This window comes from Massilia sp. CT11-137, from assembly GCF_047302885.1.
GTDB classification, from domain to species: Bacteria; Pseudomonadota; Gammaproteobacteria; order Burkholderiales; family Burkholderiaceae_D; genus Telluria; species Telluria orientalis.
Window position 1 is genome coordinate 2,910,409 of the sequence record NZ_JBKYMP010000001.1, and the last position, 115,343, is coordinate 3,025,751.

At 68.3% G+C, this 115,343-nt stretch carries 89 protein-coding genes and 2 pseudogenes (2 of these 91 only partly in view); 51 read left to right on the forward strand and 40 right to left on the reverse strand.

Annotated elements, in window-relative coordinates; translation table 11 throughout:
* On the forward strand, nucleotides 1–172 hold the 3' end of the coding sequence (locus ACEN98_RS13270; protein ID WP_413385985.1) for a carboxymuconolactone decarboxylase family protein. 278 nt of this gene lie to the left of the window's left edge; the window shows 172 of its 450 coding nt (coding positions 279–450); the start codon falls outside the window, past its left edge; it ends in the stop codon at nucleotides 170–172.
* Nucleotides 173–196: 24 nt separating this feature from the next.
* On the opposite strand, the gene ACEN98_RS13275 is transcribed toward ACEN98_RS13270, so the two are convergent.
* A complete protein-coding gene (locus tag ACEN98_RS13275) occupies nucleotides 197–700 on the reverse strand; it encodes a 4-phosphopantetheinyl transferase (protein ID WP_413385000.1) in 504 nt (167 codons plus the stop codon).
* An 86-nt stretch (nucleotides 701–786) separates the two neighbouring features.
* The gene (locus tag ACEN98_RS13280; protein WP_413385003.1) at nucleotides 787–4,812 is read right to left on the reverse strand and encodes a Pls/PosA family non-ribosomal peptide synthetase; all 4,026 of its coding nucleotides are present in this window, start codon (nucleotides 4,810–4,812) and stop codon (nucleotides 787–789) included.
* A 229-nt stretch (nucleotides 4,813–5,041) separates the two neighbouring features.
* Here ACEN98_RS13280 and ACEN98_RS13285 point away from each other — a divergent pair, with 229 nt between their 5' ends.
* The 5 genes from ACEN98_RS13285 to ccoS all read left to right on the forward strand — a co-directional run bounded on the left by ACEN98_RS13285 (nucleotide 5,042) and on the right by ccoS (nucleotide 11,514).
* On the forward strand, nucleotides 5,042–6,589 hold the full coding sequence (locus ACEN98_RS13285; protein WP_413385005.1) for a methyl-accepting chemotaxis protein: 1,548 nt from the start codon (nucleotides 5,042–5,044) through the stop codon (nucleotides 6,587–6,589).
* A 228-nt stretch (nucleotides 6,590–6,817) separates the two neighbouring features.
* Nucleotides 6,818–8,227 (forward strand): oxygen-independent coproporphyrinogen III oxidase, encoded by a 1,410-nt coding sequence (gene hemN, locus ACEN98_RS13290; RefSeq protein WP_413385008.1) that lies wholly within the window; start codon nucleotides 6,818–6,820, stop codon nucleotides 8,225–8,227.
* Between the two features lie 4 nt (nucleotides 8,228–8,231).
* A complete protein-coding gene (locus tag ACEN98_RS13295) occupies nucleotides 8,232–8,978 on the forward strand; it encodes a sulfite exporter TauE/SafE family protein (RefSeq protein WP_413385011.1) in 747 nt (248 codons plus the stop codon).
* On the forward strand, nucleotides 8,975–11,371 hold the full coding sequence (locus ACEN98_RS13300; protein ID WP_413385014.1) for a heavy metal translocating P-type ATPase: 2,397 nt from the start codon (nucleotides 8,975–8,977) through the stop codon (nucleotides 11,369–11,371). Before ACEN98_RS13295 ends, ACEN98_RS13300 begins: the two co-directional genes overlap by 4 nt.
* 2 nt (nucleotides 11,372–11,373) lie before the next feature.
* Nucleotides 11,374–11,514 carry a cbb3-type cytochrome oxidase assembly protein CcoS gene (gene ccoS / locus ACEN98_RS13305; protein ID WP_413385986.1) on the forward strand — a complete coding sequence of 47 codons (141 nt, stop codon included), beginning with the start codon at nucleotides 11,374–11,376 and terminating at the stop codon, nucleotides 11,512–11,514.
* A gap of 155 nt (nucleotides 11,515–11,669) precedes the next feature.
* Here ccoS and ACEN98_RS13310 read toward each other — a convergent pair whose 3' ends face one another.
* The gene (locus ACEN98_RS13310) at nucleotides 11,670–12,074 is read right to left on the reverse strand and encodes a TraR/DksA family transcriptional regulator (RefSeq protein ID WP_413385016.1); all 405 of its coding nucleotides are present in this window, start codon (nucleotides 12,072–12,074) and stop codon (nucleotides 11,670–11,672) included.
* A 232-nt stretch (nucleotides 12,075–12,306) separates the two neighbouring features.
* On the opposite strand from ACEN98_RS13310, the gene ccoN reads away from it, so the two are divergent.
* Genes ccoN through ACEN98_RS13340 form a run of 6 tightly spaced genes read left to right on the forward strand, consistent with a single transcriptional unit; the run spans nucleotide 12,307 to nucleotide 17,407 of the window.
* Nucleotides 12,307–13,758, forward strand: coding sequence for a cytochrome-c oxidase, cbb3-type subunit I (ccoN, locus tag ACEN98_RS13315; protein WP_413385018.1), 1,452 nt, complete (start codon nucleotides 12,307–12,309; stop codon nucleotides 13,756–13,758).
* Nucleotides 13,759–13,780: 22 nt separating this feature from the next.
* A complete protein-coding gene (gene ccoO, locus ACEN98_RS13320; RefSeq protein WP_413340846.1) occupies nucleotides 13,781–14,395 on the forward strand; it encodes a cytochrome-c oxidase, cbb3-type subunit II in 615 nt (204 codons plus the stop codon).
* Nucleotide 14,396: 1 nt separating this feature from the next.
* On the forward strand, nucleotides 14,397–14,564 hold the full coding sequence (locus ACEN98_RS13325) for a cbb3-type cytochrome oxidase subunit 3 (RefSeq protein ID WP_413385020.1): 168 nt from the start codon (nucleotides 14,397–14,399) through the stop codon (nucleotides 14,562–14,564).
* The gene (gene ccoP, locus ACEN98_RS13330) at nucleotides 14,557–15,498 is read left to right on the forward strand and encodes a cytochrome-c oxidase, cbb3-type subunit III (RefSeq protein ID WP_413385023.1); all 942 of its coding nucleotides are present in this window, start codon (nucleotides 14,557–14,559) and stop codon (nucleotides 15,496–15,498) included. Before ACEN98_RS13325 ends, ccoP begins: the two co-directional genes overlap by 8 nt.
* Nucleotides 15,495–16,904 (forward strand): cytochrome c oxidase accessory protein CcoG, encoded by a 1,410-nt coding sequence (gene ccoG / locus ACEN98_RS13335; protein ID WP_413385026.1) that lies wholly within the window; start codon nucleotides 15,495–15,497, stop codon nucleotides 16,902–16,904. Before ccoP ends, ccoG begins: the two co-directional genes overlap by 4 nt.
* A gap of 17 nt (nucleotides 16,905–16,921) precedes the next feature.
* Entirely contained in the window at nucleotides 16,922–17,407 is a 486-nt protein-coding gene (locus tag ACEN98_RS13340; RefSeq protein WP_413385028.1) for a FixH family protein, read from the forward strand.
* Between the two features lie 6 nt (nucleotides 17,408–17,413).
* Here ACEN98_RS13340 and ACEN98_RS13345 read toward each other — a convergent pair whose 3' ends face one another.
* Both ACEN98_RS13345 and ACEN98_RS13350 read right to left on the reverse strand, forming a co-directional pair.
* The gene (locus ACEN98_RS13345; protein WP_413385031.1) at nucleotides 17,414–18,151 is read right to left on the reverse strand and encodes a LytR/AlgR family response regulator transcription factor; all 738 of its coding nucleotides are present in this window, start codon (nucleotides 18,149–18,151) and stop codon (nucleotides 17,414–17,416) included.
* 17 nt (nucleotides 18,152–18,168) lie between these two features.
* The gene (locus ACEN98_RS13350) at nucleotides 18,169–19,212 is read right to left on the reverse strand and encodes a sensor histidine kinase (RefSeq protein WP_413385033.1); all 1,044 of its coding nucleotides are present in this window, start codon (nucleotides 19,210–19,212) and stop codon (nucleotides 18,169–18,171) included.
* A 165-nt stretch (nucleotides 19,213–19,377) separates the two neighbouring features.
* On the opposite strand from ACEN98_RS13350, the gene ACEN98_RS13355 reads away from it, so the two are divergent.
* Nucleotides 19,378–20,511 carry an acyltransferase family protein gene (locus ACEN98_RS13355; RefSeq protein ID WP_413385035.1) on the forward strand — a complete coding sequence of 378 codons (1,134 nt, stop codon included), beginning with the start codon at nucleotides 19,378–19,380 and terminating at the stop codon, nucleotides 20,509–20,511.
* 90 nt (nucleotides 20,512–20,601) lie between these two features.
* Entirely contained in the window at nucleotides 20,602–22,446 is a 1,845-nt protein-coding gene (locus ACEN98_RS13360) for a DUF885 domain-containing protein (RefSeq protein WP_413385038.1), read from the forward strand.
* Nucleotides 22,447–22,485: 39 nt separating this feature from the next.
* Here the strand turns inward: ACEN98_RS13360 and ACEN98_RS13365 are convergent, their stop codons facing one another.
* From ACEN98_RS13365 to ACEN98_RS13380, 4 genes are all read right to left on the reverse strand, one after another.
* Complete coding sequence (locus ACEN98_RS13365) at nucleotides 22,486–23,733, reverse strand: ABC transporter substrate-binding protein (protein WP_413385040.1); 1,248 nt, start codon at nucleotides 23,731–23,733, stop codon at nucleotides 22,486–22,488.
* A 41-nt stretch (nucleotides 23,734–23,774) separates the two neighbouring features.
* Nucleotides 23,775–25,019 (reverse strand): glycoside hydrolase family 27 protein, encoded by a 1,245-nt coding sequence (locus tag ACEN98_RS13370; protein WP_413385042.1) that lies wholly within the window; start codon nucleotides 25,017–25,019, stop codon nucleotides 23,775–23,777.
* Nucleotides 25,020–25,110: 91 nt separating this feature from the next.
* The gene (locus tag ACEN98_RS13375) at nucleotides 25,111–28,119 is read right to left on the reverse strand and encodes a TonB-dependent receptor (RefSeq protein WP_413385044.1); all 3,009 of its coding nucleotides are present in this window, start codon (nucleotides 28,117–28,119) and stop codon (nucleotides 25,111–25,113) included.
* Between the two features lie 338 nt (nucleotides 28,120–28,457).
* Nucleotides 28,458–28,814: a hypothetical protein gene (locus tag ACEN98_RS13380; RefSeq protein ID WP_413385047.1), complete on the reverse strand. Its 357-nt coding sequence runs from the start codon at nucleotides 28,812–28,814 to the stop codon at nucleotides 28,458–28,460.
* Between the two features lie 125 nt (nucleotides 28,815–28,939).
* Between ACEN98_RS13380 and ACEN98_RS13385 the strand changes: the two genes are divergently transcribed.
* Nucleotides 28,940–29,701, forward strand: coding sequence for a glycosyl hydrolase (locus ACEN98_RS13385; protein ID WP_413385050.1), 762 nt, complete (start codon nucleotides 28,940–28,942; stop codon nucleotides 29,699–29,701).
* Here ACEN98_RS13385 and ACEN98_RS13390 read toward each other — a convergent pair whose 3' ends face one another.
* Both ACEN98_RS13390 and fnr read right to left on the reverse strand, forming a co-directional pair.
* Nucleotides 29,702–30,772, reverse strand: coding sequence for a porin (locus ACEN98_RS13390; protein WP_413385052.1), 1,071 nt, complete (start codon nucleotides 30,770–30,772; stop codon nucleotides 29,702–29,704).
* Nucleotides 30,773–30,832: 60 nt separating this feature from the next.
* On the reverse strand, nucleotides 30,833–31,597 hold the full coding sequence (gene fnr / locus ACEN98_RS13395) for a fumarate/nitrate reduction transcriptional regulator Fnr (protein WP_413385054.1): 765 nt from the start codon (nucleotides 31,595–31,597) through the stop codon (nucleotides 30,833–30,835).
* Nucleotides 31,598–31,815: 218 nt separating this feature from the next.
* Between fnr and ACEN98_RS13400 the strand changes: the two genes are divergently transcribed.
* From ACEN98_RS13400 to ACEN98_RS13485, 18 genes and pseudogenes are all read left to right on the forward strand, one after another.
* A complete protein-coding gene (locus tag ACEN98_RS13400; protein ID WP_413385056.1) occupies nucleotides 31,816–32,454 on the forward strand; it encodes a molecular chaperone in 639 nt (212 codons plus the stop codon).
* A gap of 229 nt (nucleotides 32,455–32,683) precedes the next feature.
* Nucleotides 32,684–35,503 carry a formate dehydrogenase subunit alpha gene (locus ACEN98_RS13405; protein WP_413385058.1) on the forward strand — a complete coding sequence of 940 codons (2,820 nt, stop codon included), beginning with the start codon at nucleotides 32,684–32,686 and terminating at the stop codon, nucleotides 35,501–35,503.
* Between the two features lie 90 nt (nucleotides 35,504–35,593).
* Nucleotides 35,594–36,274 (forward strand): formate dehydrogenase FDH3 subunit beta, encoded by a 681-nt coding sequence (gene fdh3B, locus ACEN98_RS13410; protein ID WP_413385060.1) that lies wholly within the window; start codon nucleotides 35,594–35,596, stop codon nucleotides 36,272–36,274.
* Entirely contained in the window at nucleotides 36,271–36,483 is a 213-nt protein-coding gene (locus ACEN98_RS13415; RefSeq protein WP_413343801.1) for a hypothetical protein, read from the forward strand. Before fdh3B ends, ACEN98_RS13415 begins: the two co-directional genes overlap by 4 nt.
* A 12-nt stretch (nucleotides 36,484–36,495) precedes the next feature.
* Nucleotides 36,496–37,581, forward strand: coding sequence for a formate dehydrogenase subunit gamma (locus tag ACEN98_RS13420; RefSeq protein ID WP_413385064.1), 1,086 nt, complete (start codon nucleotides 36,496–36,498; stop codon nucleotides 37,579–37,581).
* A 10-nt stretch (nucleotides 37,582–37,591) separates the two neighbouring features.
* Nucleotides 37,592–38,023, forward strand: a complete 432-nt coding sequence (locus ACEN98_RS13425; RefSeq protein WP_413385066.1) for a hypothetical protein — start codon at nucleotides 37,592–37,594, stop codon at nucleotides 38,021–38,023.
* A 10-nt stretch (nucleotides 38,024–38,033) separates the two neighbouring features.
* Entirely contained in the window at nucleotides 38,034–38,480 is a 447-nt protein-coding gene (locus tag ACEN98_RS13430) for a hypothetical protein (RefSeq protein WP_413385068.1), read from the forward strand.
* Nucleotides 38,477–38,917, forward strand: coding sequence for a DUF3305 domain-containing protein (locus tag ACEN98_RS13435; RefSeq protein ID WP_413385070.1), 441 nt, complete (start codon nucleotides 38,477–38,479; stop codon nucleotides 38,915–38,917). Before ACEN98_RS13430 ends, ACEN98_RS13435 begins: the two co-directional genes overlap by 4 nt.
* Nucleotides 38,914–39,366 (forward strand): DUF3306 domain-containing protein, encoded by a 453-nt coding sequence (locus tag ACEN98_RS13440; protein ID WP_413385072.1) that lies wholly within the window; start codon nucleotides 38,914–38,916, stop codon nucleotides 39,364–39,366. Before ACEN98_RS13435 ends, ACEN98_RS13440 begins: the two co-directional genes overlap by 4 nt.
* Nucleotides 39,367–39,378: 12 nt before the next feature.
* Nucleotides 39,379–41,055 carry a 4Fe-4S binding protein gene (locus tag ACEN98_RS13445; RefSeq protein WP_413385074.1) on the forward strand — a complete coding sequence of 559 codons (1,677 nt, stop codon included), beginning with the start codon at nucleotides 39,379–39,381 and terminating at the stop codon, nucleotides 41,053–41,055.
* A gap of 87 nt (nucleotides 41,056–41,142) precedes the next feature.
* Nucleotides 41,143–42,816, forward strand: coding sequence for an AMP-binding protein (locus ACEN98_RS13450; RefSeq protein ID WP_413385076.1), 1,674 nt, complete (start codon nucleotides 41,143–41,145; stop codon nucleotides 42,814–42,816).
* Between the two features lie 89 nt (nucleotides 42,817–42,905).
* Nucleotides 42,906–43,463, forward strand: coding sequence for an SET domain-containing protein (locus ACEN98_RS13455; protein ID WP_413385078.1), 558 nt, complete (start codon nucleotides 42,906–42,908; stop codon nucleotides 43,461–43,463).
* Nucleotides 43,464–43,514: 51 nt separating this feature from the next.
* On the forward strand, nucleotides 43,515–44,702 hold the full coding sequence (gene pncB / locus ACEN98_RS13460) for a nicotinate phosphoribosyltransferase (RefSeq protein ID WP_413385080.1): 1,188 nt from the start codon (nucleotides 43,515–43,517) through the stop codon (nucleotides 44,700–44,702).
* Between the two features lie 156 nt (nucleotides 44,703–44,858).
* On the forward strand, nucleotides 44,859–46,841 hold the full coding sequence (locus ACEN98_RS13465) for a TonB-dependent receptor plug domain-containing protein (protein ID WP_413385083.1): 1,983 nt from the start codon (nucleotides 44,859–44,861) through the stop codon (nucleotides 46,839–46,841).
* A gap of 24 nt (nucleotides 46,842–46,865) precedes the next feature.
* Nucleotides 46,866–47,465 (forward strand): YfiR family protein, encoded by a 600-nt coding sequence (locus ACEN98_RS13470; protein ID WP_413385085.1) that lies wholly within the window; start codon nucleotides 46,866–46,868, stop codon nucleotides 47,463–47,465.
* A gap of 164 nt (nucleotides 47,466–47,629) precedes the next feature.
* Nucleotides 47,630–48,925 (forward strand): annotated as a pseudogene (locus tag ACEN98_RS13475) (ATP-binding protein); the annotation flags it as partial.
* Nucleotides 48,926–49,091: 166 nt separating this feature from the next.
* The gene (locus tag ACEN98_RS13480) at nucleotides 49,092–49,490 is read left to right on the forward strand and encodes a response regulator (RefSeq protein WP_413385987.1); all 399 of its coding nucleotides are present in this window, start codon (nucleotides 49,092–49,094) and stop codon (nucleotides 49,488–49,490) included.
* 41 nt (nucleotides 49,491–49,531) lie between these two features.
* A pseudogene (locus ACEN98_RS13485) lies at nucleotides 49,532–51,643 on the forward strand (EAL domain-containing protein); the annotation flags it as partial.
* Nucleotides 51,644–51,649: 6 nt separating this feature from the next.
* Here ACEN98_RS13485 and ACEN98_RS13490 read toward each other — a convergent pair.
* The gene (locus ACEN98_RS13490) at nucleotides 51,650–53,842 is read right to left on the reverse strand and encodes an ATP-binding protein (protein ID WP_413385087.1); all 2,193 of its coding nucleotides are present in this window, start codon (nucleotides 53,840–53,842) and stop codon (nucleotides 51,650–51,652) included.
* A gap of 134 nt (nucleotides 53,843–53,976) precedes the next feature.
* Between ACEN98_RS13490 and ACEN98_RS13495 the strand changes: the two genes are divergently transcribed.
* Complete coding sequence (locus tag ACEN98_RS13495; RefSeq protein WP_413385089.1) at nucleotides 53,977–55,365, forward strand: FAD-binding oxidoreductase; 1,389 nt, start codon at nucleotides 53,977–53,979, stop codon at nucleotides 55,363–55,365.
* Nucleotides 55,366–55,434: 69 nt separating this feature from the next.
* Here the strand turns inward: ACEN98_RS13495 and ACEN98_RS13500 are convergent, their stop codons facing one another.
* Both ACEN98_RS13500 and ACEN98_RS13505 read right to left on the reverse strand, forming a co-directional pair.
* Nucleotides 55,435–56,157, reverse strand: coding sequence for an aspartate/glutamate racemase family protein (locus tag ACEN98_RS13500; protein ID WP_413385091.1), 723 nt, complete (start codon nucleotides 56,155–56,157; stop codon nucleotides 55,435–55,437).
* Nucleotides 56,158–56,223: 66 nt separating this feature from the next.
* On the reverse strand, nucleotides 56,224–57,117 hold the full coding sequence (locus ACEN98_RS13505; RefSeq protein WP_413385093.1) for a LysR family transcriptional regulator: 894 nt from the start codon (nucleotides 57,115–57,117) through the stop codon (nucleotides 56,224–56,226).
* A gap of 103 nt (nucleotides 57,118–57,220) precedes the next feature.
* Between ACEN98_RS13505 and ACEN98_RS13510 the strand changes: the two genes are divergently transcribed.
* Nucleotides 57,221–57,820 (forward strand): glutathione S-transferase family protein, encoded by a 600-nt coding sequence (locus tag ACEN98_RS13510; protein WP_413385095.1) that lies wholly within the window; start codon nucleotides 57,221–57,223, stop codon nucleotides 57,818–57,820.
* 7 nt (nucleotides 57,821–57,827) lie between these two features.
* Entirely contained in the window at nucleotides 57,828–58,718 is an 891-nt protein-coding gene (locus ACEN98_RS13515) for a pyridoxamine 5'-phosphate oxidase family protein (protein ID WP_413385097.1), read from the forward strand.
* Between the two features lie 92 nt (nucleotides 58,719–58,810).
* Here the strand turns inward: ACEN98_RS13515 and ACEN98_RS13520 are convergent, their stop codons facing one another.
* Both ACEN98_RS13520 and ACEN98_RS13525 read right to left on the reverse strand, forming a co-directional pair.
* A complete protein-coding gene (locus ACEN98_RS13520) occupies nucleotides 58,811–59,857 on the reverse strand; it encodes an L-dopachrome tautomerase-related protein (RefSeq protein ID WP_413385099.1) in 1,047 nt (348 codons plus the stop codon).
* Between the two features lie 23 nt (nucleotides 59,858–59,880).
* Nucleotides 59,881–61,008: a DNA topoisomerase IB gene (locus ACEN98_RS13525; RefSeq protein WP_413345095.1), complete on the reverse strand. Its 1,128-nt coding sequence runs from the start codon at nucleotides 61,006–61,008 to the stop codon at nucleotides 59,881–59,883.
* Nucleotides 61,009–61,109: 101 nt separating this feature from the next.
* Between ACEN98_RS13525 and ACEN98_RS13530 the strand changes: the two genes are divergently transcribed.
* A complete protein-coding gene (locus tag ACEN98_RS13530) occupies nucleotides 61,110–61,418 on the forward strand; it encodes a hypothetical protein (RefSeq protein ID WP_413385101.1) in 309 nt (102 codons plus the stop codon).
* 9 nt (nucleotides 61,419–61,427) lie between these two features.
* Here ACEN98_RS13530 and ACEN98_RS13535 read toward each other — a convergent pair whose 3' ends face one another.
* Genes ACEN98_RS13535 through ACEN98_RS13545 form a run of 3 tightly spaced genes read right to left on the reverse strand, consistent with a single transcriptional unit; the run spans nucleotide 61,428 to nucleotide 66,510 of the window.
* Nucleotides 61,428–63,044 carry a Na+/H+ antiporter gene (locus ACEN98_RS13535; RefSeq protein WP_413385103.1) on the reverse strand — a complete coding sequence of 539 codons (1,617 nt, stop codon included), beginning with the start codon at nucleotides 63,042–63,044 and terminating at the stop codon, nucleotides 61,428–61,430.
* A gap of 51 nt (nucleotides 63,045–63,095) precedes the next feature.
* Nucleotides 63,096–65,336 carry an ATP-binding protein gene (locus tag ACEN98_RS13540; protein ID WP_413385105.1) on the reverse strand — a complete coding sequence of 747 codons (2,241 nt, stop codon included), beginning with the start codon at nucleotides 65,334–65,336 and terminating at the stop codon, nucleotides 63,096–63,098.
* Between the two features lie 10 nt (nucleotides 65,337–65,346).
* Nucleotides 65,347–66,510 (reverse strand): pyridoxal phosphate-dependent aminotransferase, encoded by a 1,164-nt coding sequence (locus tag ACEN98_RS13545; protein ID WP_413385107.1) that lies wholly within the window; start codon nucleotides 66,508–66,510, stop codon nucleotides 65,347–65,349.
* 198 nt (nucleotides 66,511–66,708) lie between these two features.
* On the opposite strand from ACEN98_RS13545, the gene ACEN98_RS13550 reads away from it, so the two are divergent.
* Both ACEN98_RS13550 and ACEN98_RS13555 read left to right on the forward strand, forming a co-directional pair.
* Nucleotides 66,709–67,068 (forward strand): hypothetical protein, encoded by a 360-nt coding sequence (locus ACEN98_RS13550; RefSeq protein WP_413385109.1) that lies wholly within the window; start codon nucleotides 66,709–66,711, stop codon nucleotides 67,066–67,068.
* Between the two features lie 52 nt (nucleotides 67,069–67,120).
* Entirely contained in the window at nucleotides 67,121–67,726 is a 606-nt protein-coding gene (locus ACEN98_RS13555) for an isochorismatase family protein (RefSeq protein ID WP_413385111.1), read from the forward strand.
* Between the two features lie 74 nt (nucleotides 67,727–67,800).
* On the opposite strand, the gene ACEN98_RS13560 is transcribed toward ACEN98_RS13555, so the two are convergent.
* The 3 genes from ACEN98_RS13560 to ACEN98_RS13570 are packed head-to-tail and all read right to left on the reverse strand — an operon-like array spanning nucleotide 67,801 to nucleotide 72,042.
* Nucleotides 67,801–69,303: a tetratricopeptide repeat protein gene (locus ACEN98_RS13560; RefSeq protein ID WP_413385113.1), complete on the reverse strand. Its 1,503-nt coding sequence runs from the start codon at nucleotides 69,301–69,303 to the stop codon at nucleotides 67,801–67,803.
* A gap of 4 nt (nucleotides 69,304–69,307) precedes the next feature.
* Entirely contained in the window at nucleotides 69,308–71,563 is a 2,256-nt protein-coding gene (locus tag ACEN98_RS13565) for a molybdopterin cofactor-binding domain-containing protein (protein WP_413385115.1), read from the reverse strand.
* Nucleotides 71,560–72,042 carry a (2Fe-2S)-binding protein gene (locus ACEN98_RS13570; RefSeq protein WP_413385117.1) on the reverse strand — a complete coding sequence of 161 codons (483 nt, stop codon included), beginning with the start codon at nucleotides 72,040–72,042 and terminating at the stop codon, nucleotides 71,560–71,562. Before ACEN98_RS13570 ends, ACEN98_RS13565 begins: the two co-directional genes overlap by 4 nt.
* Nucleotides 72,043–72,179: 137 nt before the next feature.
* Between ACEN98_RS13570 and ACEN98_RS13575 the strand changes: the two genes are divergently transcribed.
* Nucleotides 72,180–74,573: a diguanylate cyclase domain-containing protein gene (locus ACEN98_RS13575; protein WP_413385119.1), complete on the forward strand. Its 2,394-nt coding sequence runs from the start codon at nucleotides 72,180–72,182 to the stop codon at nucleotides 74,571–74,573.
* Here the strand turns inward: ACEN98_RS13575 and ACEN98_RS13580 are convergent, their stop codons facing one another.
* The 9 genes from ACEN98_RS13580 to ACEN98_RS13620 form a co-directional block, all read right to left on the reverse strand.
* Nucleotides 74,574–75,557, reverse strand: a complete 984-nt coding sequence (locus ACEN98_RS13580) for a CsgG/HfaB family protein (protein WP_413385121.1) — start codon at nucleotides 75,555–75,557, stop codon at nucleotides 74,574–74,576. It abuts the gene before it with no gap.
* A gap of 128 nt (nucleotides 75,558–75,685) precedes the next feature.
* Nucleotides 75,686–77,029: an erythromycin esterase family protein gene (locus tag ACEN98_RS13585; protein WP_413385123.1), complete on the reverse strand. Its 1,344-nt coding sequence runs from the start codon at nucleotides 77,027–77,029 to the stop codon at nucleotides 75,686–75,688.
* A gap of 7 nt (nucleotides 77,030–77,036) precedes the next feature.
* Nucleotides 77,037–78,245 carry an SRPBCC family protein gene (locus ACEN98_RS13590; RefSeq protein WP_413385125.1) on the reverse strand — a complete coding sequence of 403 codons (1,209 nt, stop codon included), beginning with the start codon at nucleotides 78,243–78,245 and terminating at the stop codon, nucleotides 77,037–77,039.
* Entirely contained in the window at nucleotides 78,217–78,936 is a 720-nt protein-coding gene (locus ACEN98_RS13595) for a phosphoribosyltransferase (RefSeq protein WP_413385127.1), read from the reverse strand. Before ACEN98_RS13595 ends, ACEN98_RS13590 begins: the two co-directional genes overlap by 29 nt.
* Before the next feature lie 114 nt (nucleotides 78,937–79,050).
* Complete coding sequence (locus ACEN98_RS13600) at nucleotides 79,051–79,518, reverse strand: Hsp20/alpha crystallin family protein (protein WP_413385129.1); 468 nt, start codon at nucleotides 79,516–79,518, stop codon at nucleotides 79,051–79,053.
* Between the two features lie 213 nt (nucleotides 79,519–79,731).
* On the reverse strand, nucleotides 79,732–80,574 hold the full coding sequence (gene fghA, locus ACEN98_RS13605; RefSeq protein ID WP_413385131.1) for an S-formylglutathione hydrolase: 843 nt from the start codon (nucleotides 80,572–80,574) through the stop codon (nucleotides 79,732–79,734).
* 74 nt (nucleotides 80,575–80,648) lie between these two features.
* Nucleotides 80,649–81,272, reverse strand: coding sequence for a chromate transporter (locus ACEN98_RS13610; RefSeq protein WP_413385134.1), 624 nt, complete (start codon nucleotides 81,270–81,272; stop codon nucleotides 80,649–80,651).
* Complete coding sequence (locus ACEN98_RS13615) at nucleotides 81,269–81,874, reverse strand: chromate transporter (protein ID WP_413385136.1); 606 nt, start codon at nucleotides 81,872–81,874, stop codon at nucleotides 81,269–81,271. Before ACEN98_RS13615 ends, ACEN98_RS13610 begins: the two co-directional genes overlap by 4 nt.
* Before the next feature lie 84 nt (nucleotides 81,875–81,958).
* Complete coding sequence (locus ACEN98_RS13620) at nucleotides 81,959–82,135, reverse strand: hypothetical protein (RefSeq protein WP_181158672.1); 177 nt, start codon at nucleotides 82,133–82,135, stop codon at nucleotides 81,959–81,961.
* A 200-nt stretch (nucleotides 82,136–82,335) separates the two neighbouring features.
* Between ACEN98_RS13620 and ACEN98_RS13625 the strand changes: the two genes are divergently transcribed.
* Both ACEN98_RS13625 and ACEN98_RS13630 read left to right on the forward strand, forming a co-directional pair.
* Nucleotides 82,336–82,554: a hypothetical protein gene (locus tag ACEN98_RS13625; RefSeq protein ID WP_413341926.1), complete on the forward strand. Its 219-nt coding sequence runs from the start codon at nucleotides 82,336–82,338 to the stop codon at nucleotides 82,552–82,554.
* Between the two features lie 369 nt (nucleotides 82,555–82,923).
* On the forward strand, nucleotides 82,924–85,023 hold the full coding sequence (locus tag ACEN98_RS13630; RefSeq protein WP_413385138.1) for an ATP-dependent helicase: 2,100 nt from the start codon (nucleotides 82,924–82,926) through the stop codon (nucleotides 85,021–85,023).
* 336 nt (nucleotides 85,024–85,359) lie between these two features.
* On the opposite strand, the gene ACEN98_RS13635 is transcribed toward ACEN98_RS13630, so the two are convergent.
* Both ACEN98_RS13635 and ACEN98_RS13640 read right to left on the reverse strand, forming a co-directional pair.
* On the reverse strand, nucleotides 85,360–86,175 hold the full coding sequence (locus ACEN98_RS13635; RefSeq protein ID WP_413385140.1) for an SIR2 family NAD-dependent protein deacylase: 816 nt from the start codon (nucleotides 86,173–86,175) through the stop codon (nucleotides 85,360–85,362).
* Nucleotides 86,172–86,798 (reverse strand): phosphohydrolase, encoded by a 627-nt coding sequence (locus tag ACEN98_RS13640; protein WP_413385143.1) that lies wholly within the window; start codon nucleotides 86,796–86,798, stop codon nucleotides 86,172–86,174. Before ACEN98_RS13640 ends, ACEN98_RS13635 begins: the two co-directional genes overlap by 4 nt.
* A gap of 166 nt (nucleotides 86,799–86,964) precedes the next feature.
* Between ACEN98_RS13640 and glpD the strand changes: the two genes are divergently transcribed.
* On the forward strand, nucleotides 86,965–88,515 hold the full coding sequence (gene glpD, locus ACEN98_RS13645) for a glycerol-3-phosphate dehydrogenase (RefSeq protein ID WP_413385145.1): 1,551 nt from the start codon (nucleotides 86,965–86,967) through the stop codon (nucleotides 88,513–88,515).
* Nucleotides 88,516–88,649: 134 nt separating this feature from the next.
* On the opposite strand, the gene ACEN98_RS13650 is transcribed toward glpD, so the two are convergent.
* Entirely contained in the window at nucleotides 88,650–91,352 is a 2,703-nt protein-coding gene (locus ACEN98_RS13650) for a M1 family metallopeptidase (RefSeq protein ID WP_413385147.1), read from the reverse strand.
* A gap of 159 nt (nucleotides 91,353–91,511) precedes the next feature.
* On the opposite strand from ACEN98_RS13650, the gene ACEN98_RS13655 reads away from it, so the two are divergent.
* Nucleotides 91,512–92,135, forward strand: a complete 624-nt coding sequence (locus tag ACEN98_RS13655) for a glutathione S-transferase family protein (protein ID WP_413385149.1) — start codon at nucleotides 91,512–91,514, stop codon at nucleotides 92,133–92,135.
* Between the two features lie 111 nt (nucleotides 92,136–92,246).
* On the opposite strand, the gene ACEN98_RS13660 is transcribed toward ACEN98_RS13655, so the two are convergent.
* Both ACEN98_RS13660 and ACEN98_RS13665 read right to left on the reverse strand, forming a co-directional pair.
* Nucleotides 92,247–93,101 (reverse strand): CheR family methyltransferase, encoded by an 855-nt coding sequence (locus ACEN98_RS13660; protein ID WP_413385151.1) that lies wholly within the window; start codon nucleotides 93,099–93,101, stop codon nucleotides 92,247–92,249.
* Complete coding sequence (locus ACEN98_RS13665) at nucleotides 93,101–98,014, reverse strand: response regulator (protein ID WP_413385153.1); 4,914 nt, start codon at nucleotides 98,012–98,014, stop codon at nucleotides 93,101–93,103. Before ACEN98_RS13665 ends, ACEN98_RS13660 begins: the two co-directional genes overlap by 1 nt.
* A gap of 394 nt (nucleotides 98,015–98,408) precedes the next feature.
* Between ACEN98_RS13665 and ACEN98_RS13670 the strand changes: the two genes are divergently transcribed.
* Nucleotides 98,409–99,140 (forward strand): helix-turn-helix transcriptional regulator, encoded by a 732-nt coding sequence (locus ACEN98_RS13670; RefSeq protein ID WP_413340171.1) that lies wholly within the window; start codon nucleotides 98,409–98,411, stop codon nucleotides 99,138–99,140.
* Here ACEN98_RS13670 and ACEN98_RS13675 read toward each other — a convergent pair.
* Together ACEN98_RS13675 and ACEN98_RS13680 are read right to left on the reverse strand one after the other, a co-directional pair.
* Nucleotides 99,115–99,333 (reverse strand): helix-turn-helix domain-containing protein, encoded by a 219-nt coding sequence (locus ACEN98_RS13675; protein ID WP_219845242.1) that lies wholly within the window; start codon nucleotides 99,331–99,333, stop codon nucleotides 99,115–99,117. The two genes, ACEN98_RS13670 and ACEN98_RS13675, sit on opposite strands and share 26 nt — an antisense overlap.
* A 222-nt stretch (nucleotides 99,334–99,555) precedes the next feature.
* A complete protein-coding gene (locus tag ACEN98_RS13680; RefSeq protein WP_413385155.1) occupies nucleotides 99,556–101,595 on the reverse strand; it encodes a prolyl oligopeptidase family serine peptidase in 2,040 nt (679 codons plus the stop codon).
* 87 nt (nucleotides 101,596–101,682) lie between these two features.
* Between ACEN98_RS13680 and ACEN98_RS13685 the strand changes: the two genes are divergently transcribed.
* From ACEN98_RS13685 to ACEN98_RS13705, 5 genes are read left to right on the forward strand one after another with little or no spacing between them, the layout of a single operon-like run.
* A complete protein-coding gene (locus ACEN98_RS13685; protein ID WP_413385157.1) occupies nucleotides 101,683–104,658 on the forward strand; it encodes a CHASE domain-containing protein in 2,976 nt (991 codons plus the stop codon).
* A gap of 60 nt (nucleotides 104,659–104,718) precedes the next feature.
* On the forward strand, nucleotides 104,719–108,120 hold the full coding sequence (gene recC / locus ACEN98_RS13690; RefSeq protein ID WP_413385159.1) for an exodeoxyribonuclease V subunit gamma: 3,402 nt from the start codon (nucleotides 104,719–104,721) through the stop codon (nucleotides 108,118–108,120).
* Nucleotides 108,117–111,767, forward strand: a complete 3,651-nt coding sequence (gene recB / locus ACEN98_RS13695) for an exodeoxyribonuclease V subunit beta (RefSeq protein ID WP_413385161.1) — start codon at nucleotides 108,117–108,119, stop codon at nucleotides 111,765–111,767. The genes recC and recB overlap by 4 nt, the downstream gene beginning before the upstream one ends.
* A complete protein-coding gene (gene recD / locus ACEN98_RS13700; protein WP_413385164.1) occupies nucleotides 111,757–113,706 on the forward strand; it encodes an exodeoxyribonuclease V subunit alpha in 1,950 nt (649 codons plus the stop codon). Before recB ends, recD begins: the two co-directional genes overlap by 11 nt.
* Nucleotides 113,707–113,715: 9 nt before the next feature.
* Nucleotides 113,716–113,982, forward strand: a complete 267-nt coding sequence (locus tag ACEN98_RS13705; protein WP_413385166.1) for a UBP-type zinc finger domain-containing protein — start codon at nucleotides 113,716–113,718, stop codon at nucleotides 113,980–113,982.
* Here ACEN98_RS13705 and ACEN98_RS13710 read toward each other — a convergent pair.
* On the reverse strand, nucleotides 113,966–114,286 hold the full coding sequence (locus ACEN98_RS13710) for a hypothetical protein (RefSeq protein WP_413385168.1): 321 nt from the start codon (nucleotides 114,284–114,286) through the stop codon (nucleotides 113,966–113,968). The genes ACEN98_RS13705 and ACEN98_RS13710 overlap by 17 nt on opposite strands.
* A gap of 112 nt (nucleotides 114,287–114,398) precedes the next feature.
* Between ACEN98_RS13710 and motA the strand changes: the two genes are divergently transcribed.
* Nucleotides 114,399–115,259 (forward strand): flagellar motor stator protein MotA, encoded by an 861-nt coding sequence (gene motA / locus ACEN98_RS13715; protein ID WP_413345008.1) that lies wholly within the window; start codon nucleotides 114,399–114,401, stop codon nucleotides 115,257–115,259.
* Nucleotides 115,260–115,263: 4 nt separating this feature from the next.
* Here the strand turns inward: motA and ACEN98_RS13720 are convergent, their stop codons facing one another.
* Nucleotides 115,264–115,343: the end of a DUF2939 domain-containing protein gene (locus ACEN98_RS13720; protein ID WP_413385170.1), read on the reverse strand. The gene runs 469 nt beyond the window's last position; only the last 80 of its 549 coding nucleotides appear in the window; the start codon falls outside the window, past its right edge; its stop codon occupies nucleotides 115,264–115,266.

Sequence of the window (115,343 nt, forward strand, 5' to 3'; positions counted from 1 at the left end):
GGAGGAAGTGACGCGCGTGAGCGAGACCCACGCATCGGACGCGGCCTACGCGGCGGCATTGGCCGCGTTTGGAGAACAGGCCCTGGTCGAACTGACGATCGTGATCGCGGCCATGAACGCGATCAATCGCATGGGCATCAGCTTCCGGTTGAAACCGCGCGCAAAGGCCTGAAACGGCGCCGGTACCGACGGACCGTCAGCGCTGCGGACATGGCGCGGGCAGCACCGCGACAGTACCCATGTAACCGTCCGGCAGCACCAACGACAGGCAAGCGCACGCCGCCAGCAGGGATTCATCGCAGGCCCCCCATTCCGCCAGCGCCAGCCCCCGGCATTTGAGCCTGGCTTCGCGCTCGCTCCACGCGCGCGCGAACGCGGGCACGCCGGCCAGCGTGGCCGCGGCCGCCGGGCCGAGATAGTCGCGGGCGACGGCTTGCCAGTCCGGGACGTCGGCGACCTGCATGACGTCGATGCCGACGGCGCCGCCGTCCAGTCGCAGGGCCGCCACGGACAGGTCGCCGTCGTGGCTGATCGACAGTGCGAAGCGGCGGCCATCGTCGAGCAGCGCCCAGGGCGCCACGCCCGGCGCACCACACAGCCGGATCGACGACGACGATAGCCCGCTCGCCTCAGCCAGCGCGGCAAGCAGCGCCGCACGAATCGTGCGCCGCGCCGTCGCGCGGTCGGGTTGCCCGCGCACGCCGACGATCTGCACGCCCGAAGCGGAAGCAGGCGCATCTGCAAACCGGCTCCCGTGCCACCAGCGTACGGGCAAAGCGCGATCCATCACACCCGCTGCGGCGCCGCCGGCAACCCGTTCCAGCTCGTCGCGGCCGGAATGTGCTCGCCCTTCATGACAAGGGTCAGCGGCCCGATGCGGGCATTGTCCCCGACCTTCGCGCTGTACAGCACGGCGCTGCGCGGGCCCAGGTACACCTTGCTGCCGATGTCGACGTGATCGATCTTCATCACCCGGTCTTCGAACAAATGGGTCTGCGGGCAGGACAGCGCGTTCAGCTCGCTATGGTCGCCGATCGTCACGCAGTCGAATTCCGTGATGTCCGTCGTGTCCATGTAGACGCCGCGGCCGATGCGGCAGCCGAGCAGGCCGAACGCGACCGGCAGCCAGGGCGTGCCGCGCAGGTAGCGCATGAAGTTGGGCACGGCGATGCCTTCGTACATGTTCGTGACGCCTTCGGACAGCCAGACGAACGGCGTCCACATCGGCTCGGCCCGCTTCTTGTAGCGGCCCAGCAGCAGCCATTTGAACGCGAGCACGAACAGGTAGTTGCCGATGCCGTAGGCGAGGCTGATCAGGGCGAGGTCCCAGATCACTTCGCCCCAGCGGCCGGCCCCGGCGATCGGCATCAGGTCCAGCACGACCGTGTAGCCGACGGCGATGACGACCGCGTGCGGCGCGACGATGCGGAACGCTTCGACGAGCGCGCGGCCCAGGCGGCGCGCCGGCGACGGGCGGTAGGTCAGGTGTTCCGGGTAGCCGCTGACCTGTTCGCGCGCGGGCAGGTGGATCGGCGGCGAGCCGAGCCACGTGTCGCCGCCCGTCATGCGCTCGTTCGCGGGCGCATGCGTGTGCACGCCCACGAGGACGCCTTCCGGCAGCACGGTGCCGTCCGGGATATAGCTGCCGTTGCCGACGAAGCTGCGGTTCGAGACGACGGTCGCTTCCATCGTCATCCAGCCGCCGTCGATCTGCTCGTCGCCCAGCATGACGGCGTCGGCGATGAAGGTCTCGTCGCCCAGCGTCAGCATGTCGGGGACGACGCCCAGGGCCGTCGAGATCTCGGCGTCGCGGCCGACCTTCGCGCCCAGCAGGCGGTACCAGAACGGCGCGAACACGGTCGCATAGATGCCGTGCAGGACGTTCAAACTCGATTCCTGGATATGGCTCACGAGCCACTTTTTGCAGTACGCGTTGCTGTGCACGGCCGAGCGCCCCGGCATCATGCGGGGCAGGAAGCCCCAGCGGATGGCGGCCGACACGAGCATCGTCAGCGCGATCAGCACGGCGGACGCGGGCAGTGCCAGCACGAAGTAGCGCAGCAGCTGGCCCTGGATCGAGTTCTGCGCGAGGATCGGCAGGGTGCCCCGTTCGTCGAACCAGTCGATCAGCACGAAGCTGGGGAACACGGGCATGAAGAACAGCGTGGCGACGAGCAGCATGCCGAACACGAAGAACAGGGCTTCGCCGGCGAGGCGGGCACGGCTGACGCGCGGGCGCGGCGGCAGGGTCGACGGGTCGAACGCGCCGGCGTCGCGCGCGGGCGAGCCGTTCCAGACGCGGCCGGCGGGGACAATCCCGCCGTCCGGCAGCGCGGATTGTCCCTCCAGGTGGCCGCGCCGGCCCACCTGCGTATTGCCTTCCAGGATCGCGTACGACGACACGCAGGCGTCGTCGTCGAGCGCGATGCGGCCGAGGATCAACCTGCCCCGTTCCACGCGCGCGTTCTCGAAGTTGACGGCATTGCCGATGCTGACGTTGGCGCCGATGGCGAGCAGGTCGGGCGCGCGGATCGTCAGCGAGCCGATCACGACGTCATGTCCGATCTTCGCGCCCAGCAGGCGCAAATACCAGCCGTACAGCGACGAGCCGGCCAGCAAATAGGTCGGGGCCGCCTCGACGAGGCGGTCCGCGAGCCACCAGCGGAAATAGGTCGCGCCCCACAGCGGATACACGCCGGGTTTCAGGCGGCCCGCGACGAGCCACTTGCCCCCGATGGCGAAGACGAATTCCAGCAGGGTCGCGAGCAGGAACACGCCGATCGACGCGGCGATGGCACGCGCCACGGAGTCGCCCGGGTCGCCCGTGAAGAAGTGGTACGTGAAGAACGGCGCCAGCCATTGGGCCATGCGCAGCGTGATCAGCACGGGCACGGTCGCCAGCTGGGCGATGCCGCACAGCCAGCGGCGGGCTTCCGACGGCGGCGTCCAGTCCGGCTCGACGGCGGCCGTGCCGGCGGCCTGGTCCAGGCTCGAGGCGATGGCGCCGATCTGGCGTTGCGAATAAATGTCGCGCACGGTGACGTGGGCGAAGCGCGGGTCGGCGCGCAGTGCCGTGGCGAGGCGGGCGGCGAAGAACGAGTGGCCGCCCAGGTCGCTGAAAAAGTCCAGTTCGCGGCGGATCGGCTGGCCCGGGAACAATTTCTCCAGCGCGGCGAACAGCGCTTCCTCGCCCGGCGTTTCCGCCACGTCCGATTCGGCCGGATCGCTCGGTAGCGGGGCCGACAGGGCCATCGCTTTGAGTGCCTTCCTATCGATCTTGCCGGACGTCAGGCGCGGCATCACGGACAATTGTTCAAAGCGGCTCGGCACCATGTACGGCGGCAGCTTCCCGGACAGCGCGCGGCGCAACGTGGCCGGTGCGAGCTGTTCCGGCGTCGCGCCGGCGGCCGGCACGAGGTAGGCGACGAGGCGGTCGATGCCGTCATCCTTGCGCAGCAGCACGGCCGTCGTGCCGACGCCGTCCTGTTGCGCGAGCTGGGCCTCGATCTCGCCCAGTTCCACGCGAAAACCGCGGATCTTGACCTGGTCGTCCGTGCGGCCCAGGCACACGACCTGGCCGTCCGGCTCGATGCGCGCGAGATCGCCCGTGCGGTACAGGCGCGGGTCGTCCGGCCCCGCGCTCCACGGGTTCGGGAGGAATTTCTCGGCCGTCAGGTCGGGACGGCCGAGGTAGCCGGCCGACAGGCCCGGGCCGATGATGCACAACTCGCCCGTGTCGCCGCGCGGCAGCAGTTGCAGGCCGTTGTCCGTCTCGGTGGAAATGACCAGCAGACCGTAGTTCGGCAGCGGCGTGCCGATCGTGATCAGGCGTCCCGGCTCCAGGCGCGCGAGGCTGGCCGACACGGTCGCTTCCGTGGGGCCATACGTGTTGAACATCTGGCGGCCCGGCCTGGAAAAGCGCTCGACCACCGTTTCCGGGCACATCTCTCCGCCCAGGTTGATGATGCGCAGGCTGGGCACGTCGTCCGCGAACAGCGCGAGCAGCGTCGGCACCGCGTGCAGCACGGTGACGCCATTCTCCGAAAGCAGGCGCGGCAGCGCCTCCGGGTCGCCGGCCGTCTCCTTCGGACCGATCCAGAGCGTGGCGCCGACGAGGTAGGAAATCCAGATTTCCTCGAACGACATGTCGAAGGCGACCGAAAAGCCCTGGTAGACGCGGTCGGTGGCCTTGACGCCCAGCACTTCGTTCTCGCTGCGCAGGAAGTGGCAGATGCTGCGCTGGTCGATGAGGATGCCTTTCGGCTTGCCCGTCGAGCCCGACGTGTAGATCACGTAGGCGGGGGCGTCGCCGTCGACCTTGCCCCGGCGGCGCAGTTCGTAGCCGTCGGGCGCGGGCGCCAGCAGCGTTTCGGCGGTGTGGATCGGTTGCGTCACCGTGCCGAGACGGTCGCGCATGCGCTCGCTGCTCACGAGGGCGGGGGAGCCGGCGTCGTCCATGCACACGAGCAGGCGCTCGACGGGCGTGTCCTCGTCGACCGGCAGCCAGGCGGCGCCGGCCTTGGCGATCGCCGCCTGCATGACGAGCAGATCGATGCCGCGCGGCATCCACAGGCCGACGATGTGGCCGGGGCGGATGCCCGCGTCGATCAGGCGCGACGCGGCCAGGCTGGACAGGGCGTCGAGCTCGCGATACGTGAGGCGGCGGTCGCCGGCGATGAGGGCCAGCTGGTCCGGTGCGCGGGCCGCGCTCGCTTCCAGCAGGTCGGCCAGGATCTCGTCGCGCAACAGCTCGGGCTGGTGCGGGCCGTACAGGACATCGGGGTGCCGTGTCAGAGGAGAGATATCGTTCATCGACGGCTATGTTGGGGTTGGTTGAATTTCATCAAGACACAAAATGCAAACCTGGCAGCCACATCCGCGCAGGGTACTCCATTTTAACGGCCGGGCGGCGCATGTGTTCATTACGCCCGTGTTCACCAGCCAATCCGTCATTTTTGATCTGGATCAAGGATTTAGGCGGACCAGATTTCATAAAATTTCCAAAAAACAATATTTCCTCACTAAAAGCCAGGAGCCACGCTTGCGTACCAACCTACCCGTCACGGGCATCGAATACCCGGTGCATGACGGCCAGTCCATCGTGTCCAAGACCGACACCAAAGGCCGCATCACCTACGTCAACCCCACGTTCATCGAAGTCAGCGGTTTTACCGAAGATGAGCTGATCGGCAAGGCCCATAACATCGTCCGCCACCCGGACATGCCCCCTGCGGCGTTCGCCGACCTGTGGCAAACGCTGCAGGCGGGCGAACCGTGGACAGGACTCGTAAAAAATCGTCGAAAAAATGGCGATTACTACTGGGTCGTGGCGAACGTCGTGCCCATCAGGCAGGAGGGAACGACGGTGGGCTACATGTCGGTCCGCACCCGTCCCGCGCGCGACCAGGTCGAACGCGCCGAAGCGGTCTATCAACGCCTGCGCGACGGCCGGGCCGAGGGGCTCGCGTTCCGGCGTGGCGCCGTCATCCGCACCGCGTGGTGGGCGCGCCTGCTGGACCTGCGCACCTTGCCGCTGGGCCGGCGCCTGGGCGTCATGATGTGCACGCAGGCGCTGCTGATGGGCGTGCTGGCCTGTGCCACCCAGGCCTGGGGCTGGCGCCTGCTGGCGCTGGCCGGCGCGGCGCTGACCCTGCTGGCCTGGGCCGAGCTGCACCGGTCCATCGTGGCGCCCATGCACCGGGCGCTGGAGGCCGTCCATGCGCTGGCCGGGGGCGATCTGTCGCGCCCGCCCGCACGGGGACGCGACGACGAGATGGGCCGCCTGCTGCTCGCGCTGCGCCAGTTGAACATCAACCTGACGGCGATCGTCGGCGACGTGCGCACGGGCGTCGGCGCGATCCATGCGGCCACGCGCGACATCGCGACGGGCAACCACGACCTCGCGCGCCGCACGGAGGCGCAGGCCGCGAGCCTGGAGCAGACGGCTGCGAGCCTCGCCCACATCGCGGCCAGGGCGGGCCAGAACACGGACAGCGCCGAGCGCGCCGACAACCTGGTCGGCGAAGCCTCCCGGGTGGCGGGACGCGGCGGCGCGGCCGTGCTGGAAGTCGGCACGACGATGGGCCAGATCAGCGGCTCGGCCACGCGCATCGTCGACATCATCGGCCTGATCGACGGCATCGCGTTCCAGACCAACATCCTGGCCCTGAATGCCGCCGTGGAAGCGGCGCGCGCGGGCGAACAGGGGCGCGGGTTCGCCGTCGTGGCGGGCGAAGTCCGCAGCCTGGCCCAGCGCTCGGCGGGGGCGGCGAAGGAAATCAAGGCGCTGATCGAGGATTCCGTGCACCAGGTCGGGCAGGGCAACGAGCTCGTCGACGCGGCGGGCCTGACGATGCGCCAGGTCGTGGGCGCCGTGCGGGACGCGGCCGCCATCATGGGCGACATCTCGGCGGCGTCGCGCGCGCAGAACGAGGGCATCGCGGAAGTGAATGCGGCGATGGTCGAGCTCGACGGTATCACGCGCGAGAACGCGGCCCTCGTGGAGGAGTCGGCCATGGCGTCCGCCAGCGTGGCGGAGCAGGTGGGGCATCTGGGGCAAGTCTTGTCGGTATTTAGATTGAGCCGATAGCGTTCGCGTGGGCACGGGGTGCCCACCCTAGGATTGGCGCCGCCGTATGCTCTGGATGCGCGGCGGCACCGTGTCGCGCGGCCCGACGCAGGGGTAGGGTGGGCGGCCCCCGCCCACGCGTGTTAGCACACCGGCTTCGGCGATTTTTGATGCAAGTCAAGGATTTTGTGGACCCGCCTCAATAGACTCATCTTGTATGTTCACGCCGCAGGCCCAGGAGTTTCCCCGATGTCAGATGCAGTTTCCGCATTCCAGCCCGTCGTCGAGTTCGACGCGGACCTGATCGCCCGGCTGAGCCGCAACGGTCCCCGCTACACGTCGTATCCGACGGCGGACCGCTTCTCGGAATCGTTCGGCTACCGCGATTTCCTGCACGCGGTGGCGGACCTGCGCACGCGCGGCGGCGGCAAGCCGCTGTCGCTGTACCTGCACATTCCGTTCTGCGACACCGTCTGCTATTACTGCGCCTGCAACAAGATCGTCACGAAGCACCGCGAGAAGGCGGCGACCTACCTCGCTTACCTGAAACGCGAAGTCGAGATGCAGGGCCGCCTGTTCGCCGGCATGAACGACGTCGAGCAGCTGCACTTCGGCGGCGGCACGCCGACTTACCTGTCGGACGCGCAGATGGCAGACCTGACGGCGCACCTGCGCCGCTGCTTCCGCTTCGCGCCCGATGCCGTTGGCGAATACTCGATCGAGATCGACCCGCGCACGGTGTCGCAGGAGCGCGTGCACGGCCTGCGCCGCCAGGGTTTCAACCGCATCAGCCTCGGCGTGCAGGACTTCGATCCGGACGTGCAGCGCGCCGTCAACCGCATCCAGCCCGAGGCCGCGACGCGCGCCATCATCGCGGCCGCGCGCGATGCGCATTTCCGCTCCGTCAGCCTCGACCTGATCTACGGCCTGCCGAAGCAGACGCCGGCCACGATGCGCACGACGCTCGACAAGGTGATCGATGCGGCGCCGGACCGCATCGCCGTGTACCACTACGCGCACCTGCCGCACCTGTTCAAGCCGCAGCGCCGCATCGTCGACGCGGACATGCCCGACAGCGACGCGAAGCTGCGCATGCTCCAGCTGTGCATCGAACGCCTGACGGCCGCGGGCTATGTCTACATCGGCATGGACCATTTCGCCCGGCCGAACGACGACCTCGCCGTCGCGCAGCGGCAGGGCCGTTTGCACCGCAACTTCCAGGGCTATTCGACGCATGCCGACGCGGACCTCGTCGCATGCGGCGTGTCCGCCATCGGCGCGGTCGGGGCCACGTACAGCCAGAACGTCAAGACGCTGGACGCCTATTACGCTGCGCTCGACCGCAACGAGCTGCCGGTGGCGCGCGGTGCGCGGTTGTCGATGGACGATGCGCTGCGCCGGACGATCATCCAGAGGCTGATGTGCCAGTTCGAGCTGTCGGTCAGCACCATCGAACTCGCGTTCCCGATCGCGTTCCACGCCCATTTCGCCCGCGAGATGGCGCAGCTGGCGGAGCTGGAGCGCGACGGCCTCGTCGAACTCGCGCCGGACTGGATCAGCGTCACGTCGAAAGGGCGCCTGCTGATCCGCAACGTGTGCATGGTGTTCGACCGCTATCTCGCCACGCGCGGCCCGGCCACGCATTCCAGGACGGTGTGACCCCATGAACGTCGCGCTCCTTCCCGTCTTCGTGGTGGGCCTGCTGGGCAGCGTCCACTGCGCCGGCATGTGCGGCGGGATCGTGGGCGCGCTGTCGGTGGCGCCTTCCGTCGGACGGGTCATCCCCGTGCGGGTAGCAACCGGGCGGGCGCCCGTCGCCAACGTCCTTGCCTACAATGCGGGACGCATCGGCAGCTACATGATCGCGGGCGGGCTGGCCGGCGGCTTCGCACAAGGCGCGCAGGCGCTCGCCGGACTGCCGGCGCTGCAGGCCGGCGCGTACTGGCTCGCGAACCTGATGCTGGCCGCGCTGGGGCTGTACCTGATGGATGCGTGGCGCGGCCTCGCGCGGCTGGAGCAGGGCGGCCGCTTCGTGTGGCGCGGCGTGCAGCCCCTGCTGAAAAAAGTCGGCCCGCTGGACCGGCCCGCGCGCATGTTCGTCGCGGGCGGCCTGTGGGGCTGGCTGCCGTGCGGGATGGTCTACAGCGTCCTCGTCACCGCGATGCTGAGCGGTTCCGCCCTCCACGGCGCCCTCGTGATGCTGGCGTTCGGCCTCGGCACCCTGCCGATGCTGCTCGGCCTGGGCCTGATGGGCGCGCGCCTGCGCGGCTGGCTCGCGGGCCCGCGCGTGCGGGTCGCATGCGGCGTCCTCGTGCTGGGCTTCGGCCTGCTGGGCCTCGCGCGCGCGGCCGGCGGCCTGCCGCACGGCTGGGTGCAGCAGATCTGCGTCGCACCCGGAGCCGGCGCATGAGCGCGGCCGTCCTCGACACCGTCGCGTGCTGGCACTGCGGCCAGCCGGCACCGGCCGCGAGCCCGTGGTCGGCCGTCGTCGACGGCGCGAGCCGCACCATGTGCTGCCCCGGCTGCGCCGCCGCCGCGCAGACGATCGCGGACGCCGGCCTCGCCGACTATTACGACAACCGCACCGAGTTCGCCGCGCGCGTCGGGGATGACGCCGACCTGTCCGCCCTGCGCGCGTACGACGAGGCGGTCGATGCCGACGATGTCGTCTTCACCATCGAAGGCATCCGCTGTGCCGCGTGCGTGTGGCTCATCGAACGCCGCATGAATGCGCTGCCCGGCGTGACGGACGCGCTGCTGAACGTGGCGACGGAGCGCCTGCGCGTGCGCCGCGATCCGGCCGTGGCGAAGGCCAGCGACATCATCGCGGCACTGCGCGCGATCGGCTACACGGCGTATCCGCTGGACGCGGCGCGCCAGGCGGCCCACCTCGAACGGGAGCGCAAGACACTGTTCCGCCGCCTGTTCGTCGCGGGCATGGCGATGATGCAGGTGATGATGTACGCCGTCCCCGTGTACCTGGCGACGGACGGCACGATGGATGCCGACATGCGCGCGCTGATGCACTGGGCCGCGCTGTTGCTGACCGTGCCGGCCGTCGCGTACTCGTCGTGGCCGTTCCTGCGCGGCGCGTGGATGGACTTGCGGCGCGGCGTGGCCGGCATGGACGTGCCGGTGGCGCTGGGCATCCTCGCCGCATCCGCCGCCAGCGTCGTCGCGGTCGTGCGCGGGCACGGCGACGTGTACTTCGATTCGGTCACGATGTTCGTGTTTCTGCTGCTGGGCAGCCGCTACCTGGAACTGGACGCGCGCCGGCGCGCCGCGCGCGCGCTCGAGGGCCTGCAGCGTGCAGGGCCCGCGACGGCGCAGCGCTTCGTCGACTTTCCGGGCGCGCGCGCGACTGACACCGTATCCGCCGGCGCGCTCGTGCCGGGCGACGTCGTGCTCGTGCCGCCGGGACAGGCCGTGCCGGCCGATGGCGTCATCGTGGAAGGCGACACGGAAGTCGACCTCGCGCTGCTGACGGGCGAGAGCCGCACGCGCGCGCTGGGGCCGGGCGCGCCACTGCCCGGCGGCGCCGTCAACGTCGCGCAGGCGATTGTCGTGCGCGTGACGAGCAGTGCGCGCGACAGCACGCTGGCGCTGCTGGTGCGCCTCGTCGAGCGCGCCGGCCAGGACAAGCCCGCGCTGGCGTTGTGGGCCGACCGCGTCGGCGCGTGGTTCGTGCTCGCGCTGCTGGTGCTGACGGTCGGCGTGTGCGCGCTCTGGTATCTCGTCGATCCGGCGCGCGCGTGGCCGGCGGCGATCGCGGTGCTCGTCGTGTCGTGTCCGTGCGCGCTGTCGCTGGCGACGCCGACGGCGCTCGCCGCCGCCACCGACCGCCTGCTGCGCAGGGGCGCGCTGGCCGTCAAGCCGCATGTGCTGGAAACACTGGGCCGTGCGACGCACGTCGTGTTCGACAAGACGGGCACGCTGACCTACGGCCATCCCGTGCTGCGCCAGGCGGTAACGTTCGGCGGCGCGAGCCGGCGCATGGCGCTGCAGCTGGCCGCGGCGCTGGAAGCGGGCAGCGCCCATCCGCTGGCGCAGGCGATCCGCGCTGCCGCCGGGCCGGCCGCGCTGGTCGCGAACATGGTCAACCAGGTCGTCGGCAAAGGCATCGAGGGCGAGATCGGCGGCCGCCGTTACCGTCTCGGCAACGCCGCGTTCGTGGCCGGCATCGCGCGCGGCGGCGTCCCGGGCGGCCAGCCGGGCGGCGTCACGGCCGTGTGGCTGGGCACCACGTCCGGCTGGGTCGCGCGCTTCGACCTCGTCGACGACATCCGGCCGGAGGCGCGCGACGTCGTGGCCGGCCTGCGCGCGGCCGGCAAGACGGTCGTGCTGCTGTCCGGCGACGACGACGAGGCCGCGCAGGACGTCGCCATGCAGCTCGGCATCGCGCATGCGCTGGGCCACCAGTTACCCGAAGATAAACTGACCGTGGTGCGCGGCCTGCAGCGCGACGGCGCCGTCGTGGCGATGGTCGGCGACGGCATCAACGATGCGGCCGTGCTGTCGGGCGCCGACGTGAGTTTCGCGATGGGGCAGGGCGCGCAGCTGGCGCAACTGCACGCCGACTGCGTGCTGCTGGGTGAAGGTTTGCGCCCGCTGGCGGCCGCGCTGGACACGGCGGCGGACACCTTGCGCGTGATCCGCCAGAACCTGGGGTGGGCGATGCTGTACAACGTGGCGGCGATTCCGGCGGCGGCGAGCGGCCTGCTGAATCCGTGGCTGTCGGGCGTGGGGATGGCCGCGAGTTCGGCGCTCGTGGTGCTCAACGCGGCACGGCTGAGGACGGCATGACGATGGAAGCCTTGTATCTGCTGGTGCCGCTCAGTGTGATGCTCGTTGCGTTAGCGGTGTGGATCTTCTTCGGCGCGGCGGACAGCGGGCAGTTTGACGATCTGGAAGGGCCGGCGTTGCGGATTCTCAGCGACGACGATTGACGGACTCCGTCGTTCCCGCGCAGGCGGGAACCCATGCAGAAGATCAGCATTCAGTACGTCGGAAACACCCGGGCGGATCTCGGCGTTCGACTTCAGAGGCTCAGTATGGGTCCCCGCGTGCGCGGGGATGACGGTGATCCGCGCAAGCGAAGGTATTACATGCTGGGCCCGCGGCCCGTCCGCTGTTCCTTCTCGATCCGCTCCTGGCAAGCGATACACGTCCGCACCGTCGGCGTCGCCAGCAACCGCGCTTCCGGAATATCGCGCCCACACGACTCGCAGATCCCGATCGCGCCCGATTCCAGGCGCCCGATCGCCGCGTCGATCTCGTGCAGCAGGTTCGCTTCGTGTTCGGCCAGGTGTTCCTCGTTATGGCTGAGCATCTCGCCCGCCGGCGCGTCGTCGTTCTGGCCCATATGGGCATTCGGCGAGATCGCCGGGCGGTCGTCGGTATCGCCATCCGTGCGCGCACGCACGGCGGCCAGCGCATCCTCGCGCGCCTTGTGCAGGCGCTGGCCGAGTTGCTCGTGGAGTTCAGGTGAAATTGGCGGCATGGTCATCGTCCTCTTCGTTGTCAAAAGCTTCGGATCAGTGTGGCGGACCATCGAGCGTCATGTTTGACGCACCTCATATCGTCCTTTCAAAACGCCAGTCTGCTTTCAGCAACATCGAGGAAGAAGCCGGCTCCTTCCTTGGACCCAATCTGGAATTTTTGATTCACATCAAGGATTTGGAACCCCCAGGAAACCTACCCTGACGGTGTCGTCTTTCTTATTCTTCAGGGAGTGCACCTTGGACAGCAGTCTAAACTATAACTACAAGATCGTGCGCCAGTTTGCCGTCGCAACTGTCGTCTGGGGCGTGATCGGCATGCTCGCGGGCGTGTGGATTGCCGCGCAGCTCGCCTGGCCGGCATTGAACTTCGATATCCCGTGGCTCACGTACGGCCGCCTGCGGCCGCTGCACACGAACGCGGTGATCTTCGCGTTCGGCATCTGCGGCCTGTTCGCCACGTCGTACTACGTCGTGCAGCGCACGTGCCAGGTCCGGCTGTTCTCCGACCGGCTGGCCGCTTTCACGTTCTGGGGCTGGCAGGCGGTGCTCGTGGCGGCCGCCATCACCCTGCCGCTGGGCTTCACGCGCGGCAAGGAATACGCCGAGCTGGAATGGCCGATCGCCATCCTGATCGCCGTCGTGTGGGTCGCGTATGCCGTCGTCTTCTTCGGCACCATCGTCAAGCGGGCCGTAGCACACATCTACGTCGCCAACTGGTTCTTCGGCGGCTACATCCTCGCGGTGGCCATCCTCCACATCGTCAACGGCATGTCGATGCCCGTCACGCTGTTCAAGTCGTACTCGATGTACGCCGGCGTGCAGGACGCGATGATCCAGTGGTGGTACGGCCATAACGCCGTCGGCTTCATCCTCACGGCCGGCTACCTGGGCATGGTCTACTACTTCATCCCGAAGCAGGCCGAGCGTCCGGTGTACTCGTACCGCCTGTCGATCGTGCACTTCTGGGCCCTGATCTTCACCTACATGTGGGCCGGTCCGCACCACCTGCACTACACGGCGCTGCCCGACTGGACGCAGTCGATCGGCATGGTGTTCTCGCTGATCCTGCTGGCGCCGTCGTGGGGCGGCATGATCAACGGGATCATGACGCTGTCCGGGGCGTGGCACAAGCTGCGCTCGGACCCGCTGCTGAAATTCATGATCGTGTCGCTGTCGTTCTACGGCATGGCCACGTTCGAAGGTCCGATGATGTCGATTAAAACGATCAACTCGCTGTCGCACTACACGGACTGGGGCATCGCCCACGTGCATGGCGGCGCGCTGGGCTGGGTCGGTTTCATCACGATGGGTTCCCTGTACTACCTGATCCCGCGCCTCGCCGGCAAGAAGCAGATGGCCAGCATGGCGCTCGTCGAGACGCACTTCTGGCTCGGCACCATCGGCATCGTGCTGTACATCGCCGCGATGTGGATCGCCGGCGTGATGCAGGGCCTGATGTGGCGCGCCGTGAACCCGGACGGCACGCTGACCTACACCTTCGTCGAAGGCGTCAAGGCGACGTATCCGTACTACGTGATCCGTTTTGGCGGCGGCCTGATGTACCTGACCGGCATGTGCCTGATGGCGTACAACACGTGGCTGACGATGCGCGGCACGAAGTCCGTCGACGCGCGCATCCCCGCACTGCATTCGCATGGCAGGACGCATGCGGTCCCGGAACACGCCTGATAGAACACGCAGGAGCATAACCATGAAATTCACCCATGAGTGGATCGAGAAGAACCCCTGGCTGCTGATCGGCCTCGTGCTGGTCGTGGTCTCGTTCGGCGGCCTCGTCGAGATCGTGCCGCTGTTCTTCCAGCATTCGACCACCGAACCCGTCGCCGGCCTGAAGCCGTATTCGCCGCTGCGCCTCGCGGGCCGCGACGTCTACATCCGCGAAGGCTGCTACAACTGCCACTCGCAGATGATCCGCCCGTTCCGCGCCGAGACGGAGCGCTACGGCCATTACTCGGTCGCGGGCGAATTCGTCTACGACCACCCGTTCCAGTGGGGCTCCAAGCGCACCGGCCCCGACCTGGCGCGCGTCGGCGGCCGCTACTCGGACGAGTGGCACCGCACGCACCTCGACAACCCGCGCGACGTCGTGCCGGAATCGAACATGCCCGGCTATCCGTGGCTCGCGACGGCAAAACTGGACCCGCAGTCGATCGTGCCGAAGATGCGCGCGATGCAGCGCCTGAACGTCCCGTACACGGAGCAGGACATCAAGGACGCGCCGGCGCAGCTGGCCGACAAGACGGAGCAGGACGCGCTGGTCGCCTACCTGCAGGGTCTCGGCACGCAAATCAAATCGAGGAATTGAGATGGCCATCCAGCATATATTCGACGACGCGAGCCGCGTGATGACGGTCGTGAGTTTCGTTTGCTTCCTGGGCATCCTGGCGTGGACCTTCGTGCTGCGCAGGGAGCAGGATTTTGCGGCAACGGCCGCCATTCCGTTCGACGACGACGTGGAGGACGACTATGTCTGACTTCACGAGCGGTTTCTGGAACTGGTACATCGTCCTGATCACGGTGCTGGGCATCGCGGGCTGCGCGATCCTGCTGTGGTCGCAGTCGCGCCACAAGGTGCGCCTGGACGAACACGGCCAGCCCGACAAGACGACGGGCCACGTGTGGGACGAGGACCTGACGGAACTGAATACGCCGATGCCGCGCTGGTGGATGTTCATGTTCTACCTGACGATCCTGTTCGCCATCGGCTACTTGGTGCTGTATCCGGGCCTCGGCAGCTATGCGGGCCGCCTCGGCTGGCAATCGGCCGGCGCGTACAAACAGGAACTGGCGAAGGCCGATGCCGACTACGGCCCCCTGTTCGCGCAATACCTGAAGCGCGACCTCAAGGACGTGGCAGGCGACCCGCAGGCCCACGCCATCGGCGAGCGCCTGTTCCTCACGTACTGCGCGCAATGCCACGGCTCGGATGCGCGCGGCAACAAGGGCTACCCGAACCTGACGGACGGCGACTGGCTGTACGGCGGGGAACCGTCGGTGATCAAGGAAACGATCATGAAGGGCCGCAACGGCCAGATGCCGCCGATGGGCGCGGCGCTCGGCTCGGACAACGACGTGGAAAACGTCGCGCACTACGTGATGAGTCTCTCCGGGGCGCCGGCCGACCCGATCAAGGTCGCCTTCGGCAAGCCGAAGTTCGCCGCCTGCGCCGCGTGCCACGGCCCCGACGCGCACGGTAACCCGATGCTGGGCGCGCCGAACCTGACCGACAAGGTATGGCTGTACGGCGGCAGCGCGGAGACGATCATGGAGACGATCCGCAAGGGCCGCAACAACACGATGCCCGCGTGGGGCGAATTCCTCGGCGAAGGCAAGGCGCACGTGCTGGCCGCCTACGTCTGGTCGCTGTCCAACACGCCGGGCACGCCCCGCGAGGTGGCGGCAAAATGAACGTGCGCGCGCCCAGGGAGGCGGTCATCAAGATGTACGCCAGGCGCGAGGACATCCATCCGCGCGAGGTGAAGGGCCCGTTCGCCACCCTGCGCTGGGCCTGCGTCTGGCTCACGCAGGCGCTGTTCTACGGCCTGCCGTGGCTGTCCATGCACGGCCGCCAGGCCGTGCTGTTCGACCTGGGCGCGCGCAAGTTCCACCTGTTCGGCCTCGTGCTGTGGCCGCAGGATTTCATCTATCTCGCGGGCCTGCTGATCATCTGCGCCTACGGCCTGTTCCTCGTGACCGCCGTGGCGGGGCGCGTGTGGTGCGGCTATGCCTGCCCGCAGACGGTCTACACGGAGATCTTCCTGTGGATCGAGCGCCGCATCGAAGGCGGCCGCAGTGCGCGCATCCGCCTCGACCGCCAGCCGTGGACGCTGGAAAAGCTGGGCAAGCGGGGCGCCAAGCACCTCGCCTGGGGCACGGTCGCGCTGTGGACGGGCTTCACCTTCGTCGGCTATTTCACGCCGATCCGCGCTCTCGGCGACGCGGTGGCGCACCTGGGCCTCGGCCCGTGGGAAGCGTTCTGGATCCTGTTCTACGGCTTCGCCACGTACGGCAACGCCGGCTGGATGCGCGAGCAGGTGTGCAAGTACATGTGCCCGTACGCCCGCTTCCAGAGCGCGATGTTCGACCGCGACACGCTGATCGTCAGCTACGACATGGCGCGCGGCGAACCGCGCAAGATGGAACGCAATGCGGCGCGCAACGGCGCAAACGGTGGCGACCGCCGAGGCGACTGCATCGACTGCTCGCTGTGCGTGCAGGTCTGCCCCGTCGGCATCGACATCCGCGACGGCCTGCAGTACGAATGCATCGGCTGCGCCGCCTGCATCGACGCCTGTTCCGGCGTGATGGACAAGGTAGGCAGGCCCCGTGGCCTGATCCGCTATTCGACCGAGAACGCACTCGCCGGCGGCTGGAACGCGAAGCAGATCCGCGCCCGCCTGCTGCGCCCGCGCACGCTCGGCTACGGCCTCGTGTTCGTCCTGATGGCGGCGGGCCTGGGCACCGCGCTGGCGCTGCGCACGCCGCTGAAGCTGGACGTGATCCGCGACCGCGGCTCGATGGGCCGCGAAGTCGAAGACGGCAAGATCGAGAACGTGTACCGCCTGCAGCTGATGAACACGGGCGAGCGTCCGCACCGGTTCCACATCGGCGTCTCCGGCATCCCGTCGGCCGCGATCGCCGACGAGGATCTCGTCGAACTGGACGGCGCTTCCGCGCGTGCGGTGCCCCTGCGCGTGCGCGTGGACCATGGCGCCGCACGCACGGGATCGAATGCGCTGACGTTCACCGTGACGGCGCAGGACGATCCGGCACTGCGCGTGACCGAGAAGGCCGTCTTCATCGTGCCGCGCTGAACTGACAAGGATAGAACATGCACGCGACTCCGACTCCCTGGTACACCCACCGCTGGCCATGGCTCCTGATGCTCGGACCGGCGACGGTGCTGGCCGGCGGCGGCTACGTGGCCTGGCTGGCCGCCGGCCACCCGGACGCCCTCGTCGTCGACGATTATTACAAGCAGGGCAAGGCCATCAACCAGGATCTGCGCCGCGACCGCGCGGCGACGGCACTGTGCCTGTCGCTGCGGGCGGAATACGATCCGCGTGCGGGCACGCTGGCCGGCCGCCTGGCGGGACACGCGGCGCCGTTCACCATCTATCTCGCGCATCCGACCCTGCCGCGGCGCGACCTGCGCGTGTTCGTGAAGCCCGCGCCGGACGGCTCGTTCAGCGTCGCGCTGCCGGACCTGGAGCGCACGCACTGGCAGGTCGTCGTGGAAGGGGCGTTGCGCGACTGGCGGCTGGCCAAGGGGTGGGATGGCGTGCGGGCGCTGGAGATCGTGGCGGACGAGCCCTGAGCGGCCTCACAGCGCCTGGCCGAGGCGCTGTTCCAACTGGCCGCGGTAGGTGCGGCTGACCTTCGTTCGCCCGCCGTGCTTCAGCACCACGTCGAACTCGCCGTGCGACAGCGGTTCGAGGCGCAGGATGCTCTCGAGATTCACGATGGCCGAGCGGTGGATGCGCACGAAGTGGGCGGGATCCAGCTTGTCGGCCAGCACATGGATCGGTGACCGGTACAGCAGCGCCTTGCCGCCGATGTACAGGTTGACGTAGACGCCGACGGCTTCGATCCAGTCGATGTCCGTCGTCTTGACGATGTGCGTGGCGCCCGCGGTTTTTACCACCAGCCGGTCCCAGCGCGGCGGTTCTTCGGCGGGGCGGTGTTCTTCCAGCCGCGCGAGGACGCGCCGCATGGCCGCCTCGAAGCGTTCGTCGCTGAACGGCTTCAGCAGATAATCGAGGGCGCTGGCCTCGAACGCGCGGACCGCATACTGGTCGTAGGCGGTGACGAAGACGGTGACGGGCATGCGGCCGGCACCGACGGTGGCGACGACGTCCAGGCCGGACGGCCCTGGCATCTGCATGTCCAGGAAGACGGCGGCGGGGCGATGGTCGGCGATCATCCGCACGGCCGCCGCGCCGTCCCCGGCTTCGAGCACCTCGCCGACCCCGTCTACCCTGGCCAGCAGGTCGACGAGACGCCGCCGCGCCGGCGCTTCATCGTCGACGACGAGTATCTTCAATGGACTGGCGGGCGGCATGCGCGGCATCTCCTCGTTCAAGTCAGGGGCAGGACGATCGTCGCTTGCGTGCCGCCGCCGGCGTGGGGCGCGATGGCGAACAGGCTGGCGCCGGACGGGTACATGGCCGCCAGGCGGTCGCGCGTCACGCTGATGCCCAGTCCGCGCGCGGCGTCCATCGTCCAGCCGGGCGGCAGCCCGACGCCGTCGTCGGTCACGCGGATCTCGACCTGGTCGCCCACGCGCCGCGCCGACACGTCGACCTTGCCGCCGGACGCGCGGACCGCGATGCCGTGGCGGATCGCGTTTTCCACCAGCGGCTGCAACAGCAGCGACGGGACGCGCGTGTGCGCCACGTCGGGCATGACGGACACCGTGACGGCGAGGCGCTCGGCGAAGCGCATCCGGTGCAGTGCGAAGTAATGCTCGAGGAACTCGACTTCGTCGGCCAGGCTCACCTCGCTCCGGTTCCGGCTGTCGAGCGTGAAGCGCAGCAGGTCGCCCAGGTGCTCGATCATGCGGCGGGCCACCCTCGGCTCGTGCTCGACGCACGCGGAAATGCCGTTCAGCGCGTTGAACAGGAAGTGCGGATCGAGCTGGGTGCGCAGCGTGTTCAACTGGGCTTCGAGAAAGCCGCGCTGCAAGCGCTCGATCTGCAATGCGTCGACGAGCACCCGCCGGTAGTACTTCAGGCCGGTCAGCGCACCGATGATGACGCAGTACACGAGCATCGCCCAATAGAACCAGTCGAGCAGGCCCAGGGGCTGGCTCCAGGGATCCCAGTCGAGCAGGCCGAGCCGGTCTTCCACGGCCGCCGCCGTCAGGACGTACAGCGCCGTCAACGCCAGCCCGCACACGGCATGGGCGGCCAGCAGGGGCAGGGCGCGCCGGAACGTCGCGGCCAGGCGGTCGTGCAGGCGCTTGATCAGCGGCGTCAGCGCGCCCCACAGCCAGCAATTGATGGTGACGGACAGCAGCGCGCTCCAGCCGGCGCCGCGCAGGATGTACGGCAGCGCGAACACGCCGCCGGCGGCCGTGCAGGCCAGGATTGCGACGACATAGCGTGAGGTGCGTTGTTTCACTGGTTGATCGTTGACGTGTAAGCGGCCCGCGCACGGGGACGGGGCGCCGCCCGTTCGATGGGCGCCGCAACCGTCTCGCAACAGCGGAATCCGGACTGTGACAAAGCCATTGTAAATACCTATTGCACTCCGGCATTCTACCCAAAAAAACGGAGACCTCAACCTATGCCCCCGATGAAATCCCATTACGAAGCCCTCGATGGCCTGCGCGGTACGGCCGCGCTCTGCGTCCTCATGTTCCATTTCTGGGAAATGATGGTGCCCGACATCGCCCACAACCCGATGGGCCATGCCTTCCTGGCCGTCGATTTCTTTTTCGCGCTGTCCGGATTCGTTCTCGGCCACGCCTACGACGCGCGCCTGGCGCCGCACGCCGCGCCCCGCGAGGCGCTGTCCCTGTCCGGGTTCTTCAAGCGCCGCCTGATCCGCCTCCATCCGATGACGCTGGCGGCGCTGGCGATCAGCGTGACGGTGTACCTGCTCGATCCGTTCGTCGGCGACACCCAGCGCATCGGCGAAAAGATCTCGCTCGCGGCGTTCGCCGGCACGATCGCGCTGAGCGTGCTGTTGCTGCCGACGCCGAACGTGCCGAACAGCTTCGGCGAAACGCATTCGCTGAATGGGCCGTGCTGGACGCTGTTCCAGGAATACATCGCCAACGTCCTGTACGGCGTGTTCGGGCACAGATTGACCCGGCGCCTGCACGTGGGCCTGTGCGTGCTGAGCGCCGTCGCGTTGCTGTGGACGGCGCATCATTTCAATGACCTGAGCCACGGCTGGGGATGGGCCGATTTCTGGGCCGCTCCGGTGCGCCTCGCCTGTCCATTCCTAGCCGGGCTGCTGGTGTACCGGACGGGGTTCCGGCTGGCGGTGCCGCAACCGTTCGTCGTCCTGTCGCTGGTGCTGGCCGCGATCTTCGTGGCGCCCCAGATGGGCACCTGGAACGGCCTGTTCGAAGCGGCCTGCGTGATCGTCGTGTTCCCGCTGGTCCTGGCCGCGGGCGCGGGCGTGACCCGGACCGAGGGCGCGATCGGCGCACTGTGCCGGTTCATGGGCGAACTGTCCTATCCCGTCTACGTCGTCCACTACGCGTTCGTCTACCTGTTCGCGCACTGGAACTGGAATACGCATCCGGCGCCTGCGCGGGTGGCGCTGGTGGCGGCGGCATCGCAGATCGGTATCGTGCTTCTGGCGTACGCGTTGCTGCGCTGGTTCGACCGGCCGGTGCGTGCGTGGCTCACGCGGAAGTATGCGGGTCCGGTTCACGTTCCCGCCGCGGTGGCTGAGGTAAACGCGTAACCCCGGCCCTCTTGCAGACTCATCCATGATAGATTGCCATCGCCAGGCTTACCGAGCCGGCGACTACCACTATCCATGGAAAAGAGAGAGATGCCCAAGAACCATCTTCACGCGCGCGCCCGCACGGCCGCCGCCATCGCCACCCTGTTCGTTCCCCTCGTCCTCGGCACCGCCGCGCCAAACATCGCGGCGGCCGCACAGACCACCCAGGCGGTCAGACCCGACGCCGCCTTCGACACCTGGTCCGACCGTTTCGCCGCCGACTGGGTCCGCGCCAATCCGCAGCTCGCCACGTCGACGCAATACTTCGACGGCGCCGAACAGGACGCGCTGGACCGCCAGCTCACGCCGCTGACGGCCGCGCACCGCAAGAAGATGGTCGCGCTGGCGCGGGCCGGCGTCGCGCGGCTCGATAAATTCCTCGCCGGGCCACTGGGCGAAGAACAGCGCACGTCCGCGTCCGTGATGCGCTGGAGCCTGGCCAACACGGTCGCCAGTGCGCCGTACGACGATTACCAGTTCGTCTTCAACCAGTTCGGCGGCACGCAGGTCGGCCTCGTCAACTTCATGACGACGACGCATCCGCTGCGCCGCGCGTCCGACGTCGCCAGTTACCTGGCGCGCCTGGACCAGGTGGCCACGCGCATGGACGAGGCCCTCGCGCGCGCCCGCGCCGCCACGGCGCGCGGCCTGGTGCCGCCGCGCTTCATCCTCGAGCGCGCGCAATACCAGGTCGACCTGTTCCTGAAGCCGGCGGCGGAGCAGAACGTCCTCGTCACGACGTTCGCCCAGCGCACCGAAAAGCTCGCGGACCTGGCGCCGGGTGCGCGCGCCAAGGCCATCGCCGACGCCACCCGCATCGTCGAGACGAAGATCCGCCCCGCGTACCTGCGCGTGCAGGCCTACATGGCCGAGCTGCATCCGCAGACGAACGACACGGCCGGCATCGCGCGCCTGGCGAACGGCGCGGCCGCCTACCAGCAGGCGCTGAAGACCTACACGAGCACGAATTTGACGGCGCAAGAGATCCACGCGATCGGCCTGGGCGAAGTGGCGCGCATCGAGGCCGAGATGGACAAGCACCTGCGCGCCCTCGGCTACGCGGAAGGCGGCATCGAAGAGCGCATGAAGCAGCTGGACGCGACGTTCCAGCCCAAGACCGCGGGGTTGGGTAACCCTGATCCGCGCCCCGAACTGCTGCAGCGCTATGCGGGCATCGTGCAGGACGCATTGAAACGCAGCGACGCGCTGTTCAACCTGAAGCCGCGCGCGCCGGTCGACGTGCGCCGCGAGCCGCCGCTGACGGAGCCGTCGGCCGCGGCGCATTATTCGCTGCCCGCGCCGGACGGCAGCCGACCCGGCATCTTCTGGGTGCCGATGCGCGGGCCCACGTTCGACGTGATCCGCATGCGCAGCCTGTCGTACCACGAGGCCGTCCCGGGCCACCACTTCCAGCTCGCGATCCAGCAGGAGCGCACGGACCTGCCCAAGTTCCGCGCCCAGCGCATCTTCGGCGGCGGCAGCGCGCACAGCGAAGGCTGGGCGCTGTATGCGGAGCGGCTCGCGGTGGAGCAGGGCTGGTACGAGGGCGACGTCCCGGGCCTGCTGGGCGCCCTCGGCTCGGAACTGTTCCGCGCGCGCCGGCTCGTCGTCGACACGGGCCTGCACACGAAGGGCTGGACGCGCGAGCAGGCCATCGCCTACGGCATCGGCGCGCAGGAAGTGGAGCGCTACGTCGCGTGGCCGGGCCAGGCGTGCGCGTACATGATCGGCATGCTGCGCATCATCGACCTGCGCGAGCACGCGAAGCAGGAACTGGGCGCGAAGTTCTCGCTGCCCGCGTTCCACGACGTCGTGCTGCGCAACGGTTCCGTGCCGCTGGACGTGCTGGGCGAGATCGTCGAGCGCTGGATCGCGGCGCAGAAGCAGGCTTAGAAGCAGGCTTTGAAGCAGGCTTGGAAGCAGGCCGCGTGATCAGCGGCTGGCCACCAGTGCTTTCAGGCGGGCGATCGTCGCCGCCGGCGTCACGCGGTCGTCGCGCCAGAAATCACTGATGATGGCCCGCATGGCGTCTTCCACGGGCGGTGGCTGCGACATGTTGATGCTCGGGACCAGGACGCCGGTGCGCGCCGCGTGCTGGAACGCCGCCCTGGACGCTGCCGCGCAGCGGTCATGGCGGCCGAGATCGACGTCGGTCCGGACGGGCAGGGCGCCCTTGTAGAGATTGAACCGTTCCTGGATGTCCGGACGCAGGAGCGCGGCGGCGAGGTGACGCTGCGCGCCGACCTTCGCTTCGCCCCGCACCTTGAACATGACGAACGAATCGACGTCGAACACGAATGCGTCGGTGGCGCCCGGCACCGGCAGGCACTCGAACTCGAAGTCCGACGTCTTGCGGGCCTCCATGAGCACCGGCTTGTTCCAGTCGCCCATGAATTGCATGCCCGCTTTGCCGCTGGTGAGCAGTGCCGACGCCTGGATCCAGTCGTTCTGGTACGTCGAGCGGCCGGTATAGGATTTGATCCGCCTGAAGGTCGCCAGCGCGCGTTCCATCGTTGGGCTGGACAGCGCGGCCGGGTCCAGTTGCACGAGCGCCCGCCGGTAAAACTCCGCGCCGCCCAGGCCGATGACGACGTTCTCGAACAGGCGCAGGTCTTCCCAGGGCTGCTCGCCATGGGCCACGGCGACGAAGCCCGCGCGCTTCATCCGTTCGGCGGCCTGGAAAAACTCATCCCACGTCGCCGGCGCCTTCGCGCGCGCCGCTTTCAGGACGCGCGCGTTAATCCACAACCAGTTGTTGCGGTGGAGGTCCACCGGCACGGCGACGTAGTGCCCGTTGTATTTCATGCGCGCGCTGATCGCCTCGGGCAGGACCTTGTCCCATTGCCCGGACCGGGCGATGTCGTCGAGGTTGGTGAGGTACCCGCCCTGCGCCCACGCGGCGATGGCGGGCGCCTTCATTTGCGCGGCGGTCGGCGGGTTGCCGGCCGCGACCCTCGATTTCAGCAGCGTCAGCGCCATCCCGTTGCCGCCGCCGGCGACTGCGAAATCGCGCCAGGTCTCGCCCTCCTGCGTCAACGTCGCTTTCAGGAAGGCGATGGCCCTGGCGTCGCCGGCCAGGTCCCAGTAATGGAACACTTCCAGCTCGCCCGCCCGGGCAGTCGTCGACGCGCACAGCGCCAGACATGCCGCCAGGGCGACGAATACACGCGAAACAGTCATGCGCCCAACCTTATCACAAGGCGGGCCGGGCATCCAGGCCGTCAGTCGGGCGACAGGCGCAGCAACACCACGCCATGGGCAGGCACCGTCAGCGCCAGCGGTTTGCCGGTGTCGCCCGTGGCGCCCGTCCACAGGTCGGTGAACCGGTGGCGCTTCTGCCCGAAGTCGACGCTGTTGTTGCTGACGCGGTCGGACAGCGTATGGCTGTTCCAGTCGAACCGGTAGCGCCGCGCGTGGTCGGCGCGATTGAGGAACATGAGCGCCCATTCGCCGTTCGCCAGCGGCTTGGCATACATCTCGAGCTGGCCGTCGTTCATGAAACGCCAGGCCTGGATGCCCCGTTCATCCTGGTTCACGGCGATGACGGCGCGGTTGGTCAGGATCGCGCGCGTGGTGGCCGACATCGAACGGATGTCGTTCCCCGCGATCAGCGGCGAATTCATCATGGCCCAGATGGAGAAGTGGGCCCTGTCCTCGTCCTCGGCCATGCCCTTGCCGACTTCCAGCATGTCCATGTCGTTCCAGCGTCCGGGTCCGGCATGCCTGCGCAGGCCGTCCTGCTTGTCGAGGATGGGCAGCACGCCGAACGACGACCAGTCGCCGTGATTGAATTCGCAATCCCAGCACGGATAGATGTCGCCCGTCGTGCGCCATGAATGGCCCACGTCGCCGGCCCACTCCCAGGGCTTGTTGTCGCCCCATTCGCAGATCGACAACAGGACGGGGCGGCCGGCGGCGCGCAGTGCGTCGCGCATCGTCGTGTAGCCGCCTTTCGCGCTCAGGCCCTCGGTATTGCACCAGTCGTATTTCAGGTAATCGATGCCCCAGGCGGCGTACGTCAGCGCGTCCTGGTACTCGTGCCCGCGGCTGCCCGCGTGGCCGCCGCACGTCTTGTCGCCCACGTCCGAATAGATGCCGAGCTTGAGTCCTTTGGCGTGGACGTAGTCGGCCAATGCCTTGATTCCGGACGGGAAGCGCTGCGGATCGGCGTGGATGAAGCCCTGCGCATCGCGCTCGCCCTGCCAGCAGTCGTCGATGTTCAGGTACACGTACCCGGCATCGCGCATGCCGCTGGCGACCATGGCGTCGGCCGCGTCGCGGATGAGCTTTTCGTTGATGTTGCAGGCGAACGTGTTCCAGGTGTTCCAGCCCATTGGCGGGCGTTGTCCCAGTTCGGTGAACTTGCCGGGCGTGCCCGGTGCCGTGCGGACCGTCACGCCCTGCGCGTACGCCTGGTGCGAGACGGCGCCGCCGAGCAGCAGGACGGTGATAAATGCTTTCAACATGGGATGATGATTCCGAATAAAAAAAGGCGCGCGCCGGCAGGGCGCGGCCGAAAGGCCCGGTTGCCCGGGCAAGGAGATCAGGACGTGGAGATCAGAACGTGTAGCCCACGCGCAGGCTGTAGCGCGGTCCGGAGACGAAGACGGCGCGCACCTTGTCGCCGATACCCTGGTGCATGGTCTGGCTGTAGCGGGCATCCGTCAGGTTCTGCGCCTGGAAGTCGAATTTCAGGTTCTCGCTGAATTTGTACGAGACGCCGCCGTCCAGCTGGCCGTACGCGTCCGCCCACAGCGGCAGGCCCCAGGCCACGTTGTGCTGGCCGAAGGTCGGGCTGGCGGGATTGGTGTCCGTACCGTTGCTGCCCTGCGTCCCGTTCGTGTTGGTGCTGAGGAGGTAGCGCGAGCGCCAGTTGTAGGCCACGCGCGCCGACCACGGCCCCTGGTCGTACAGGATCGCCAGGTTGTAGGCGTTCTGCGACAGCTGGGGCAGCGGCAGGTTGCCGAACGCGCGTCCGTCGATGTCGCAGCCGTTCAGGTTCAGGTTGACGTTCGCGGCGTTCTGTCCGCCCGAGCAGTATTCGCTGAAGACCGGGTTGTACAGGCTGCGCTTGCTGTGGACGTAGGTGTAGTTCGCCGACACGCCGATCCCGCGCAGCCAGTCCGGCACATTGTCGAAATACTGCTGGTACGCGATCTCGCCGCCGCGGGCGATGCCTTTCGCGCCATTCACCGGCGCCGTCACCAGGAACTGCTGCGTGTTCCCGTTGATATCCTGGAGGCCCACCGACGTCGTCTGGTTGATGATCACGTCCTTGAGGCGCTTGTCGAACAGCGCCAGCGTCAGCGATCCGGATTTGGCGAAGTACCATTCCGCAGTGACGTCGAGCTGATTCGACGTGATCGGACGGAGCGCCGGGTTGCCCTGCGCGTTGCCGGTGCGGTTCACGGCCGTCACGTTCACGACCTTGGTCTCCTCGTTCACCGACGACACGATTTCCTGCGACAGCGTCGTGTAGGCCTGCAGTTGCGAGAAGTCCGGCCGCGACATCGACTTGCCGTAGGCCAGGCGGAACTGCAGCGTGTCGCTGGCCTTCAGGCGCAGGTTCACGGTCGGCAGGAAGTTGTTGTACCTGTTCTCGACATCGCTCTTGTTCAGGTAAGCGGGGATGTAGGGAACCGGGATGCCGGTGGCCTGCGTGCCTTGCCCGAACGGCGCGCCCGGCGTGTACGACATGTAGCCGGTCGAGTGCGAGCGGGTCTGCACGTAGCGCAGGCCGACGTTGCCGTCGATCGGGTATTTCAGGTCGTCGAAGCCGAAGCGCAGCTGCGTGTAGAACGCACGGGTCTTCTCTTTCTGGTCGTTGGTGCCGGCCGGGTTGTCGCCGCCGAATTTCGCCGCCTTCCAGATCTGGCACGGGTTGCCGCCATCGCCGCCATTGGCCGCGATCCGTTCCGGACACAGGATCGCGTCGTGGTAGTCATGCAGCGTCTGGTACGAAGCCGGATAGCCGCTGGCCACGCTCGGCGCGGGGAACACGACTGCGGGGACGCTGACGTCGCCGCCGAAGAAGTTGTTGAACTGTTGCGTCACGTGCGGCGCGTTGAAGCGCGGGTCGTTCAGGTAGGCCAGTTTCGGAATGTCCCAGCCCAGCAGCCACGGCGGCGTCACCCCGGCCCAATTCCAGCTCGGATCGGAGTTGACCGTCCGCGCTTCGCGGTCCGTCAGGCGCACGCCGAAGCGCACGTCGCGCAGCACCGGATGGTCGAACGCATAGCGCGCATCGCCCTTCCAGGCCTTCATGGTCCCGTCGGTCTTGTCGAGGTGTTCCATGGTCGACTCCCAGTAGTAATTCGCGGGATCGGCCAGGAAGGCGCGCTGTGAATCGGTAAAGTTAATCCTGGGCAGGCTGCCGCGCAGGTCGAGGCTCTCGTTCGGCATCAGCATGCCCAGGCCGACCGCCGAGGTGAAGTGGCTGCCGGTGGAGCGCACGTGCTGCAGGTCGCTCGTCAGCGTCCAGTTGTCGGCCACCTTCCACTGCACGTTCCAGGACACGTCGGTGGTCTTCGAATCGCCCTTGTTGAAGCCGCCCGCATTGCTGAACGGGATGCCGCCGTTCGTCGTGTCGCTGATGGTGCCCGTGACGAACGCGCCCTTCGCGTCGTACACGGTATCGGGGCTCACCTTCAGGTCATACGGGCTGGCCGACGAGAAGATCGACTGCTCGTTCGCGCTGTCCTTGTAGCGCGACTGGAAATACGTCAGGTGGCTCTGGAGGTTGTCGCGCTTCCACTGCAGGGCGCCGTAGGCACCTTGCCGCTTGCGGTCGTACTGGTAGTTGCGCCATTGCGCGCCTTTCGGTATCCACACCGTGCGGCCCGGTTGGATGTCGGTGCGTGGGAAGAAGGGTTCGAATTGGAACGTATCCGTCTGCGTGGAGCTGTCCGACGACGCGATATCGACCAGGGCGCCGAATTCGCCGAAGCCGGTTTTCCAGCGGTTCGAGTACAGGCCGGACACGGAAGGATCGGGCTTGCCCTTCCTGAGCGTGGAGTGCGTCGCCTCGACGGACAGCGCGCCGCGCTGGCCCTTGAAGTCGAACGGCAGCGCGGTGCGCAGGTTGACGAGACCCGAAATGCCGCCTTCGGTCTGCTCCGCCGAAGGGTTCTTGTAGACGTCGACGCCGGCCATCAGTTCGGGCGGGATGTCGCCCCAGCTGATCGAGCGGCCGCCGTTCGATGCGAACGCCTCGCGCCCATTGAGTTCGGAACGGACGTAGTTCAGGCCGCGGATGTTGACGCCGGCGCCCTCGACCGAGAAGCGTTCATTGTCGCCCGCCTGGCGGTTGATGCTGATGCCGACGACGCGCTGGAGCACCTCGGTGACGGAGCGGTCCGGCAGCTTGCCGATGTCGTCGGCGACGATCGAGTCGACGATCTCGTCGGCATCCTGCTTGAGTTTTTGCGCCGAGGCCAGCGCGGCGCGCTGGCCGGTCACGACGACAACGGCCTTGCCTTCGTTGTCCGCTTGCGCGTGCGCCAGGCCCGTTCCCCACGCGAGGTGAGCGACGGCGATTGCGATGGCAGTCTTGTTGGTGCGTTTCATGTGTCCCCTTCTGGTTGTCCAGCCGTCGAGTGCGGCGATTTCCGTTGTGCATGCACGTAAATCCGGCGCTAATAAAAAAACATCTTGCAAAAGACAATTTATTAACGCCGGATATACGAATTATTGACGCCGGGTTTTGTCGACGGGCGGAACGACGCGCGAAATCGGTGTTGTTTAGCGTTGTTTCGCGAAACTCGCCGGGTACGCAGTGGGGCAGGCAACGCTGTTGCGAGAAACGTCACTAAACAATGAGGGGAGGAAGGGGAGTGTGAAGGGCAGGTATGGACCGGTGGAATAATCGCCGTCGTTAATTTTTCGATGTGAAACGCATCGTCAAATTAACACCGACCCATTGATGGAGGAGATAACATGTCTAACGATACAAAAATTTCTTTGGACCGCCGCAGCCTGTTGTTCAAGGCGGCCGGCGCCGCGGCGGCCACGACGTTGCTGGGCGCTTGCGGGGGGGCCACCGGCCGCGCCGGCAACGACGCAGCGTCGGCAGCAGCGACGGCATCCCGGCAGGCCGCGCCGAAACCCGCGACCGTGACGATCGATGCCTGCGGGCAGGCGGGCGCGACCTCCACTTGCGTCGTGCGGCGCTTCACGATCAACGCCGCCCCCGTCGATCCGGCGGCCACGCCCGCCGCCCAGGCCCTGTACGGCTGGCTGCTGTCGAAGTTCGGCAAGTTCATCGTCTCTGGACAGACCGACCAGGATCACTTCGACTACGTGAAGAACCTGACCGGTCATTACCCATTGCTGCGCGGCTTCGACATGCAGCATTACAGCCCGATGTATTCGTGGCTGTGGGACGGCAATGCGATCAATCCGGGCACCGGCCAGCCGGGCTATTTCACGTTCGGGTCCCGATGCGGCCGACCCGTCGGTCGCCAACTCGATCGCATGGCGCCGGGACCACGGGGACAAGCCCGTCATCGCCTATCAATGGCACTGGCATTCGCCGTCGGGCGGCACCGCCGGCACGAACACGTTCTACACCGAGTTCACGACCTTCGATGCATCCCGGGCCGTGAGGAAGGGGACGCCGGAATATGCGGACACCCTGCGCGACATCGACGCGATCGCCGTCCAGCTCGCGAAGCTGCGCGATGCCGGCGTCCCCATCATCTGGCGGCCCTTGCACGAAGCCGGCGGCAGTTGGTTCTGGTGGAGCGCGAAAGGCAGCACCGTGTACAAGCAGTTGTGGGACATGATGTACGACCGCCTCGTGAATTACCACGGCCTGCACAATCTGCTGTGGTGCTGGTGCGGCGACGACGTGGCGTGGTATCCGGGGAACGACAAGGTCGATCTCGTCGGCATCGATTCCTACCCCGGCAACTTCGTCTACATTAACAACAAGACGGAGTTCGACAAGGCCTATGCGCTCAGCAACGGCGCGAAGCTCATCGCGATGACCGAGAACGGCCCGATGCCGGACATCGACAGCAGCCTCGAGGGCGGCGCGCCGTGGTCGTTCTTCATGTCCTGGGTCGACATCACGGCGGCCAATGACGATACGCGCATCAAGGCCGTGTATGCCGATCCACGCGTCATCACGCTGGAACGATACGTGTGATCAGAAGTTGTGACGCATGCCGAGCACGTACGCCTTAAGCGTCGCGCCCGGCGTGGCACCCAGACCGTTGATCGCGAAGTCGTAGACCCCGTTCGCGCGGTTGTCCAGGCGCGTCGTGTACGCGTACAGGCTGCTGCGCTTGCTGAGCGTGTAATCGTAGCCGAGCGTCGCATGCGTGGCGCCGGTGCCCGCGCCGGCGCGCACGAAGCCGATGCGCGTGCCGGCCGGCCCGCTCGCGTCGCCCGCGCGCGCAATGCCGATGCGGATGCCGTGCGGTCCCATCTGGTGCGACACGGACAGGTACACGGCATTGCGCGCCAGCTCGCCGGCGCCCGTCCCGTATTTCAAACGTTCGGCGACGACGGCGATGCGGGTCTGCGGGAACTGGTAGGCGAGGGCGGCCTTCGCGCCGGTGTCGTCCAGGCCCGGTCCCTGGTACTCGTGGTGGCGTTCGCCCGCCAGTACGGCATACCACGGGCCCCGTTCGTAGATCGCGGCGGCCGACGTCAGCGACGGCTGCGCGCCGCTTGCCGGCTTTTCTTCGTTCAGGCCGTGCGTCACCCGCAGCGACAGACCGTGCCAGGACGGGCTCCAGTAGTGAATCGAATTGGACTGGCGCCGGTCGAACGACGACTTGTCGCTGACGTTGTCCGCGTCCCCCGCGGATCCATTGCCCATGATGCTCATGTAGCCGGCCGTCGTCGGATAGAACGGGTCGAGGCCGGACGTGGCGCTGTTGTAGGCCGTCGTCCAGTGGCCCGCGAACAGCGTGCCCCAGGTGCCGGCGAGGCCCACGCGGGTATCGCGTGCGGCGAGGGCGCCGGCGCCCGTGTCGGGCGACAGCGTGCCTTCGACCTGGAAGATGGCTTTCAGGCCGCCGCCCAGGTCTTCGCCGCCGCGGAAACCCAGCACGGAGCGGTTGTTCGCGAGGCGCGCGAGGCCGGGGCCGGAGGACGCCGCCGCGTGTTCGAGGGCGACGTTGAGGCGGCCGTAGATCTGCACGGCGCCGTCTTGCGCGTGGACGGTGCCCGCGGCCAGCAGCATGGCGGCGGGGATTGACTTGATATGCATGGGGGATCTCCTTTGCCCGCATTGTCGATGCGGACGCGGAGACCGGGAACTACCGAAAGGTCAGGCCATCGGACTGCACTGCTCCGTCCCGGCCGCCATCGCCTTCAGGCGCGCCGGTTCGAGCAGCACGACCTCGCGCTTGTCGACCTGCACGAGCCCCAGCTTTTTAAAACGGGACAGCAGGCGGCTGATGCTTTCGATGGTCAGGCCCAGGTAGTTGCCGATGTCTTCGCGCGACATGCGCAGCTGGAAGCGCGTGGACGAATAGCCGCGCGCCGCGTAGCGGGCCGAGAGGTTGATGAGGAAGACGGCGAAGCGCTGCTCGGCGCGCATGTTCCCCAGCAGGAGCATGACGTTCTGTTCGCGCGTGATCTCCTGGCTCATGATGCGGTGGAAGTGGCGCAGCAGCGCCGGCACCTGGCCGAACAGGTCCTGCAGGTTCCCGAACGGGATCTCGCACACTTCGCTGTCTTCCAGTGCGACGGCGTCGCAGTGGTGGCGGTCGGCGCTGATGGCGTCCATGCCGAGCAGCTCGCCGGCCATCTGGAAGCCCGTGATCTGTGCCTCGCCGGCCGCGTTGATCTGGTACGTCTTGAAGTGGCCGAAGCGCACGGCGTACAGGTTGCGGAACGGCTCGCCCATCTTGTACAGCGGTTCGTCGCGCTCCAGGCGGCGGCGCTTGCCGATGATCCGATCCAGGCGGTCGATGTCCGCGTCTTCCAGCCCCATTGGCAGGCACAGCTGGTGCATGCTGCAGGCCGCGCAACTGGACTTGAGTGCGGTGACGTTGATGGGGGTTGCGGACGTGGTATCAGCGGCAATCATGGCAAGTACCTTCGGGTGATGTCTCGATTATAGACGTGCAGCCCGACTGCAACGAGGGAATTTGTCCCGACGTTGGTTGCCTGGCCAACGAAGTGTCGCGTGGACGTCAAGCGTGCGCGCCTTTGCGTTGTCAAGGATTACACTTCCCATGAATATTTGCCAACGGGAGAACCATGTCCGTCGAACAGCGTTCTGCTTCATCCGATTTGCATGACGGCGTGGAGAGAGCCGTCGCTGCGCCGCTGGCCGACGAGGACCAGGCCCGCGCCGATTTCTACGCGCTGTTCGCACGCCTGCTGCTGGCCCCGCCCGACGACGCACTGCTCGCGGCACTGGCCGCCGCGGACCCGATCGGCGCCGCCGGCGAATTCGCTCTCGAGGACGCCTGGCTGAAGCTGACCCAGGCCGCCACCGTCGTCGATGCGGCCGCCGCGGCCGATGAATTCTCGGCCATGTTCATCAGCACCGGCACGCCGCCGCTGAATCCGTACGGTTCCTTCTACCTCACGGGCCACCTGAACGATGCGCCGCTGGCCGACCTGCGCCACGACCTCGCGCGCCTGCGCCTCGCGCGGTCGCCAGGCGTGGGCGAATTCGAGGACCACCTGGGCACGCTGTGCGAGACGATGCGCGTATTGATCCAGGGCGGACCCGGCATGCCGCCGCGTGGCCTGGACGTGCAAAAACACTTTTTCGAAACGCATGTCCGGCCGTGGTATGCGGCCTGCCTGGCCGACATTGCGGGGAGTGCCGACGCGAATTTCTACCGGATCGTCGCAGGCGTCGTCGATGCCTTCCTGTCGATCGAAGCGCAGGCGTTCGCCGTGCTCGATGCCACCGACCCGATTGCCGCATGAGGACCATCATGAACGATGACAAGCAACCCGATCCGACCCGCCGCAGCCTGTTGAAGGCCGCGCCGCTGGGCGCGCTGGCCGTCGCCGCGGCCGCGCGTGCGCGCGCGCCCGGGCCGCAGCCGAGCCCGCGGCACCGGCGGCGCCGCAGCAGGCCAAGGGCTATCACGAGACGGAACACATCCGGCGCTACTACCGCACCGCGGCTTACTGGTAGAAGGAGACCACGACCATGACCCTGGTGAAGACATCACGCGACAGCGGGCTGAAACGGCGCCGCTTCCTCGTCGGCGCGGGCGTGACGGCCGGCGCGGGCGCCCTCGCGCGCCACCTGCCGCTGAACGTGATCCAGCCCGCGACCGCGGCGGACCCCGTGCCGGCCAGGCCGAACACGGAGGTCAAGCACACCGTGTGCAGCCACTGCTCGGTGGGCTGCTCGGTGGAGGCGGTGGTCAGCAACGGCGTGTGGATCCGCCAGGAGGCCGCGTTCGACTCGCCGATCAACATGGGGGCCCACTGCGCGAAAGGCGCGTCGGTGCGCGAGCACGGGTTCGGCGAACACCGCCTGCGCTATCCGATGAAGCTCGTGAACGGCAAGTACGAGCGCATCACGTGGGACCAGGCCGTGGGCGAGATCGGCGACCGGCTGCTGAAACTGCGCGAGCAGTCCGGGCCGGATGCGCTGATGGTGATCGGCAGCTCGAAGCACAGCAACGAGCAGTCCTACCTGCTGCGCAAATGGGTGTCGATGTGGGGCTCCAATAACTGCGACCACCAGGCCCGCATCTGCCACTCGACGACGGTGGCCGGCGTCGCCCAGACCTACGGGTATGGCGCGATGACGAACTCGTTCAACGATCTCCACTACAGCAAGGCCGTGCTGTTCATCGGCTCGAACCCGGCCGAGGCGCATCCGATCTCGATGCTGCACTTCCTGCATGCGAAGGAACTGGGCGCGAAGATGATCGTCGTCGACCCGCGCTTCACGCGCACGGCGCGCTTCGCCCACCACTACGTGCGCATCCGTCCCGGCACCGACATCGCATTCGTGTGGGGCATGCTGTGGCACATCTTCAACAACGGCTGGGAAGACAAGGAGTACATCGCCGCGCGCACGTACGGCATGGACGACGTGCGCAAGGAAGTCGCGAAGTGGACGCCCGATAAGGTCAGCGACGTGACGGGCGTGCCGGAAGCGTCCGTGCGCATGGCGGCCGAAATGCTGGCGACGAACAAGCCATCGTCCGTCGTCTGGTGCATGGGCATCACGCAGCACCACGTGGGCACGGCGAACGTGCGCGCGCTGTCGATCCTGCAGCTCGCGCTGGGGAACATCGGCGTGCAGGGCGGCGGCGCCAACATCTACCGCGGCCACGACAACGTGCAGGGCGCGACGGACGTCGGTCCGAACGGCGAGTCGCTGCCCGGCTACTACGGCATCGCGGAAGGCGCGTGGAAGCACTTCGCGACCGTGTGGGGCGTCGATTACGACTGGGTCAAGTCGCGCTTCGGCTCGAAGGAGTTGATGGAAAAGCCGGGCATCACGGTGTCGCGCTGGTTCGACGCGGTCCTGGAAGACAACCAGTACGTCGACCAGCCGGCGAACCTGCGTGCCGTGTTCTACTGGGGCCACGCGCCGAACAGCCAGACGCGCCTGCCGGACATGAAGGCCGCGATGCAGAAGCTGGACTTCATGGTCGTCATCGATCCGTATCCCAGCATGACGGCCGCGATGCACGGCAGGAGCGATGGCGTCTACCTGCTGCCGGCCGCGTCGCAGTTCGAGACGCAGGGTTCCGTCACGGCGTCGAACCGCTCGATCCAGTGGCGCGAGCGCGTGATCCAGCCGCTGTTCGAATGCAAGACGGACCACGAGATCATGTACCTGTTCGCGAAGAAGCTCGGCTTCGGCGAACAGCTCGTCAAGAACATCAAGGTCGTCAACAACGAACCGGTCATCGAGGACATCCTCCGCGAGATCAACCGCTCCTGCTGGACCATCGGCTACACGGGCTGCTCGCCCGAGCGCTTGAAACTGCACATGGAGCACAAGCGCGATTTCAATCCGACGACGATGCGTGCCGAATCCGGTCCGTGCAAGGGCGACTATTACGGCCTGCCGTGGCCGTGCTGGGGCACGCCGGAGATGAAGCACCCGGGCACGCCGATCCTGTACGACCTGCACAAGCCGGTGGCGGAGGGCGGCCTGCCGTTCCGCGCCAACTGGGGCGTGGAGCACAACGGCGAGCCCCTGCTGGCGGCGGACGGCTCGTTCACGAAGGACAGCGAGATCGACACGGGCTATCCGGAATTCGACCACGTGTTCCTGAAAAAGCTGGGCTGGTGGGCCGAGCTGACGCCGGAGGAGCAAGTGCAGGCCGAGGGCAAGAACTGGAAGACGGACCTGTCGGGCGGGATCATCCGCGTCGCCATCGCCCACGGCTGCGCGCCGTACGGCAATGCGCGCGCCCGCTGCAACGTGTGGAACTTCCCGGACCCCGTGCCGACGCACCGCGAACCGCTCGTCACGCCGCGGCGCGACCTGGTGGCGAAGTACCCGACCTACGACGACAAGGCCGCGTTCTGGCGCCTGCCGACACTCTATAAATCCGTGCAGGCGGTCGACTTCTCGAAGGACTACCCGCTGATCATGACGTCGGGCCGCCTCGTCGAATACGAGGGCGGCGGCGAGGAGACCCGGTCGAATCCGTGGCTCGCCGAACTCCAGCAGAACATGTTCTGCGAAGTGAATCCGGAAGACGCGGCGCAGATCGGCGTGAAGCTGGGCGAATTCATGTGGGTCGAGACGCCGACCGGCGCGCGCCTGAAGCTGATGGCGATGGTGACGCCGCGCGTGCCCGTGGGCCTCGTGTGGATGCCGTTCCACTTCGGCGGCTGGTGGATGGGCGAGGACCTGGAAAAGCATTATCCGGACGGCGGCGCGCCCGCGGTGCGCGGCGAGGCAGTCAATACCGGGTGGACGTACGGGTACGACGCCGTGACGATGATGCAGGAAACGAAGGTGTCGTTATGTCGCCTGGTGCGCGCGTAGGGTGGGCACTCCTGTGCCCACGCGTAACGCCAACATACCGCGAACATCGCGCGTGGGCACGGGGTGCCCACCCTACCGAAGGAGATTGAGATGGCCCGAATGAAGTTCATCTGCGACACGGAGCGCTGCATCGACTGCAACGGCTGCGTGACCGCCTGCAAGAACGAAAACGAGACCCCGTGGGGCGTGAACCGCCGCCGCGTCGTCACCATCAACGACGGCGTGCCGGGCGAGCGCTCGATCTCCGTCGCGTGCATGCATTGCAGCGACGCGCCGTGCCTGGCCGTCTGCCCCGTCAACTGCATCTATCACACGGAAGACGGCATCGTCCTGCACGACAAGGACCAGTGCATCGGCTGCGGCTACTGCTATTACGCGTGCCCGTTCGGCGCGCCGCAGTTCCGGTCCACGGGCCTGTTCAACCACCGCGGCAAGATGGACAAATGCACGTTCTGCTCCGGCGGTCCGGAGCCCGACACGTCCGAGGCCGAGTTCAAGAAGTATGGCCGCAACCGCATCGCCGAAGGCAAGCTGCCCGCGTGCGCGGAGATGTGCGGCACGAAGGCGCTGATCGGCGGCGACGCGACCGTCATCGCCGACATCTACCGCCAGCGCGTGGAGACGCGCGGCTACGGTCCGGAGCTGTGGGGCTGGAAGATCGCGTACGGCAAGCCGAAACGCGGCGGCGACATCAAGGCGAAGGGCGACGGCCCGCGCGAGAACCAGAATCTCAAGGACTCGCAGAACGACGAGGGGAGGCTGCCGACATGAAGCGCATCCTCATCCTCTGCCTGCCGCTGGCGCTGCTCGCGGGCTGCCTCGAAGTCGACCAGCATCCGAACTGGGTGCACGGCATGGTCGCCGGGAAGAAGGACGACCGGCCGTTCTTGCGGCACTTCCACAACGACAAGCTGTCGTGGTGGGGCACGATCAGCAACCGCAACATGAACCAGAACGAATACAACCGGGCCAACCCGTAACAGGAGCCGACCATGTCATTCACGCTACGATCGATATTGTCATTGCTCCTGTCGCTGTGGCTCGTCGGCATCGCGCACGCCGGCGTGCCGAACAACCGCGCCGAACCCGCGTATGCCGAGGAACAGACCATCCTGCAGGCCGAGAAGGATTCGCGCACGCCCGAGCCGGGACTGGGCTCGTCGGCCTCCGGCCGCGTGCACATCGACCGTCACTACCTGGGCCAGTACGGCGGCACGGAAGGCACCGTCATCGTGCAGCGCGGCGGCAACCAGTGGCGCATCTGGCGCAACGGGCCGATCGCGACGGCGATGGGCACGATCCTCGTCGTCGTGCTCGTCGCGATTTTCTTCTTCTACCGCGCCATCGGTCCCGCGCGCACCGAAGAACCGGACACGGGCCGGCGCATCCGCCGCTTCACGGGCTGGGAGCGCGGCGTGCACTGGGCGACCGCGATCAGCTTCATCATCCTCGCGGTGACGGGCCTCGTCATCATGTTCGGCAAGAAGCTCCTGATCCCGCTCGTCGGCCACGACGTGTTCGCGGCGCTGGCCTACGTCTTCAAGTACCTGCACAACTTCGTGGGCCCGCTGTTCATCGTGTGCTCCGTGCTGATGTTCTTCACCTTCCTGCGCCGGAACTTCTTCCGCCGCATCGACTGGCAGTGGGTCAAGCAGGGCGGCGGCCTCGTGTCGCACAAGCACGTGCGGGCCGGGTTCTTCAACGCGGGTGAAAAATCCTGGTTCTGGCTGGGGGTGACGCTGCTGGGCCTCGTGATGTCGATCAGCGGCCTGGTCCTGGACTTCGTGACCTTCGGGCAGACGCGCTACATCATGCAGGTCGCGAACTACCTGCACATCGCCGGCGCCACGTTCTACATCGCGGCCGCGATGGGTCATATCTACATCGGCACGTGGGGCACGCCGGGCGCCTACGAAGCGATGCGCCACGGGACCGTGGACGAATCGTGGGCCAAGGCGCACCACGCCGTGTGGTATGACGAAGTGAAGGCGGGCGTGGAACCGGGCACGTTCGACGACCGCGTGCCGCCGGACCAGCGGCCGCCGGCCGGCAGTCCGCCGCCGCGGCCCGCGCATTGAGGAGCCGCCGATGAAAACGACGATGAAGGTCATGGCCCTGCTGCTGGCGCTGGCCGCCGTGGGCTGCAAGCAGCATGGCGACGAGGCCCAGCGCAAGACCAGATTCCCCGGCATGGTGACGGCCGACGGCGGCACGAGCGGCCAGGTGATGGCAGCGCATGCGGGACCGAAGACGAACGCCGGCTATGCGGGCGGCACGCCGGGCATCGCGGGCGGCAGCGGCGGCAACACGGCCGGCGCGGAGACCGGCGGCTCCGTGCGCGAGACGGGACAGGTACCCAGCCAGGGCGTGACGCCGCCCAGCGGCGCGGGCACGCAGGGCACGACGCAGACGCCGCCCGGCGACCACGGCAAGCCGGCCGCGCCGACGCCGGCCGAACAGGGGCCGCTGCCGGGCGCCGTCAACCGCGACCCGAGCCACTCGGCGGCGCCGGGACGATGAGGAGACCAGGATGAGCCACATGACCAGGATCGCGGCGCTCGCGCTGGCGCTGTCCGCCGCGGCGGCCCACGCCGCGCTGCCGCCGCCGACACCGGCGCAGCAGGAGGCCGCCGCCGCGAAGAAGGCGGCCGCGGATGCGCAGGCGGCGAAGGACAAGGCGCTGCTTGCCGCATCGATGGATGCCGTCACGGCCCGCTGGCGCAGCCGCGCGTCCGCGCAGGGCTGGACGGCGCATGCGCCGGTCGCCATCGCCGCGGCCGCACCGGCACAAGCGGCCGCACCGGCCGGACAGCCGGAAGGCAAGCTGACCGCGGCCGGCGCCGCCGCACCCATCAAGAGCGAAAAACTGGGCACGGCGCCGCCCAGCGCGGACGTGAAGGCCCACCCGACGCGGGCCGAGCCGGCGGGCACGCCGCCGACCGTCCAGAAAGGCACGCCGAAGGTGAACAACAGATGAAGATGGGATCCATGCCGATCGCCGTGCTGATGCAGCGGCGGACCCTCCAGCACCGCTGGGCCGACGAGGCCTGGGAAGCGGTCGGCGTCGTGCCGGACCGCGGCGATCTGCCGCCGCTGCAGGTGCTGAGCCAGACGCCCGCGCGCGACTACTACCTCGTCTCCGGCCTCGAACTGGAACTGTATCCGGACGAGAACGAAGGCTATTACGAGAACTGCGTGGCGCCCGAATCGAAGGTCTTCGTGCTGTGGCGGATGGAGAACGGCCGCGCGATGCCCGTGCGCGCATCGGTCAGCTATGTCGAGGGCACGCGCATGTTCGACTCGGGAGAAAACGCGGACGGCGTGACGATGCCGGCCGAGATCTATGCGTGGCTCGCGGGCTATTTGCGCGCGCACTACCAACCGCAGCCGCGGCGCGGCCGCCAGCACGGATGACGGACGAAGGCTTCCTGCGCCGCTGGGCGCGCCGCAAGACGGAAGCGCGATCGGGAATCGAGCCGCTGCCGGAAGCGGCTGCGCCGGTCGAAGACCTGCCGGTTCCGGTCGTCGAAGCGCCTGCCGTGGCACCGGCCGACGTGCCGCTGCCGACGATGGACGACGTCGCCCGCCTGACCGGCGACTCCGATTTCTCCGCGTTCGTCGTGCGCGGCGTCGATGCGGCCGTGCGCCGGACGGCGCTGAAAAAACTGTTTGCCGACCCGCACTTCAATGCGATGGACGGGCTGGACGTCTACATCGACGACTACACGAAGCCGAGCCCCGTGTCCGAGGCGATGCTCGCGTCGCTGGAGCACGCGAAGAACGCGTTGCAGCGGGTTGTCGACGCCGTCGAAGAACCGCCGGCCGCGGAAGAGGTGCCGGAGGACTCCAATAAAACCACCTGAAACCGGGACAGCATGAACATCCGTTTGATCGAAGGGCAGGGCGTCGCCCTCGACCCCGTCCAGGACGACCGCGACCGCGTCGCCCGCAACGCCGCGCTGGCCGCGCTGTCCGGGATTCCCGCACCCGACCCGCTGGACACGGTCGGCTACAAGTCCGCCGGCCACACGCTCGTCATCGGCGCCCGCGCCGACGCGCTGCCGTGGGCCGAGCGCCTGGCTGCCGCGCTGCCCGTCACCGTGCTGCTGCTGGACGACGACGGCGGCGACACGGCGCTGCGCCTGTATCCCGTGTTCGCGGCGCGCGCGCTCGTCGTGACGGGCTGGCTCGGCGCGTTCGACGCGACGTGGCAGACGGGAGGCAGCAAGCCGGAACACGCGCGCTTCGACCTCGTGCTCGACCTCGGCGCGGCGCCGCAGATCGCGACGCACCAGCGCCCGCATGGCTATTACGCGCCGGGCCTCGATCCCGCCGCGCGCCAGGCCGCCGTCGACGAACTCGTCGGGATGGTCGGCGAATTCGAGAAGCCGAAATATTTCGCCTACAAGGAACGCCTGTGCGCGCACGGCCGCAACCGCAGGAGCGGCTGCAATGCGTGCATCGAGATCTGCTCGGCGGGCGCGATCTCGGGCGCGGGCGACCTGATCGCCGTGAACCCTTACCTGTGCGCGGGCTGCGGCGCGTGCACGACCGTCTGCCCCACGGGCGCGCTGGGCTATGCGTATCCCGGCGCGGCGCACACGGGCATGCGCATCAAGGCCGCGCTGAACGCCTACGCGCAGGCGGGCGGACGCGAGCCGGTGCTGCTCGTCCACGGCCCGGAAGGCGCGGCGCTGCTGGACGCCGTCGACGTGCCGGGACGGGTGCTGCCGCTGGGCGTGCACCACACGGCATCGACCGGCATCGACATCTGGCTCGCGGCGCTCGCCTGGGGCGCGGCCGGCATCACGGTCCTCATGACGGACGCCGAGGCGCCGCAGTACGCGGCCGCGCTGGATGAGCAGATGACCATCGCGCAGACCATCATGACGGGCCTCGGCTACGCGGGCGCGCACGTGCGGCTGCTGCGCGTGACGGGGCCGGACGAGCTGGCGCGCGCGTTGCTGCACGCGCCGCGCGGCGAGGTGCCGGCGCGGCGGGCCGGCTTCAACGTGGCGGCGGACAAGCGCAACACGCTCGACTACGCGCTCGAGCACCTGCTGCGCGAGGCGCCGCAGCAGGTCGAGGAGATCGCGCTGCCGGCCGGCAGTCCGTTCGGTACGCTCGACGTCGACGCCGGCAAGTGCAGCCTGTGCATGGCGTGCGTGGGCGCGTGTCCGGCGTCGGCGCTGCAGGATGGGCAGAACGCGCCGCAGCTGCGCTTCATCGAAAAGAACTGCGTCCAGTGCGGGCTGTGTGCCGATACGTGTCCGGAAGATGCGATCCGGCTGCTGCCACGCCTGTCGTTCCGCGACACGCGCAAGCAGCCCGTGGTGCTGAACGAAACGCAGCCGTTCCACTGCATCCGTTGCAACAAGCCGTTCGGGACGCTGCGCATGGTCGAGAGCATGCTGGCGCGCCTGGCCGGACATCCCGCGTTCGCCGGTCACCTCGACCGCATGCGCATGTGCGGCGACTGCCGCGTGATCGACATGATGACGCCGACGGACGAGCAGACGATCCACCAGGCGCAGGAGCTGCGCCGGCGCTGACCGTGGCAGAATAGGCACGAGCCGCTACACGACCACCGGAACGGGCGCTCACGAGGCGCCCGTTTCGCAACCACAAGGAGACGACCGATGGCATCCCCGTACGAGCGCTTCATCCGCGCGCGCGACTTCCTGCACCGGCATCGCACCGACTACGCGACGGCCTACCGCGACTACGAGCCGCCCGAGCTCGACGAATTCAACTGGGCACTCGACTATTTCGACACGCAGGCGCAAGGCAACACGACGCCCGCGCTGTGGGTCGTGGAACAGGACGGCAGCGAGCGCAAGATCGGTTTTGCCGACATGGCGGCGCGTTCCAGCCAGGTCGCGAACTGGCTGCGCGATTGCGGCGTGCGGCGCGGCGACCGCGTGCTCCTGATGCTGCCGAACCGCGTCGAGCTGTGGGAGGTCATGCTGGCGGGGATCAAGCTGGGCGCCGTCCTCGTGCCGACGACCATGCTCGTGTCTGGCAACGACCTGCAGGACCGCCTGCAGCGGGGCCGCGTGCGCCACGTGATCGCGCAGGCGTCCGAGACGCACAAGTTCGCGGACCTCGCCGGCGATTTCACGCGCATCGCCGTCGGCGCAAGCGCCCCCGGATGGCGCGACTATGCGGACAGCGCGACGGCGGCGGCAGGCTTCGTTCCGGACGGGGTCACGCGCGCCACCGATCCGCTGCTGCTGTACTTCACGTCGGGCACGACGGCGAAGCCGAAACTCGTGCTGCACAGCCACCAGAGCTATCCGGTGGGCCACCTGTCGACGATGTACTGGATCGGGCTGCGGCCGGGCGACGTCCACTGGAACATCAGCTCGCCCGGCTGGGCCAAGCATGCGTGGAGCTGCTTCTTCGCGCCGTGGAACGCGGGCGCCACCGTGTTCGTCTACAACTACGAACGCTTTTCCGCGCGCGCCTGCCTGGACACGATCGTGCGCTGCGGCGTGACGTCGCTGTGCGCGCCGCCGACCGTGTGGCGCATGATGATCAAGGAAGACCTCGCGCAGTGGCAGCCGCCGCTGCGCGAACTGGTCGGCGCGGGCGAGCCGCTGAATCCGGAAGTCATCGAGCAGGTCGAGCGCGCGTGGGGCATCCGCATCCGCGACGGCTTCGGCCAGTCCGAGACCACGTGCCAGATCGGCAATCCACCCGGCCAGCCCGTGAAGCCGGGCTCGATGGGCCGGCCGCTGCCGGGCTACCGCGTCGCGCTGCTCGACATCGACGACCAGCCTGCGGAGGAGGGAGAGATCTCGCTTCGCCTCGATCCGGCCCCGCTGGGCCTGATGCTGTGCTACGAGAACGACGAGGCCAAGACGGCGGACGTCATGCGCGCCGGCCACTATCACACGGGCGACACGGCGCGCGTCGACGAGGACGGCTATTATTTTTACGTGGGCCGTAACGACGACGTGTTCAAGTCGTCCGACTACCGTATCAGCCCGTTCGAACTGGAGAGCGTATTGATCGAGCATCCGGACGTGCTGGAAGCGGCCATCGTCCCGAGCCCCGACCCGGTGCGCCTCGCGGTGCCGAAGGCGTTCATCGCGCTGCGTCCGGGCGTGGAGCCGACGCGCGAACTGGCCGCCGCGATCTTCGCCTTCGCGCGCGACCGGCTGGCGCCGTACCAGCGCATCCGCCGCATCGCGTTCGCGGACTTGCCGAAGACGATCTCCGGCAAGATCCGCCGGGTCGAGTTGCGCCGGGCGGAGGCGGCCGGCGATCGGGCCGTGCTTGAGTTCAGGGACGACGAATTCGGCGGCTGAGCAGCCGACACGGTAAGATAAAGGCGTGCGGCAGGATTGCCGCGATCCGATCAATAATAGATCGTGTCCATCCAACCGAACGCCGATCCATGAACCCGTCCGTCAGTCCGACCACATCGAAGCAGACCGCAAGCAAGGGCGCCGCCAAGCCGGCCCGCCCGGCCTCGTACGAGGTGCGGAAATCGCCCGTGCACGGCAACGGCGTGTTCGCGCTGCGCGACATCCCGGCCGGCGAGCGCATCATCGAATACCGCGGCGAGCGCATCACGTGGGACGAAGCGACGCGCCGTGCCGCCGAACGGGACGGCCCGGTCAATCACACGTTCTATTTCAGTCTCGCCGACGGCAACGTGATCGACGGCGGCCGGCGCGGCAACGACGCCCGCTGGATCAACCACGCGTGCGAACCCAATTGCGAAGCCTACGAAGAAGACGGCCGCGTGTACATCCACGCGCTGCGCGACATCGACGCGGGCGAGGAACTCAATTACAACTATGCGCTGATCTACGACGAGCGCCACACGCCCGCGCTGAAGCGTTTGTTCGCGTGCCGCTGCGGCACGCCGGCCTGCACGGGCACGATGCTGGCGCCCAAGAAGCGTGTGCGCAAGCAGGGGCCGCGCAAATCTGCCGGCGCCCCGACCTGAAGCATCCGGACCAGACATCGACACCACAACAACAGGAACCCCCACCCGCCCATGAAACCCGTCGTCCGCAGCCTGCTCGAAACCGATCTCTATAAATTCACCATGTGGCAGGCTTTGATGCACATGCACCCGAACGCCATCGGCGAATACGAGTTCAAGTGCCGCAACACGCCCGCCTATCCGCTGGCGGAATTGAAAGAAGAAGTCGAACGCGAGTTGGACCATCTGTGCACGCTGATGTTCACGGAGGACGAGGTCAGTTACATGAGGTCCCTGCGCTTCATCAAAAGCGACTTCGCCGACTTCCTCACCTTGTTCCGTTTCCAGCGCAAGTTCATCCACGTGGAAACGAACGGGCCGCACCTGCGCATCCGCGCCTGCGGCCCCATCGTGCACGTGATGGGCTTCGAGATCTTCGTGCTGTACATCGTCAACGAGCTGTATTTCCGCCGCTTCGACCAGCAGGCCGCCATCGAGGAGGCGCGCAAGCGGCTCGACCAGAAAATCGCCGAGTTCCGCGCCTTCGACCAGGAGCCGAAGAAGACCAACCCGTTCGAGTTCTTCGATTTCGGCGTGCGCCGCCGCTTCTCGGGCGACTGGCACGAGGAAGTCGTCGCCACGCTGGCACGCGAGCTGCCGCAGTTCTTCAAGGGCACGTCGAACGTCTACCTGGCGAAGAAGTTCAACTTGGTGCCGATCGGCACGATGGCGCACGAATACATGCAGGCGTTCCAGTCGTTCGACGTGCGCCTGCGCGATTTCCAGAAGAAGGCGCTGGAGGACTGGGTGCAGGAATACCGCGGCGACCTCGGCACGGCGCTGACGGACGTCGTCGGCATGGACGCCTTCCTGCGCGACTTCGACCTGTATTTCGCCAAGCTGTTCGACGGCCTGCGCCACGATTCCGGCGACCCGGTGGAGTGGGGCGAGAAGGCCATCGCGCACTACGCCAAGCTGCGCATCGACGCGCGCACGAAGCGCCTCGTGTTTTCGGATGCGCTCACGGTGCCCAAGGCGCTCTCCCTGTACCGCCACTTCGCCGACCGCGTGATGACGGGCTTCGGCATCGGCACCAAGCTCACCAACGACACGCAGTACGACCCGCTGAACATCGTCATGAAGCTCACGCGCTGCAACGGCCAGCCCGTCGCCAAGCTGTCCGACAGCCCCGGCAAGGGATTCAGCACGGACGAGACGTTCATCGCCTATCTGCGCCAGGTGTTCGACCAGCACATCTGAACGGTTGCCGCTGTCAATTTTTTCGCGACAAAGACTTTCGTGCTTTTTTATTGCGTTGAGTCTACTATTGTTTTGATATCGCTCACATTTGCATCGAATTCCCGGGGCGTCGCTCGGCCCTGACAGCAACGCCCACCAGGAGCGCACGTTTTGATAATGTTTTGGCAAAAAAATCCGTGTCGGGAGGGGCGGTCGCGTGCCATCACAAGAGGACCGGCCGCGCGCGCCTACCGGCTGACCGGATTGTTATTGGCGGTGGCCGGACTGCCGTGCCAGGCGACACCGCAGGGCAGCGCATTGCTCGACCTCAGTTTCGACCAGCTGGCCGATATCCGCGTTACCTCCGTGTCCAAGAACAGCGAGCGCCTGGCGGAGGCGGCGGCTTCCGTATTCGTGATCACGAGCGACGACCTGCGCCGCAGCGGCGTTGCCAGCCTGCCGGAGGCGTTGCGCCTGGCCCCGAACCTGCAAGTGGCCGAAGCAAGCGCCTACGGTTATACGATCAGCGCGCGCGGCTTCAACAGCAGTGCAGCCAACAAATTACTGGTGCTGATCGACGGCAGGTCGGTGTATACGCCGTTGTTCTCCGGCGTGTTCTGGGACGCGCAGGACGTGATGCTGGAAGATGTCGAGCGGATCGAAGTGATCAGCGGGCCGGGCGGAACCCTGTGGGGCACCAATGCGGTCAACGGCGTCATCAACATCATCACCCGTTCGTCCGCGGATACGCAGGGCGGCCTCGCCGGTGCCGGGGGCGGTAACCGCCGGGCCGATGGCGCGGTACGTTACGGAGCGAAGCTGGACAGCGGTGCGACCTACCGGATGTACGCGAAATACGCGGGCCTCCGGCACACGTCGCTGGCAACCGGCGACCCCATCGACGACGGCGCCCACCATGTACAGGCCGGTTTTCGTGCCGACTGGCAGCACGGTATCGACCGGTTCACCGTCCAGGGCGACGCTTACCACGGTATCGCGGACCAGCCTTTGCCCGGCATGATCGCGATTTCCGGGATGCAGCTTGCGCTGGGCCCGATCACGCTGGCCGGCGCGAATCTCAACGCCCGCTGGGAGCGCCAGCTGGAAGGCGGGGGGCGCCTCAGCCTCCATGTGATCGAAGATCATACCGAACGCACCGTGCCGCCGACGTTCGGCGAGGTGCTCGATATCGTCGATGTCCAGTTCCAGCACAACCTGGCGCCCATCGGCATGCACGCGCCGGTGTGGGGCGCGGGCTACCGCTACAGCATCGATCGGGTCCGCAACAGCCGCTACGTCGCCTTCCTGCCGGCGGACCTGAACCAGAAATGGGCCAGCCTGTTCGTCCAGGACGAGGTGTCCCTGCGTGCCGACCTGCACCTGACCGTCGGCACCCGCCTCGAACGCAACGACTATACCGGCGTCGACATGCTGCCCAATGCCCGGCTGGCCTGGACACCGGCACCCGGGCACACCCTGTGGGGCGCGTTGTCGCGCACCGTACGCGCGCCGTCGCGCTTCGACCGCGACATCTATGTGCCGGGCGCGCCGCCGTACCTGCTCGACGGCGGATCGACCGTGAAGTCGGAGACGGCGCGGGTCGCGGAACTCGGCTATCGCGGCCAGGCCACCGCGACGCTGTCCTATTCGGTCACGGCGTTCCATGCCCGATACGACGATCTGCGCACGCAGGAGGTCGCGGCCAGCCGCACCTATGTTTACTACGCCAGCAAGATGGAGGGGAGCACCCGCGGCATCGAGATGTGGGGCACGTGGCAGGCCGCGCCGCACTGGCGCCTGAACGCGGGGATGAATGCGCTGCATGAAGGCCTGCGCCTGCAACCCGGCAGCAACGACGCCGGGGCCACCGCGACGGCCGGGCTGGACCCCGCTCATCAATGGTTGCTGCGTTCGTCGCTGGACCTGGACGGCCAGCGTTCGCTCGATTGCACGCTGCGCCATGTGGCCGCGCTGTCCAGCCCCGACGTGCCGGCCTACACGAGCGTGGACGTGCGCTATGGCTGGCGGCCGCGCCCGGACTGGGAGTTGTCGATCGCCGCGCAGCACCTGAACGGCGGCGGGCACGCGGAATTCACCCCGGCGGCGACACGCAGCCAGTTCGGCCGCGGCGTCTATGCCAAAGTCGTCCATCGCTTCTGAACCGCCCGCGCCACGACGACGACCATGTTCATTTCCAGGCTCCAGCGTAAGGGCGCCGCCGGCTTGTGGGGCCGGCTGTCGGCGCTTGCATGCGTTCTCGTGGTCATGGCCGGCGCCGCGCGCGCCGATACCCAGGCGAACGGACGCTCCGACCAGGTCGTGCGTCAGATCGAGGCCGCTTATCTGTACAAGTTTGCCAGCTTTGTCGAATGGCCGCCCGAGGCGTTTGCCGGGCCCGACAGCAGCTTCACGATCGGCCTGGCCGGCTCGGATGCGCTGGCCGACGAACTCGAGGCCAGCCTGGCGGGGCGCACCGTGAACGGGCGCAAGGTGGCCGTGCGCCGCCTGCGGCGCGGCGAGGCGCCGACCGACGTGCAGATGCTGGTCGTCGGCACGCCGGATGCCCGCTGGGCGCGCGAGCTGTATGCGGCCATCAAGGACCGCCCGGTCCTGACGGTCGCCGAACCCGGTGCCGAGCCCGGCGCCGACAGCATGATCAGCTTCACCGTCGTCGACGACCGCCTGCGCTTCGAAGTGTCGCTCAGGCCGATCAAGCCGAGCCGTCTGAAGATCAGCGCACTGATGCTGAGTGCAGCTTACAAAGTGGAAAAAGGGAACCCGTGATGCTGCGCTCCTACTCCATCCGCAACAAGATGTTCGTCATCGTGTTGTCGACCACGCTGGTGGCGCTCGCCGTGGCGCTGGTCGGCAATGTGGCCGGCGACATCTGGACCTACCACCGCGGGCTCGTGACGGAAATGACGACCCAGTCGACGCTGCTCGGACGCATGACGGCGCCGGCACTGGCGTTCGACGATCCGAAGCTGGCGACCAGCAACCTGCACTTGTTCGACACCTGGCCGAACATCGAGGCCGCGGCGATTTATGACGAGCACGGCAAGCTGTTCGCGTCGTATGTGCGCCCTGGCCACGGCAAGGACCTGCCGGTGCTGCCGGAGGCGGACGGTGCGCAGGTCGACGGGGCGCGTCTGAACGTGTTCCGGCGCATCGTCGGCGAGAACGGCATCGTCGGCACCGTCTACATGCGCGCCAGCTACGATCCGACGACGACTGTTGCGGTCGACGTCGCCATCGCCGTGGTCGTCTGGGTGGTCGCGATGGCGATTGCCCTGCTGATGGTCGTGCGCATGGAGAAGCTGGTGAGCCGTCCAATATTGGCGGTCGCGGAGACGGCGCGCGACGTGGTGGCCCAGCGCGACTATTCGCGCCGCGTCGAAGCCAGCAGCAGCGACGAAGTCGGCATGATGGTGGGCGCGTTCAACGACATGCTCGGCGAGATGGAGCGCCGCACCGGCGAACTGGAGTCGTCGAACCTGGCCATCATGCGCGAAGTGGAACAGCGCGAGCGCGCCCAGCGCGAGGTCATGCGCCTCAACGTCGACCTCGAGCAGCGCGTGACGGAGCGCACCTCGGAGCTGGAACTGGCCAAGGCGGCGGCGGAGGAGGCGAACCAGGCAAAATCGTCGTTCCTGTCGAGCATGAGCCATGAATTGCGCACGCCGCTCAACGCCATCCTCGGCTTTACGCAACTGCTTGCCAACGACGCCCAGCCGAACAACGTCGAGCGCAAGAAGGAATTTACCGGCTACATCCTCAAGGCGGGAAAACACCTGCTCACGCTGATCAACGAGGTGCTCGACCTTGCCAAAGTCGAGTCCGGGGCGGTCACGCTGTCGCTCGAGGCCGTGGCGCTCGAGGAAGTCATCCAGGAGTGCCGGGCCATGATCGAACCGCTGGGCGACCAGCGCGGGTTGCGCATGACGTTTCCCGACGCGTCGGGCGTGACCGTGCTGGCCGACCGGACGCGCCTGAAGCAGATCCTGTTGAACCTGTTGTCGAACGCGATCAAATACAATCGGGCCGGTGGCGTGGTGGCGCTCGACTGTGTGCCGGACGCGGCACGGCGGGTGCGCATTTCCGTGCGCGATTCCGGGCCCGGCCTGAGCGCGGCACAAATGGAGGAGCTGTTCCAGCCGTTCAATCGCCTGGGACAGGAAGCGGGCACCGAGGAGGGAACGGGCATCGGCCTCGTCGTCACGAAGCGCCTGGTCGAATTAATGAACGGCAGCATCGGCGTGACCAGCACGGTCGGGATCGGCAGCGTGTTCTGGATCCAGCTCGACAGTGTGGCGCCGGCCGCGTCCGGCACCGCGGACGGCGCGGCGGCGCCCCCCCGCGGCCGCGGCGCGGGATCCGCTTGCCGTCGGCAATGGCTACACCTTGCTGTATGTGGAGGACAATCCCGCCAACCTGAAACTGGTCGAATCGATCATCGCGCTGAGCCCGGACCTGCGCCTGCTGTCGGCGCCGGATGCCCACCTCGGCATTGCGCTGGCGCGCGCGCATACGCCCGACCTGATCCTGATGGACGTGCACCTGCCCGGCATGAGCGGCATCGACGCGCTCAAGGTCCTGCGTGCCGACCCCGCGACGGCGGACATACCGGTGATCGCCGTCAGCGCCAGCGCCATGTCGCACGACATCGCACTGGCGATGAGCAATGGTTTTTTCCGATATGTCGCCAAACCGATCGATATCGCAGAATTTTCCGCCGCGATCGACAGCGCGCTGGAAGCCAACGGCGCCGTTCGCCGTCCAACCATAGCGGAGCGAAAAGAGGTGCCATGATTTCCTTATCCGACATCCATCGTGCCCGCATCCTGATCGTCGACGACCAGGAAGCGAACGTCAAACTGCTCGGCTATATGCTCGAAGACGCGGGGTACACGTGCGTCACGCTGGCAACCGACTCGCGCACGGTGCTCGACCTGCACCGCGCGAATCGCTACGACATCATCGTGCTCGACCTGAACATGCCGCACATGAACGGCTTCCAGATCCTCGAAGGCCTGCGGCCGCTGGAAAGCGAGGGCTACCTGCCGGTGCTCGTAGTCACCGCCGAGCCCGCGCACAAGCTGCGCGCACTCGAAGCCGGCGCCCGGGATTTCGTCAGCAAGCCGTTCGACCAGGTCGAGGTGCTCACGCGCATCCGCAATATGCTCGAGGTGCGGCTGCTGTACACGGCGACACGCGAATATGGCCTGCGCCTGGCCCGCTTCGACACGGTCACGGGCCTGCCGAACCGCATGCTGATGCACGCCTCGCTCGACCAGGCGCTCGCGCAGGCGCAACGCGACGGCGAGATGGTCGCGGTGATGGCGATCGACCTGGACCGCTTCAAATACGTCAACGATACGCTCGGCCACGTCGGCGGCGACGAGTTGCTGTGCCAGTTCGCGCAGCGCCTCGGCGACTGCGTCCCCGCGCGCGCCGCCCTGGGCCGTGTCGGGGGCAACCAGTTCGGATTGGTACTGGCGGGACCGCAAATGCAGCATGACGTGCTGCAGATCGACCAGCGCATCAGGGCGGCCCTGCAGCGGCCCTTCGCCCTCGAGACGCAGCACTTCACGATGACCGCGAGCATCGGCGTCGCGCTTTATCCGGCCGACGCCACCGATGGGGCGACCCTGCTCAAATATGCCGATACCGCGTTGCACCAGGCCAGGGCCGAGGATCGGGGACGATGCCACTTCTTCACCGACGAAATGAACGTCCAGGCGCGGCGCCGGCTGACGATCGAGAACGCACTGCGCGCGGCCATCGGCAACCATGAGTTCGAGCTCCATTACCAGCCGAAGGCCGGGATCAATACCGGCCGCATCACGGGGGCCGAGGCCCTGCTGCGCTGGAATCGTCCGGGGCACGGCCTGATATCGCCGGGGGAGTTCATTCCCGTGCTCGAGGAAACCGGCCTGATCGTCGAGGTCGGCCGCTGGGTGATCGACGCCGCATGCCGGCAGATTGCAGCGTGGACGGGCGTGATGTCGGCGCCGATGCATATCGCCGTCAACGTCTCGGGCCGCCAGTTCGCGGGCGGCGGCCTGGAGACGGCCGTGCTGGAGGCGATCGACGCACATGGCATCGACGCCGGCATGCTGGAGCTCGAAGTGACCGAAAGCGCGCTGGTCGACAATGTGGAATGCGCGGTCGCCACCCTCCAGCGTCTGCGGGCGCGCGGCGTGCGCGTGTCGATCGACGACTTCGGCACCGGTTATTCCAGCCTGGCCTATCTGAAACGGCTGCCGCTCGATGCCCTGAAAATCGACATCGCGTTCATCCGCGAGGTCACGACCAATCCGGACGATGCGGCCATCACGGAGGCCATCATCGGCATGGCGCACAGCCTGAAGCTCGACGTGATTGCCGAGGGCGTGGAAACGGTGGCCCAGCTGTCCCTGCTCAGGCGCTATCGCTGCGACCAGATGCAGGGTTTCTACTTCAGCCGCGCGGTGCCCGCGCAGCAGTTCGAGGCGATGCTCCGTCAAGGCGCGGCCCTGGCGCTGCCGCAGGACCTGACGGCGGCACCGCCGCGTACCCTGCTCATCATCGACGACGAGCCGAGCGTGCTCGCGTCGCTCAACCGCCTGCTGCGCCGCGACGGTTATCGCATCCTGACGGCATCGGGCGCGGCGGAGGGATTCGAGATGCTGGCGCTCCATCCCGTTCACGTCATCCTGTGCGACCAGCGCATGAGAGGGACGAGCGGCACCGAGTTCCTCGGCAAAGTGAAGGAGATGTATCCCGACACGTTCCGGATCGTGTTGTCGGGGTACCCCGACCTCGACACCATCATGGACGCGGTCAATCTCGGGGCGCTGTATCGCTTCTTCACGAAACCATGGGACGACGAGGTGCTGCGCGGCAGCATACGCGCCGCGTTCCGGCACTACTGGCAATTGCACGGCATGGAGCCGGACAATGGCCGGCCGGCGCCGCCGTAAGAGGCCTCAGGCGCGCGCCGTGCCGGGCGGGCCCGCGGCCGCATCCGCGTCGTCCGCCTCCAGCGCCCGCCGCAGATCGTCCAGGCTGGCCGGCTTGGTGAGATGCAGGTCGAACGCGGCCCCATCCGGCGGCGCGTGCGCGGCCGCGCCGGCCTGGCGGCCGTAGCCCGTGAGCGCCGTCAGCCGCAGCGGTGTCACGGCCGCGCGGCGCATGGCGGCGGCGAGGGCGTAGCCGTCCATGTCGGGGAGGCCGATGTCCAGGATCGCGGCGTCCGGCGGCCAGGCCGCCTGCACGTCCAGCGCCGCGTTCGCGGTGTGCGCCGTTTTCACTTCGTGGCCCAGTTCGTGCAGGATCGCGGCCGTGAGCGCGGCGGCGTCCTCGTTGTCGTCCACGACCAGGACACGCAGCGGCCGGCTCGGCGCGCGGATGGGAGCGGGCGCCGTGAGGGACGGCGGCGCGCCGAGCGGCAGCACGATCTCGAAGCGGCTGCCCAGGCCGGGCCCGTCGCTGCGCGCGCTCACGCGGCCGCCGTGCAGCTCGACGATGCGCTGCACGATGGCGAGACCGAGTCCCAGGCCGCTGTGGTGCACCAGCGGTTGCGGCGCCTGGTAGAACGGTTCGAACACGCGCTGCGCCAGCGCGGTATCCATGCCCACGCCATTGTCGGCGACGACGAGGCGGGCCGCGCCGCCCGCGCGCTCGAGGACGACCTGCGTGTCCGTGCTGCCGAAGCGGGCCGCGTTCGACAACAGGTTGCCCAGCACCTGCGCAAGACGGTGCTCGTCGCCGGCGACCCACAGCGCCGCGGGGGCCTGCAGGCGGAGCGGCTGGTCGGGCCGGGCGGCGACGGCGTGGCGCACGACGGCCGCCAGGTCCACGGGGGCGACGTCGATGCGTAGCTTGCCGGACGCGATGCGCGACACGTCGAGCAGGTCGTCGACGAGGTGTTTCAGGTGCGCGACCTGGCGCCGCATGATGCCGCGCTCGCGGCGCGAGGCGGCGTCGTCGCGCAGGTCCATCAGGTCGAGCGCGCTGGCGATGGGGGCCAGCGGATTGCGCAGTTCGTGGCCCAGCACGGCGAGGAATTCGTCCTTGGCGCGGCCGGCCTGGCGCGCCAGTTCCAGCGCGTCCTCGCGGTCCCGCTCGTGCGCCGCGCGGCGTGCGCCCGCGGCCCGCAGCGCCGCGCCCATCGCGTCGATTTCCTGGATGCGCGACGAGGGCACCACCGGGTCGGTGCCGGCGCCTAGGGCGGCGGCGCCCGCCGCGAGCGTCGCGATGCGGCGCACGATGCGGCGCGCCAGCAGCGTCGCGAGACCGATGCTGAGCGCGAGCGACAGCGCGATGCCGGCCCCGTACCACGCAAAGCCCGCCCCGCCGGCCCAGCCCGCGGGCGGCGCGCCGACGGCGACCGTCCAGCCGTAGCGCGACAGCCGCGTATAGGCCGTCGTGACGGCACTGCCTTCGAGCGTGACGGTGGCGCCGGCGCCTTCCGGGCCGTTCAGCCGGATCAGCCGCGCCAGGCTCGGGCTGGGTGGCCCGCCGGCGTGGTCGCCCTGGCCGCGCGAACGGGCGACGATCGCGCCGTCGCCGTCCAGCACCGAAATCACCGAGCCGGCCGGCACCTGCTGGCGCGCGAGCGCGCGCATGATGCGGTCGGGCTGGACGACGGCCGTCAGCACGTACGGATGGCCGGCGGCGTCGCTGACGGGAAAGCGCACGGGGACGGCGGCCCGCCCGCCCTTGCCGTGCGCGACGTGGCCGATGACCGGGCGGCGCAGCAGCAGCGCCTGGCGCAGGCTGGACGGATCGGCGACGGGTTGCGGCGGCGCGTCGAAGGGCGCGGTCGTGCGGAAGACCATGTTGCCGTCGCCGTCGGCCAGGATCACGCCCAGCCATTCCGGCTGCGCCCGGGCCTGGTCGCGCGCGATGGGGTAGAAGGCCCGCACGTTGCCGTCGCCGAGCGCAGGCGTGCGCGCGATGCTGGCGAGGGTGGCGACGGTGCCGTCCAGTTCCGCGTCGACGGCGCTCGACAGCGCGCGTGCGAGGTCCAGCAGCGCCCGTTCCTGTTCGCTCTGGTGGTACTCGGCGGCGAGATGCACGCTCCAGGCGCCCAGCGCGGCCAGCGGGAGCAGGCCGGTCGCCGTCAGCAGGATCAGCAGGTGGCGAAGCGACAGAGTGGGCCCGCGGTGAGCGCGCATGGTGATTCCGGCATTCAAAGTGGATCATTATACGGCCCCGTTCGCTTGCACATCCGGCATCGCCGCCTATGCTGCAAGAACGGCGCGGGCGGTTGGCGGCCGCCACCTGCCGGGTTCGCCGGGCGGAGGCAGCGATGACGCAAATGAAACCTGAAGTGCTGGACGGTCTGAAGGCCGCCCTGCGGGGACCCGTGCTGCAGCCGGGCGACCGGGACTACGATGGCGCGCGGCAGATCTGGAACGCGATGATCGACCGCCGGCCGGCGCTGATCGCGCGCTGCGCCGGCACGGCCGACGTGTGCACGGCTGTCGCGTTCGCGCGCGACCACGGCCTGCCGCTGGCCGTGCGCGGCGGCGGCCACAACATCGCCGGCAATGCGATCTGCGACGACGGGCTCGTGATCGACCTGGCGGGGATGCGGAGTGTCCACGTCGACCCGGACGCCTGCCTCGCGTACGTCGACGGCGGCGCGCTGCTCGCCGACGTCGACCACGAGACGCAGGCCTGCGGCCTCGCCGTCCCGCTCGGCATCAACTCGACGACGGGCGCGGCGGGCCTGACATTGGGCGGCGGGTTCGGCTGGCTGTCGCGCATGCTGGGGCTCACGGTGGACAGCCTCGTGGGCGCCGAGATCGTCACGGCGGACGCGCGCCGGCGCCACGTCGGTCCGCGCCAGGAGCCGGATCTGTTCTGGGCGATCCGCGGCGGGGGCGGCAACTTCGGCGTGGTCACGCGCTTCGAATTCGCGCTGCACGCCGTCGGGCCGCTCGTCACGGCCGGCCTGGTCGTGTTCCCGGCCGCGCAGGGACAAGCGGTGCTGCGCCGCTACCGCGACTACGTGGACACGCTGCCGAACGACGTCTCGATCTGGGCCGTATTACGCAAGGCGCCGCCGCTGCCGTTCCTGGCGCAGGCCGTGCACGGCCAGGACATCGTCGCGCTGGCCGTGTTCTCGCCACGCCCGCCGGAGGAAGCGGAACCGGTGCTGGCTCCCGTGCGGTCGTTCGGCGACGTGCTGGGCGAACACGTGGGCGCCGTTCCGTACGCGGCGTGGCAGAAGACGTTCGACCCGCTGCTGGCGCCGGGCGCGCGCAATTACTGGAAGTCGCACAACTTCACCACGTTGTCCGACGAGGCCGTCGACCTCGTGCTGCGCTACGCCGCCGCGGTGCCGACGCCGCAGTGCGAGATCTTCCTGGGCCTCATCGGCGGCCGCGCGAACGAACCGGCCGTCGATGCCACCGCGTACCCGCACCGCAATGTGATGTACGCGATGAACGTGCACGGGCGCTGGCTCGATGCCGCCGACGACGCGCGCTGCGTGGCCTGGGCACGGGAGTTCTTCGGGGCCGTGGCGCCGTATGCGGCCGGCAGCGTGTACATCAATTTCCTGACGCAGGACGAGGGGGCGCGCATCCACGAGGCGTACGGCACGAACTGGGACCGGCTCGTGCAGGTGAAACGGCGCTACGATCCGGACAACCTGTTCCGCTTCAATCACAACATCCCACCGGCCGGGTAGGGTGGGCACCACGTGCCCGCGCGGACGTGTGCATGACGCCGGCGTGCGCGTGGGCTCGGGGCGCCCACCCTACCGTTCAACAGCGCGTATCGGTAATGACAGCGCCAGCGCGACGGCCGCCTCGGCATGCAGCCCCGTCGTGTCGTACAGCGGCACGGGGCTGTCCTCGGGCCCGACGAGCAGCATGATTTCGGTGCAGCCGAGGATGATCGCTTCCGCGCCGGCCGCGACCAGGCGCCGGATCACGCCGCGGTAGGCCTCGCGCGACGCCGCTTCGACGCGTCCCTGCACGAGCTCCTCGTAGATGATGCGATGGACCGTGGCGCGATCGTCCGCATCGGGCACGAGCACGTCCAGGCCGTGCCTGTCGGCCAGCCGGCCTTTATAAAAATCCTGTTCCATCGTGAAGGCGGTGCCCAGCAGGCCGATGCGCTTGTATCCGGCGGCCTTGATGCGCGCGGCGGTCGGGTCGGCGATGTGCAGCAGGGGCAGGTCGACGGCGGCCTCGATCTGCGGCGCCGCCTTGTGCATCGTGTTCGTGCAGATGACGAGGAAATCGGCGCCGCCGCGCTGCAGCCGTTGCGCCGCCTCGACCATCAGCCGCGCCGCATCGTCCCAGCGGTCTTCGCGCTGCAGGACGGCGACGTCGTCGAAGTCGAACGACCACATGAGGCAGCGCGCCGAATGCAGGCCGCCGAGACGGTCGCGCACGCCCTCGTTGATGAGGCGATAGTATTCGGCCGAGCTTTTCCAGCTCATCCCGCCCAGCATCCCGATGATCTTCTGCGTCATGCGTATCCCCTGTCGGTGTGTAGCCGTCGAGTATAAGCGGTTGTGCGCCCGCGCACGGAGGGCGCGTCAGCGGATCACGTCCAGCGCCGCGAATTCCCGCACCGCGAAGTCGACGAATGCGCGCAGCCGCGGCGCCATGTGGCGGCTGCTGGGCATGACGAGGTGCACGGGCGCCGGTTCCGGCTCGTAGTCCACGAGCAGGCGGCGCAGCACGCCGGCCCGCAAATCCGGCTCGACCTGGTACGACAGCGCCCGTGCGATGCCGAAGCCGTCGCGTGCGGCCGCCAGCATGGCTTCCGTGTCGTTCATGCGCAGGCGCGGGCTGTAGCGCACCACGTGCTCGCGGCCGTCCGCGCGGAAGCGCCATTCGGCCACGCTGCGTACGGCCGTCGACATGATCAATTCGTGGCCAGCGAGGTCGGCCGGGACCGCCGGCGTGCCGCGCCGGTCGAGGTAGGCGGGGCTCGCGACCGTCACGCGCCGCACCTCGCCCAGCCGGCGCGCGACGAGGCTCAGGTTGGCCAGCGCGCCGATGCGCAGCGCGGCGTCGATGCCTTCCTCGATCAGGTCCACGTTGCGGTCGGACAGCGTCAGGTCGACCTGGATGTCCGGATGCAGCGCGAGGAAGCGCGTGACGACGGGCGCCACGTGGCGGCGGCCGAACACGGTGGGCGCCGTGAGCCGCAGCAGGCCGCGCGGCGTGCCGGCGCCGGGCGGCTGCAGCGCGGCGTCGTAGTCGGCCAGCAGGCGGCGCGCCTGTTCCGCGAGGCGCAGGCCCGTTTCCGTCGGCGTGAGGCGGCGCGTGCTGCGTTCGAACAGCCGGGCGCCGGCGCGGCTTTCCAGCGTCCCCAGGATGCGCGTGACGGCCGCCGGCGAGCGGCCCAGCTTGCGCGCGGCGGACGCCATGCTGCCCGCGTCGAGGATGGCGAGGAACACGTGCAGCTCGTCGAGTCGGTCCATGATTATTGCAAAAGTCGGAATGCTGAATTGTCATTATGCCGGATTCCGGCGTGAATGGTCTGGCGCTACGATGCAGGGACCGACAACGACCACAGAGACGACCATGACCCGCATCCTCCACGGCACCCCCCTGTCCGGCCACACGCACCGCGCCCGGCTGTTCCTGCACCTGCTCGACCTGACCTACGACTTCGCCGACAGCCCGGCCGACGTGCGCAAGTCGCCCGCGTTCCGCGCGCTGAATCCTCTGGGCCAGATCCCGGTGCTGCAGGATGGCGACGTGGTGCTGGCCGACAGCAACGCCATCCTCGTCTACCTCGCGAAGCGCTACGCGCCGGGCAGCGCCTGGCTGCCGGAAGACCCTGTCGGCGCCGCCCGCGTGCAGCGCTGGCTGTCGCAGGCGGCGGGCGAGATCATGTTCGGCCCGGCCGCCGCGCGCGTGTCGGCCCGGTTCTACGACACCGGCGTGCCGGCGCCGCTGTCGCAGGCGCTGGCCGCCCGCGTGCTGGGCCTGATGGAAGGCGAGCTGGCCGCGCGCGAGTGGCTCGCCGGCACCGCGCCCACGATCGCGGACGTCGCTTGCTACAGCTATATCGCGCACGCGCCGGAAGGCGGCATCGCGCTCGATCCGTACCCGCGGGTGCGCGCGTGGATCGCCCGCGTGGAGGCGCTGCCGGGCTTCGTCGCGATGCCGGGGGAGTGAGGCGATCATGGATGGCGACCGTATCCCGATGCCGTTCCACAAAGGCGAGTTGATTGCGCAGGCGCTGGCCGGCGTCGACCCGTTCAACGCGCCGATCCGCAACCGCATGCCGGACCAGCACCGGACCTTTTTTCCGCTGCTGCCGTTCGTGGCCCTGGCCGTCGCGGACGACGAAGGCTGGCCGCTGGCGACCCTCGTGCAGGGGCCGCCGGGCTTCGCCAGCTCGCCCGATCCGGCGCGCCTCGACGTGGCCGCGCTGCCATCGCCCGACGATCCCGTGCGTGCGCGGCTGGTGGCCGGCTCGAAGGTCGGCATGCTCGGCATCGACCTGGACACGCGCCGGCGCAACCGGCTGAACGGCGTCGTCGCGGAACGCGGAGAGGCCGGATTCGCGGTCGACGTCGCGCAATCGTTCGGCAACTGCCCGCGCTACATCCACGTGCGCGCGCTGCAGCCGGTCGAGCGCACGGCCGGCGCGGTGACGGCATTCGATGCCGGCCTGCCGGCACGGGCGCGCGCGATGCTGGCGGCGACGCCCACGCTGTTCGTGGCCAGCGCCAGCGACGCCGATGCGCAGGACGGTGCCGCGGGCCTGGACGTTTCGCACCGGGGCGGCCCGGCCGGCTTCGCGCGGCTGGATGGCGACGTGCTCGTTGTGCCGGATTACGCGGGCAACCGCTACTTCAACACGCTCGGCAATTTTTTGGTGGAGCCGCGCGCGGCGATCGTGGTGGTCGACTTCGCGACCGGCGACGTGCTGCAGCTGCAGGGTGTCGTCGAGGTGGACTGGGAGGCGGCCGAGCTGGAACGCACGCCGCCCGTGGAGCGGACGTGGCGGTTCCGGGTAGTGCGCGGGTGGTTGCGGGAAGGCGCGATAGGGCTGGCCGATAGCCCTTGAACGTCGTTCCCGCGGAGGCGGGACCCCAAGCTCTGCGAGCGTCATCGCAACGCGTGCATCATTGGGCCCCCGCCTGCGCGGGGGCGACGTGGTTACGTGGCGGACCCGGTCAATTTCCACAACTGCGTCGGCAACGCCGCCGGCGCCTCCGGCTTGAAGAACGCCGAGTCCTGGATGTGCGACGTGGTCACGTAGATCGTCCCGTCCGGTCCCTGGCCGAACGTATCCGGCCAGCGCAGCCGCTCGTCCTGCACGACGATGCGCGCCGGCGCCGACGGGCCTTCGGACAGGTCGCGCACCTTGATCGCATCGTCCTGCACGGACGTCAGGTACATGAGCTCGGTGCCGCGCGCGATGAGGAGGCCGTCGTTGACGCCGTTCTTCCCGTACGGTTCGACCTGTGCGCCGACGTCCACGCCCCGGAACCCCGGACCGGTGAGGGCGGCCGTCGGGATGCGATACAGCTCGTCGCCCTTGATCGCCTGCCAGTACAGGTACTTGCCGTCGCCGGACAGCTCGATGCCGTCCGCCGAGAATTCCACGCCGCGGCCGTCCGGGCGGCGCAGGACCTTGCCGTCGGCCGTCACGTCCAGGCCCTTCTTCATCTGCGTGGACGGGTGGCCGTCCAGCACGCGCGCCGCCTTGCCGGACGCGATGTCGACGACGAGCAGCGCGCCCCGCACGCCGGAATCGGTGATGTACGCGACCTTGCCGTCGTTCGAGAAGCGCACGTCGTTCAGGTACGAGCCTTGCGGCGCGGCGTCCTCGTCGAAGGCGATCGTCTGCGTCACCTCGTCGGTCGCGAGGTCGATGCGCACGAGCTTCGCGCCGCCGGCCACCAGGTGCGCCTGCGCCGGCGCGGCCGGGTCGAGCACCCACAGGCTGCCGCGCTGGTCGGCGACGACGCTCTGCACGCACACCCAGTGGTCGTGCGGCGTCACCTCGTCCTTGTTCGCGTTGCGCCAGCCGTTCCAGCGTTCGTCCGGGTACGGGCGCAGCCGGCCATCCTTCAATTCGGCGACGGACACCGCGGTGTCCTCGGTCCAGCGCGGGAAGTTGACGAAGATGCGGCCGTCCTCGGCGACGGTCACCCCCGTCACCTGGTGGCCGAAACCGGCGACGAGTTCGATGCTGCTCATGGGGTTCCTTTCGTTGGTTGGATTCAGGCGGCGCGCCGTTTCACGGCCAGGTCGTTGGCGGCGGTCTCCTGCGCGAGGCGCCGTTCCAGCATCGCGAGCACGGCCGCCTCTTCGGGCTGCAGGTCCTTCAGGTCCTCGACGAGGCTTTCCTCGGCGCGGGCACGCAGGCCCTCGAGCATCGTGCCGTCGAGGTAGGCGTCCAGCACGGCCGGGTGCACGTAGCACTTGCGGCAGACGGACGGCGTGTTGCCCAGCCGTTCCGCGACGGATTCGATGGCGCGCACGACGTTCTTCTTGGCCTGCGTGTCGGAATCGACGGCTTCGAATTCCTGCAGCGCCATCGCGGCGAGGACGGTCCCGGACCACGTGCGGAAATCCTTCGCCGTGTAGTCCTCGCCGGTGATCGTGCGCAGGTAGTCGTTCACGTCGCTGGATCCCACCGTGTGCGTTTCGCCGTCTTCGTCGAGGTACTGGAACAGGTCCTGGCCGGGCAGGTCGCGCGTGCGCTGGATGATGCGGGCGAGGCGCCGGTCGTGCACCTTGACGTCGTGGTATACGCCGCTCTTGCCGCGGAAGCGGAACCCGACTTCGCTGCCGTCGATCCTGACGTGGCGGTTGCGCAGCGTGGTCAGGCCGTACGACTTGTTCTCGCGGGCGTATTCGTCGTTACCGATGCGCATCATCGTCGCTTCTAGCAGGTAGACGATCGTCGCGAGGACTTTTTCGCGCGGCAGGCCGGGGAGGGACAGCGCGCGGTCGACTTCCTTGCGGATCTGCGGCAGCGCCTTGCCGAACTTGATCATCCGTTCGTACTTGACCTCGTCGCGCACCTCGCGCCATTTCGGGTGGTAGCGGTACTGCTTGCGCCCACGCGCGTCGCGGCCCGTCGCCTGCAGATGGCCGTTGGCCTGGGGGCAGATCCACACGTCCGTCCACGCGGGCGGGATCGCCAGCGACTTGATGCGCTTGAGGGTGGCCTCGTCCTCGACCGGTTCGCCCTTCGCGTCGAGGTAGCGAAAGCCGTCCTTGACCGGCTCGCGCAAGATGCCCGGACGGTCGTCGTGGACGTAGCGCAGGCCCGCGGCCCTGGCGGCGGCAGGCGGATCGGTGTTCGGCACCGGGTCGTGCAAGGCGTGGTCTTCGCTCTTCATCGGGGACTCGTCGTTCGCAGTGAGGCTGCCGCCAGTCTACGCCGGCCTTCGTCGCGCACCGTTCGCGAACTAACGTAGTGCAGGCCCGTTAGAATGGCGCCATGCCCAGCAAATCACCCATCTTCCCCGGCCCGCGCACCGCGCGCGGCATGGTGCTCGCCATCCTGCTGTCCAACGCCGACCAGGCGGGCGCCGAGCCGCTGCGCGGCCGCGTGACGCTGGCCGCCATCGTCCGCGCGCTCAAGCGCAAGTACCACTGGCCGATCGAGACGACGAGCTTCCCGTCCAACGCGCCGGATGGCCGCGCGACGTGGGCCACCGTGTACAGCCTGCCGCCCGACGTCATCGCGAAAGCGCTGGACGGGCGGGGGCGCGACTGGTTGCGCAGCAGCCTGGGAACCGCCGACTAGTCCTGTTGCTCAGTTTTGTTGATACCGCGCCTCCAGCAGGTCGATCTGGCGCAGCAGCCTGCGTGCCGTCTCGTCCGAGATATCCATGCGCCGTGCGAGGCGCAGTACCGTGTCCCGCTCCGCGTTCAGCGCGAGCAGCCGGTAGCTGTGCTCCGTGCGCTTGAGTGCCTGTGCGTCGCCATTGCCGCCCGCGGTGTCGGTCGCGTTCAGGCGGTGCCGGTACAGCCGCAGCACGTGGGCCACGGCCCGGTTGTCGTCCTGGCCGTCCGCCTGCTGCGCCCGTTCCAGCGCGGCGATGGCCGCCAGCGTGGCCGCGTGGCGCGCATCGTCCTCGCTGCATTTCGCATCCGGCTCGGCCGGCATCTCCAGGCCGCGCAGCAGGGCGGGCAGCGCGGCGCTGGCGAGCAGCAGCGACACCACGATCACGCTGCTGGCCAGGAAGATCGCCAGGTGGCGCGCGGGGAACGGATCGCCGTTCGGCAGCGCGAGCGGCAGGGTCAGCACGCCGGCCATCGTCAGCGCGCCGCGCACGCCCGCCACCGACGTGGCCAGCATCACGCGCAGTTTCGGCTTGAAGACCTGGCGGCCCAGGCGCTTGCGGTTCAGGATCGTCAGCTGCAGCGAAATCCACACCCACGCGAAGCGCAGCAGCACGAGCCCCAGGCTGAACGCGAGCGCGCGGCTGACGAGCCACCACGGATCGTACGGCGTGCCGCCGGCCGGGTGCAGCGCGCCGCGTACGATGTCGGGCAGTTGTTCGCCCAGCAGCACGAACATGGTGCCGTTCAACGTGAATTGCAGGGCGTCCCAGATGACGTTGCGGCGGATGCGCGTGCCCGGCGTCGCCCCGCCCGACAATTCCAGGTAGCTCATCGTGATGCCGGCCGCCACGGCCGCGAGGATGCCCGATGCCTCCAGGCGTTCGGCCACGAGGTAGGCGCCGAACGGCGTCAGGAGGTTGATCAGCACCGGGACGCCGTCCTCCTCGCCGAAGCGGCGCTGCAGGATGCCGTGCGCGCGGGTGATGGCGAACGTGATCGCGATGCCGGCCGCGACGCCCGCCAGCGCCACCCACAAGAACGTCAGGCTCGCCTGCGCCAGCGAGAAGTGTCCGGTTACGGCCGCGGCGACGGCGAAGCGGAAGCACACGAGGCCACTCGCATCGTTGAGCAGGCTCTCGCCCTCGACGATATGCATGAGCCGCGGCGGCATCGGCACGCGCGCGGTGATCGACGAGACGGCGACGGGGTCCGTCGGCGCGACGATGGCCGCCAGCGCGAAAGCCACGGCCAGCGGCATCGCGGGGATCATCCAGTGCAGCAGGTAGCCGGCACCGACGACGGTGAACAGCACGAGGCCCAGCGCGAGTTCCAGGATCGTCGCCTTGTCGCGGAACAGGCCGATCTTGGGGATGCGCCAGCCGTCCACGAACAGCAGCGGGGGCAGGAAGAGCAGGAAGAAGATGTCCGGCTCCAGTGCGATGCCATGGCGGAAAACGCCCGAGATGACGGCGCCCGCGGCGACCTGGATCAGCGGCAGGGGCAGGGCGATGGGCAGCACCCGCGCCACGTAGCCGCTGGCGATCACGGCGAGCAGCATCGCCAGGATGACTTCGATGGTCTCCATTCCATATCTCCTCGGTTCACGCGATGATAATGGATGGGGTGAATGGACGCGTCAGCGCCGGATGTTCGCCTCGGCGGCCGCCGCCAGGATGTCCGCCAGCTGCATCGTATTCACCGGCTTGACGAGGTAGTGGTCGAACCCGGCCGCCATCGACGTCTCGCGGTCCTGCTGGCGGCCGTAGCCCGTCATGGCGATCAGCGTGGCGCCGGCCGCCTGCGGCAGCATGCGCAGGCGCCGCGCCAGTTCGTTGCCGTCGAAGTCGGGCAGGCCGATGTCGAGCAGGCAGACTTCCGGCACGAACGATTTCGCCAGTTCCAGCGCGTCCGTGGCGGAGTACGCGACTTCCACGCGGTGTCCGCCGGAGCGCAGGAACAGCTGCAAGGTGTGGACGGCGTCGACGTTGTCGTCCACGAGCAGGATGCGCAGCGGCACGCCGCCGTCGTGGTGTTCTTCGCCGACGACGGGCGCCGGCGCCAGCACGACGTCCTGCGTGTAGCGGGGCAGGCGTACCGTGAACGTCGAGCCCTTGCCGAGGCCCGCGCTGTAGGCCTTCACTTCGCCGCCGTGCAGCTCGACGAGGCTTTTCACGAGGGCGAGGCCGAGACCGAGGCCGCCCTGCGAGCGGTCCGGCGTGCGCTCGGCCTGCGTGAACAGGTCGAACACGCGTTCGACGAGGACCGGCTCCATGCCGATGCCGTCGTCGGCCACGGTCAGCATGTAGTCGTTGCCGTCCGCGTCCACGCGCAGGTGGATGGTGCCGCCTTCCGGCGTGTACTTGGTTGCGTTGTTGAGCAGGTTCGCACACACCTGCACGAGCCGTTTGTGGTCGCCCTTGACGTACGCCGGCGCGGGCGGCAGCTCGATCACGACGCGGTGGCGCCGCGCCGCGATCAGCGGGCGGATCTGCTCGGCCGCATCGTCGACGACGCGCTTGAAGTCCAGCACCTGCGTCGCCAGCGACACGAGGCCGCGCGTCACGCGCGATACGTCGAGCAGGTCGTCGACGAGGCTCGTCATGTGGTCGACCTGGCGCACGATGATGGAACAGGTCTGCGTGATCTGGGCGTTATCGGAGTGCAGCAGCTTGAGCAGGTGTGCGCCCGTGCTGATCGGTGCCAGCGGGTTGCGCAGCTCGTGCGCGAGCATCGCGAGGAATTCGTCCTTGCGCTGGTCGGCGGCGCGCAGTTCGCGCTCGGCCAGCGAGCGGGCCGTTTCTTTCTTCTGCAGCGCGGCCGCCATGCGGTCCAGCGCCTGGGCCAGGTTGCCGATCTCTTCGTGGCCGTAGGCGATGCCGGAGCGGGCTTCCAGGTCGCCCGCCGCGATGCGCTCGGCGGTGCCCATCAGCTTGCGCACGCGCTGGACGATCAGCACGTCGCCCACGAGCCACGCGGCCAGCATGGCGAGCAGCGTGGTCGCCGCGAGGCCCAGCAGGGACATGATCTGGTCGTGGCGCGCGGCGGACAGGATCGTCTCGGTGGGGATGCCGATCGTGACCGTGTAGTCGGTCAGCGCGGGCGCGCCCACGCGCGCGAACGTGTGCAGGCGCTCGATGCCGTCGTCGCCGCGGACCGTCACCGCGCGCTGGCCGGCCGTGTTCAGCGCTTCCTGCATCGCCGGCGACAGCCTGGTGCCGAAGAAGCGTTCCGGATCGGGGCGGCGCGAGATGATGGTACCGCGCGCGTCCGCCGTCGCCAGCACGGAACCGGGCGGCAGGTTGATGTCGTTGATGAAGGTGTCGAGCCCTTCCAGGTCCATCGCCGCGAACACGACGGCGAGGACTTTCCCGCTGCGGTCGATGACGGGATAGGTGAGGTTGATCGTGTGCTTCTTGATGACGCGGCCGAACACGTAGTCGCCGGCAATGAACCTGCGTTCCGAGATGGCGCGGCGGAAGTGGCTGCGGTCGCCCAGGTTGACGGGGTGGAGCAGCGGGACGGCGCTGCAGGTGACGTCGCCGTTGAGCTGGATGAGGCCGAAGTTGACGAAGCCCTCGTTGCGGTCGAGGACGTCGGACAGCAGCGACGTGCATTTCGCCGTGTCGCCCATCAGGTCCGGGACGCTGGCCAGGTCGACGAGGATCTGGCGCGCACCCTCGATCGACTGGGCTTCGTTGGCGGCCGCCATGCCCGTCAGACGGCGCAGGTTTTCTTCCGATGCCTTGATGGCATGTTCGCGTTCGCGGATCCCGGACAGGATCGTCATCACCGCCAGCGGCGTGATCGCCAGCGCGACCAGCAACATGAGCCGGCTGCGCAGGCTGTTCAGCCGGAAGCGGCTCAAGCCAGATGTCATTTGTCTATCTTCAATCTGCCGCCTTTTGGGCAACAAACGCATTCCCAAATTCGATGATCCTGCGGATGCCTTCGCGCAAGGTCGCCACGTCGTCCGAAATATAGCCGAGCCGGATGTAGCCGGGCACGCCCAGCGCCTCGCCCGGCATGACCGCCACCCTCTGTTCCTCGAGCAACGCTTCGGCAAAGCCGACCGTGTCCAGCGTCAGGCTGCGCACGTCTCCCCACAGGTACGGACCGGAGGCCGGCGTGTGCATGACGATCCAGGGGACCTCGGCAAACAGCCGCACCGCCAGGTCGCGCCGGTCACGGTAGTCCGCCATCATCGCGCGCGGCGCACCGGTCGCGAACGCGACGTGGGCGGCTACCTGCGACAAATGCGGCGCGGCGGCCGTGATCGGGCCTTGCAGCGTCTGCATCGCGTTGACCACTTCGGCGGGCGCCAGCGCGAAGCCGACCCGCCAGCCCATCATGGCGTAGCTCTGCGAGGCCGAAAACAGCGTTACCACGCCGATGTTCCGCCAGTCGCACAAGGCCGCCAGGCTGGTGTGTCCGCCATCGAAGATCAGGTGTTCGTAGCTTTCGTCGACGATCACCCGGGCCCCGATGCGCTCCACCCATGCTCGAAGGTGTTCCAGTTCCCGGCGAGTGTACACCTTGCCGGTGGGATTGTGCGGGTTATTGATGATGACGATGTCCGGCTTGCCGAGGCCATCCAGTAGTGCCGGCGTGATTTCCTCAGGGAGATCGGCCAGGATCGTCCGCAGGCCCAATAGTTGTGACGTAGCAACATACGCCGGCCAGTGGGGCTTGAAGATCAGGACGGTGTCGTACGGATCGCTCAACGCATACAACGCTTCGTACAACCCCTGCTTGGCGCCGTTGGTGACGATGATCTCGTCCGTGCCCGCGTCGATGTCGTTTTCCTTTTTCAGCTTGGCCGCCAGCCGGGTCCGCACGTCCAGTGCGCCGACCACGCTCGTGTACGGCATGATCCGTTCGCGCTCGATCGCCGCCGCCACCGCGTCCAGCACCGGCCGCGGCGCCGGGAAGTGCGAGATGGCGATGGAGAAGTCGATGACGGCCTCGCCCTGGCTGCGCAAGGTTTCCACGCGGCCGTGCATGGCGGTGGTGGCGAGCGGGCGGGAGGAAGCAATCCGGGCAGAAATTTTCATTTTTTGTTCTCTTGGGATGGTGTTATTGAAAAGTTATGACGCACGGTGCAACGGCTGGGTGTTGCCTGATTGTACTAAATCGGCAGAACAATGCCGCACTGGTGGAAAATAGCGCGCAGGAAACGGGGGAGCGGCGGGCGCCGCGCGGCGCGGGATTCTGGTACGGTGATTGCAAAGTGAACCATTCGGGAGAACACCATGCAGCAACCCATCGTACGCACCTTCAAGCACGTGACGGCCGCCGAACAGGCGCGCGTCGAACTGCTGGACGCGGGCATCGCGGCCGACGACGTCGCGATCGACGTCCGCATCGACGAGACCGGTCCCGTGCAGGGCAATTTCACCGTCGGCGATTCGCCCGCGGTGACGGGCAAGACGGCGTATTCGCACACGTACGCGCCGGTGGCGCAGGACGACGTGCGCGACTGCCAGGTCACTGTGAACGCCGCCGACGCCGCGCTGGCCGAGCGGGCCGCCGCGATCCTCGACCGGCACGGCGGGCACGATCCCGATCCCGCCCATGCCGCCGCCATCGCCGCCCGCGAGACGCGCCATTGAGTTTGCGCGACAATAGGGCATCGCGGTCCGCGACCGCTTCCAGGAGAGTTCAATGAGTGCCATCCACCTCGACAAGCAGGATGCCCTGCTGATCATCGACATGCAGGTCGACTTCCTGCCCGGCGGGGCGCTCGGCGTGGCGGGCGGCCATGAAGTGGTCGCGCCGATCAACCACCTGATCGAGCTGTACCAGGCGCAGGATCTACCCATCTTCGCGTCGCGCGACTGGCACCCGCAGGACCACTGCTCGTTCGCGGCACAGGGCGGGCCGTGGCCGCCGCATTGCGTGGCCGGCACGCCGGGCGCCGCATTCGCGGCCGAGCTGGCGCTGCCCGACGATGCCATCGTGATTTCGAAAGCCGACACGGCGGCCGTGGACGCCTATTCCGCGTTCGGCGGCACCGACCTCGCGGCGCAGCTGCGCGCGCGCGGTGTGGAGCGCGTGACGGTGGTGGGTCTCGCCACCGATTACTGCGTCTTGAACACCGTCACGGATGCGCTGGAAGAAGGCCTCGACACGCTCATCGTGCCGGAAGCGATGCGCGCCGTCGACGTGAATCCGGGCGACGGCCGCCGCGCGCTCGACCGCATGGTCGCGCGCGGGGCGGTGCCGGTGCGGCTGGGCGAGATCGGGATGGTCGCACTCTCCGTCGCCTGATTCAGACGATGCGCGTGGACGGCGCGGTGCGGCTGTGCGTGAGCGACAGCGGCCCGGGCGTGCCGGCTGCCTGATTACGCCGCGCGCAGCAGCACGAGGTGGCCGGCGATGTCGCGGCCGTGATCCTGGCGCAGCACGACGCGTTCCGCCGCGACGATGTCGAAGCCGGCCGCCTGCGCGGTTGTCTGCACATAGCCGAGCGCATGCGCAAACCGGTTCGACGGCTGGAGCGCGTAACCACGATCGTCCTCGTCGAGTGCCTCGCACGACAGCGCGAACAGCCCGCCCGCATGCAATGCGCGCCGCACCCGCGCGAACAGCGGAGACAGGTCGCCGAGGTACACGAGCACGTCGGCCGCGACGGCGAGGTCGCACGAGGCGGGGCGCTCCGCCAGCCAGTCGACGATGTCGGCGCAGGCCAGGTCATCGTACAGGTCCAGTTCCGCCGCCTTGTCCAGCATGCGCTGCGACAGGTCGACGCCGGTGACGTGCCGCGCCAGCGGCCGCAGGAAAGTCGCGCACAGTCCCGTGCCGCAGCCGAGGTCCAGCGCCGCCGGCACGGGTGGCGCGGCCAGGTGCGGGCGGAGCAGGGCGTCCAGCAGCGCCGGCGTGCGGTAGCCGAGGACGTCGACGAGGTGGTGGTCGAACCGGCCGGCATATTGGTCGAACAGGTGCTTCACGTAGTCGGCCGGCGCCGCATCCGGCTGCTCCGCCTCGCCCAGCGCCGCCAGTGAAAACCGGATCTCGTCCGCATCCGCGCCCAGGTCGAGCGCGCGCCGGTACGACGCCACGGCCGCGTCGCGCCGCCCCAGTCCGCGCAGCGTGTTCGCCCGATAGTGTTCGGCCAGCGCGTAGTCGGGCCGCACGGCCAGCGCCTGTTCGTAGCTGTGCAGGGCGCCGGCGAGGTCGCCCGATTTCTTCAGTGCCGCGCCGCGCGCGCACCAGGTGTCGGCCCGCGGGGCCAGCGCGAGCGCGCTGTCGTACGCATCGACGCTGTCCGCGTGGTGGTCCAGCGCCTGCAGTGCATGGCCCAGCGCGACGAAGGCGTCCGCATACGCGGGCCGCATGGCGAGTGCTTGTTCGGCGCTCGCGGCGGCATCCGCATGGCGTCCCAGGTCGTGCAGCGCGATGGCGCGATGGCACCATGCGTCGGCCAGCGCCGGGGCGATGCCGAGGGCGCGCTCGTAGCTGTCCAGGGCGTCGGCCAGGCGGCCGAGCCGGCGCAGCGTGTTGCCGCGGTTGTCCCAGGCGAGCGCATAGCCCGGGTCGAGGCGCAGCGCCGCTTCGTAGCTGGCCAGCGCGGCATCGGTGCGGCCGAGGTCCTGCAGCGCGGCGCCCAGGTTGCAATGGGCGCGCGCCTGCTGGGGGTCGATCCGCAGCGCTTCCTCGATCAGCTCCACGGCGCGGCCGGGATGCCCGCGCTGGCGCTCGATCACGCCCAGCAGGTGCAGCGCGTCGAACTGGCGCGGGTCGAGGTCCAGCACGCGCCGGTACAGGGCCTGCGCCTGCTCGAGCCGGCCCTGCTGGTGCAGGCGGACGGCCTGGCCCAGCAGGTCGGACGCGTCTTCCACCGTCACCGGATCAGCTCCAGGACAGGTCCGCCTTCGCCAGCGGCAGCTCGCGCACGCGCTTGCCGGTGGCGGCGAAGATGGCATTGCAGACGGCCGGCGCCAGCGGCGGGAACACGGGTTCGCCCAGGCCCGTGACGGGGTAGTCGGTCTTGAGGAAGTGCGTCTCGATCGTGGTCGGCGTGTCCGGCATGCGCAGCAGGGCGTAGTCGTGGAAGTTGCTCTGCACGATGCGGCCCTTGTCGATGTCGAGCGCCGGGTACATCAGCGTGGACAGGCCGTCGATCACGGAGCCCTGCACCTGGTTCTCGGCGCCGGACAGGTTGACGATCTGCGCGCCGATGTCGGCGACGACGACGACGCGGTCCACGCGCAGCCGGCCTTCCTTCGACACCGTCACCTCCGCCACTTCGGCCACGTAGCCGCGGTGGCTGAAGTGGAAGGCGATGCCGGCGCCCTGGCCGCGCGCGAACTTGCGCTGGCCCCAGCCGGATTTTTCCGCGACGGCCTTCAGCACGTTGCGCATGCGGCCCACGTTGTACGGCACGCCGCGCTCGCCCGTACCGGCCACGAGGTCCTTGTCGCCGAGGAGGTCGAGGCGGAACGCGAGGGGATCGCGCCCCGCCGCATGGGCCAGTTCGTCGATGAAGCTGTGGAACACCCACGCGAACACGTTGCTGCCCGGCGCGCGCCACGGACCCATCGGGATGCGGCATTCGAGCGGCGTCTGCTCGATCAGGCAGTTGGCGAGCCAGCGGCCGGGGAATTCGTCCCCGGACAGGTTGCCGCCGCTGCCCGGCTGCAGCACGCTGGCGCTGCCGCCGTCGCTTTCCTTCTTCTCGACGCGGTTCGCGAACGTGACGAAGTGGTCGTGCCACGCGACGACCTTGCCCTGGTCGTCCACGCCGCCGCGCAGGAAGTGGAAGCCGCCGGCGCGGAAGTGGTCGTGCTGCAGGTCGTCCTCGCGCATCCACGTCAGCTTGACGGGCGCCTTCACCTTCTGCGCGATCGCGGCCGCCTCGACGATGAAGTCGGACGACAGCCGGCGCCCGAAGCCGCCGCCGCTGCGTGTGATGTGGAGCAGGATCTTGTCTTTCGGGATGTTGAAGGTCGTGGAGACGAGCGCCTGGCCGGCGCCCGGATTCTGCGTGGGCGCCCACAGTTCGAGGGTGCCCTCCAGCGGCTTGAACCACGCCGTGCAGTTCTGCGGTTCCATGCTCGCGTGCGAGATGAACGGGTAGACGTAGTTCGCTTCGACCGTGCGCGCGGCGCCGGCGAGGGCCGCATCGACGTCGCCGTCCTTGCGCATCACGGCGGCGCCGGGCTGCCCGCTCGCGGCCTGCGCGGCGGCGAGGAAGCCGGACCAGCTGTGGCGCGCGCCTTCGCCTTCGTCCCACGTCACCTTCAGGTTCTTGCGGGCGCGGAAGGCGTTCCACGTCGAGTCGGCGACGATCGCGACGCCGGGCCGCAGGCCGTTCAGGTTTTCCGTGCCTTCGACGAGGAACGCGGCCTTCACGCCGGGCATGCGCTTGATGGCGTCCAGGTTCGCCTCGACGGGACGGCCGCCCGGCACCGGGCACTTCACGTACGTGGCGTACAGCATGCCGGGCAGGCGCGTGTCGATGCCGAACAGCGGCTGGCCGCTGACGACGAGCGCGTTGTCCACGCCGCCCACGCGCGTGCCGAGCAGGCGATAGGTCGCCGGATCCTTCGGCACGACCTCTTTCGCATCCGGCACGGGCAGCGCGGACGCCGCGCGTACGAGCGCGCCGTAGCCCAGCTTGCGGCCGCTGGCGCCGTGCACGACGGCGCCGTCCGCGGCGCGGCACTCCGCCACCGGCACGTTCCACGTCTGCGCGGCGGCGCGTACGAGCATCGTGCGCGCGGTGGCGCCGAGGCGGTGGAAGTTGTCGTAGTTGGTCGGCGTCGACGTCGAGCCGCCGGCGCCCTGCGACCCGTAGATCGGGTTCAGGTCGCCCTGCACGACACGGACCGATTTCCAGTCGACCTCGAGTTCTTCGGCCAGCACCATCGGCAGCGACGTCTTGATGCCCTGGCCGATTTCCGGCTGCTTGGAAACGAGCGTCACGCGGCCGTCCGTGCCGATGCGGATGAACGCGTTCGGGACGAAGTCGCCCGCCGCGGGTTCTTGCGCCCCGTTGTCGGCCAGCGCCGCGATGGCGCCGCTCGCCTGCACGCCCAGCAGCAGGGCGACGCCCGCCGACTGGCCGAGGAAGCGGCGGCGCGCGGGGGAGGCGGGGCGGCTCATGCTTTCCCCTTGGCGCCAGTCGCGGCAATGTCCGCGGCCCGGTGGATGCCGGCGCGGATACGGACATACGTCGCGCAGCGGCACAGGTTGCCGGCCATCGCGTCGTCGATCTGGGCGTCGGTCGGCTTCGGATGCTGTTTCAGGAGGGCGCATGCCGTCATGATCTGGCCGGCCTGGCAATAGCCGCATTGCGGCACGTCCAGCTCGGTCCAGGCCTGCTGCAGCGGATGCATGGCGCGGGCATCGAGGCCCTCGATCGTGGTAATGCGGCGCTTGCCGATGCTGCTTACCGGCAATTGGCAGGCTCGGACCGGCTGGCCGTCCACGTGCACGGTGCAGGCGCCGCAGGCACCGATGCCGCAACCATATTTCGTGCCGACGAGGCCCAGGGTATCGCGCAGCGCCCACAGCAGCGGGGTATCCGCTTCGACGTTAACGGCCTGGGCCTTGCCGTTGACGTTCAGTGTGTATTTACTCATGTCCTCGTGGGATGGGTTGGATTGCCGAAGCTGAACTGTGCAATGCTAAACCAAACTGCCCCGTCAAGACCAAGGGATTTGATCTTTTACGTGGCAATAGTAGAAACCCGGGGGCTATGACATACTGGAGCGGCCCGATGCGCAGCATCGCACGCCCCACTTACATGCGCCGACCGATCACTTTTCCGACCAACCTGCGCAGCCGCCTCGCCGGTGCCGTCGGCGTGCTCGTGCTGGGCGCCACGATGCTCGCCGGCCCGCTGGCCGTGGACGTGGCCGAGCACGACCTGCGCGCCGTGCTGGGCGCGCAGCAGTATGCGTCGCTGTCCGGGGCCGCGGCCTTTCTCGACGACCTGCTGGAAGCACGCCTGCGCCAGATGGCCGCGCTGGCCGTGGCGATGCCGCTCGACGCCCGCCACGACCCGCGCCGCCTGCAGGCCTGGCTGGCGAACCGCACGGCCGACGTGGGCGACGAGTTCGTCAACATCGCCGCGTTTGCCCGCACGGGCGAACTGGTGGCGTCGGGCGCTTCCATGCCGACCGCCCAGCCGCTGACGGCCACGGGCCGCCCGTACTTCGAAGAAACGCTGCTGCGCGGCCGCGGCATCGTATCCGATCCGTTCCAGAGCCGCCTGTCCGGCGCGAACATGGTGCTCGTGACGGCGCCCGTGTTCGACGACCACGGCGAGATCGTCTACGTGCTCGCGGGCCGCATCGACCTGCAGCATGCGCGTTTCCTGCGCCAGGTCGACGCCCTGCGGCCGGGCAGCACCGGCTATCTGTTCCTGATGTCGGCCGACGGCACGCTGATCGATTCGCCGGCGAAGGAACGCCAGACGGCGACGGCGCCGCCCGCCGACCAGCCGGGCATCGCGCGCGCCCTGCACGGTTTCGAGGGCTGGCTGATCGGCGGCGACCGCGAAGGTGCCGCCATCGTCACCTATAAACGCCTGGCGACGACCGGCTGGATCCTCGGCGCGCGCTATCCGGAGAAAGAGGCGTTCGCGCCGCTCGCCCGGGTGCGGCGCACGGTGCTGGTCGTGGCGGGCATCCTCGCGCTGGTCGCGGGCCTGCTTGCGTGGTGGCTCGTGCGCCGCGGCCTGCGCCCGCTGGCCGAGTTGCGCCGCAACGTGGCCGCCGTGCGCCACGAGGGCGTCGACAGCGAGGTGCTGGCGCTCGCCCGCAACGACGAGATCGGCGAACTGGGCCGTGCCTTCCACGACCTCGTGCAGGCGCGCGGCCGCGCGGCCGCCCGCATGCGCGCGATCGCCGACAATGTCCCGGCCGTGATCGCCTACGTCGACCGCGACGAGCGCTTCGAATTCACCAACGCCGGCTTCGACCGCATGATCGGATCCGAGCCGGACGTGTTCATCGGGCGCACGGTGAGCGAAGCGCTGGGCGAAGCCGGCTACGCGCGCCTGGAACCGCTGATCCGTGCCGCGCTGCTGGGCGAGCGCGGCCACGTGGAAGACGTGCGCAGCGACGACGCCAGGCGCCACCAGATGATCGACACGATTCCCGACATCGATGCCGACGGCCGCGTCGTCGGCTTCTTCGTGATGGCGATGGACATCAGCGAGCGCAAGGAAGCGGAACTGGCGCAGGCCGCGAGCGAGCAGCGCCTGCGCCTGATCGCCGACAACCTGCCCGTGCTGATCTGCTACATCGACCGCAACCACCGCCTGGGCTTCGGCAACGCGACGTTCCAGGCGTGGGTGGGCCTGGAACCGGTCCGCCTGCCCGGCATGCATTTGCAGGAAGTGCTGGGCAAGCCGGCCTACGACGCGGCGCGGCCGCGCCTGAAGCAGGCGTTCGAAGGCGTCGGCGCCACGTTCGAGATGCCGCTGCAGGCGCAGGGCCGGCACCGCATCCTGGAATGGACGTTCGTGCCGGACGTGCAGGCGCAGGGCAGGGTGAACGTCGCCGTCGCGGGCGTGTACGCGCTCGCGCACGACATGACCAGGGTGAAGGAGGCGGAAAGCCGGCTCGTGCAGATGGCGCGCTTCGACAGCCTGACCGGCATCGCCAACCGCCGCCTGTTCGGCGAGCTGCTGGGCCAGGCGCTGGAACGGGTGCGCCGCCAGCGCCAGGTGATGGGCCTGGCCTACCTGGACATCGACCACTTCAAGGCCATCAACGACACGTGGGGCCACGGGGTCGGCGACGAGGTGCTGAAGGAATTCGCGCAGCGCCTGGCCGCCTGCGTGCGCGTCACGGACACGCCCGCGCGCCTGGCCGGCGACGAGTTCGTCGTCCTGCTGGAAGACGTGAAGGGCGTCGACGAGGCGGAGCGGATCGGCGCCAAGATCGTGGAGGCCATCCGGAAGCCCATTGCGACCGGGGCCGGTCCGCTGGAGGTCACGGCCAGCGTGGGCATCGCGCTCGTGCACGGCGCGGACGTCCCGCTGCCCACGCAGGACCAGGTGCTGGGCTGGGCCGACACGGCGCTGTATGCCGCCAAGCACGGCGGCCGCAACCGCTGCGTGGTGCGCGTGGCGGAGGAGGCGGCCGGCGTGCCGGTGAAGTAATTACTGCGGCGCGGGCTGCGTGGCCACCAGCGTGCGCTGCACCCAGCCGCCGGAGACGTTCTCGCCGTCGATCTTGACGAAGCCGTCGCGCTCTTCGCCGGTGGCGATCGCTTCTTCCGACCGCTTCAACGTCCCCATCACCTTGCTGCCGGCGCGCGGCTCCGTGTACACCTTGACGGTGGCGAGGCGCGCGTACACGCTGGCGCCGGCCGTCACGGGCACGCCCTCGCGGGTGGATGCCTGCGCATTCACCTTGCTGGCCGCGCTGCTGGTACGCACGAGGCTTGGCTCGTTGCGGATGCGCGCCACGATGCGGTTGTAGTTGTCGAGCAGGCTGGCCGCGACCATCTTGCCTTCCGGCGTGTTCGTATAGCCGCCCAGGCGCGAGTAATCGCCGCCGCCCCAGCTCCAGCCGGAAATGCCGAAGTCCGTCTTCGTCGCGACGCCTTCTTCCGCCGCCACCTGGATGCCGGACCGGACGTCCGCGATCAGGAGGCTCGTCTGCGCTTCCTTGAATTTGAGGTTGCCCGCGATGCCGCCCGCGATCCGGCCCAGGCCGCCCAGCAGGCGGCCACCGTAATCCGAGATCGCGCCGCCGATGCCGCCCGTGTTGGCGGCGGCGAACTGCACGTTCGGCGTCATCACGAAGTCGGCCGCCTGCAGCTGGCCCTTGCCGACGTTGCTGCCGGACAGCGTCTCGCCGTTCGCGGCGAGCGCGCGTTCCTGCTGCAGATTGGCCATCGCCGCCCCGCGCTCGACCACCTGGAAGCAGTTCGATTGCTGGATCATGATGCGCAGCAGCGCGACTGGCGACCCGAGCCCGTAGCTCTGCAATGCGTGGGCGCTCTCGCTCTGGGCTTCCGTGACGGCGATGGTGCCGAGCGGGCGGTCGCAGCGCTCGACTTTGGACGTGGTTTCCTGGGCGTGCAGGGAGGTGGCGCCCGCGAGCAGGGCGGCAATGATCGAAATCCGGATTGGCTTCATGACCTTGTAAGTGAACAGTGAGAAGGAAAGCACGCGGAGCGTGCCTTACACCTTTGTTCATTTTACAAGTCTGTACGGGGTTGTAATCTCACCAACTTTCACAGTTCCCCGTTTTTCGGACACAATGGTCAGATACCTGTGGGATAAGTTTCCGGCGGTTCCTCCGCATGCCAGCCGCCGCCCCGATCGAGCGGATGCACGGCCGTCGTGTGGTCGATATGGATCACGGCATCGAACTGGCGCGCCATGCGGGCGGCAAAATAATGGCTGTGGCGCTCCGTGCGCGGCAGGTAGATGACGCCGATGGCCCGTTCCAGCCGCCGCTCCTCCATCGTGGCGCGCACGTCCTGGTCGATGCCGTCCCGAAGCGGTAGCAGGAAGCGGGGGATGCCCGTCTCGTGCAGCAACTCCTCATAGCTGCCCGGCATGCCCGGCCGGACGCGCTTGTGCTCGGCCGGCGCGTCCCATTCCGAGGCGGCCGTGACGAAGCCGTCGTACGTGGAAAACCCGATCAGCCGGGTCTGCCCATCGTATTCCTTGCGCGCCAGTTCGCCGACGTTCCACTCGCCCATTTCTCCCATTTCTGTCGCGCGCGCGTCGCCGATGTGGGAATTGTGTTCCCAGACGACGATCTTGGACGGCTCGCCATCCTTCGACAGGTGGCGGGCGAGCGCATCCAGCGTCTCCGCCATGTGGCTGTCGCGTAAATTCCATGACGACACGCGGCCCCGGAACATCGTCCGGTAGTATTCCTCGGCATTCTTGACGAGGCGCGCATTCTGCTCGGCGTAGAAGAACGCTTCCTCGTCGCCGTCCCGGTACATGTAGTCGGCGGCCCGCTGCTGTAGCTGGCGTAACTGCTCGAGGACGCCTTGTTCGCACGACGCGGACAGGTCGAGGCTCGCCGTATAGCCGTAGTGCTGGCTGTCCTCGTGGTAATGGTCGAAGCAGGCGTAACGCTCGCGCGCCTGGCGTGCCGCGTTCGGGTCGACCTGGTCGAGGTAGCGCAGCACTTCCTCCATCGACGTGAACAGGCTGTACAGGTCGAGGCCATAGAAGCCGACCCGCGGTCCGGCCGTCTTCTCGTTGTGGTGCCGCAGCCATTGGACGAACGCGGCGACGTCCGTGTTCCGCCACATCCAGTTCGGAAAGCGCTGGAAGCCGGACAGGGCTTCGTCGGCATTGCGGTCATCGCCGCGGCCGCGCACGTAGCGGTTGACGCGGTAGGCGTCCGGCCAGTCCGCCTCGACCGCGACGGCGTGGAAACCCTTGTCCTCGATCAGGCGCTGCGTGATGCGCGCCCGCTCCTCGTAGAACTCGTGGCTGCCGTGCGTCGCCTCGCCCAGCAGCACGAAGCGGGCATCGCCCACGAGGTCGAGCAGGGCGTCGTAGTCGCGGTCGCCGCCCGTCAAAGGACGCGCGGCGTTGCGCAGCGCCGAGATGGTGTGCTGCGGGGTCTGCGGCGTCGCCATGACCACCTCAGTGCAGCCAGCGGCTGCTGGTGCGCGGCCGCGCGGCATCGCGCGGCACGGCGCCCCGTTCGATGAACGCCTTCATGCGCGCCAGGTCGTCGTCCATCTGCGTCTTCGGATCGGACCCGAGCAGGGTCGCGAGACCGTGGCCGACGACGCCCGCCGGCGGCGTGTACGACATGTGCACGGTGACGCGGGTGCCGCCGCGATGCGGTTCGAACTGGATGGAGCCGCTCTGCGGGATCTCGGCGCCCGCTTCGCTGCGCCACGCCAGGCGGTGCGGCCGGGTCTGCTCGGTGAGCACGGCATTCCATTCGAACTCGCTGCCGCCGGGGCCGCGCACGACCCAGTGCGAGCGGCCGCGGCCGAGGTCGCGCACCTCGACGACGTGGGACATGAAGTGCGGGAAGTTCTCGTAATGGGTCCACAGGTCGTAGACGTCGTCCGGCGCGGCGTCGATGTGGATAGCTTTGCTGAAGTCGATGGTCTGGTCCATGCCGATGCCGCGGCCGCGCAGCATGCCCAGCAGCGGCTGGTTGGTGGCGCCGCGGGCCAGCAGTGCGGCGCCGGCCAGGCCCAGCATCCATGCCAGCGGCGAGCGCCGGCTCAGCGCATACAGGGCCAGCAGGCCGCCGCCGGCCAGGGCGGAATTGCGCGCGGTGGGCGTCCATTCGCCGCCGGGGGCCCCCGCCCGCAGGGTGTCGCGCACCCGGGTGCGGACGTCGTGCGCCAGGGCGCGGGCCTTGTCCATGCCGTTGCCGACCTCATGTCCGCCCCCGTCGGCCGCACTGCCCAGCGCATGCCGTGCCTTGTCCATGCGGCCGCCGACGGCCTCGCCTGCCCTGGCCAGCGTGTCCTTCGCCTTGTCGATGCCGGCGTCGAGCGCTTCGCTTGCCGCGTGCCCCATGCGCTCCAGTGCCGAGCCCGACCTGGCCCCGGCACTGCCGCCACTGTCGGCCATATCGGCCATATCGGCCATATCGGCCGCGCGGTCGCGCAGCTCGTCGCCGGCGGCGCCGATGCGTTCGCCCGCGCCGCGCCAGACGTTGCCCAGTGCGCCGGACGTGCGCGCGCCCGCGTTGCGCACGGCCGCGGCCGATTGCGCGCGCCGCGCCCCGCCGCGGTCCGGGTCGAGCATGTACATCAGCAGGGCGCCGGCAGCGGCACCGCCGATCCATTTCGCGATTTCATAGCCTGTGTCCGTCGTGTTTTTCATGATTGGCTCCTCCGGTTGGTCTGGCCCTGGCCGCCGCCTCGTCATGCCAGGCGGTGGCCAGCAAATCCTGCACTTCCTCGTCGCTGGTCTGTTCGAATGCGTCGTACCACTGGCCGACGGCGCGGAAGTGGGGCGGGGTCGACAGGCAGACGAGTTCGTCGACGCGTGCCTCGAGCGCGGCCGCCGTGTCGGGCGGCGCGACGGGGACCGCCAGCACCAGCTCGCGCGGACCCAGCCGGCGCGCGACTTCGATGGCGGCCAGCATCGAGGAACCCGTGGCGACGCCGTCGTCGACGAGGATCGCGCTGCGGCCGGCGAGGTCGAGGGGCGGCCGGCCGCCGCGGTAGGCGCGCTCGCGCCGCTGCAGTTCGGCCAGCTCGCGCGCCGTCACCGCGTCCACGTCCTGCGCGGTGACGCCCATCAGGCCGGGCACGCCGGGCTGGAGCACGCGGACGCCGCCGCTGCCCACGGCGCCCATCGCGAATTCCTCGTGGCGGGGCATGCCGAGCTTGCGCACGAGCAGGACGTCGAGGGCGATGCCGAGCCGCTGTGCGATGGCGAACCCGACCGGGACGCCGCCGCGCGGCAGTGCCAGCACGATGGCGTCCGGATGCCGGGTATAGGCGGCGAGCCGCTGCGCCAGCAGCCGGCCCGCTTCGGTGCGATTCTTGAAATGACGGGTGTCGGCCATGATGCGCACGCTTTCAGAGTCCTTCCCTGATCTCGAACCGGGCGCGGCGTGAGCGCGGTCGCGGGCGGCCCGCAGGCCGTCCGCTCGCGTGCCGCGCCGTGCGGCTCATCGACCCTACTGGATCGTCAGCTGGCGCGCCGTGCCGCCCTGTTTCTTCGGCAGCGAGAGCATCAGGACGCCGTCCTCGAGCCGCGCCTGCGCGCTGGCATCGTCGACTTCGGAGGGCAGCGTGAAGCTGCGCTGGTACTTGCGCGTCGAGCGCTCAGAATACACCACCTGCTCACCCTGGCGCTGTTCGTTTGCCTGCTGACACTCGCCTTCGATGGTGACGCGCTGGCCGTCGATCGAAACGTGCACGTCCTCCTTCTTGACGCCGGGCAGCTCGGCCTTCACCTCGAAGGTTTTGTCGGTCTCGCTGACGTCCAGGCGCGGCATGCCGACGTCCTCGCCGGCCCAGCGCCCCTGGGCGAGCGGCGCGAAGAAGTCCTGGAACATGTTCTCGACCATGCGTCCGAACTGGTCTTCCATGGCGCCGGGACGGAATGTGGAAAGCGGCGTCGTGCCTCTTCTGATCAGGTTCATGATAGACCTCCCTTTTAAGAATGATGTCCTGCGGCGCGCAGGGCGCCGCAACACCATTTATAGGGCGGTCGAAAAGGGTTTGCAAGAGTCGTGTCGAACCGTGCGCGGGCACCCGGACGGACCTTTGAGGCAGGACAGCAGGCGAACGAAAGCGGGGAATTTTTGCGAAACCGCCCCGGTCAATGACAGTGTGGACCGGGGCAGATGCGGGCGTCAGCCGAGGTTGCGCCGGTGGAAGCGCAGGTGGTCTTCGACGAAGGTGGAGATGAAGTAATAGCCGTGGTCATAGCCCGGATGGTGGCGCAGTTCGAGCGGCTGGCCGACGGCGCGGCAGGCTTCCTCGAACGCCTCCGGGTACAGTTGTTCGGCCAGGAACTTGTCGCCCAGGCCCTGGTCGATCAGGATCCCCTTGGGGAAGGGCGGGGCGCCGGCACCGGCCATCAACTCGGTCGCATCGTAGACGCGCCACGCGTCGCGATCGGTGCCGAGATAGCCGCCGAACGCCTTCTCGCCCCACGGGCAGCGGGACGGCGCGGCGATGGGGGCGAAGGCCGACACGGAGCGGAACAGGTCGGGGTTGCGCAGCGCCAGCACCAGCGCGCCATGGCCGCCCATGGAGTGGCCGAAGATGCCCACGCGCGCCGGATCGGCCGGCAAGGTGGCGAGCACCAGTTCGCGCAGTTCGAGGATGTGGCTGTACATGCGGTAGTGGCTCGACCACGGTTCGCGGGTGGCGTCCACGTAGAAACCGGCGCCGGCGCCGAAGTCCCAGTTGTCGGTCTCGCCCGGCACGCCGGCGCCGCGCGGGCTCGTGTCGGGCGCGACCAGGATCAGGCCTTCCTGCGCCGCCACGCGCTGGGCGCCGGCCTTGATCATGAAGGTCTCTTCGGTGCACGTCAGGCCGGCGAGGTAGAACAGGACGGGCAGGCGCTTGCCGTGCGCGCCGGGAGGGAGGTAGACGGAAAAACGCATCGGCAGGCCGATGGCGGCGGAATCGTATTTGTAGAAGCGCTGGACGCCGTCGAAACAAACGTGTTCGCTGAGGAGTTCGGGCATGGCTCGGTCCATCGGATGGTTGACTGATCGAAAGCGCAAGTATGCCCGGTCCGCAGGCAGGCCGCCACTGCGCTTCAGATCAGGCCGAGCGCCCCCAGCACGGCGCCGGCAGCGAGCAGCCACAGCAGGTGAATGCGCGTGCGCCAGATGATCAGGCCGCTGACGATCGCGGTGAGCCACAGGGGCCAGTTCGCCAGGACGGCGGACGCGATCGGGGCACCGGCACCGGCACTCGCACCGGTACCGGCGGAACTGGCCATGATCCAGGCGGTGGACAGCAGCAGCGCGATCACGATGGGCGCCATGCCCTGCTTGAAGGCCCGGACGGCGCGCAGGTCGCGGTTGCGGTGGCCCCAGCGGGCGGCCGTGTACGTGATGATGGTGGACGGCGTCATGATGCCGACCATCGTCACGAGCACGCCGAACAGCGCGGCGGCCGTGCTGCCGGCGTTCATGCCGACGTGCCACCCCATCAGGGCGACGAACAGGACGTTCGGCCCCGGTGCGGCCTGGGCCAGCGCGATGGACTGGTTGAACTGTTCCTGGGTCAGCCAGTGGTGCTGCTCGACGAGGAAGCGGTGCATCTCCGACGACGTCGAGATGGCCCCGCCGACCGACATCAGCGACATCAGGAGGAAATGGCCGAACAAATTGAGCCAGTCGGCCCAGTCCAGCGCGAGGTGCAGGGGCGCCGTCATGATGCGAGCCGGCGGTACGCGAGGACGCAGCCCAGGCCGCCGAGGCCGAACAGCACCCAGGGGAGCGGACATTTGAGGAACGCGACGAGGATGAAGCCGGCCGCCGCGATGGCCAGGCACCAGGACAGGGGCAGCGGGCTTTTCTTCAGCGCGCTCGCCAGGCGCAGGCCGGCCGCGCCGATCAGGCCGGCACAGACGGCGGCCATGCCGTGCAGCGCGCCGGCCACGACGGGGCTGTCGGCGAAGCGGTCGTGCAGCACGGCCAGCCCGATGACGAGGATCAGGGGCACGGTCAGCAGGCCGGCCAGTGCGGCGAGCGCGCCGGCGATGCCGAAATGGCGGCCGCCGATCATCAGTGACAGGTTGACGACGTTCGGTCCGGGCATGATCTGGGCGACGGCCCAGTCTTCGATGAATTGTTCCTGGGTCAGCCAGCGCTTGCGGTCGACGATCTCGCGCTGGACGATGGCCAGCACGCCGCCGAAGCCCTGCAGGGCCAGCAAGGTGAAGGAAATGAACAGGTCGGAGAGGGAGCGGGGGCGGTTGGCGCTTTCGGACGGCGCGGTCGTGCCGGACGGCGGGGAGCTGGGCGATGCATTCATACCCCGATTATCGCGCCGCTCCCGGCATCCTGTCCATGTGGCGGTCCGGCGGTCCGGCGCTCCGGCGGTCCGGCGCTCCGGCGATCAGCCGCCGCCGATGCCCCGCATCACGCGTCCCGTGCCTTCGCATTCGGGACAGGTCTTGCCGTCGGCCAGCTTGCCGCTGCCGCCGCAGGTTTCGCACAGGTCTTCGCCGGCGCCTGGCGTGCCGGGTTCGGCTTCGTCGCCGGGTTTCAGGTCGGGATCGGGCATTGCGCTCATGGCGTCCTCGTGGTGGTTGGATAGACGAGGCCATTCTAGGCGCAGCGAAAACGGCGCGGCGCGCGCATGCGGCGCGGGTTTGTCATGAGGAATTCACAAACGAATGCCACATTGGATAAAAATTAATCTTGACTTTGGCCAAAGGTGGGAAATACTCGTTAGGCAGCAATCCCTTCAATCCATCAAAGTCAGGAACTGCGATGAACCAAGACACCCTCGAGCTCGAAGACGGTCAGGTGACCGTCCCTTACCAGCGGCGCGATACGCAACAGAAGGATATCGTCGACCTGGGCATTGCGCTCCAGCAGCGCAGCAATACGATGTCGGCCGTGGAATACCTCCGTTCTCAGAACGTCGGCAACGACGTCATCGAACGCGTGCTGACGGAGCCGGGCCGCAGGCGTTCCTGGTGCAGGTAAGGGTGGAGGCAGGCGACAAGCTCGACGGTTATGCACAGTCTTGCTCGCGTGCATCTTGCGAATATTCTCGATTCGTGTGTCACTTGACTTGGTAACTCATTGATTTTGTGAAGGTTGAGTTTTGCCCACGCAACGGGCAAATTGTTGAAACCCGCATTCCTGCTTGGTTTTGGCATGTCAAGAGGGTGTTTTTCCACAAACTTATACACAGTTTTTGTGGATATCTGAACAAGCCTTGTTGAAGAGGCAAGCGAGGCGGGCAGAGGCCGTGAGCGGCCGCGCCCGCTGACGCTGGTTTGCTACATTGCCATCTGCGCTTGCATAAAGATACTGGACAAATGTACAGTTGAGCATCTATCCTCAACCGCCATGTCCGTCGCCACCGCCACCCCCGTTTCCCAGCCCGCCGCGCCCGCCGATCCGTTCGCCGGCCTGAATCCCGAGCAGCGCGCCGCCGTCGAGCACGACGTGGGTGCGGGGATGGTCCGGCCGCTGCTGGTGGTCGCGGGCGCCGGCTCGGGCAAGACGAATACGCTGGCGCACCGGGTGGCGAAGCTGATCCTGACGGGGAGCGATCCGCAGCGCATCCTGCTGCTGACGTTTTCGCGCCGGGCGGCCAATGAAATGGGCCAGCGCGCCGCCGGCGTGCTGCAGCGCGTGCTGGGCATGTCGACGGCCGTGGGCAGCCTGCCGTGGGCCGGCACATTCCACGGCATCGGCGCCCGCCTGCTGCGCGAATACGCGGGCCGGATCGGGCTGGAAGCGTCGTTCACGATCCACGACCGCGCCGACTCCGAAGACTTGATGGGCCTCGTGCGCCAGGACGTGGGCCTGGGTGCCTCCACCGGCCAGAAACGCTTTCCGCTGAAGGGCACATGCCTCGCGATCTACTCGCGCGTCGTCAATTCCCGCGAGCCGCTGGCCGACGTGCTGCAGTCGACCTTCCCGTGGTGCAGCGAATGGGAAGAGCAGCTCAAGCGCCTGTTCGGCGCCTACGTCGACGCCAAGCAGGAACAGAACGTCCTCGACTACGACGACCTGCTGCTGTTCTGGGCCGAGATGGCGTCCGATCCGGAACTCGGGCCGGAACTGGGCGCGCTGTTCGACCACGTGCTCGTCGACGAATACCAGGACACGAACCGCCTGCAGGCCGCGATCCTGCAAGGCATGAAGCCGGACGGGCGGGGCGTGATGGTCGTCGGCGACGATGCGCAATCCATTTATTCGTTCCGCGGCGCGACGGTGCGCAACATCCTCGACTTCCCGAAGCAGTTCGGCGAGCACACGACGATGATTACGCTGGACCGCAACTACCGCTCGACGCAGCCCATCCTCGACGCGTCGAACGCCGTCATCGCCGCCGCGCTGGAGCGCCATGCGAAGACCTTGTGGACCGATAAGGCCGCCACCGGCAAGCCGCAGCTCGTGTTGATCCCGGACGAGGCCGAGCAGGCCCGCTGGGTGTGCAACCGCGTGCTGGAACAGCGCGAGGCGGGCATCAAGCTGACGCAGCAGGCCGTGCTGTTCCGCGCCGCCAGCCACAGCGCCGCGCTGGAGCTCGAACTCGTGCGGCGCAATATCCCCTTCGTAAAATTCGGCGGCCTCAAATTCCTGGAAGCGGCGCATATCAAGGACGTGCTCGCCATGCTGCGCTTCGCCCAGAATCCGGCGGGCCGCGTGGCCGGCTTCCGCGTCGTGCAACTGATTCCGGGAATCGGCCCGGCGACGGCGGCCCGCCTGCTCGATGCGGTGGCGGAGGCGCCCGACCCCGTCGCGGCCGTCGACGCGTTTCCCGCGCCTCCGCGCGCCCAAGGGGAGTGGGAGCAATTTACCGCGCTGTTCCGCACCCTGCGCACGACGGGCCTGCGCTGGCCGCTGGAAATCGAACTCGTCCGCGACTGGTATCTGCCGCACCTCGAGCGCCTGCACGACGACGCAGCGGTCCGCGCCGCCGACCTCGACCAGCTGGTGGCGCTGGCGGGCGGCTATGGCTCGCGTGAGAACTTTCTCACCGAACTGACGCTCGACCCGCCGGAAGCAACGAGTGACCGCGCCGGCCCGCCGCTGCTGGACGAGGATTATCTGATCCTGTCGACGATCCACTCGTCCAAAGGGCAGGAGTGGAAGGCCGTGCACGTGCTGAACGTTGTCGACGGCTGCATCCCGTCCGACATGGCAACGGGCAGCGCGGAGGACATCGAGGAAGAGCGCCGCCTGCTGTACGTGGCGATGACGCGCGCGAAGGAACACCTGCACCTCATCGTCCCGAACCGTTTCTTCATCAAGCAGCAGGCGCAGATGGGCGACCGGCACGTCTATGCGCAGCGCACCCGCTTCGTCACGCCCGTCATGCTCAAGCACTTCGAGGAATGCGTCTGGACGAATGCCGAAACGTTGCAGGTGCGCAAACCGATGCCGGACAGCGTGAGAATGATGGTGCGCGAACGGGCCCGCAACGCCTGGAAATGAAAATAACGGCAAGATGACGGCAAAAGTGGGCAGAATCGGAACACTGTGACAAAGTTATCCACGCTGGGTCGATTTTGTAGGAATTTGCCGCATTTCCAGTGCCTGCTTAAAACACGAGCAACGGTAAGTCGTTGATTTTATTGAGTTTCGATTTTGCCCGTTCAATGGGCAGTTTATTGAAACCCGCACCAATACTGGGCTTCCGGCTTGTCAAGAGGCGCTTGTCCACACAGTTATCCACATTTCTTGTGGATATTAAAATTAATCCCGTCGAATCAATGCCTTAGGTCGCGGACTTGATGCGGCATCGAGTTTTTCGGGTCGATCTGGATCAAGTCAACCGAGCGCTGCACGGAGTGCCGCGAGGGCGTCCAGCGCACCCAGCGCCACCCCGACGCCCCGGCCGGGACGCACGTCGGGCTCGCGCGGATTGATCCGCACGAGCGGCGCACCCTGCGCTTCGCACACGCGCCGCACGGAAGGCACGTCCGTGCCGGCCCCCAGTTCGATGACGACGAGGTTCGCCACCTGCGCGCGCCAGCGGTCGAGGCGGGCGTACTGCGCTTCGCTGCGGGCGTCCACCCAGCGGCCGTCGCCGAACATCAGGATGTTGGGCCGCGCCAGCGCGCCGCAGTGCGGACAACGGGGCAGCGGCGGCGTCATCAGGCAGGTCGCGGGATCGATGAGCGGATCGACGGCATCGGCCGGCCAGATCGCATCGCTGCACGGGCGCGTGCATTGCAGGTGGTGGATGGAACCGTGGCATTCCACGACACGGTCCGGGCCGAAGCCGGCGCGCTGGAACTGCCCGTCGACGTTGCTCGTGAAGACGAAGGCGCCGTGCTTCAGGCGCGCGCCGAGGTCGCGCAGGATCGCGAAGCCCGCATGCGGGATCGTGGCGCGATACAGCGCGAGGCGGTGGCCGTAGAAGCCCCAGGCCAGTTCGGGATTGCTGTCGAAGTTGCGCGGATTCGCGATCTCGACGAAGCGGATGCCCAGCGCGGCCAGCGGCGGATAGGCGCGCCAGAAGCCGTGGTCGCCGCGGAAGTCGGGCAGGCCGGAATCGACGCCGATGCCGGCCCCGGCGCCGATCAGAAGACCGTCGGCATCGCGCAGCAGCGCGGCGGCCCGCGCAAGTTCGGCGGCGCTCACGCGGCGTCCCCTTCGTCGATGCGGCGCTGCAGATGTTCCAGCGCGGCCAGGAAGCGTGCGGCGGCGACGCCCGGCGGCCACGGTTCCCACGGTGCGCAGCCATACACGTCGACCAGCGGATCGTGCGCCAGCACGGCGGAGCGGATCTTCAGCGTCGTGCGCACTTCCTGCGCAGACCAGCCCGCCACGTGCACGGCTTCGCTGGCGGCGGCCAGGCGGTCGGCGCGCTTGTGAAGCAGGTGCTCGGCCGGCGTCCACGCGGGCAGGCGGTAGCGCAGGAACACGGCCTGTTCCAGGCGCCGCGTGAGGGCGCGAAAACCCTCGCCGAGGAACGGCTTGATCGGCGCGACGGCGTCGAAGCCGAGCAGGCCTTCTTCCGCGTCGTGCAACAGTTCGCGCAATTCGACGACGGGGGCGAGCGGCGTGGGCGATGCCGCGCGCCGCAGCAGCATCACGGCGATCGAATGCTGGGCCACGGACAGCGGCAGCGGCCACGCCGAGTGGCCGCCCCAGCGGTAGGTGCGCGCGAGGCCGAGGGCGAGGTCGCTGTCGTCCCAGTCGAACGGTGTCGGATTCAGCAGGTCGAGGCGCTTGCCGGACGGCATGCGGACCCAGGCGCGCATGTCGGGCGCCATGTCAGCGGTGGTATGAAACGGTGGACATGGCCCGATTCTACACGGCCGCGCCGGCCGACCCCGGCCGGATTGACGTGGCCGAACACGGGGCCCCGTTCGCGGTGTAGAGTAGGCTGCGGTCGGGCGGGGGCCCGGCAATCCGGAGTGCGGCTTCATGGGTGAACACGGCAAACGAATCGAGTGCGACGTTCTCGTCGTGGGCGGCGGCATCAACGGCGCCGGCATCGCGCGCGACGCGGCCGGGCGCGGCCTGCGCGTCGTGCTGTGCGAAAAGGACGACCTCGCGCGGCACACGTCGTCCGCGTCGAGCAAGCTGATCCACGGTGGCCTGCGCTATCTGGAGCAATACCATTTCGGGCTCGTGCGCAAGGCGCTGGCGGAGCGCGAAGTGCTGCTCAAGAGCGCGCCGCACATCATCCGGCCGCTGCGCTTCCTGATGCCCCATGCGCCGGGCCAGCGTCCGGCATGGATGATCCGCGCCGGCCTGTTCCTGTACGACCACCTGGCGCGGCGCGACTTCCTGCCGGCGTCAGGCACGGTCGCGTTGCGCGATCTCCCGGCCGGTGCCGCGCTGCAGCCCCGCTTCACGCAGGCGTTCGCGTATTCCGATGCGTGGGTCGACGATGCGCGCCTCGTCGTGCTGGCGGCGCTCGATGCGCGCGAACGGGGCGCGACGATCTTCACGCGCACGCGCTGCGCACGGGTGCGGCGCGACGCGAAGCGGTGGGAGGCCGACCTGGAGGGCCCGGACGGCACCGTCCATGTGCACGCGCGCTGCCTCGTCAACGCGGCCGGGCCGTGGGCGGGCAGCTTTCTGCAGGCGACGGGCGCCGGCCCGGCACGCCCCCTGCGGCTCGTGAAGGGCAGCCACATCGTCGTGCCGCGCCTGTTCGACGGCGACCAGGCGTTCCTGCTGCAGCAGCCGGACGGCCGCATCGTGTTCGCGCTGCCGTACGAGGGCGCGTTCACGCTGGTGGGCACGACGGACGTCGACCACGACGCGCAGGACGTCGACCGCGTCGCCATCAGCCCCGCCGAGACGGCGTACCTGTGCGACGCCGTGAACCGCTGCTTCGAGCGGCGCATCGGGCCGGACGATGTGGTGTGGAGTTATGCGGGCGTGCGGCCGCTGATCGCGGACGATGGCGGCGGCAGCGCATCGTCCGCCAGCCGCGACTACCGCTTCGAGCACGACACGGCCGGCGGCGCGCCGCTGCTGTCGGTGTTCGGCGGGAAGGTGACGACGTTCCGCAAGCTCGCCGAACAGGCCGTCGACTGGATCGGGCCCGTGCTGGGCCGCCAGGTGCCGGCGTGGACGGCGCATGCCTGCCTGCCGGGCGGCGACCTGTATGGCAAGGAACCGGTCGCGCGCGCGGTGCTCGAGTACGACGCGTGGGTGCGCACACGCCGCCAGCAATTTGCCTGGCTGCCCGACGGCCTGCTGGCACGCTATGCCCGCAGCTACGGCACGCGCCTGGCCACGCTGCTGGCGCACTGCCGCGCGCGTGCCGACCTGGGCGAGGAAATCGTGGCGGGCCTGTACGAGGTCGAGGCGGACTACCTCGTGCGCCAGGAATGGGCGATGGCGGCCGACGACATCCTGTGGCGCCGCACGAAGCTGGGCCTGCACGTGGCGCCGGGCGCGGCCCAGCGTCTCGATGCGTGGCTGACGGCGCGGCGCCGCGGCACGGTCGCCGCGCAATAGCGCGCCTTACCGCCAATGCCGTTCAGTGAAGAAGACCCCGTGTGGTGGGCACCCTGTGCCCACCACACGTTTGCGGATCGCATGCGCTTGGTGGGCTCGGGGAGCCCACCCTACGATCTGACCGGCATGAGCGCTTACCGCCCGTTCTTCGCCAGCCAGGCGTCGATCTCGGGCAGGCGCGCCGCGTTCACCTGGATGCGGTCCTTGATGGCCGCGATGGCCGCCTCGACGTCGCCGCGCGAGCTCGGTGCCAGGTTCGCCTGTGCGTACGCGCCCAGTTTGTCGACCATCGCCGGATCCGACGATCCCGTCGCGAGGCGCGCCAGGTAGCGGCTGCGCGAGCTCGCGTCCACGCGGTCGTTGATCTGCGCGAGGTTCGCGATCGCGAAGTCGAACGCCATGTCCGGATAACGCAGCGCCACTTCCGAGATCATCTCGGCGCTGATCGTGAGGCCCGGTTCGTCCGTCAGCGCGAGTTGCAGGGCGCGCATGGCGAGCGCGCGGTCTTCGGTCGCGGCCAGCAGGGTGTAGCGCTGGTCGCGCACGAGCGGCGTCGTCTCGTTGCGGGCGGCCAGGTGCAGCTGGTCCCACGTGGCGGCGTCCGCGTGCTGGGCGACGACGCCCATCACCGTCTTGCGCAGCGGTCCCGGCACGGCGCTGGCGTCAGTCGCCAGCGCGGCATAGCGGCGGCGCGCTTCGGCGATGACGTTGGCGTCGCCGAGGTCGCTCAGCACATTGACCAGCTCTTCGCGCAGGTTGGCGACGGACGACGCTTCGCCCGGCCGCGCAGTCCAGCCGACCTGCGCCATCAGCGGTGCCAGGCGCGCGATCGCGAACGTGTCGAAACGCTTCTGGCGGGTCGCGTCGCCGCCGCGGGCCTGTTCGCGGTAGCGGTTGTGGACGCCGTCGAGCAGTGCGGCGATGCGCGTCCACACGGCCGGATCGGCGCCGGCGGGCGTCGCCTGCACGAGGTCCAGCACGTCGGACGCGGGCTGCAGGCCGGCCTGGCCCAGGGCGCTGCTGTCGGCCAGCAGGCCGATCTGGTCGATCGGCGCCAGGCTGGCGAAGCGCGTGGCCAGCTGGGCGAAATCGGCGGAGGAGTACAGCGTGCGGTAGTAGCCGCTCTGGCCCGCGTTGACGATGACGGCGCCGCAGCCGGGGATCGTGATCGTGCCTTTGCCGCCCGTGACGAGCGTGCTCGCCTGCTTCGTGGACTGCCTTGTGCTGCCGGCGATCTGCGCGATCACGGGCACGCGCCAGGCCAGCGGCGCCTTGTCGGCGCGGTCGCGCGTGAATTCGGCCTGCGTCAGCGCCACCGTGGTCGCATTGTTCCGGCACGCCGGCTCGCCCACCTTGATCAGCGGGACGCCCGGCTGCAGCGTGAAATCGTGGGCGATCGCGGTGACGGGCTTGCCGGCCGCCTTCTCGATCTGCTTCCACAGGTCGTCCGACACCGTGTTGCCGTACGCGTGCGCCTTCATGTACGCGCGCACGCCGTTGCGCCACGCGTTCGCGCCCACATAGGCTTCCAGCATGCGGATGACGGATTCGCCTTTGGAGTACGTGATCTCGTCGAAGGCCTGGTTGGCCTGTTCGACCGTCTCCACGTGCTGCACGACGGGGTGCGTGCCGGCGACCGAGTCGCGCCGCATCGCGCTTTCGCGCACGCCGACGGCGCCCAGGTGCGTGTTCCATTCCGGATGCAGGCGCGCGGTCGTGCGGCTCTCCATCCACGATGCGAAGCCTTCGTTGAGCCACAGGTCGTCCCACCAGCGCATCGTCACGAGGTCGCCGAACCACTGGTGCGCCATCTCGTGCGCGGCGGTGGCGAAGATCTCTTCGCGGTCGTGCTGCGTGGCGATCGCGGGGTCGAGCAGCAGCGCGTATTCGAACGTGAAGATCGCGCCCCAGTTTTCCATCGCGCTGAAGAACTGGCTGCGGCCCGCGCCGGCCACGTTGTCCAGCTTCGGCAGCGGGTAGCGTACGCCGAAATAATCGTTGTATTCGCGCAGGATGGCCTGCGACGCATCGAGCGCGAACTTCGCCTGCGGCACCGCGCCGCGGCGGGTGACGACGCCGATCTCCGTGCCGTCCACCTTCGCGGCCGCGCGCTCGAAGTCGCCGAGCGCGAAGAACAGCAGGTAGGTCGACATCTTCGGCGTGGTCGCGAAACTCACGCGCTTGCGGCCGTCCGGCAGGGTCTCCGTTTTCGTCGCCGGCATGTTACTGACCGCCATCTGGGCGGCCGGCACGACGACGTCCAGCGCGAAGCTGGCCTTGTACGCGGGCTCGTCCCAGGATGGGATCACGCGGCGCGCGTCCGAGTTCTCGAACTGCGTGTACAGCGCGCGCCGCTGCTTGCCGTCCGCGCCGGGATAGTCCAGCGAGAACAGGCCGACGGCCTGCGTGCCGATCGCGCCCGTGTAGTCCATCGCCAGGCGGTACATGCCCGGTGCGATCGGCTGGGCGAACGTGAACGTGGCGGTCTGGGCATCGTTGTCGACGGCGACCGAGGCTTCGCGTTCGGCGCCGCCGGCCGCCGGTGCCAGCGTCACTTTCGAGAATTTCAGCTCGGCCGCGTTCAGCGTGATCGTGCTGGTGGCCTCGGCCACGTTGATCGTGACGACGGCGCGGGCGCCGAACGAGGCGTTGGCGGCGTCCGGCGTGAGCGCGACCTGGTAATGCGTCGGGACGACGCCGCGCGGCAGTTGCGTGGTGGTGTCGGCGTTCGCCGTCGCGCTTGCGCGGGTAGGCGCGGCGCCGACGTGAAAGGGGGCGGTCGCCAGAGCAAGGGTAAAAGCTGGGGCGACGGCGGCGGAAAGCAGCTTGCGGTGCATGGAAATCCTGTCGTGTATGTATGTCGGACCCGCGCGTGATGTCGGATGGACGCGCGCGGCCAAGCCGGGAATCTACGGTTAAACCGCGCACGCTGTCAAATGAGCAAAAGGACAGGATGCGTTATGATCGGCGGCGCCAATCGAATGAGGAGACGCTGGATGAAACTGTACACGAGCACCCGCGCGCCGAGCCCGCGCCGCGTCCTGATGTTCATGGCCGAGAAGGGCATCACGGACGTCGCGACGGTGCAGATCGACCTGGGCAAGGCCGAGCACCGCAGCGAGGCGTTCGCCCAGCTCAATCCGATGGCGCAGGTGCCCGTGCTGGAACTGCCCGACGGCCGCACGCTGGCGGAGACGCGTGCCATCTGTACTTACCTGGAGGGGAAGTATCCGAACCCGAACCTGATGGGCGAGGACTTCGAGGAGCGTGCGTTCATCGAGATGATGGACCGCCGCTGCGAACTGCAGCTGTTCCTGCGCATCGCCAACTGCGTGCGCCACACGCATCCGGGCCTCGCGCCGCTGGAACAGCCGCAGTTTCCCGACTTCGGCGCGGCGCAGGGCGCCAAGGTGCGCGAGACCGCGCGCTGGCTCGACGGCGTGCTTTCGGACCGCGATTTCCTGGCGGGCGAGCGCTTCACGATCGCCGACATCACGGGGTTCTGCGCGCTGGAGTTTGCGCGCGGGCTGATGAGGTTCAGGCCGTCGGACGAGGGGCTGACGAATTTGCAGGCGTGGCGGGACAGGATTGCGGAGCGTCCGAGCGCCCGGATCGTATGAGTCGTCGTTCCCGCGGAAGCGGGAGCCCATACTGAGCTTCAGGGTTCGATATCTTTGCGACTTCGGAACCTCAGCATGGATCCCCGCTTTCGCGGGGATGACGGCAGTCGGCTATCCAACCCGCTTGTACCACGGCCGATCCCCCTCGATCGCCTGGTACGTCCCCGCATACGCATCCGACACGGCCAGCGGCCGGTCCAGGCACAGCACGCCGAAGCGCGCGAGGCTGTCGTGGAACAGCCGCAGCACGCGCTGGCGCAGCACGGGCCCGAAGTCGGACAGCGCGCCGCAGCACAGGATCGCCTGGAATTCGTTGAACGACGCATCCGTCACGAGGCTGTACTGCGACCACGTGATGCGCCGGCGCAGTTGCGGCTGCAGGCGCGCCTGGCCGTCGCGCACTTCGAAGTACGTCGACAGCGCGGCATGTCCGCCGCTCGCGGCGTAGCGGGTCTGCGCGGCGTCCAGCTCGGCCACGGGCAGCCACGCGTCCTGCATCTCGGCCACGAGTTCCTCGTTGGCGAGGGTCGCGTGGATGTCCAGCTTGCCCAGCACGCCTTCTTCCGCCAGCACGATGGCGAGACCCCACGCTTCGCCGACGCCCGCGCATTCCGCCAGCCATACGCGCGGCACGGGCCACGCACGCAGCGACGGCGCCAGCACGGTGCGCAGGCGCTGCGTGTGGCCCGTGTTCTCGAACAGGTCGACGGGCTGCGGCGCCAGCATGCGCAGCAGCGCGGACGCAGCAAGCGGGGCGTGCAATACCTTTTCCTGCAGGCCGGACAAGGTGGCGGCGCCATGACCGCGCATCGCGTCGCCCAGCCGCCGGCGCAGGTACGCCCGGTCGTAGCCGCGGAACTCGTGGCCGTAGCGCTGGAACAGTGCCTCCAGCAGCAGCTCCGTTTCGAGCTCCTCGACCGCCAGCCCGGCCGCGAGGCCGGTCCAGGTATTCGCTACGGACGTCATCAGTGCAACCAGACGCGCATCATCGACAGCAGCTGGGCGACGTCGACCGGCTTGGTGATGTAGTCGGACGCACCCGCGGCGATGCACTTGTCGCGGTCACCCTTCATCGCTTTCGCGGTCAGCGTGATGATCGGCAGCGACTTGAACTTCGGGATGCGGCGGATGGCGCGCATCGTGTCGTAGCCGTCCATCTCCGGCATCATGATGTCCATGAGGACGATCTCGATGGCCGGATCCTTTTCCAGCACCTCGATGCCGTCGCGGCCGTTCTCGGCGAACAGCACCTGCATCTGCTGGCGCTCCAGCAGCGACGACAGCGCGAAGATGTTGCGCAGGTCATCGTCGACGATGAGGACCTTGCGGCCGGCGAGGCCGCCGTCCGCCGCGTGGATCTCTTCCAGCATGCGGCGCTGCGTCTCCGGCAGGCTGGCCTGCGAGCGGTGCAGGAACAGCGCGGTCTCGTCGAGCAGGCGTTCCGGCGAGCGCGCATCCTTGACGACGATGGTCTTGGCATAGCGCTTCAGCTTCGTGACCTCCTTGCGCGACAGTTCCTGCGCCGTGTAGATCACGATCGGCAGGTCGCGCAACGCTTGCTGCTTGCCGATCTGGTCGAGCAGGTCGAAGCCGGAGATGTCGGGCAGCGTGAGGTCCAGCACCATGCAATCGAAGTGCTGCTGCGCCAGCGCGTCCAGCGCCGCCTTGCCGTCTTCCGCCGTCACGATGCGCACGTCGGAATCGCCGATCAGGCCGACGATCGATTCGCGCTGCGCCATGTCGTCCTCGACGACGAGCAGCGAACGCTTGCCGCCCATGAGGAATTTCTGGATGCGCTTGAATTCTTCCTGCAGCATCTCGCGGCTCACGGGCTTGTTGATGTACGAGATCGCGCCCTGGCGCAGCGCGCGCTCGCGCTCGCGCAGCGACGACATCACGTGCACGGGGATGTGGCGCGTGCTCGGGTCGCGTTTCAGGCGGTCGAGCACCGTGAAGCCGTCGATGTCCGGCAGGTCGATGTCGAGCAGGATCGCGGACGGCAGGTAGTCGCGGGCGAGGGACAGCGCGGAATCGCCGCGGTGCGTGACGATGCCCTTGAAGTTCTTTTCGCGCGCGAATTCGAGCAGCGTCTTGGCGAAGCGCTCGTCGTCCTCGACGATCAGCACGGACGGGTCGCCCGGCACGATCAGGCCGCGGTCGTCCAGCATGGCCGCGTATTCGACCAGGCTGTTCGACGGGTCGGGCAGGGTGACGCTGGTGACGGGTTCCGGCTCCACTTCCAGCAGCATCGTGGGTGCCGGCAGGGCCGACGGTTGCGGCTGCGGCGGCGCGAGGCGTGCCGGTTGCGGCTGGCGGGTCTGTTCGTAGTTGATGAAGCCCGCGCGGTTGTACGGCAGGTACAGTGTGAACGTGGAACCGATGTTCACGGTGGACTCCACGCGGATTTCGCCGCCCAGCAGACGCGCCAGTTCGCGCGAGATCGACAGGCCCAGGCCCGTGCCGCCGTATTTGCGGGCGGTGGAGCCGTCGGCCTGCTGGAATGCCTCGAAGATCAGCTGCAGCTTGTCGGCCGGGATGCCCACGCCCGTGTCGCGCACGGAGAACGCCAGCACGGCGTCCGCATGCAGCAGGTGCGGGTGGTCGGCCGTCCAGCCGCTCGTCACGAGGCTGATCGTCAGCGACACGTTGCCGTGGCTCGTGAACTTGAACGCGTTCGACAGCAGGTTCTTCAGGACCTGCTGCAGGCGCGTCGTGTCGGTCATGACCGCGGTCGGCAGGTTGTCCGCCAGCTCCACCGAGAAGCCGAGATGCTTCGCCTCGGCCATGTGGCGGAACGTGCGGTCCACGTAGTTGCGCAGGTTCGAGAAGCGGTATTCCGACACGTCCAGCGTGACCGTACCCGACTCGATCTTCGACAGGTCGAGAATGTCGTTAATCAGGGTCAGCAGGTCGGAGCCGGAGCCGTGGATCGTCTTCGCGAATTCCACCTGCTTGGACGACAGGTTGCCTTCCGGGTTGTCGGACAGCTGCTGCGCGAGGATCAGCAGCGAGTTCAACGGCGTGCGCAGCTCGTGCGACATATTGGCCAGGAACTCGGATTTATATTTCGACGACAGCGCCAGCTGCGTGGCCTTTTCTTCCAGCGCCAGCTTCGCCTGTTCCACCTCGCGGTTCTTGCGTTCCACCTCGATGTTCTGCTCGGACAGCAGGCGCGCCTTTTCCGCCAGCTCCTGGTTCGTCTGCTGCAGTTCCTGCGCCAGCGACTGCGACTGGGTCAGCAGCGATTCCGTCCGGCTGTTCGCCTCGATCGTGTTCAGCACGACGCCGATCGATTCCATCAGCTGGTCGAGGAAGGAGAGGTGGGTTTCCGTGAAGCGGTCCAGCGACGCGATCTCGATGACGGCCTTGACCTGCTGTTCGAACAGGATCGGCAGCACGACGATGTTCGTCGGCGGCGCGGAACCGAGGCCGGACGACACGACGATGTAGTCGCGCGGGACGTCCGTCAGCCAGATGCGGGTCTTCTCCAGCGCGCACTGGCCCACGAGGCCTTCGCCCGGCAGGAACGACGTCGGCAGCTTTCTGCTCGAACGGTAGCCGTACGACGCGATCATGCGCAGGCGCGCGTCGGCTTCCTGCGAATCCATCATGTAGAACACGCCGTGGTGCGCGGAGACCAGCGGCGCCAGCTCGGACAGGATCAGCTTCGTCACCGCCTGCAGGTCGCGCTGGCCCTGCAGCAGCCGGGTGAAGCGCGCCAGGTTGGTCTTCAGCCAGTCCTGCTGCGCGTTCTTCTGCGTCGTCTCCTTCAGGTTGCGGATCATCTCGTTGATGTTGTCCTTCAGGTAGGACACCTCGCCGCGCGCCTCCACCTGGATGGAACGCGAGAGGTCGCCGCGCGTCACCGCCGTCGCCACTTCACCGATCGCGCGCATCTGGTTCGTCAGGTTGGCCGCCAGCTGGTTGACGTTCTCGGTCAAGTCCTTCCACGTACCCGCGACACCGGACACGTTGGCCTGGCCACCCAGCTTGCCCTCGGTACCCACCTCGCGCGCCACGCGGGTCACCTCGGAGGCGAACGACGACAGCTGGTCCACCATCACGTTGATGGTGTCCTTCAGTTCGAGAATCTCGCCCTTCACGTCCACCGTGATCTTCTTCGACAGGTCGCCGCGCGCCACGGCGGTGGTCACCGCCGCGATGTTACGCACCTGGCCCGTCAGGTTCGATGCCATGAAGTTCACGTTATCCGTCAGGTCTTTCCAGGTACCGCCGACGCCCGGCACGTACGCCTGGCCGCCCAGCTTGCCCTCGGTACCCACCTCGCGCGCCACGCGGGTCACCTCCGATGCGAACGAGGACAGCTGGTCCACCATCACGTTGATGGTGTTCTTCAGTTCCAGGATCTCGCCCTTCACGTCCACCGTGATCTTCTTCGACAGGTCGCCGTTCGCCACGGCGGTCGTCACGTCGGCGATGTTACGCACCTGCGCCGTCAGGTTACCCGCCATCGAGTTCACGCCGTCCGTCAGGTCTTTCCACGTACCCGCGACGCCGGGCACGTTCGCCTGGCCGCCGAGCTTGCCTTCCGTACCCACTTCCCGCGCCACGCGGGTCACCTCGGACGCGAAGGAGTTCAGCTGGTCGACCATCACGTTGATGGTGTTCTTCAGTTCGAGAATCTCGCCCTTCACGTCCACCGTGATCTTCTTCGACAGGTCGCCGTTCGCCACGGCGGTCGTCACGTCCGCGATGTTACGCACCTGGCCCGTGAGGTTGCCTGCCATCGAGTTCACGGAGTCCGTCAAGTCCTTCCACGTGCCCGCGACGCCTTTCACCATGGCCTGGCCGCCGAGCTTGCCTTCCGTGCCGACCTCCCTGGCGACGCGGGTCACCTCCGATGCGAACGAGGACAGCTGGTCCACCATCACGTTGATGGTGTTCTTCAGCTCGAGGATCTCGCCCTTCACGTCCACGGTAATCTTCTTACCGAGGTCGCCGTTCGCCACCGCGGTCGTCACGGCCGCGATGTTACGCACCTGGCCCGTGAGGTTGGACGCCATGAAGTTCACGTTGTCGGTCAAGTCCTTCCACGTGCCCGCGACGCCGGGCACGTAGGCCTGGCCGCCGAGCTTGCCTTCCGTGCCGACCTCCCTCGCCACGCGGGTCACCTCGGACGCGAAGGAGCGGAGCTGGTCCACCATCACGTTGATGGTGTCCTTCAGCTGCAGGATCTCGCCGCGCACGTCCACCGTGATCTTCTTCGACAAGTCGCCGTTCGCCACGGCGGTGGTCACCTCCGCGATGTTACGCACCTGCGACGTCAGGTTGCCCGCCATCGAGTTCACGGAGTCCGTCAAGTCCTTCCACGTGCCCGCGACGCCGGGGACGTACGCCTGGCCGCCCAGCTTGCCCTCGGTACCGACCTCCCGCGCCACGCGCGTCACCTCGGACGAGAACGACGACAGCTGTTCCACCATCGTGTTCGCGGTCGTCGCCGCGCGCAGGTACTGGCCTTTCAGCGGGTGGCCGTCCACTTCCAGCGCCATCGTCTGCGACAAATCGCCCTTCGCGACGGCGCCGATGACGCGCGCCATTTCCGTCGTCGGGCGCACGAGGTCGTCGATCAGCGTATTGACCGAGCTGATGATGGTGGACCAGCCGCCCACGACGCCGGGCACCGAGGCGCGCTGCGTCAGATGACCTTCGCGGCCCACGACGCGCGACACTTCGGTGACAGCCTCGACCATTTTTTCCTTGGTCTCGATGATGTCGTTCAAGGTATCGGCGATCTTGCCGGACACGCCGGTCCAGTCGGACGGCATGCGCACCGAGAAGTCGCCTTTTTTCAGCGCCATCAGCGTGGACAGCAGCAGCTTGACATCGAGCTGTTCAGCCATGTCGGTCATGTTATTCATTGACTAAAGATCCTCGAAGAGAAAGCGGAAGGGGGCTGGCGCGCATGGTCTTCGGACAACGCGCATTGTTAAATGCTAAGGAAACGCAACGATACACCCGTGTCCGGTCAAGTCAAGCATGCATATGCCTGACAGACAGGATTGTTACGAATCCACCATAAACTTGCATTTTTGAAATTTTAAATGGACAATTCGCGCGAGGATATTCGAAAGTCGTAAAGACTGGCGCACGATTCGATGGAGGACGTTGTTCAACATGTATCGGAACGACAACTGATCCAATGTCATGGCTCTGCCATAATGAATAAAAGACCAATTTTTCGTGCTTTTTGGTTACAACTCAACTAGCATAGCGGGGTGTCATTACACCCCATTCAAACAGCGCGAGGCATCCATGAAGACCGTCGATTTAGACGAGTTGTTACATACCGACACCGCGTCCAGTTGGGGCGAAGCGCTGTTCGCCCTCGGCCGCCACTATGGATTCGAAAAGGTCTTGTTCGGCATGTCGGGCTCGCGCCACGCGCGGCTCGAGAACGCATTTATACAGAGCAATTACCCGACAAAATGGCGCGAACGCTATGACGCCGAGCGGTTCGCCTATGTCGATCCCGTCGTCAGCCATTGCCTCGCCACCACCTTGCCGTTGATCTGGCAGCCGGAAATCTTCCGCAGCCCGGCCCAGCGCGCGCTGTATGAAGAAGCGTGCACGTACGGCATCCGCGCCGGCGTGACGTTTCCGATCCATGGTCCGAACGGGGAGTTTGGCCTGCTGAGTTTTGCCGTCGACACGGCGGCGGATAATGCATTCCTGCGCGACGTCACGAGCATGCTGCCCGATCTGGCGCTGGTGCGGGATTATGCGTACGCGTCGGGCGTGCGTTTCTGTCCGCCGCCTGTGCAGGAGGCGGCGCCGCGCCTGACCCCGCGCGAGCTGGAGGTGCTCAACTGGGTCATGGTGGGCAAATCGTCGTGGGAAATTTCAAAAATCACCGGCTGTTCCGAGGCGACGGTGAACTTCCACATGGGCAATATTCGCCAGAAGTTCAACGTCAACACCCGGCAACAGGCGGTCGTGAGGGCCATCTCGCTGGGGCTGATTACCCCAGAAGATCACCATCGTTGAGCTTGCCGTTGACATAGAGTTTCAACAGCAGCGCGACCGGGGCCGGAATGGCCAGACCCGTTTCGAAACGGCTGCCGCTGGATTGCGTGACGCCAAATCGGCCCCAGAATTTCTCCTGGCTCTCGCGCTTGCTGATCCGGTATTTTTTTAGATCGCTGATGGAGGGCGCCAGGGATGCGGGCGTTTTCATCATCAGGTTGCCTGCCGACGGTTCCCGCAGGCTTGCTTCGGTAACGAAATCATTAGCCATCGCCGCTCCTCCATGGAAAGATGTGTGAGAAACAAGTATTCCATGCAACATTCATTTAGCGTCCTAGCAACCCTGCTAGTTTCTTATCGAATGTGCTGGTTGCGTTAGCTTGCTAACTGATGGTTACCGGCGAAATAGGTCACGTCCAGCGTTTACGAGGTGCAATTACTTGAGTTTCCTCAAAAGAAAAGCATAGGTCAGCGCCCACATCGTCGCCGTCTGCTCGTTGTTCGCCGCGCCGGCATGGCCGCCCTCCGTGTTTTCCCAGTACAGCACGTCGTGCCCCTGGTCGCGCATCCGCGCCGCCATCTTGCGCGCGTGGCCCGGGTGGACGCGGTCGTCGCGGGTGGACGTCGTGAACAGCACGCGCGGATACTGCTTGTCCGGCGAGACGTTGTGGTAGGGCGAGTAGCGGGCAATGTAGTCCCATTCGTCGGGATCGTCCGGGTCGCCGTACTCGCCGATCCACGACGCGCCGGCCAGCAGCTCGTGATAGCGGCGCATGTCCAGCAGCGGCACCTGGCAGGCGACGGCGCCGAACAGGTCCGGCCGCTGCGTCAGGGCCGCGCCCACGAGCAATCCGCCATTGCTGCCGCCCATGATGCCCAGGTGGGGCGGGGTCGTGATGCCGCGCCGGATGACGTCCCCGGCGACCGCGAGGAAATCGTCGAACGCCTTTTGCCGGTTTTCCTTCAACGCCGCCTGGTGCCAGCGCGGCCCGAACTCGCCGCCGCCGCGGATGTTCGCCAGGACATATACGCCACCCTGCGCCAGCCATGCCTCGCCCGTCGTGCCGCTGTAGAACGGCGTCAGCGACACTTCGAAGCCGCCGTAGCCGTACAGCAGGGTCGGATGCGTGCCGTCCAGCGGCGCGTCCTTGCGCATCACGACGAAATACGGGACGTGCGTGCCGTCCGGCGACTCCGCCGTGAACTGGCTGACGGCATAGGGCGACGCATCGAAGAACGCCGGCATCGACTTCAACAGTTCGCGCCCGTCGCGGCCGGCCTCGATCAGGTACAGGCTGCTCGGCGTGAGGAAGTCGGTCACGGTGAGAAACGCCTGGTCCGAGTCGTACTCGTCGACGGCGGAGACGTGCAGCGCGCCCATGCCGGGGGCGTCGACGTCGCGGCGTTGCCAGCGGCCATCCACGTGCTGCCATTCGACGATCCGGTTCTTGACGTTGTCGAGGATCGTGAGGAAAAGCGCTCCTCGCGTCGCCGCGATGCCGTCCAGCGACGTCGTCGGCGTGGGTTCGAACAGCACGTCGAAATCGCGGCTGCCTTCCAGGAAACGGTCGAATCCGATGGCGAGCAGGGCGCCCTGCGGCCACGTGCGGTCCCCAAGCGTCCAGTCCGAGCGCAGTTCGACGATGAACCGGTCGCGCAGCGCGAACGCGTTCGCGTCCAGCGGTTTGTCGATGGGCTCAAGCTGGCCGCTCGCGGGATCGCGCAGGAACAGCTCGCTGCTGTAGAAATCGATCTGGCGCAGCACGAACTGGCGCTCGTGGCCCGGGGTCGGGTCGTGCCAGGCGGAGACGGACAGGTCGCCTTCCTGCGCTGCGTAGACGAGCGTGGCCTCGCTCAGCGACGTGCCGCGCTGCCACGCCTTCACGATGCGCGGGTAGCCGGATTCGGTCATCGAGTCGGGGCCGAAGTCGGTGGCGACGAACAGCGTGTCCGCGTCGATCCAGCCGACGCTCGACTTCGCTTCCGGCAAGGTGAAGCCGCCGTCGACGAAGGACAGCGTCGCGACGTCGAACTCGCGCACGACGTGGGCATCGCCGCCGCCGCGCGACAGCGAGACGAGGCAGCGCGTGCCGTGCGGCTCCAGGAACGTCACGCCCGCCCACACCCAGTTCTCGCTTTCAAGGCGGGCAAGGACGTCCAGGTCCAGCACCGTTTCCCAGGCGGGCGCCGGCTTGCGGTACTCGTCCAGCGTCGTGCGGCGCCAGATCCCGCGTTCGTGGTCGGCGTCGCGCCAGAAGTTGTAGAAGCGGCCGGCGTGGTGGCCGGCGTAGGGGATGCGGTCGCGCGAATCGAGGATCGTCTTCAGCCGCGTGCGCAAGGCCGCGTAGCCGGGAAGGGCGGTGAGTTCGCGCTCCGTCTCCGCGTTGCGTTCGGCCACCCAGCCGAGCGCGCGGTCGGAATCGACGTCTTCCAGCCACAACCAGGGGTCGAGATGTCCATTATCCGCTTCACGCATATGCATTCCTTATTGTTGAGCTCGCCATTTCGGCCTGATTCGGACATACTAGCAAACATCTAAAAATTTCCGTACGGCAATTAAGCCATGGGTGACATCACGACGCGCAACACGGGGAAGACGGCCGCGCTTTGGGCCGGCGGCGTCGCATTGGCCCTGCTCGCCGGCGCCGGGCTGTACCTGGGCGCGGCGCACACGGTCGACATCGAGACGCAGGCCCGCTTCGACCACCTGGCGCGCACCGGCCGCCAGCAACTGGCCGGCGCCGTGCATTCGTATGCGGACGTCGTGCGGGGCCTGGCCGGCCTGTTCCAGGCAAGCGGCGCCGTCACGCGGCTGGAATTCCACCGTTACGTCCAGGCGCTGGGCGTGGCCGAGCACTATCCGGCGCTCGAATCGGTCAACTACGCGGCGTACGTGGAGGCGGGCGCGCGCGATGCGTTCGTCGCGGGCGTGCGCGCGGACCGCAGCCTCGACCCGGCCGGCTATCCCGGCTTCACGATCCGGCCCGCCGTACGGCGTCCCGCGCACACCGTGCTGACTTACCTGGAGCCTTGGCTGGCGGAGAAGGCCGGTGCGGACCTGGCGGGCGGCGCGCCCGCGGTCGCGCAGGCGCTCGAGCGGGCGCGCGACAGCGGCCGCATGACGGCATCCGGCAAGCCCATCGTCGTGGAGCACCCCGTGCGCCATCTCGGCCTGGGCCTGCGCATGCCCGTCTACCGCACGGACGGCGCCGTTCCGCCCGACGTCGAAGGCCGGCGCGCCGCGTATGCGGGCTCCGTCGGCATCGGCTTTTCCGTGCCGGCCCTCGTGCGCGGCGCGCTGCCGGGCGGCGACCAGCCGGTCGCGCTGCAGCTGTATGCCGCCGCCGACAGCCGGGCGGCCGGCCCGCTGCACGTCAACGAGGCGGACAACCTGCTGTACGACGGCGCCGGTGCGGCGCTGAAGAATGCCGGCGACCTGATGGAAACGGTGCTGCCCGTGCGCTTCGACGACAACCTGTGGAAGGCCCGCTTCGTCGCCCGCCGCGCCGACCTCGTCGACGGCTTCGGCCGCGTCTTCCCCTGGCTGGCCGGCGCGGGCGGCTTTGGCGCGACACTCCTCGCGTTTGCGCTGTTCCTGAACCTGGCCCGCTCGCGCAAGACGGCCGTGGACCAGCGCCGGCTGCTCGACCTCGTGCTGGACAACGTCGACGCCTACGTCTACCTGAAGGACCGCGACCGCCGCTACCGCTACGTCAACGCGAAGATGGCCGCCGCCTGCGGCCTGCCGGCGCACGAGATCGTGGGACGGCGCGACCGCGAGGTGATGCCGCCCGCGCAGGCCGACGCGCTGTGGGCGCTGGACCGGCCCGTGCTGGAACTGGGCGAAAAGCGCGCGGTGCAGAACGCCTTTGCCGGCAGCGACGGCGTCCCGCGCCAGTTGTGGAGCGTGAAGGTGCCCGTGCGCTTCGCCGGCGATGGCGACGCAGGGGCGGTGCTGTGCGTGTCGACGGACGTGACGGAACTGCACGCGCTGAAGGCGCAGGCCGACGCGGCGAGCCGCGCCAAGAGCGACTTTCTGTCCAACATGAGCCACGAGATCCGCACGCCGATGAACAGCATCATCGGCATGGCCTACCTGGCGGGCAAGCGCGCGGAAGACCCGAAGCAGCGCGACTACCTGGGCAAGATCCAGCATTCGGCGCAGCACCTGCTGGGCATCATCAACCACATCCTCGACTTTTCCAAGATCGAGGCCGGCAAGGTCGAGCTGGAACTGCGCGACTTCACGTTCGACGCGCTGAAGCGCAACGTCGAGAGCCAGCTGGGCGCGCAGGCGTCGGCGCGCGGCCTCGAGCTCGTGTTCGACGTGGCGCCCGAGCTGAAATGGCCCGTCCGCGGCGATCCGCTGCGGCTCGAGCAGGTGCTGCTGAATTTCGTCGGCAACGCCATCAAGTTTTCCGATCACGGCACCATCCACGTGCGGGCCCGCGTCGAACGGACGGTGGGGGCCGACGTGCTCGTGCGCTTCGAGGTCGAGGATCGCGGCATCGGCATCGCGGCGGACGACCTGGCGCAGCTGTTCACGCCGTTCCACCAGGCCGATCCGTCGTCCACGCGCGTGCACGGCGGCACGGGCCTCGGTCTCGTCATCAGCAAGCAGCTGGCGGAGTTGATGGGCGGCGAGGTCGGCGCGACGAGCGTGCCGGGGCAGGGCAGCACGTTCTGGTTCACGGTGCGCCTGCAGCCGATGACGGCCCCGCGTCCCGCGGCGCCGGCGCCGCCGTCGGAACCGGGGGCTCTGGCCGGCTGCACGATCCTGCTCGTCGAGGACAATGCGTTCAACCAGCTGGTGGCGCGCGAGCTGCTGGAGGATGCCGGCGCGTGTGTCGTCGTCGCGGACGATGGCGCCCAGGCGTTGGACCGGCTGGCGGGAGTGTCTGTCGACTGCGTCCTGATGGACGTGCAGATGCCCGTGATGGACGGCTGCGAGGCCACGCGCCGCATCCGCGCGGATGCCCGGCTGGCGGGCCTGAAAGTGATCGCGATGACGGCGAATGCCGGGATCGAGGACCAGGCCCGCTGCCTCGCGGCCGGCATGGATGAATTCCTGACGAAGCCGGCGGCGCCCGAGACGCTGATTGCGACGATCGCGCGTGCGCTCGGCCGCGGCGTACCGCGGCCGGACGTCCCGGATGCCCCGAGGGTGGTCACCCTGCTCGACCTGGGCGTGCTGTCCGATGCGTTCGGCGGCCAGCCGGAGCGCATGCGCAAATACGCGTTCCTGTTCCTGGACACGGCCCGCGACGGCATGCACGAGATCGATCGCGCGCTGGTGGCGCAGGAGCCGGCCCGGGCGGCGGCCGCGGCGCACCGCCTCAAATCGGCGGCGCGCACGGTCGGGGCGCTGAATTTCGCCAACGTCTGCGGCGACCTGTGCGCCGATCTGGAACGCCAGGCCGAGCCGGGCGCGCAGGGCCAGGCCCGCACGCTGGCGGCCCGGCTGCGCGGCCTGCTGCCGCGGCTCGAACGCCACATCCTCGCCGAACTGGGCGCGCGCCAGCAGGATCGCCGGGCCTGAGCTCTACCGCCGGAGCCCCGGAAGTAGTATGCTGCGCGAGTCTCTTCGCCACGTCCCGTCATGCCATCCCCGATCCGCCCCGGCCTCCTCATCCTGCACGGCAACCAGATGGAGCTGTTGCGCGCCGCCGTCTTCGACTGGCTGCGCGACAATCCGCTCGGTCCGCTGGAAGAAGAGATCATGCTCGTCCAGTCGAACGGCGTCGCCGAGTGGCTCAAGATCGCCCTGGCGGAGGAGCTGGGCGTGTGCGCGGCCACGCGCGTGGCGCTGCCGGCCCGCTTCCAGTGGGAGGCCTACCGCGGCATGCTGGGGCCGGAACGGGTGCCGCGCCGTTCGCCGTTCGACAAGGATGCGCTCACGTGGCGCCTCATGCGCCTGCTGCCCGAGCTGCTGGAAAAGGATAAATTCGAACCGCTGCGCCATTTCCTCTCCGACGGCGACGCCGAGCGCCGCCTGCAGCTGGCCGAACGTCTCGCCGACCTGTACGACCAGTACCAGGTCTACCGCGCCGACTGGCTCACGGATTGGGCCGACGACCGCGACCAGCTGCGCCGTGCGGGCGGCGAGCCGATCCCGCTGGCGCCGGACCAGTGCTGGCAGGCGCAGCTCTGGCGCGAGATCCACGCGAGCCTGCCGCCGGAGCGCCGCTGGTCCGGCCGCGCGACGATCCACCAGCAATTCATGGCCGCCGTGACGGAAGACCGCGAACCCGTGCTGCGCCTGCCGCGCCGCGTGATCCTGTTCGGCATGTCGACCTTGCCGTACCAGACGATCCAGGCGATGGCGGGCCTGTCGCGCCACACGCAGGTGCTGATCGCGGTGCCGAACCCGTGCCGGTTCTACTGGGGCGACATCATCGAAGGCCGCGAACTGCTGCGCGCCGCCTATAAACGGCAGCAGCACCGCAATGGCAGCGACCTGTCCGAGATCCCCGTCGAGCAGCTGCACGCGCACAGCCATCCGCTGCTCGCGAGCTGGGGACGGCAGGGCCGCGATTTCGTGCGCATGCTCGACGAATTCGACAATGGCGAGGGCGCGCAATTCGGCAACCTGCGCATCGACCTGTTCTCCGACGAAGAAGGCGAGACTTTGCTGGGCCAGGTGCAGGCCGCCGTGCGCGACCTGCTGCCGCTCCCGGAGCATCCGCACACGCCGCCGCCGGCGGAAGACCGGTCGATCGAATTCCACATCGCGCACAGCGCCCAGCGCGAAGTCGAAGTGCTGCACGACCAGCTGCTGTCGTGGTTCGCGCAAGAGCGCGAAGGTAACGAGCGAGGCGCCTTGCGCCCGCGCGACGTCGTCGTGATGGTGCCGGACATCGAGACCTTCTCGGCCGCCGTCCACGCCGTGTTCGACCAGCACAAGCGCAGCGATCCGCGCTACATCCCGTTCGAGATCGGCGACGTGAAGGACCGCAGCGTGAATCCGCTGCTCGTGGCGCTGGAATGGCTGCTCCGCCTGCCGCAGCAGCGCTGCCGCCAGAGCGAGGTGCGCGACCTGCTCGACGTGCCTGCGCTGGCCGCCCGCTTCGGCCTGGAGGAAGCCGACCTGCCCATCCTCGGCCACTGGATCGAAGGCGCCAGCGTGCGCTGGGGCCTGGACCAGCGCCACCGCGCGGGACTCGGCCTCGGCTCGGCCGGCGAACAGAATTCCTGGCTGTTCGGCGTGCGCCGCATGCTGCTCGGCTATGCGACGGGCCACGGCGCGAGCTTCCGCGACATCGAGCCGTATCCGGAAGTGGGCGGCCTCGATGCGGCGCTCGCGGGCTCGCTGGCGGAACTGGTCGAAGCGCTGCTCGCGTGGCGCGAAGACCTCGACCGCGTCCAGACGCCGATGGAGTGGGGCGATTGCGCCCGCGCGCTGCTGGCCAGGTTCTTCCGCGCGACGAACGAGGAAGACCGCCTGATGCTGCACCAGCTGGAAGAAGCGCTGCAATGCTGGCTGGAGATCTGCGAGAACGCGCTGTTCGACGAACCCGTGCCGCTGGCAGTCCTGCGCGAAGCGTGGCTCGGCCAGCTGGACCAGCCGGCGCTGTCGCACCAGTTCGTGTCCGGCGGCGTCACGTTCTGCACGCTGATGCCGATGCGCGCCGTGCCGTTCCGCGTCGTCTGCCTGCTCGGCATGAACGATGGTGATTTCCCGCGCCGCGGCCACCAGTCCGACTTCGACCTGCTGGCGCTGCCGGGCTTGAGCCGCCCGGGCGACCGCTCGCGCCGCGACGACGACCGCTACCTGATGCTGGAAGCGCTGCTGGCCGCGCGCGACAAGCTGTACGTGAGCTGGGTCGGCCGCAACGTGCGCGACAACACGGAGCAGCCGGCGTCCGTGCTCGTGTCGCAGCTGCGCGATTATCTCGCCGCCGGCTGGGACCTCGACCTGGCCGAGCGCACGACGGTGCACGCGCTGCAGCCGTTCTCGCGCCGCTACTTCGAGCGCGGCGGCCTGCTCACGTATGCGGGCGAGTGGCGGTCGGCGCACGGTGCCGACGCTTCCGGTGTCGGCGACGACGTGCTGCCGCCGTTCGAACTGGATGCCGACTACCGGCTCACGCTGGGCGAGCTGGCGAGCTTCCTGCGCCAGCCCGCGCGCTACTTCTTCCGCCGCCGCCTCGGCGTGACGTTCGCGGACCTGGAAGTCGTCGGCGAGGACGAGGAACCGTTCTCGCTCGATGCGCTCGACCGCTACTTCCTGGAAGACACGCTGCTGGACGACAGCGGCACGCCGGAAGCGCCGCACGAGGTGCGCCAGGTGCTGGAGACGCGCGCCGCGCGGCTCGCGCGCGAAGGCGTGCTGCCGATCGGCCTCGTGGGCCGGCAATGGCAGCAGCAGCTCGTCGACGACCTCGTGCCCGTGCGCCGCGCCTGGCTCGCGCAGGGCGCGCGCTATCCGAAGCCGGCGCCGAAACTGGTCGTCGGCGTGGAGGCGGGCGGCCTGCGCGTCGACGACTGGATCGACCGGCTGCGCAGCAACGACGAGGACACCGTGTGGCTGCTGCAGATGTCGTCCAAGGTGCTGGACCGCAAGGGCGAGCCGCGCGGCGACAAACTGATCGGCCCGTGGCTGCGCCAGCTGGCCGCCGCCGCGATGGGCGAGCGCGTGGGCGGCGTGCTCGTCGCGCGCGACGCGAGCCTCGCGATGGCGCCGCTGGAACGTGGCCAGGCGCTCGCGCAACTGGAGACGCTGGTGACGCTGTGGCGCGCCAATCTCGACCGGCCGCTGCCCGTCGCATGCAAGACGGCGCTCGCGCACTTCTCCGGCGGCGATGCGCGCGAGACGTATGACGGCGGCTTCGAGATCGACGGCGAAGTCACCGACCCGTGCCTCGCGCGCCTGTGGCCGGAATTCGCGCTGCTGCGCGCGGCCGGCGGCTGGCCGCTCGTGGCCGAAGCGTTGTACGGCCCGTTGGTCGCGTGGCTGAAGGACGGCGTGACCGTGACCCGCTTCGACGGAGGCGAGCAATGAGCCAACTGCTCGACGCCCTGGGCTTCCCGCTGCACGGCTCGCGCCTCATCGAGGCCAGCGCCGGTACGGGTAAAACGTGGACCATCGCCGCGCTGTACCTGCGCCTCGTGCTGGGCCACGGCGGCGACAACGGTTTTATCCGTCCGCTGATGCCGCCCGAGATCCTCGTCATGACGTTTACCCGCGCCGCCACGCGCGAGCTGTCGAACCGCGTGCGCGAGCGCCTGGTGCAGGCGGCGGCGTGCTTCCGCGGCGAGATCGAGCCCGACGATCCCTATCTGGAAGCGCTGGCCGACGCATACGACGACGAGGCGTCCCGGCTCGTGGCCGCGCACCGGCTCGTGCTCGCGGCCGAGACGATGGACGAGGCGGCGATCTTCACGATCGACGCGTGGTGCCAGCGCATGCTGCGCGAGCACGCGTTCGACAGCGGCAGCCTGTTCGACGAGGAGCTCGTCGGCGACGAGCGCGCGCTGTTCGAGGATGCGGCGCACGACTACTGGCGCCAGCACGTGTACCCGCTGTCCGGCGCGGCGCTCGCGAGCCTCCTGTCGTGCTGGAGCGACGTCGATGCGCTGAAACGGACCGTGCGCGAGCTGGTGCAGCGCGCGGGCCGCATCGACGACCGCATCGGCAACCTGGGCGAGCGGCCGCTGGGCGCGGTCATCGCCGACGCGGAACGCGAGCAGCGCGATGCGTTGAAGCGGCTGAAGGACGGCTGGCAGGCGCGCGCCGATGCGATGGAATCGTGGATCGCGGCGCAGCGCAGCGTGAATCCGAAGGCGTTCAACGGCAACAAGATGCGTCCGGATTCGCTGGCGAAGGCGTTCGATGCGCTGCGCGGCTGGGCGGACGACCCGCAAGCCCACTATCCGCAACTCACCGACGCATCGTGGACCCGCCTGACACCCGACGGCATCCTCGACGCGTTCAGCAAGGATTACAGCGCGCCGATCCCCGAGTGCTTCGAGCACACCAAGGCGTTGAAAGAGGGGCTCGACGCCATCGCCCCAGTGTCGCACGCGTTGCTGCGCCACGCCGCCTGCGCCATCGCGCACCGCATGGCGGAGCTGAAGCGCCGCAACCGCCAGTTCGGTTTCGCCGACATGCTGGCGCGCCTGAAGGATGCGCTGGAGGGACCGAACGGCGAGGCGCTGCGCCGCCGCATCCTCGACCAGTACCCGGTGGCGATGGTCGATGAATTCCAGGACACGTCGCCCGACCAGTACCGCATCTTCGACCTGCTGTACCGCGTGGCCGACAACGATCCGGCGCGCGGCCTGTTCCTCATCGGCGATCCGAAGCAGTCGATCTACGGCTTCCGCGGCGCCGACATCCACAGCTACCTGTCGGCGCGTCGCGCCACGCACGGCCGCCACTACCAGCTGGGCACGAACTACCGGTCGACGCGCCAGCTCGTCGCCGCCGTCAACCAGCTGTTCCGCCACGCGGAAGGAAATTACGCGGCGGGCGCCTTCCGCTTCCGCAAGGGCGACGAAAATCCCCTGCCGTTCGACGCCGTCGACGCGGCGGGCCGCAAGCAGCAGCTGGTTGGCGTCGACGGGCCGTTCCAGGCGCTGGCCGTCGGCGTGGCGGAGGTCGAGGACCTGCGCGCGGACGACTACCGCGAATTCTTCGCGCAGCACTGCGCCGAACACATCGTCCGGCTGTTGAACGATCCGCGCGTCGGCTTCGCGGACGATGCCGGGCGGTTTGCCCGCCTGATGCCGGCCGATATCGCGATCCTCGTGCGCGACCGGCGCGAGGCGGCGGCCGTCCGGCGCGCGCTCGTGCAGCGCAAGGTCGCGAGCGTGTACCTGTCCGACCAGGACTCCGTCGTCGAAAGCATTGAAGCGCGCGACGTGCTGCGCTGGTTGCAGGCGGTGGCGAATCCGCTCGACGTCACGCTCGCGCGCGCCGCGTTCGCGACCGCGACGTGCGCGCTGCCGCTGGCGGAACTGGCGCAGCTCGCGAGCGACGAACTGGCGTGGGAAGTCCGCGTCGAACAACTGAAATCGCTGCACCAGGCGTGGCAGCGGCAGGGCGTGCTGGCGATGCTGCGCCGCTTCATCCACGAACTGGGCCTGCCCGCCAAGCTGCTGGCGGCGCCGGGCGGCGAGCGGCGCCTGACGAATCTGCTGCACCTCGCGGAACTGCTGCAGGAAGCGAGCCGCGAACTGGATGGCGAACAGGCGCTGATCCGCTGGTTCGCCGAACAGGTGGAAGGCGTGGGCGAGGGCGGCGACGAAAGAGTGCTGCGGCTGGAGTCGGATGCGGAACTGGTGAAAGTCGTCACGGTGCACAAATCGAAGGGCCTGGAATATCCGCTCGTGTACCTGCCGTTCGCCGTCACCGCGCGCAAGACGGACCGCCGCAACCGCGCATTCTTCGAATACGTGGAAGACGATGGCGAGCGCCGCATCGACCTGGCGCTGTCCGACGCGGCGATGGAAGCCGTCGACCGCGCGCGCCTGGAAGAAGACCTGCGCCTGCTGTACGTCGCGCTGACGCGGGCGCGCCATTTCCTGTGGCTCGGCGTCGCCGCCGTCGCGGCGCGCAAGAAGGGCGAGAACCAGCTGCACGAATCGGCGCTGGGCTATCTGCTGACGGGCGGCGCACCCGTGCCCGCGGCCGCCGTGCGCGAGCGCTGGGAACACTTGCGCGGCGACGTCGACGGCATCGAACTGCATGCGCTGGCGAGCCCGGACGGCTGTACGCGGCTGGCAAGGCAGGACGTGCGGCCGGAGCTCGTCGAGCCGCCGCGGTTCGCCGCGCGCTTCGAACGCAACTGGGCCGTGGGCTCCTTCACGTCGCTGACGAAAAACACCGTTGCCGTCGCGCCGCCCACGCGGCCGCAGGAAGAGAATTTGCTGGAGGAAGAGGACCCGGGCGTCGTGCCCGTCACGCACGGCGAGGACGCGCCGTGGCACCGCTTCCCGCGCGGCGCCGGCCCCGGCAACTTCCTGCACGAGCAGCTCGAATGGATGGCTCGGGAAGGCTTCGGCCAGATCGACGAGGAAGAGTACCAGGCTCGAGTCGCGCAGCGTATCCGGCGCGCCGGCTGGGGCAACCGCGTCGACGATGCGCTGGCCTGGCTGCGCATGGTCGCCGTCACGCCGCTGCCGCCCGTCGGCTGCGCGCTGGCGGACCTCGATTCGCCGCTGGCCGAGATGGAATTCTGGTTCCCCAGCCGCCAGCTGGACGTCGCCGCGCTCGACCGCCTGTGCCGCCAACGCATGCTGGGGAACACGCCGCGTCCGATCCTGCCGGAGCGCCAGTTGCACGGCATGCTGAAGGGCTTCACGGACCTCGTGTTCGAATGCCACGGCCGCTACTGGGTGCTGGACTACAAATCGAATGCGCTGGGACCGGGCGACGCCGCGTACACGCAGGCCGCGATGGCGGCCGGCATGGCCGGGCACCGCTACGACATCCAGGGCGCCATCTACATGCTGGCCGTGCACCGCCTGCTGCGCGCGCGTCTCGGCGCCGACTATTCGCCGCACGAGCACCTGGGCGGCGCCGTGTTCCTGTTCCTGCGCGGGATCGGCAACCCGGCCACGCACGGCTGCTACCTGATCGAGCCGGACCTGGAACTGCTGGACGGCCTCGATCGCCTGCTGGGAAAGGAGACGCATGAAGCCTGACGTCATCGATACCAGCGCCTTTTGGGCCGAGGTGGAGCGCCTGACGGAGGCGGGCGAACTGCGCCGCCTGTCCGGCGTGTTCGCGCGCTTCGTCGCGAGCCTGGGCGAGGCCGCGTGCGCGAAATCGACGCCGCTGCTGCTCGCGGCCCTCGTGCTGTCGGAACTGGAAGGACGGGGTCACAGCTGCCTGCTGCTGGACGACCTGGTGGGCGATCCGGCCGCGCTGCTCGGCTGGGCCGACGAGGATTGGAAGGCGCTGGCGAAGGCCGCGAAACCGCTGCCGCGCGGCGTGAAGGGGTGGATGTCGCAACTGGCCACGTGCGACCAGGTGTGGCGCGTGGGCGACCTCGATTACGACCAGCCGCTCGTGCTGGACGACACGCGCCTGTACCTGCGCCGCTACTGGCGCGACGAGACCCTCGTCGCCACGTGCGTGCGTACACGCGCGCAGGAGCGCCGCGACGTCGACATCGACCAGGCGCACACCTGGCTGGAAGCGCTGTTCGGCGCCCAGCGTGTGGGCGAGACGCCCGACTGGCAGCGCATCGCCTGCGCCGTCGCCCTGCGGGGCGCGTTCGCCATCATCACGGGCGGCCCGGGCACCGGTAAAACGTACACGGTGGCGCGGCTGCTGGCGCTGCTGTTCGCGACGGCGCCGGACGCCGCGCGCCAGCGCATCGCGCTCGCCGCCCCGACGGGCAAGGCCGCGGCGCGCCTGAAACAGTCGATCGACAAGGCGCTGACCGACCTGGCCGACCGCGTCGGCGGCGCCTTGCCGCTGCGCGCGCTGACGACGCGCATGGGCGCCGCGCGCACGCTGCACAGCCTCCTGGGCGCGCGTCCGGACACGCGCAGCTTCGCGCATCATCGCGGCAATCCGCTCGACGTCGACGTGCTGATCGTCGACGAGGCGTCGATGGTGCACCTGGAGATGATGGCGTCGCTGCTGGACGCGCTGCCCGCGGGCGCCACGCTGATCCTGCTCGGCGACAAGGACCAATTGGCGTCGGTGGAAGCGGGCGCCGTGCTGGGGGATCTGTGCCACGACGCGCAGGCCGGGCGCTACGACGCCGACACGCTCGCGTACGTGCGGGCCGCGAGCGGCGAGACGATCCCGGCCGAATATGAAGGCCATGGCGGCCCGCTCGCCCAGCAGACGGTGATGCTGCGCCACAGCCGCCGCTTCGGCGGCCCGATCGGCAAGCTGGCGCTGGCCGTCAACGCGGGCGACGTCGACGGCGCGGCCGCCGCGCTGCGCGCACCCGACGCGGCCGGCGTGCTGCGCTGGATCGACCACGCGCACCAGCACCACGTGATCCAGCTGGCGAACGAGGGTTATCGCCCGTATCTCGAACTCCTGCGCGCCGGCAGCGCAGGCCATGGAAGCCACGAAGACTGGGTCCGCGCCGTGCTGCAGCGCTTCGAAGCGTTCCGCGTGCTGTGCGCCGTGCGCGAAGGCGAGTGGGGCGTGGAAGGCCTGAACGAGGCCATCGAACTGCGCCTCGCGCACGCGGGCCTGATCGTGCGCGGCGACTGGTACGTGGGCCGCCCCGTCATGGTCACCCGCAACGACTACCCGACGGGCACGTTCAACGGCGACATCGGCCTCGCGCTGCCGGACCCGGCGCGTCCCGGTTCGCTGCGCGTGTGGTTCCTGGAAGGCGACAACGTGCGCAGCGTGCTGGCCACGCGCCTGCGTCACGTGGAGACGGCGTACGCGATGACGGTCCATAAATCGCAGGGCTCGGAATTCGCGCACACGGTGCTGGCCCTGCCGAAAGAGGGGGGCGCCGTGCTGGCGCGCGAGCTAGTCTATACGGGCATCACGCGCGCGAGCCGCCAGTTCACCCTGACGACGCCGGGGCCGGCCGTGCTGGGCGAAGCCATCCTGCGCCGCACGCGCCGGGCGAGCGGATTGCGGGGAATGATCGAACAATAAGGAGGTGGCATGAGCAACGACTGCACGCACTTTCATCACATCGTGACCCGCGAGGGCAATACCGACGGTTGCGAGGAGTGCCTTCGGATGGGCGACACGTGGGTGCACCTGCGCGTGTGCCTGACGTGCGGCCACGTCGGCTGCTGCGACCAGTCGAAGAACAAGCACGCCACGAAGCACTTCCATGCGATGGGACACCCCGTGATCCGCTCGAAGGAGCACGGGGAGACGTGGGGCTGGTGCTACGTCGACCGGGTCGTCAAGGATCCGGTGTAGCGGCATGTTTGCGGACGAGCCGGACGACCGTGTTCCACACCCGGGTCGTCGCCGGCACGTCCAGGGTGCGTTCGACGAACGCGTTCGGACTCCCCGCACTGGTCCCGAGCTTGTACGTCAGCGACAGCAGCATCCCGTCATGCCAGCTCACCACGCGCACATCGCCCCTCGGGTTGGTTGACGGCAGCGCCACGCCGGCGACAGCGCCCGCGTCCGCAAATGCCGCCTCGAACGCGGCACGGGTCGGCGCCGGCGGGTGGCCCAGATTGAGATTGCGAAAGAACGCGACGAATTTCGTTGGCATCCCGACATCCTGCCATATCGCAACCTATCGACCAACTCTCACCACAACCTTTGCTTTCTCAGTGGCAACAATGTTAAAGTTGCGTTCTGGGAATAGTTATCGGGGCATTATCATGTTGATCGTCGCGGGTTTCATCATCGTGCTGCTGGCCGTGTTCGGCGGCTTCGTGCTGCAGGACGGGCACCTTGCCGCGCTGTTCCAGCCCTACGAACTCCTGATGATCTTCGGCGGTGCGCTGGGCGCGTTCGTCATCGCCAACGACCGCAAGGCGATCGGCCTCACGTGGCAGAGCCTGCCGATGCTGTTCCACGGCTCGCGCTACACCCGCGAGCTGTACATGGCGCTGATGGCCCTGATGTTCGACCTGTTGACGAAGGTGCGCCGGGAAGGGCTGATGGCGCTCGAGAACGAGATCGACGCGCCGTACGAAAGCGCCGTCTTCACGAAGTACCGCATCATCCTGCTCGACGATCACCTGATGGAATTCATCACGGACTACCTGCGCCTGATGGTGTCCGGCACGATGAACAGCTACCAGCTGGAAAACCTGATGGACAACGAGATCGCCACGTACCAGGAAGACGCCGACATCCCCGTGCAGGCCATCCACAAGCTGGCCGATGGCATGCCCGCGTTCGGCATCGTCGCCGCGGTGATGGGTGTCGTGCACACGATGGGGTCCATCGGCCGGCCGCCGGCGGAGCTGGGCGGCCTGATCGCGGCCGCGCTCGTGGGGACGTTCCTCGGCATCCTGCTGTCGTACGGCCTCGTCGCGCCGCTCGGGAGCCTGCTGCACCGGCGCCACCAGGAAGTCGTCAAGGCGCTGCAATGTGTGAAAGTGACGCTGCTGGCCTCGATGAACGGCTATGCGCCGACGATCGCCGTGGAATTCGGCCGCAAGGTCATCTCGGCCACGGAGCGCCCGACCTTCGCCGAACTGGAAGGCCATGTGCGCCAGCTGAAGTCGCGCTGAGTTCTCAGTTGCGCGGCAATTCGATCCCCGCCAGCTTCCAGCTCCACAGGCCGTCGCGCCGGAACACGAAGCTGCCGCCGTCCT

Bases quoted from the DNA above. Each gene is read 5' to 3' on its own strand.
- ACEN98_RS13570 (WP_413385117.1), bottom strand. From the start codon at position 72,042: ATGAGTAAATACACACTGAACGTCAACGGCAAGGCCCAGGCCGTTAAC.
- ACEN98_RS13380 (WP_413385047.1), bottom strand. From the start codon at position 28,814: ATGAACTTGCCGAACTTCGACAGCAGCCAGCCGTACAGGGCCTGGGCG.
- ACEN98_RS13425 (WP_413385066.1), top strand. From the start codon at position 37,592: ATGAAAACGACGATGAAGGTCATGGCCCTGCTGCTGGCGCTGGCCGCC.
- ccoO (WP_413340846.1), top strand. From the start codon at position 13,781: ATGAAATTCACCCATGAGTGGATCGAGAAGAACCCCTGGCTGCTGATC.
- ACEN98_RS13590 (WP_413385125.1), bottom strand. From the start codon at position 78,245: ATGAAAAACACGACGGACACAGGCTATGAAATCGCGAAATGGATCGGC.
- ACEN98_RS13365 (WP_413385040.1), bottom strand. From the start codon at position 23,733: ATGACTGTTTCGCGTGTATTCGTCGCCCTGGCGGCATGTCTGGCGCTG.
- ACEN98_RS13650 (WP_413385147.1), bottom strand. From the start codon at position 91,352: ATGCACCGCAAGCTGCTTTCCGCCGCCGTCGCCCCAGCTTTTACCCTT.
- ACEN98_RS13555 (WP_413385111.1), top strand. From the start codon at position 67,121: ATGAGTGCCATCCACCTCGACAAGCAGGATGCCCTGCTGATCATCGAC.
- ACEN98_RS13660 (WP_413385151.1), bottom strand. From the start codon at position 93,101: ATGACGTCCGTAGCGAATACCTGGACCGGCCTCGCGGCCGGGCTGGCG.
- recD (WP_413385164.1), top strand. From the start codon at position 111,757: ATGAAGCCTGACGTCATCGATACCAGCGCCTTTTGGGCCGAGGTGGAG.
- ACEN98_RS13310 (WP_413385016.1), bottom strand. From the start codon at position 12,074: ATGACCATGCCGCCAATTTCACCTGAACTCCACGAGCAACTCGGCCAG.
- ACEN98_RS13655 (WP_413385149.1), top strand. From the start codon at position 91,512: ATGAAACTGTACACGAGCACCCGCGCGCCGAGCCCGCGCCGCGTCCTG.
- ACEN98_RS13625 (WP_413341926.1), top strand. From the start codon at position 82,336: ATGAACCAAGACACCCTCGAGCTCGAAGACGGTCAGGTGACCGTCCCT.
- ACEN98_RS13550 (WP_413385109.1), top strand. From the start codon at position 66,709: ATGCAGCAACCCATCGTACGCACCTTCAAGCACGTGACGGCCGCCGAA.
- ACEN98_RS13505 (WP_413385093.1), bottom strand. From the start codon at position 57,117: ATGGACCGACTCGACGAGCTGCACGTGTTCCTCGCCATCCTCGACGCG.
- ACEN98_RS13420 (WP_413385064.1), top strand. From the start codon at position 36,496: ATGTCATTCACGCTACGATCGATATTGTCATTGCTCCTGTCGCTGTGG.
- ACEN98_RS13600 (WP_413385129.1), bottom strand. From the start codon at position 79,518: ATGAACCTGATCAGAAGAGGCACGACGCCGCTTTCCACATTCCGTCCC.
- fghA (WP_413385131.1), bottom strand. From the start codon at position 80,574: ATGCCCGAACTCCTCAGCGAACACGTTTGTTTCGACGGCGTCCAGCGC.
- ACEN98_RS13340 (WP_413385028.1), top strand. From the start codon at position 16,922: ATGCACGCGACTCCGACTCCCTGGTACACCCACCGCTGGCCATGGCTC.
- ACEN98_RS13510 (WP_413385095.1), top strand. From the start codon at position 57,221: ATGACCCGCATCCTCCACGGCACCCCCCTGTCCGGCCACACGCACCGC.
- ACEN98_RS13685 (WP_413385157.1), top strand. From the start codon at position 101,683: ATGGGTGACATCACGACGCGCAACACGGGGAAGACGGCCGCGCTTTGG.
- ACEN98_RS13680 (WP_413385155.1), bottom strand. From the start codon at position 101,595: ATGCGTGAAGCGGATAATGGACATCTCGACCCCTGGTTGTGGCTGGAA.
- ACEN98_RS13500 (WP_413385091.1), bottom strand. From the start codon at position 56,157: ATGACGCAGAAGATCATCGGGATGCTGGGCGGGATGAGCTGGAAAAGC.
- ACEN98_RS13705 (WP_413385166.1), top strand. From the start codon at position 113,716: ATGAGCAACGACTGCACGCACTTTCATCACATCGTGACCCGCGAGGGC.
- ACEN98_RS13430 (WP_413385068.1), top strand. From the start codon at position 38,034: ATGAGCCACATGACCAGGATCGCGGCGCTCGCGCTGGCGCTGTCCGCC.
- ccoP (WP_413385023.1), top strand. From the start codon at position 14,557: ATGTCTGACTTCACGAGCGGTTTCTGGAACTGGTACATCGTCCTGATC.
- ACEN98_RS13515 (WP_413385097.1), top strand. From the start codon at position 57,828: ATGGATGGCGACCGTATCCCGATGCCGTTCCACAAAGGCGAGTTGATT.
- ACEN98_RS13545 (WP_413385107.1), bottom strand. From the start codon at position 66,510: ATGAAAATTTCTGCCCGGATTGCTTCCTCCCGCCCGCTCGCCACCACC.
- ACEN98_RS13615 (WP_413385136.1), bottom strand. From the start codon at position 81,874: ATGAATGCATCGCCCAGCTCCCCGCCGTCCGGCACGACCGCGCCGTCC.
- ACEN98_RS13345 (WP_413385031.1), bottom strand. From the start codon at position 18,151: ATGCCGCCCGCCAGTCCATTGAAGATACTCGTCGTCGACGATGAAGCG.
- ACEN98_RS13355 (WP_413385035.1), top strand. From the start codon at position 19,378: ATGCCCCCGATGAAATCCCATTACGAAGCCCTCGATGGCCTGCGCGGT.
- ACEN98_RS13565 (WP_413385115.1), bottom strand. From the start codon at position 71,563: ATGAGCCGCCCCGCCTCCCCCGCGCGCCGCCGCTTCCTCGGCCAGTCG.
- ACEN98_RS13620 (WP_181158672.1), bottom strand. From the start codon at position 82,135: ATGAGCGCAATGCCCGATCCCGACCTGAAACCCGGCGACGAAGCCGAA.
- ACEN98_RS13385 (WP_413385050.1), top strand. From the start codon at position 28,940: ATGCGATCAATCCGGGCACCGGCCAGCCGGGCTATTTCACGTTCGGGT.
- ACEN98_RS13295 (WP_413385011.1), top strand. From the start codon at position 8,232: ATGAACGTCGCGCTCCTTCCCGTCTTCGTGGTGGGCCTGCTGGGCAGC.
- ACEN98_RS13595 (WP_413385127.1), bottom strand. From the start codon at position 78,936: ATGGCCGACACCCGTCATTTCAAGAATCGCACCGAAGCGGGCCGGCTG.
- ACEN98_RS13450 (WP_413385076.1), top strand. From the start codon at position 41,143: ATGGCATCCCCGTACGAGCGCTTCATCCGCGCGCGCGACTTCCTGCAC.
- pncB (WP_413385080.1), top strand. From the start codon at position 43,515: ATGAAACCCGTCGTCCGCAGCCTGCTCGAAACCGATCTCTATAAATTC.
- fdh3B (WP_413385060.1), top strand. From the start codon at position 35,594: ATGGCCCGAATGAAGTTCATCTGCGACACGGAGCGCTGCATCGACTGC.
- ACEN98_RS13710 (WP_413385168.1), bottom strand. From the start codon at position 114,286: ATGCCAACGAAATTCGTCGCGTTCTTTCGCAATCTCAATCTGGGCCAC.
- ACEN98_RS13610 (WP_413385134.1), bottom strand. From the start codon at position 81,272: ATGACGGCGCCCCTGCACCTCGCGCTGGACTGGGCCGACTGGCTCAAT.
- motA (WP_413345008.1), top strand. From the start codon at position 114,399: ATGTTGATCGTCGCGGGTTTCATCATCGTGCTGCTGGCCGTGTTCGGC.
- ACEN98_RS13520 (WP_413385099.1), bottom strand. From the start codon at position 59,857: ATGAGCAGCATCGAACTCGTCGCCGGTTTCGGCCACCAGGTGACGGGG.
- ACEN98_RS13525 (WP_413345095.1), bottom strand. From the start codon at position 61,008: ATGAAGAGCGAAGACCACGCCTTGCACGACCCGGTGCCGAACACCGAT.
- ACEN98_RS13390 (WP_413385052.1), bottom strand. From the start codon at position 30,772: ATGCATATCAAGTCAATCCCCGCCGCCATGCTGCTGGCCGCGGGCACC.
- ccoS (WP_413385986.1), top strand. From the start codon at position 11,374: ATGGAAGCCTTGTATCTGCTGGTGCCGCTCAGTGTGATGCTCGTTGCG.
- ACEN98_RS13675 (WP_219845242.1), bottom strand. From the start codon at position 99,333: ATGATGAAAACGCCCGCATCCCTGGCGCCCTCCATCAGCGATCTAAAA.
- ACEN98_RS13445 (WP_413385074.1), top strand. From the start codon at position 39,379: ATGAACATCCGTTTGATCGAAGGGCAGGGCGTCGCCCTCGACCCCGTC.
- ACEN98_RS13405 (WP_413385058.1), top strand. From the start codon at position 32,684: ATGACCCTGGTGAAGACATCACGCGACAGCGGGCTGAAACGGCGCCGC.
- ACEN98_RS13640 (WP_413385143.1), bottom strand. From the start codon at position 86,798: ATGCGCGCCTGGGTCCGCATGCCGTCCGGCAAGCGCCTCGACCTGCTG.
- ACEN98_RS13370 (WP_413385042.1), bottom strand. From the start codon at position 25,019: ATGTTGAAAGCATTTATCACCGTCCTGCTGCTCGGCGGCGCCGTCTCG.
- ACEN98_RS13440 (WP_413385072.1), top strand. From the start codon at position 38,914: ATGACGGACGAAGGCTTCCTGCGCCGCTGGGCGCGCCGCAAGACGGAA.
- glpD (WP_413385145.1), top strand. From the start codon at position 86,965: ATGGGTGAACACGGCAAACGAATCGAGTGCGACGTTCTCGTCGTGGGC.
- ccoG (WP_413385026.1), top strand. From the start codon at position 15,495: ATGAACGTGCGCGCGCCCAGGGAGGCGGTCATCAAGATGTACGCCAGG.
- ACEN98_RS13580 (WP_413385121.1), bottom strand. From the start codon at position 75,557: ATGAAGCCAATCCGGATTTCGATCATTGCCGCCCTGCTCGCGGGCGCC.
- ACEN98_RS13495 (WP_413385089.1), top strand. From the start codon at position 53,977: ATGACGCAAATGAAACCTGAAGTGCTGGACGGTCTGAAGGCCGCCCTG.
- ACEN98_RS13575 (WP_413385119.1), top strand. From the start codon at position 72,180: ATGCGCAGCATCGCACGCCCCACTTACATGCGCCGACCGATCACTTTT.
- ACEN98_RS13535 (WP_413385103.1), bottom strand. From the start codon at position 63,044: ATGGAGACCATCGAAGTCATCCTGGCGATGCTGCTCGCCGTGATCGCC.
- fnr (WP_413385054.1), bottom strand. From the start codon at position 31,597: ATGATTGCCGCTGATACCACGTCCGCAACCCCCATCAACGTCACCGCA.
- ACEN98_RS13630 (WP_413385138.1), top strand. From the start codon at position 82,924: ATGTCCGTCGCCACCGCCACCCCCGTTTCCCAGCCCGCCGCGCCCGCC.
- ACEN98_RS13360 (WP_413385038.1), top strand. From the start codon at position 20,602: ATGCCCAAGAACCATCTTCACGCGCGCGCCCGCACGGCCGCCGCCATC.
- ACEN98_RS13670 (WP_413340171.1), top strand. From the start codon at position 98,409: ATGAAGACCGTCGATTTAGACGAGTTGTTACATACCGACACCGCGTCC.
- ACEN98_RS13470 (WP_413385085.1), top strand. From the start codon at position 46,866: ATGTTCATTTCCAGGCTCCAGCGTAAGGGCGCCGCCGGCTTGTGGGGC.
- ACEN98_RS13465 (WP_413385083.1), top strand. From the start codon at position 44,859: ATGTTTTGGCAAAAAAATCCGTGTCGGGAGGGGCGGTCGCGTGCCATC.
- ACEN98_RS13325 (WP_413385020.1), top strand. From the start codon at position 14,397: ATGGCCATCCAGCATATATTCGACGACGCGAGCCGCGTGATGACGGTC.
- ACEN98_RS13530 (WP_413385101.1), top strand. From the start codon at position 61,110: ATGCCCAGCAAATCACCCATCTTCCCCGGCCCGCGCACCGCGCGCGGC.
- ACEN98_RS13490 (WP_413385087.1), bottom strand. From the start codon at position 53,842: ATGCGCGCTCACCGCGGGCCCACTCTGTCGCTTCGCCACCTGCTGATC.
- ACEN98_RS13540 (WP_413385105.1), bottom strand. From the start codon at position 65,336: ATGACATCTGGCTTGAGCCGCTTCCGGCTGAACAGCCTGCGCAGCCGG.
- recC (WP_413385159.1), top strand. From the start codon at position 104,719: ATGCCATCCCCGATCCGCCCCGGCCTCCTCATCCTGCACGGCAACCAG.
- recB (WP_413385161.1), top strand. From the start codon at position 108,117: ATGAGCCAACTGCTCGACGCCCTGGGCTTCCCGCTGCACGGCTCGCGC.
- ACEN98_RS13280 (WP_413385003.1), bottom strand. From the start codon at position 4,812: ATGAACGATATCTCTCCTCTGACACGGCACCCCGATGTCCTGTACGGC.
- ACEN98_RS13300 (WP_413385014.1), top strand. From the start codon at position 8,975: ATGAGCGCGGCCGTCCTCGACACCGTCGCGTGCTGGCACTGCGGCCAG.
- ACEN98_RS13455 (WP_413385078.1), top strand. From the start codon at position 42,906: ATGAACCCGTCCGTCAGTCCGACCACATCGAAGCAGACCGCAAGCAAG.
- ACEN98_RS13375 (WP_413385044.1), bottom strand. From the start codon at position 28,119: ATGAAACGCACCAACAAGACTGCCATCGCAATCGCCGTCGCTCACCTC.
- ACEN98_RS13415 (WP_413343801.1), top strand. From the start codon at position 36,271: ATGAAGCGCATCCTCATCCTCTGCCTGCCGCTGGCGCTGCTCGCGGGC.
- ACEN98_RS13435 (WP_413385070.1), top strand. From the start codon at position 38,477: ATGAAGATGGGATCCATGCCGATCGCCGTGCTGATGCAGCGGCGGACC.
- ACEN98_RS13665 (WP_413385153.1), bottom strand. From the start codon at position 98,014: ATGAATAACATGACCGACATGGCTGAACAGCTCGATGTCAAGCTGCTG.
- ACEN98_RS13585 (WP_413385123.1), bottom strand. From the start codon at position 77,029: ATGGCGACGCCGCAGACCCCGCAGCACACCATCTCGGCGCTGCGCAAC.
- hemN (WP_413385008.1), top strand. From the start codon at position 6,818: ATGTCAGATGCAGTTTCCGCATTCCAGCCCGTCGTCGAGTTCGACGCG.